Annotated in this window: 95 protein-coding genes, 1 tRNA gene and 2 pseudogenes (1 of these 98 only partly in view); 43 read left to right on the top strand and 55 right to left on the bottom strand. The window is 59.4% G+C overall.

The window, feature by feature from the left end; all coding sequences use genetic code 11:
- Nucleotides 1-501: 501 nt before the first annotated feature.
- Nucleotides 502-705: pseudogene (locus ASE94_RS02060) on the bottom strand (IS3 family transposase); the annotation flags it as partial.
- Between the two features lie 114 nt (nucleotides 706-819).
- On the opposite strand from ASE94_RS02060, the gene istA reads away from it, so the two are divergent.
- The 10 genes from istA to ASE94_RS02105 all read left to right on the top strand — a co-directional run bounded on the left by istA (nucleotide 820) and on the right by ASE94_RS02105 (nucleotide 14,764).
- Complete coding sequence (gene istA, locus ASE94_RS02065) at nucleotides 820-2,349, top strand: IS21 family transposase (RefSeq protein ID WP_062629093.1); 1,530 nt, start codon at nucleotides 820-822, stop codon at nucleotides 2,347-2,349.
- The gene (gene istB / locus ASE94_RS02070) at nucleotides 2,339-3,151 is read left to right on the top strand and encodes an IS21-like element helper ATPase IstB (RefSeq protein ID WP_062629008.1); all 813 of its coding nucleotides are present in this window, start codon (nucleotides 2,339-2,341) and stop codon (nucleotides 3,149-3,151) included. Before istA ends, istB begins: the two co-directional genes overlap by 11 nt.
- A 909-nt stretch (nucleotides 3,152-4,060) precedes the next feature.
- Entirely contained in the window at nucleotides 4,061-5,533 is a 1,473-nt protein-coding gene (locus ASE94_RS20415) for an N-6 DNA methylase (protein ID WP_082460789.1), read from the top strand.
- A 66-nt stretch (nucleotides 5,534-5,599) separates the two neighbouring features.
- The gene (locus ASE94_RS02075) at nucleotides 5,600-6,631 is read left to right on the top strand and encodes a hypothetical protein (RefSeq protein ID WP_062629009.1); all 1,032 of its coding nucleotides are present in this window, start codon (nucleotides 5,600-5,602) and stop codon (nucleotides 6,629-6,631) included.
- A 1,097-nt stretch (nucleotides 6,632-7,728) separates the two neighbouring features.
- The gene (locus ASE94_RS02080) at nucleotides 7,729-8,301 is read left to right on the top strand and encodes a hypothetical protein (protein ID WP_156351757.1); all 573 of its coding nucleotides are present in this window, start codon (nucleotides 7,729-7,731) and stop codon (nucleotides 8,299-8,301) included.
- Nucleotides 8,302-8,714: 413 nt separating this feature from the next.
- Nucleotides 8,715-9,506, top strand: coding sequence for a hypothetical protein (locus tag ASE94_RS02085; RefSeq protein ID WP_156351759.1), 792 nt, complete (start codon nucleotides 8,715-8,717; stop codon nucleotides 9,504-9,506).
- Nucleotides 9,503-9,730 carry a hypothetical protein gene (locus ASE94_RS02090; RefSeq protein WP_062629012.1) on the top strand — a complete coding sequence of 76 codons (228 nt, stop codon included), beginning with the start codon at nucleotides 9,503-9,505 and terminating at the stop codon, nucleotides 9,728-9,730. The genes ASE94_RS02085 and ASE94_RS02090 overlap by 4 nt, the downstream gene beginning before the upstream one ends.
- A complete protein-coding gene (locus ASE94_RS02095; RefSeq protein WP_062629013.1) occupies nucleotides 9,727-11,844 on the top strand; it encodes a DDE-type integrase/transposase/recombinase in 2,118 nt (705 codons plus the stop codon). The genes ASE94_RS02090 and ASE94_RS02095 overlap by 4 nt, the downstream gene beginning before the upstream one ends.
- A gap of 2 nt (nucleotides 11,845-11,846) precedes the next feature.
- On the top strand, nucleotides 11,847-12,845 hold the full coding sequence (locus tag ASE94_RS02100) for an ATP-binding protein (RefSeq protein WP_062629014.1): 999 nt from the start codon (nucleotides 11,847-11,849) through the stop codon (nucleotides 12,843-12,845).
- A gap of 29 nt (nucleotides 12,846-12,874) precedes the next feature.
- The gene (locus ASE94_RS02105) at nucleotides 12,875-14,764 is read left to right on the top strand and encodes a TniQ family protein (RefSeq protein WP_162236028.1); all 1,890 of its coding nucleotides are present in this window, start codon (nucleotides 12,875-12,877) and stop codon (nucleotides 14,762-14,764) included.
- 575 nt (nucleotides 14,765-15,339) lie between these two features.
- Here the strand turns inward: ASE94_RS02105 and ASE94_RS02110 are convergent.
- The 3 genes from ASE94_RS02110 to ASE94_RS20805 all read right to left on the bottom strand — a co-directional run bounded on the left by ASE94_RS02110 (nucleotide 15,340) and on the right by ASE94_RS20805 (nucleotide 30,020).
- Nucleotides 15,340-16,656, bottom strand: coding sequence for an HlyD family type I secretion periplasmic adaptor subunit (locus ASE94_RS02110; RefSeq protein ID WP_062629016.1), 1,317 nt, complete (start codon nucleotides 16,654-16,656; stop codon nucleotides 15,340-15,342).
- The gene (locus tag ASE94_RS02115; RefSeq protein ID WP_062629017.1) at nucleotides 16,653-18,302 is read right to left on the bottom strand and encodes a type I secretion system permease/ATPase; all 1,650 of its coding nucleotides are present in this window, start codon (nucleotides 18,300-18,302) and stop codon (nucleotides 16,653-16,655) included. The genes ASE94_RS02110 and ASE94_RS02115 overlap by 4 nt, the downstream gene beginning before the upstream one ends.
- Nucleotides 18,303-18,425: 123 nt before the next feature.
- A complete protein-coding gene (locus ASE94_RS20805; protein WP_162236029.1) occupies nucleotides 18,426-30,020 on the bottom strand; it encodes a hypothetical protein in 11,595 nt (3,864 codons plus the stop codon).
- 1,272 nt (nucleotides 30,021-31,292) lie between these two features.
- On the opposite strand from ASE94_RS20805, the gene ASE94_RS02125 reads away from it, so the two are divergent.
- Complete coding sequence (locus tag ASE94_RS02125) at nucleotides 31,293-31,658, top strand: hypothetical protein (RefSeq protein ID WP_062629019.1); 366 nt, start codon at nucleotides 31,293-31,295, stop codon at nucleotides 31,656-31,658.
- 697 nt (nucleotides 31,659-32,355) lie between these two features.
- Here the strand turns inward: ASE94_RS02125 and ASE94_RS02130 are convergent.
- From ASE94_RS02130 to ASE94_RS02155, 6 genes are read right to left on the bottom strand one after another with little or no spacing between them, the layout of a single operon-like run.
- A complete protein-coding gene (locus tag ASE94_RS02130; protein ID WP_062629020.1) occupies nucleotides 32,356-33,006 on the bottom strand; it encodes a flavin reductase family protein in 651 nt (216 codons plus the stop codon).
- Nucleotides 33,006-34,421 (bottom strand): Xaa-Pro peptidase family protein, encoded by a 1,416-nt coding sequence (locus ASE94_RS02135; protein ID WP_062629021.1) that lies wholly within the window; start codon nucleotides 34,419-34,421, stop codon nucleotides 33,006-33,008. The genes ASE94_RS02130 and ASE94_RS02135 overlap by 1 nt, the downstream gene beginning before the upstream one ends.
- Before the next feature lie 42 nt (nucleotides 34,422-34,463).
- Nucleotides 34,464-35,276: an ABC transporter permease gene (locus ASE94_RS02140; RefSeq protein WP_062629022.1), complete on the bottom strand. Its 813-nt coding sequence runs from the start codon at nucleotides 35,274-35,276 to the stop codon at nucleotides 34,464-34,466.
- Nucleotides 35,269-36,096, bottom strand: coding sequence for an ABC transporter permease (locus ASE94_RS02145; protein WP_062629023.1), 828 nt, complete (start codon nucleotides 36,094-36,096; stop codon nucleotides 35,269-35,271). Before ASE94_RS02145 ends, ASE94_RS02140 begins: the two co-directional genes overlap by 8 nt.
- Nucleotides 36,097-36,100: 4 nt before the next feature.
- Nucleotides 36,101-37,135 carry an extracellular solute-binding protein gene (locus ASE94_RS02150; protein WP_062629024.1) on the bottom strand — a complete coding sequence of 345 codons (1,035 nt, stop codon included), beginning with the start codon at nucleotides 37,133-37,135 and terminating at the stop codon, nucleotides 36,101-36,103.
- A 17-nt stretch (nucleotides 37,136-37,152) separates the two neighbouring features.
- Complete coding sequence (locus ASE94_RS02155; protein WP_156351783.1) at nucleotides 37,153-38,268, bottom strand: ABC transporter ATP-binding protein; 1,116 nt, start codon at nucleotides 38,266-38,268, stop codon at nucleotides 37,153-37,155.
- Between the two features lie 266 nt (nucleotides 38,269-38,534).
- Here ASE94_RS02155 and ASE94_RS02160 point away from each other — a divergent pair, with 266 nt between their 5' ends.
- Nucleotides 38,535-39,266 (top strand): GntR family transcriptional regulator, encoded by a 732-nt coding sequence (locus tag ASE94_RS02160; RefSeq protein WP_061907913.1) that lies wholly within the window; start codon nucleotides 38,535-38,537, stop codon nucleotides 39,264-39,266.
- Between the two features lie 118 nt (nucleotides 39,267-39,384).
- Here the strand turns inward: ASE94_RS02160 and ASE94_RS02165 are convergent, their stop codons facing one another.
- The 4 genes from ASE94_RS02165 to ASE94_RS20435 form a co-directional block, all read right to left on the bottom strand.
- Nucleotides 39,385-39,837: a DUF1236 domain-containing protein gene (locus tag ASE94_RS02165; protein WP_062629026.1), complete on the bottom strand. Its 453-nt coding sequence runs from the start codon at nucleotides 39,835-39,837 to the stop codon at nucleotides 39,385-39,387.
- A gap of 231 nt (nucleotides 39,838-40,068) precedes the next feature.
- Nucleotides 40,069-41,424: a HAMP domain-containing sensor histidine kinase gene (locus ASE94_RS02170; RefSeq protein ID WP_062629027.1), complete on the bottom strand. Its 1,356-nt coding sequence runs from the start codon at nucleotides 41,422-41,424 to the stop codon at nucleotides 40,069-40,071.
- Nucleotides 41,421-42,083, bottom strand: a complete 663-nt coding sequence (locus ASE94_RS02175) for a response regulator transcription factor (protein WP_062629028.1) — start codon at nucleotides 42,081-42,083, stop codon at nucleotides 41,421-41,423. Before ASE94_RS02175 ends, ASE94_RS02170 begins: the two co-directional genes overlap by 4 nt.
- Nucleotides 42,080-42,313 (bottom strand): hypothetical protein, encoded by a 234-nt coding sequence (locus ASE94_RS20435; protein ID WP_156351765.1) that lies wholly within the window; start codon nucleotides 42,311-42,313, stop codon nucleotides 42,080-42,082. The genes ASE94_RS02175 and ASE94_RS20435 overlap by 4 nt, the downstream gene beginning before the upstream one ends.
- Nucleotides 42,314-42,409: 96 nt before the next feature.
- Between ASE94_RS20435 and ASE94_RS20810 the strand changes: the two genes are divergently transcribed.
- On the top strand, nucleotides 42,410-42,781 hold the full coding sequence (locus tag ASE94_RS20810) for a hypothetical protein (protein ID WP_156351767.1): 372 nt from the start codon (nucleotides 42,410-42,412) through the stop codon (nucleotides 42,779-42,781).
- 396 nt (nucleotides 42,782-43,177) lie between these two features.
- Here ASE94_RS20810 and ASE94_RS02185 read toward each other — a convergent pair whose 3' ends face one another.
- Both ASE94_RS02185 and ASE94_RS20815 read right to left on the bottom strand, forming a co-directional pair.
- Nucleotides 43,178-43,381 carry a hypothetical protein gene (locus ASE94_RS02185; RefSeq protein ID WP_062629030.1) on the bottom strand — a complete coding sequence of 68 codons (204 nt, stop codon included), beginning with the start codon at nucleotides 43,379-43,381 and terminating at the stop codon, nucleotides 43,178-43,180.
- A gap of 59 nt (nucleotides 43,382-43,440) precedes the next feature.
- Nucleotides 43,441-43,581 carry a hypothetical protein gene (locus ASE94_RS20815; RefSeq protein WP_156351769.1) on the bottom strand — a complete coding sequence of 47 codons (141 nt, stop codon included), beginning with the start codon at nucleotides 43,579-43,581 and terminating at the stop codon, nucleotides 43,441-43,443.
- A gap of 372 nt (nucleotides 43,582-43,953) precedes the next feature.
- Here ASE94_RS20815 and ASE94_RS02190 point away from each other — a divergent pair, with 372 nt between their 5' ends.
- Nucleotides 43,954-44,148: a hypothetical protein gene (locus ASE94_RS02190; RefSeq protein WP_061907907.1), complete on the top strand. Its 195-nt coding sequence runs from the start codon at nucleotides 43,954-43,956 to the stop codon at nucleotides 44,146-44,148.
- 19 nt (nucleotides 44,149-44,167) lie between these two features.
- Here the strand turns inward: ASE94_RS02190 and ASE94_RS02195 are convergent, their stop codons facing one another.
- The 4 genes from ASE94_RS02195 to ASE94_RS02210 all read right to left on the bottom strand — a co-directional run bounded on the left by ASE94_RS02195 (nucleotide 44,168) and on the right by ASE94_RS02210 (nucleotide 50,143).
- Nucleotides 44,168-44,596 (bottom strand): response regulator, encoded by a 429-nt coding sequence (locus tag ASE94_RS02195; RefSeq protein WP_156351771.1) that lies wholly within the window; start codon nucleotides 44,594-44,596, stop codon nucleotides 44,168-44,170.
- Between the two features lie 122 nt (nucleotides 44,597-44,718).
- A complete protein-coding gene (locus ASE94_RS02200; protein WP_062629032.1) occupies nucleotides 44,719-47,055 on the bottom strand; it encodes a glycoside hydrolase family 95 protein in 2,337 nt (778 codons plus the stop codon).
- Between the two features lie 136 nt (nucleotides 47,056-47,191).
- A complete protein-coding gene (locus ASE94_RS02205; RefSeq protein WP_162236030.1) occupies nucleotides 47,192-49,210 on the bottom strand; it encodes a methyl-accepting chemotaxis protein in 2,019 nt (672 codons plus the stop codon).
- A gap of 210 nt (nucleotides 49,211-49,420) precedes the next feature.
- Nucleotides 49,421-50,143: a Crp/Fnr family transcriptional regulator gene (locus ASE94_RS02210; protein ID WP_062629034.1), complete on the bottom strand. Its 723-nt coding sequence runs from the start codon at nucleotides 50,141-50,143 to the stop codon at nucleotides 49,421-49,423.
- A 177-nt stretch (nucleotides 50,144-50,320) separates the two neighbouring features.
- Between ASE94_RS02210 and ASE94_RS02215 the strand changes: the two genes are divergently transcribed.
- The 4 genes from ASE94_RS02215 to ASE94_RS02230 all read left to right on the top strand — a co-directional run bounded on the left by ASE94_RS02215 (nucleotide 50,321) and on the right by ASE94_RS02230 (nucleotide 53,615).
- The gene (locus ASE94_RS02215) at nucleotides 50,321-52,579 is read left to right on the top strand and encodes a heavy metal translocating P-type ATPase (RefSeq protein ID WP_062629035.1); all 2,259 of its coding nucleotides are present in this window, start codon (nucleotides 50,321-50,323) and stop codon (nucleotides 52,577-52,579) included.
- Nucleotides 52,576-52,986, top strand: coding sequence for a Cu(I)-responsive transcriptional regulator (gene cueR / locus ASE94_RS02220; RefSeq protein WP_062629036.1), 411 nt, complete (start codon nucleotides 52,576-52,578; stop codon nucleotides 52,984-52,986). The genes ASE94_RS02215 and cueR overlap by 4 nt, the downstream gene beginning before the upstream one ends.
- 1 nt (nucleotide 52,987) lies before the next feature.
- The gene (locus tag ASE94_RS02225) at nucleotides 52,988-53,188 is read left to right on the top strand and encodes a heavy metal-associated domain-containing protein (RefSeq protein ID WP_061907900.1); all 201 of its coding nucleotides are present in this window, start codon (nucleotides 52,988-52,990) and stop codon (nucleotides 53,186-53,188) included.
- A gap of 73 nt (nucleotides 53,189-53,261) precedes the next feature.
- Nucleotides 53,262-53,615, top strand: coding sequence for a DUF305 domain-containing protein (locus ASE94_RS02230; RefSeq protein ID WP_062629037.1), 354 nt, complete (start codon nucleotides 53,262-53,264; stop codon nucleotides 53,613-53,615).
- A gap of 17 nt (nucleotides 53,616-53,632) precedes the next feature.
- Here the strand turns inward: ASE94_RS02230 and ASE94_RS02235 are convergent, their stop codons facing one another.
- Nucleotides 53,633-54,652, bottom strand: coding sequence for a LacI family DNA-binding transcriptional regulator (locus ASE94_RS02235; RefSeq protein ID WP_062629038.1), 1,020 nt, complete (start codon nucleotides 54,650-54,652; stop codon nucleotides 53,633-53,635).
- A 208-nt stretch (nucleotides 54,653-54,860) separates the two neighbouring features.
- Here ASE94_RS02235 and ASE94_RS02240 point away from each other — a divergent pair, with 208 nt between their 5' ends.
- From ASE94_RS02240 to ASE94_RS02250, 3 genes are all read left to right on the top strand, one after another.
- Entirely contained in the window at nucleotides 54,861-56,402 is a 1,542-nt protein-coding gene (locus tag ASE94_RS02240) for a sugar ABC transporter ATP-binding protein (RefSeq protein WP_062629039.1), read from the top strand.
- The gene (locus ASE94_RS02245; RefSeq protein WP_062629040.1) at nucleotides 56,383-57,402 is read left to right on the top strand and encodes an ABC transporter permease; all 1,020 of its coding nucleotides are present in this window, start codon (nucleotides 56,383-56,385) and stop codon (nucleotides 57,400-57,402) included. The genes ASE94_RS02240 and ASE94_RS02245 overlap by 20 nt, the downstream gene beginning before the upstream one ends.
- A gap of 70 nt (nucleotides 57,403-57,472) precedes the next feature.
- Nucleotides 57,473-58,420 (top strand): substrate-binding domain-containing protein, encoded by a 948-nt coding sequence (locus tag ASE94_RS02250; protein ID WP_061907896.1) that lies wholly within the window; start codon nucleotides 57,473-57,475, stop codon nucleotides 58,418-58,420.
- 46 nt (nucleotides 58,421-58,466) lie between these two features.
- On the opposite strand, the gene ASE94_RS02255 is transcribed toward ASE94_RS02250, so the two are convergent.
- The 7 genes from ASE94_RS02255 to ASE94_RS02285 form a co-directional block, all read right to left on the bottom strand.
- Nucleotides 58,467-60,905 carry an EAL domain-containing protein gene (locus ASE94_RS02255; protein ID WP_062629041.1) on the bottom strand — a complete coding sequence of 813 codons (2,439 nt, stop codon included), beginning with the start codon at nucleotides 60,903-60,905 and terminating at the stop codon, nucleotides 58,467-58,469.
- A 109-nt stretch (nucleotides 60,906-61,014) separates the two neighbouring features.
- Nucleotides 61,015-61,785, bottom strand: coding sequence for an ABC transporter ATP-binding protein (locus ASE94_RS02260; protein WP_062629042.1), 771 nt, complete (start codon nucleotides 61,783-61,785; stop codon nucleotides 61,015-61,017).
- Entirely contained in the window at nucleotides 61,782-62,795 is a 1,014-nt protein-coding gene (locus ASE94_RS02265; RefSeq protein WP_244483922.1) for a putative F420-0 ABC transporter permease subunit, read from the bottom strand. The genes ASE94_RS02260 and ASE94_RS02265 overlap by 4 nt, the downstream gene beginning before the upstream one ends.
- 164 nt (nucleotides 62,796-62,959) lie before the next feature.
- A complete protein-coding gene (locus tag ASE94_RS02270) occupies nucleotides 62,960-63,892 on the bottom strand; it encodes a putative F420-0 ABC transporter substrate-binding protein (protein WP_062629043.1) in 933 nt (310 codons plus the stop codon).
- A 3-nt stretch (nucleotides 63,893-63,895) separates the two neighbouring features.
- Nucleotides 63,896-64,723, bottom strand: a complete 828-nt coding sequence (gene cofE / locus ASE94_RS02275; protein ID WP_062629095.1) for a coenzyme F420-0:L-glutamate ligase — start codon at nucleotides 64,721-64,723, stop codon at nucleotides 63,896-63,898.
- An 11-nt stretch (nucleotides 64,724-64,734) separates the two neighbouring features.
- Nucleotides 64,735-65,733: a glucose-6-phosphate dehydrogenase (coenzyme-F420) gene (gene fgd, locus ASE94_RS02280; protein ID WP_062629044.1), complete on the bottom strand. Its 999-nt coding sequence runs from the start codon at nucleotides 65,731-65,733 to the stop codon at nucleotides 64,735-64,737.
- Between the two features lie 143 nt (nucleotides 65,734-65,876).
- Nucleotides 65,877-66,878, bottom strand: coding sequence for a TIGR03842 family LLM class F420-dependent oxidoreductase (locus ASE94_RS02285; protein ID WP_061907890.1), 1,002 nt, complete (start codon nucleotides 66,876-66,878; stop codon nucleotides 65,877-65,879).
- A 151-nt stretch (nucleotides 66,879-67,029) separates the two neighbouring features.
- Here ASE94_RS02285 and ligD point away from each other — a divergent pair, with 151 nt between their 5' ends.
- The 5 genes from ligD to ASE94_RS02310 all read left to right on the top strand — a co-directional run bounded on the left by ligD (nucleotide 67,030) and on the right by ASE94_RS02310 (nucleotide 73,497).
- The gene (ligD, locus tag ASE94_RS02290; RefSeq protein ID WP_062629045.1) at nucleotides 67,030-69,570 is read left to right on the top strand and encodes a DNA ligase D; all 2,541 of its coding nucleotides are present in this window, start codon (nucleotides 67,030-67,032) and stop codon (nucleotides 69,568-69,570) included.
- A gap of 174 nt (nucleotides 69,571-69,744) precedes the next feature.
- A complete protein-coding gene (locus ASE94_RS02295; protein WP_062629046.1) occupies nucleotides 69,745-71,055 on the top strand; it encodes an MFS transporter in 1,311 nt (436 codons plus the stop codon).
- 149 nt (nucleotides 71,056-71,204) lie between these two features.
- The gene (gene gmd, locus ASE94_RS02300; protein WP_062629047.1) at nucleotides 71,205-72,332 is read left to right on the top strand and encodes a GDP-mannose 4,6-dehydratase; all 1,128 of its coding nucleotides are present in this window, start codon (nucleotides 71,205-71,207) and stop codon (nucleotides 72,330-72,332) included.
- Between the two features lie 7 nt (nucleotides 72,333-72,339).
- Complete coding sequence (locus tag ASE94_RS02305; protein WP_062629096.1) at nucleotides 72,340-73,335, top strand: GDP-L-fucose synthase; 996 nt, start codon at nucleotides 72,340-72,342, stop codon at nucleotides 73,333-73,335.
- A gap of 85 nt (nucleotides 73,336-73,420) precedes the next feature.
- A tRNA-Pro gene (locus ASE94_RS02310) sits at nucleotides 73,421-73,497 on the top strand.
- 87 nt (nucleotides 73,498-73,584) lie between these two features.
- Here ASE94_RS02310 and ASE94_RS02315 read toward each other — a convergent pair.
- Entirely contained in the window at nucleotides 73,585-73,920 is a 336-nt protein-coding gene (locus ASE94_RS02315) for a hypothetical protein (RefSeq protein WP_156351773.1), read from the bottom strand.
- 119 nt (nucleotides 73,921-74,039) lie between these two features.
- On the opposite strand from ASE94_RS02315, the gene ASE94_RS02320 reads away from it, so the two are divergent.
- On the top strand, nucleotides 74,040-75,095 hold the full coding sequence (locus tag ASE94_RS02320; RefSeq protein WP_244483924.1) for a DNA topoisomerase IB: 1,056 nt from the start codon (nucleotides 74,040-74,042) through the stop codon (nucleotides 75,093-75,095).
- Nucleotides 75,096-75,142: 47 nt separating this feature from the next.
- Here ASE94_RS02320 and ASE94_RS02325 read toward each other — a convergent pair whose 3' ends face one another.
- The gene (locus tag ASE94_RS02325) at nucleotides 75,143-75,757 is read right to left on the bottom strand and encodes a biotin transporter BioY (protein WP_062629050.1); all 615 of its coding nucleotides are present in this window, start codon (nucleotides 75,755-75,757) and stop codon (nucleotides 75,143-75,145) included.
- Between the two features lie 89 nt (nucleotides 75,758-75,846).
- Here ASE94_RS02325 and ASE94_RS02330 point away from each other — a divergent pair, with 89 nt between their 5' ends.
- Nucleotides 75,847-76,755, top strand: coding sequence for an MBL fold metallo-hydrolase (locus tag ASE94_RS02330; RefSeq protein WP_062629051.1), 909 nt, complete (start codon nucleotides 75,847-75,849; stop codon nucleotides 76,753-76,755).
- 32 nt (nucleotides 76,756-76,787) lie between these two features.
- On the opposite strand, the gene aroC is transcribed toward ASE94_RS02330, so the two are convergent.
- Complete coding sequence (gene aroC / locus ASE94_RS02335) at nucleotides 76,788-77,903, bottom strand: chorismate synthase (RefSeq protein ID WP_062629052.1); 1,116 nt, start codon at nucleotides 77,901-77,903, stop codon at nucleotides 76,788-76,790.
- Between the two features lie 62 nt (nucleotides 77,904-77,965).
- Nucleotides 77,966-78,607, bottom strand: coding sequence for a histidine phosphatase family protein (locus ASE94_RS02340; RefSeq protein WP_162236031.1), 642 nt, complete (start codon nucleotides 78,605-78,607; stop codon nucleotides 77,966-77,968).
- A gap of 243 nt (nucleotides 78,608-78,850) precedes the next feature.
- On the opposite strand from ASE94_RS02340, the gene ASE94_RS02345 reads away from it, so the two are divergent.
- The gene (locus ASE94_RS02345; RefSeq protein ID WP_062629054.1) at nucleotides 78,851-80,278 is read left to right on the top strand and encodes an FAD-binding oxidoreductase; all 1,428 of its coding nucleotides are present in this window, start codon (nucleotides 78,851-78,853) and stop codon (nucleotides 80,276-80,278) included.
- Nucleotides 80,279-80,286: 8 nt separating this feature from the next.
- Here the strand turns inward: ASE94_RS02345 and ASE94_RS02350 are convergent, their stop codons facing one another.
- The gene (locus ASE94_RS02350) at nucleotides 80,287-80,676 is read right to left on the bottom strand and encodes a type II toxin-antitoxin system VapC family toxin (protein WP_244483925.1); all 390 of its coding nucleotides are present in this window, start codon (nucleotides 80,674-80,676) and stop codon (nucleotides 80,287-80,289) included.
- Nucleotides 80,654-80,944 (bottom strand): type II toxin-antitoxin system prevent-host-death family antitoxin, encoded by a 291-nt coding sequence (locus ASE94_RS02355; protein WP_062629098.1) that lies wholly within the window; start codon nucleotides 80,942-80,944, stop codon nucleotides 80,654-80,656. The genes ASE94_RS02350 and ASE94_RS02355 overlap by 23 nt, the downstream gene beginning before the upstream one ends.
- A gap of 114 nt (nucleotides 80,945-81,058) precedes the next feature.
- Between ASE94_RS02355 and ASE94_RS02360 the strand changes: the two genes are divergently transcribed.
- Nucleotides 81,059-81,616 (top strand): hemerythrin domain-containing protein, encoded by a 558-nt coding sequence (locus ASE94_RS02360; protein WP_062629055.1) that lies wholly within the window; start codon nucleotides 81,059-81,061, stop codon nucleotides 81,614-81,616.
- A 133-nt stretch (nucleotides 81,617-81,749) separates the two neighbouring features.
- On the opposite strand, the gene ASE94_RS02365 is transcribed toward ASE94_RS02360, so the two are convergent.
- Nucleotides 81,750-82,493 (bottom strand): SOS response-associated peptidase, encoded by a 744-nt coding sequence (locus tag ASE94_RS02365; RefSeq protein ID WP_061907877.1) that lies wholly within the window; start codon nucleotides 82,491-82,493, stop codon nucleotides 81,750-81,752.
- A 64-nt stretch (nucleotides 82,494-82,557) separates the two neighbouring features.
- Between ASE94_RS02365 and ASE94_RS02370 the strand changes: the two genes are divergently transcribed.
- The 3 genes from ASE94_RS02370 to ASE94_RS02380 all read left to right on the top strand — a co-directional run bounded on the left by ASE94_RS02370 (nucleotide 82,558) and on the right by ASE94_RS02380 (nucleotide 83,894).
- Nucleotides 82,558-82,959: an NUDIX domain-containing protein gene (locus tag ASE94_RS02370; RefSeq protein WP_052951827.1), complete on the top strand. Its 402-nt coding sequence runs from the start codon at nucleotides 82,558-82,560 to the stop codon at nucleotides 82,957-82,959.
- 9 nt (nucleotides 82,960-82,968) lie between these two features.
- Nucleotides 82,969-83,520 carry a TIGR02301 family protein gene (locus ASE94_RS02375; RefSeq protein ID WP_082460804.1) on the top strand — a complete coding sequence of 184 codons (552 nt, stop codon included), beginning with the start codon at nucleotides 82,969-82,971 and terminating at the stop codon, nucleotides 83,518-83,520.
- A 95-nt stretch (nucleotides 83,521-83,615) separates the two neighbouring features.
- A complete protein-coding gene (locus ASE94_RS02380; RefSeq protein WP_200913565.1) occupies nucleotides 83,616-83,894 on the top strand; it encodes a hypothetical protein in 279 nt (92 codons plus the stop codon).
- Nucleotides 83,895-84,037: 143 nt separating this feature from the next.
- Here ASE94_RS02380 and ASE94_RS02385 read toward each other — a convergent pair whose 3' ends face one another.
- The 3 genes from ASE94_RS02385 to ASE94_RS02395 are packed head-to-tail and all read right to left on the bottom strand — an operon-like array spanning nucleotide 84,038 to nucleotide 87,241.
- Nucleotides 84,038-85,600 (bottom strand): DHA2 family efflux MFS transporter permease subunit, encoded by a 1,563-nt coding sequence (locus tag ASE94_RS02385; protein ID WP_062629057.1) that lies wholly within the window; start codon nucleotides 85,598-85,600, stop codon nucleotides 84,038-84,040.
- A gap of 47 nt (nucleotides 85,601-85,647) precedes the next feature.
- Complete coding sequence (locus tag ASE94_RS02390) at nucleotides 85,648-86,787, bottom strand: HlyD family secretion protein (protein ID WP_061907873.1); 1,140 nt, start codon at nucleotides 86,785-86,787, stop codon at nucleotides 85,648-85,650.
- A 4-nt stretch (nucleotides 86,788-86,791) separates the two neighbouring features.
- Entirely contained in the window at nucleotides 86,792-87,241 is a 450-nt protein-coding gene (locus ASE94_RS02395; RefSeq protein WP_082460807.1) for a MarR family transcriptional regulator, read from the bottom strand.
- Nucleotides 87,242-87,428: 187 nt separating this feature from the next.
- Between ASE94_RS02395 and ASE94_RS02400 the strand changes: the two genes are divergently transcribed.
- Complete coding sequence (locus ASE94_RS02400) at nucleotides 87,429-88,454, top strand: hypothetical protein (protein WP_062629058.1); 1,026 nt, start codon at nucleotides 87,429-87,431, stop codon at nucleotides 88,452-88,454.
- A gap of 125 nt (nucleotides 88,455-88,579) precedes the next feature.
- Here the strand turns inward: ASE94_RS02400 and ASE94_RS02405 are convergent, their stop codons facing one another.
- On the bottom strand, nucleotides 88,580-89,908 hold the full coding sequence (locus ASE94_RS02405) for a dihydroorotase (RefSeq protein ID WP_062629099.1): 1,329 nt from the start codon (nucleotides 89,906-89,908) through the stop codon (nucleotides 88,580-88,582).
- A gap of 70 nt (nucleotides 89,909-89,978) precedes the next feature.
- Between ASE94_RS02405 and ASE94_RS02410 the strand changes: the two genes are divergently transcribed.
- From ASE94_RS02410 to ASE94_RS02420, 3 genes are all read left to right on the top strand, one after another.
- Nucleotides 89,979-90,806, top strand: coding sequence for a folate-binding protein YgfZ (locus ASE94_RS02410; RefSeq protein WP_062629059.1), 828 nt, complete (start codon nucleotides 89,979-89,981; stop codon nucleotides 90,804-90,806).
- Nucleotides 90,807-90,950: 144 nt separating this feature from the next.
- Complete coding sequence (locus ASE94_RS02415; protein WP_062629060.1) at nucleotides 90,951-91,568, top strand: HD family hydrolase; 618 nt, start codon at nucleotides 90,951-90,953, stop codon at nucleotides 91,566-91,568.
- A gap of 113 nt (nucleotides 91,569-91,681) precedes the next feature.
- Nucleotides 91,682-92,143, top strand: a complete 462-nt coding sequence (locus tag ASE94_RS02420) for a hypothetical protein (RefSeq protein WP_062629061.1) — start codon at nucleotides 91,682-91,684, stop codon at nucleotides 92,141-92,143.
- Nucleotides 92,144-92,147: 4 nt separating this feature from the next.
- Here the strand turns inward: ASE94_RS02420 and ASE94_RS21415 are convergent.
- The 3 genes and pseudogenes from ASE94_RS21415 to ASE94_RS02435 form a co-directional block, all read right to left on the bottom strand.
- Nucleotides 92,148-92,561 (bottom strand): annotated as a pseudogene (locus tag ASE94_RS21415) (cell wall hydrolase); the annotation flags it as partial.
- Between the two features lie 804 nt (nucleotides 92,562-93,365).
- Nucleotides 93,366-93,917: a hypothetical protein gene (locus ASE94_RS20820; RefSeq protein ID WP_156351775.1), complete on the bottom strand. Its 552-nt coding sequence runs from the start codon at nucleotides 93,915-93,917 to the stop codon at nucleotides 93,366-93,368.
- A 95-nt stretch (nucleotides 93,918-94,012) separates the two neighbouring features.
- A complete protein-coding gene (locus ASE94_RS02435) occupies nucleotides 94,013-96,301 on the bottom strand; it encodes a putative PEP-binding protein (protein ID WP_156351777.1) in 2,289 nt (762 codons plus the stop codon).
- Between the two features lie 104 nt (nucleotides 96,302-96,405).
- On the opposite strand from ASE94_RS02435, the gene ispH reads away from it, so the two are divergent.
- From ispH to rnhA, 3 genes are read left to right on the top strand one after another with little or no spacing between them, the layout of a single operon-like run.
- Nucleotides 96,406-97,377, top strand: coding sequence for a 4-hydroxy-3-methylbut-2-enyl diphosphate reductase (gene ispH, locus ASE94_RS02440; protein WP_062629064.1), 972 nt, complete (start codon nucleotides 96,406-96,408; stop codon nucleotides 97,375-97,377).
- A complete protein-coding gene (locus ASE94_RS02445) occupies nucleotides 97,374-97,901 on the top strand; it encodes a GNAT family N-acetyltransferase (protein WP_061907863.1) in 528 nt (175 codons plus the stop codon). The genes ispH and ASE94_RS02445 overlap by 4 nt, the downstream gene beginning before the upstream one ends.
- The gene (gene rnhA / locus ASE94_RS02450) at nucleotides 97,894-98,367 is read left to right on the top strand and encodes a ribonuclease HI (protein WP_062629065.1); all 474 of its coding nucleotides are present in this window, start codon (nucleotides 97,894-97,896) and stop codon (nucleotides 98,365-98,367) included. Before ASE94_RS02445 ends, rnhA begins: the two co-directional genes overlap by 8 nt.
- Nucleotides 98,368-98,531: 164 nt before the next feature.
- Here rnhA and ASE94_RS02455 read toward each other — a convergent pair whose 3' ends face one another.
- The 5 genes from ASE94_RS02455 to ASE94_RS02475 all read right to left on the bottom strand — a co-directional run bounded on the left by ASE94_RS02455 (nucleotide 98,532) and on the right by ASE94_RS02475 (nucleotide 104,489).
- The gene (locus ASE94_RS02455) at nucleotides 98,532-99,512 is read right to left on the bottom strand and encodes a DUF808 domain-containing protein (RefSeq protein ID WP_062629066.1); all 981 of its coding nucleotides are present in this window, start codon (nucleotides 99,510-99,512) and stop codon (nucleotides 98,532-98,534) included.
- 59 nt (nucleotides 99,513-99,571) lie between these two features.
- A complete protein-coding gene (gene glyS, locus ASE94_RS02460) occupies nucleotides 99,572-101,596 on the bottom strand; it encodes a glycine--tRNA ligase subunit beta (protein WP_062629067.1) in 2,025 nt (674 codons plus the stop codon).
- Nucleotides 101,597-101,660: 64 nt separating this feature from the next.
- Nucleotides 101,661-102,023 (bottom strand): hypothetical protein, encoded by a 363-nt coding sequence (locus tag ASE94_RS02465; RefSeq protein ID WP_062629068.1) that lies wholly within the window; start codon nucleotides 102,021-102,023, stop codon nucleotides 101,661-101,663.
- On the bottom strand, nucleotides 102,023-103,930 hold the full coding sequence (locus ASE94_RS02470) for a DUF2207 domain-containing protein (protein WP_062629069.1): 1,908 nt from the start codon (nucleotides 103,928-103,930) through the stop codon (nucleotides 102,023-102,025). The genes ASE94_RS02465 and ASE94_RS02470 overlap by 1 nt, the downstream gene beginning before the upstream one ends.
- Before the next feature lie 4 nt (nucleotides 103,931-103,934).
- The gene (locus ASE94_RS02475) at nucleotides 103,935-104,489 is read right to left on the bottom strand and encodes a LemA family protein (protein ID WP_062629070.1); all 555 of its coding nucleotides are present in this window, start codon (nucleotides 104,487-104,489) and stop codon (nucleotides 103,935-103,937) included.
- A 293-nt stretch (nucleotides 104,490-104,782) separates the two neighbouring features.
- Here ASE94_RS02475 and rnk point away from each other — a divergent pair, with 293 nt between their 5' ends.
- Nucleotides 104,783-105,190, top strand: coding sequence for a nucleoside diphosphate kinase regulator (rnk, locus tag ASE94_RS02480; RefSeq protein WP_062629071.1), 408 nt, complete (start codon nucleotides 104,783-104,785; stop codon nucleotides 105,188-105,190).
- A gap of 25 nt (nucleotides 105,191-105,215) precedes the next feature.
- Here the strand turns inward: rnk and ASE94_RS02485 are convergent, their stop codons facing one another.
- Together ASE94_RS02485 and ASE94_RS02490 are read right to left on the bottom strand one after the other, a co-directional pair.
- Nucleotides 105,216-106,178 carry an aminoglycoside phosphotransferase family protein gene (locus tag ASE94_RS02485; RefSeq protein ID WP_062629072.1) on the bottom strand — a complete coding sequence of 321 codons (963 nt, stop codon included), beginning with the start codon at nucleotides 106,176-106,178 and terminating at the stop codon, nucleotides 105,216-105,218.
- The gene (locus tag ASE94_RS02490) at nucleotides 106,178-107,101 is read right to left on the bottom strand and encodes a glycine--tRNA ligase subunit alpha (protein WP_061907854.1); all 924 of its coding nucleotides are present in this window, start codon (nucleotides 107,099-107,101) and stop codon (nucleotides 106,178-106,180) included. Before ASE94_RS02490 ends, ASE94_RS02485 begins: the two co-directional genes overlap by 1 nt.
- 84 nt (nucleotides 107,102-107,185) lie before the next feature.
- Between ASE94_RS02490 and ASE94_RS02495 the strand changes: the two genes are divergently transcribed.
- Nucleotides 107,186-108,010, top strand: coding sequence for an aminoglycoside phosphotransferase family protein (locus ASE94_RS02495; RefSeq protein ID WP_062629073.1), 825 nt, complete (start codon nucleotides 107,186-107,188; stop codon nucleotides 108,008-108,010).
- Nucleotides 108,011-108,038: 28 nt separating this feature from the next.
- Here the strand turns inward: ASE94_RS02495 and ASE94_RS02500 are convergent, their stop codons facing one another.
- The 3 genes from ASE94_RS02500 to ASE94_RS02510 are packed head-to-tail and all read right to left on the bottom strand — an operon-like array spanning nucleotide 108,039 to nucleotide 109,826.
- A complete protein-coding gene (locus tag ASE94_RS02500; protein WP_061907852.1) occupies nucleotides 108,039-108,260 on the bottom strand; it encodes a hypothetical protein in 222 nt (73 codons plus the stop codon).
- A gap of 12 nt (nucleotides 108,261-108,272) precedes the next feature.
- On the bottom strand, nucleotides 108,273-109,115 hold the full coding sequence (locus tag ASE94_RS02505) for a S49 family peptidase (protein ID WP_061907851.1): 843 nt from the start codon (nucleotides 109,113-109,115) through the stop codon (nucleotides 108,273-108,275).
- 45 nt (nucleotides 109,116-109,160) lie between these two features.
- A complete protein-coding gene (locus ASE94_RS02510) occupies nucleotides 109,161-109,826 on the bottom strand; it encodes a methyltransferase (protein ID WP_200913567.1) in 666 nt (221 codons plus the stop codon).
- Nucleotides 109,827-110,035: 209 nt separating this feature from the next.
- On the opposite strand from ASE94_RS02510, the gene ASE94_RS02515 reads away from it, so the two are divergent.
- Complete coding sequence (locus ASE94_RS02515; RefSeq protein ID WP_061907849.1) at nucleotides 110,036-111,055, top strand: polyprenyl synthetase family protein; 1,020 nt, start codon at nucleotides 110,036-110,038, stop codon at nucleotides 111,053-111,055.
- Nucleotides 111,056-111,058: 3 nt separating this feature from the next.
- Here ASE94_RS02515 and ASE94_RS02520 read toward each other — a convergent pair whose 3' ends face one another.
- The 3 genes from ASE94_RS02520 to ASE94_RS02530 form a co-directional block, all read right to left on the bottom strand.
- Complete coding sequence (locus ASE94_RS02520) at nucleotides 111,059-111,934, bottom strand: 4-(cytidine 5'-diphospho)-2-C-methyl-D-erythritol kinase (RefSeq protein WP_062629074.1); 876 nt, start codon at nucleotides 111,932-111,934, stop codon at nucleotides 111,059-111,061.
- Nucleotides 111,935-111,939: 5 nt separating this feature from the next.
- A complete protein-coding gene (locus ASE94_RS02525; protein WP_061907847.1) occupies nucleotides 111,940-113,658 on the bottom strand; it encodes a tetratricopeptide repeat protein in 1,719 nt (572 codons plus the stop codon).
- Between the two features lie 96 nt (nucleotides 113,659-113,754).
- Nucleotides 113,755-115,343 carry the 3' portion of an electron transfer flavoprotein-ubiquinone oxidoreductase gene (locus ASE94_RS02530; protein WP_062629076.1) on the bottom strand. 58 nt of this gene lie beyond the right edge of the window, so 1,589 of the gene's 1,647 nt are visible here — the last part of the coding sequence; its start codon lies off the right edge, out of view; it ends in the stop codon at nucleotides 113,755-113,757.

Raw genomic sequence — 115,343 nt, forward strand, 5'->3', positions numbered from 1 at the left:
GCATGAGTCGACTTAATCCCTCTACGCTTAGGCGGAGCTCACCCATGATCGCCCTGAACTCCGACGTGGTCATAGATGCATTCGGCAGTCGCAGGACGGAGCTCGTTAATACGCGTGATCCATTAGCCCACTCAAGAACTCGTCCTTCTTGAGCTACCCTTAGTGTCTCAAAAAGCTGCTTATCGTCACGCAGCTTTGTAAAACTACGATTGTTGTACAGAAGAGGCGCCATATCGACCGACCGAGAGGATCCATCGCTGAGTGACACCAGCACTCGGAGGCCAACTAGACAGCTAACCTTTGTAATTCCAGCTTGCTCGTGTCCAGCGCCCATTTCGATACCTTTTAAGACCGGATGATAACCCGGATTGATTAGCCCTAGACGTCTGGGTGGCTAGCCTTTGTGGCTGGGACTAGGGGCATCAAGTGTGCGCCGCGAAAACCCTGCCAATCATCTGACACTGAACCGCACCGGAAATTCCGGAGGCTGTTTGGTTTAAGTTATGCGGCCATGGCCGGTTGTTCCAGTGTCGCGTAGAAGTTTGCCTCAGCTTCCGCTGGCGGGATGTTTCCAATGGGTTCGAGGAGGCGCCGGTGATTGAACCAATCCACCCATTCGAGAGTGGCGAACTCAACAGATTCGATGTTTCTCCAGGGTCCGCGCCGGTGGATCACCTCGGCCTTGTAGAGTCCGTTGATGCTCTCGGTGTTGATTGCCACTGAGAAGTGACCCGTTAGGCGGGACTATTTCCATCGAGATTTGACCCATGTTCCAACCGTGCCCTGGCTGTTTTCAGCGGGGGCTGTGGAGTGATCGACATGGCGTTACTGAGCGTTATCCGACGCTGGCATTTTCGAGAGCATCTATCGATCCGGGAGATCGGCCGCAGGACCGGTCTTTCCTGGAACACCATTCGCAAATATCTTCGATCCGACGGCGTCGAGCCGCAGTTCAAGGTCCCCGATAGACCGAGCAAACTGGATCCCTTCGCGGATCGGCTGGCGGCATGGTTGAAGACGGAAGCCAATAGGCCGCGCAAGCAAAAGCAAACCCTCAAACAGCTTCACGCCAATCTGGTGAGCCTGGGGTTCGAGGGGTCCTACAATCGAGTGGCAGCCTTTGCCCGAGAGTGGCGAGCGGACCGGCAGCGTGAGCTGCAGACCACAGGTCGCGGGACATTCGTGCCGCTGAGCTTTGCCCCTGGGGAGGCCTTCCAGTTTGACTGGTCCGAAGACTGGGCCATCATCGGCAGTGAGCGCACCAAGCTGCAGGTGGCGCATACCAAGCTCAGTTATAGCCGAGCCTTCATCGTCCGGGCCTATCTGCTGCAAACCCACGAGATGCTGTTCGATGCTCATACCCATGCCTTCCGGGTACTTGGCGGCATTCCGCAGCGTGGCATCTATGACAACATGCGGACCGCCATCGACAGGGTCGGCCGCGGCAAGGAGCGGGACGTCAATGCTCGGTTCCTGGCCATGGCGAGCCACTATCTGTTCGAACCTGAGTTCTGCAATCCCGCCTCAGGCTGGGAGAAGGGTCAGGTCGAAAAGAACGTGCAGGACGCTCGCCACCGGCTCTGGCAGCCCATCCCCCGCTTTCCAACGCTGGACGCGCTCAACGACTGGTTGGAGACTCGTTGCAAGGAACTCTGGTCCCAGACCGCTCACGGCAGAATGGGTGGCACTATTGCCGATCTCTGGGCGGAGGAAGTGCCAAGCCTCATGCCGGCATCGCGGCCGTTTGATGGCTTTGTCGAATATACCAAGCGGGTCACGCCAACCTGCCTCGTGCACCTGGACCGCAACCGCTACAGCGTGCCGGCCTCGTTTGCCAATCGACCGGTCAGTCTCAGGGTCTATCCCGATCGGATCGTTGTCGCGGCCGAGGGCATGGTCATCTGCGAGCACCATCGCATCATCGATCGCTCCCATGATCAGCCCGGCCGGACAGTCTACGATTGGCGCCACTATCTCGCTGTGGTGCAGCGCAAACCGGGCGCGCTACGCAATGGCGCGCCTTTTGCCGAACTGCCAGATGCCTTCAGAACGCTGCAGCAGCACCTGCTCAAGAAGCCGGGCGGTGATCGGGAGATGGTCGAGATCCTGGCGCTGGTGCTGCAGCACGACGAGAATGCCGTGCTCGTGGCCGTGGAGATGGCGCTGACGGCGGGTGTGCCCACCAAGACCCACGTGTTGAACCTGCTGCATCGTCTGGTTGACGGCAAGGCCATTACACCGCCGACCATCAATGCGCCCCAGGCTCTGGTGCTGACCAAGGAGCCCAAGGCCAATGTCGAGCGCTATGACGCGCTGCGCAAAGCAGCGGAGACCCGTCATGCGTCATAACCCTGCCGCCGGCGCCGTTATCATCATGCTCAAAAGCCTCAAGATGCATGGCATGGCCCAGGCCGTGGGCGAGTTGACCGAGCAAGGTGCTCCCGCCTTCGAGGCTGCCATCCCGATCCTGTCGCAACTGCTCAAGGCCGAGACGGCAGAGAGGGAGGTTCGATCGACCGCTTACCAGCTCAAGACCGCTCGCTTCCCTGCCTATCGCGACCTCAATGGCTTCGACTTCTCCAGCAGCGAGATCAACGAGGCACTGGTGCGCCAGCTTCATCGCTGCGACTTCATCGAACAGGCCAACAATATCGTGCTGGTTGGCGGACCAGGAACAGGCAAGACCCACATTGCCACTGCCATCGGTGTGCAGGCGATCGAGCACCATCAAAAGCGTGTTCGCTTCTTCTCGACCGTCGAATTGGTCAACGCGCTCGAGCAGGAGAAAATGCAGGGTCGAGCTGGTCAGATTGCCGGTCGACTTGCCCACGCCGATCTCGTCATTCTCGACGAGCTGGGATATCTGCCATTCAGTGCTTCAGGTGGCGCCTTGCTCTTCCACCTGCTCAGCAGGCTCTACGAGCACACCAGCGTGATCATCACCACCAATCTCAGCTTCAGCGAATGGGCCAGCGTCTTCGGCGATGCCAAGATGACCACTGCGCTGCTCGACCGGCTCACCCATCACTGCCACATCCTGGAGACCGGAAACGACAGCTTCCGCTTCAAGAACAGCTCAGCCCATCCGCCGCCAAAACCAAAGGAGAAACCTAGACCCTTGACCGCAGCAGCCGACCCGAAACAAAACTAACAGGCGGGTCACTTCTCAATGGAAACCCCGGGTCACTTCTCGGCGGAAATCAACAGTTTGAGAGCGGTCTGACGCGAGCCCCCCCTGCTACGGCCTTGGCGTCGGGCCATCGAGAAAGTCTCAGGTCTGTCGCAATAATTGAAAACTGGCCCAGCGCCGAAACAACCACGGACGGATCACCGTTGGTTAGATCCAGCAGCGCCACTGTCTCGCAGCTTCAGACGCTTCGTCTTGGCGATCTATACTGGTCGGGCCGAAGCGAACATCAACAGAGTGCAGAGCGATACGCGAAAGCTTAGGCCGAAGGGCCTTTAGGGATAGCATCTCGCTTAGCCGAGATACCTCTTTGGCACTATACAGACGCCTTTCCTTAGTCGTGCGCTGCGGGGTGATCAGGACATGCCCTTTGTAAACACGCAGGATTCGCACACTCACAAACCCGTGGGATGAGCAGATTCTGGCGATGTCAGTCAAATTTACGCTCCAAGCTTATTCATCCCAAGCTCCCTTCAGCGTCGTTATTAGGTAGGACCTTAGGTCCGGCTCAAGGGAGAAACAGCATAAGCGCGAAAAGCCCGGACGTACCAACGGCAGCTAATGGGGTAGCGTGACAGACCAGCGAATGTCCGAAAAGGGGTCGGCAGTTGCCATCGTCCGCTCCGCGGCGGACGACAGCTATTTCGAGATCGTCTCCTGAAAGCTGCCAGTCCGCTGTCGGCCCCACAACAGCCGAAGCTTTTGCCTACATAAAACTAATGGGAACCAACGTCTTCAACTAGGCGAGCGTCTCTGAGCATCTGGACCGAACTGCTTTTCCCATCGGGTTTTCCACGTCGTAGCTCGTCCGTGTTCTTGCTATGTCTGTCTCGGATTGGTACCAAAAAGATTCATTTCAATCGGTGCCGATCCATGAGCGCGACAACTCCAGAATATTCGCAAAAGCGCTCGGGTGCCTACTTCACGCCGAGTGACGTCAGTGCGTCTCTAGTCGCTTGGGCGTGCCGCACACCCTCAGAAAGGTTACTCGATCCGTCGTGCGGGGATGGCGAATTTCTCGTACTTCATCCTAATAGCGTTGGAATCGAACAAAATCCTCTCTCAGCACGTCTAGCTATTGAGCGTGCTCCTGGTGCACTTGTCCACGAAGGCGACTTCTTCGCCTGGGCAAGCGAAACGAATGAGCGATTTGAATGCGCGGCAGGTAACCCCCCTTTCATTCGATTTCAATCGTTCTCGGGCGAGTTGAGACGTCGCGCAATCAAGCTCTGCGAGCGGCTAGGAGCAAATTTCAGTGGCCTGACCTCATCCTGGGCGCCATTCCTTGTTGCGACAGCAGGTCTACTAAAACCAAATGGGCGGATGTCTTTTGTTGTTCCCGCTGAAATTGGCCACGCCCCTTACGCAGCACCTCTACTTGACTTCCTAGTCTCATCTTTCTCAACGGTACATATTCTGGCTGTGCGCCAAAAACTTTTCCCAGCCCTGTCTGAGGACTGCTGGCTGTTGTACGCTGACGGTTATGGTGGAGTGGCCAAGACAATTGATTTTACCGATATGGACACTTTCAGGCCCTCGATGACTGTGCCACCACCTACGGTACGAGTAGACATCGCTGAGTGGCAGACTGTCTGGAACCGGAGGTTAAGGCCTTATCTCCTCCCTGCTGCAGTTCGGGACCTCTATGCTAGCGTTCTGGCTGACCCAGGCACGACACAACTGGGGGAGTTTGCTCAAGTTGGCATCGGCTATGTCAGCGGAGACAATTCTTTCTTTCACTTGCGGCCTTCGCAAGCGAAGCATCTGAAAATCCCGCCTACTTTCCTACAACCTTCGTTACGCAACGGTCGGTCAATGCCACCGGCAGTCATTACTCAGGCGACAGTTGAGCAATGGAGACGTTCCGACGACCCTATTTTGCTACTACATCTGCCGAAAAATGGAGACATCCCTGCGACGGTACGCTCATACCTTAACAGCAGTGAGGGGCAGCGGGCGCGAGAAGGCTACAAGTGCCGCAATCGCGCTCCCTGGTACGCTGTGCCCGACGTTCAAATACCCCAATTTATGATGAGCTACGGGTCAGGTCGCTCTGTAAATTTGGTTCGCAACGACGCCGGCGTTAGTTGCACAAATAGTGTCCATGCCGTTCGGATACGTGATTACAAAAGAGCTAATGAACTCCTCCCTTATTGGTCGTCGCCATTTGTGCGCCTGAGTTGTGAGCTTGAAGGTCATGCGCTCGGCGGCGGAATGCTAAAGCTAGAGCCCCGAGAGGCTAGTCGAGTACTATTTCCTGCGATGCCTCCTGTTCGATTAGGATCTGCGGACGAGCTTGAGGACGCGATTGTCTTAATGCAGCATTGGCGTCACTACGACGGTTAATAGGCTGTAGAATCGCTGTTTTTATCTTAGCCTCATTCCGACTAGACAATTTAGAGGGATAGTTCATTGGCTAAGAAAGCAACTAAAAAGAGCGAGGCCTGGGTTTACTTCGATCACATCGTCGCAGATGCTGCACCCAGAGGCCTGCATAGCAACCCCTGGATCCTCAATGAGAAAGGCCAAGCCGTTTTCTCTCCTGACTTTGATACTCTGCAGCGCCTTCTAGGCGTGCCTCTCTATTTGGCGGCGGGAACCCAATCAGGCGTACCTGCCCTCGCCCTAGATGTTTGGTTAAGCTATGAATTCAGGCGCGCGGGATTTCAAACCGACCAGGTGTGGCCTCGACCTTCCCATCCTCGCATTTTACCGGCCCCCGTTGCAGCCCTAATCTCGAACCTAAACACGCCATTTCGTAGAGAATTGGAGCGTGTCATCGCAGATACAGCGAGCATAAAGGGGGTTACCTCGGCTTCAAGCATTATCCTGGGCAAGAACTACACGAAGCAAGTTGACGTGGTGATATCGGACTGGGCTACAGGTCCAGAGTTGCTGGTCTCAACCAAAAGAATGGATTCGTCTTATGGAAAGAACGCGGCAAACCGCGTTGAGGAATCTTATGGCGACGCGAAAAATCTTAGATTGCGCCATCCCCTCGCGTCCCTCGGATTTGTTTTTGGGCTGCGCTCCGATATTTTCGAGAAAGCGCCAAATAAAGCGCCTTGGCTCTTCGACCTGTTGGAAAAGCTTGGACAGGAAGATGACGCCTATCACGCAACCTGCCTAGTGCTGATGGAGTACGACGGCACCTCGTATCAGGTCCCGGAACCAGATGGTGACAATAGCACTGCCGAGCTACCAGGAACTGGCAGCGACGATGAAACAGCAGAATTGCCCGCTGAACTCCCTGAAAACGAAATCGCAAAGGGTTTAGCAAACTTGCCGAAGGTTTCGATCCTTCACGATAAAACTCCAAATGAACTTGCTCCTGCCCGCTTTCTTGCGACTATGGTGATGCGGATCCTATCCACCACGCCCGTCACAATGCACGCAGAAGCTAGAGCGCGTATGGCAGCAATAAAGCCTTCTATAAAGGCCTAATTATCACAAGGCCCGATAGTTAAGTGCGCCATGGATGACACAATAGGAAGCACCTGCGACCCTATCGTTAGTGTAATGTGGGGTTCCACTTTAATCTTCTCGGGTCTTTTGAGGAGGCCGATGTCAGATTGGCGGACCTGCTCAGTTTGCTTTCGTTTGCAATCAGAATGGAGGCAGCACGACCTGCTGCCTCCTCAATAACTCTCCGGGCTGCAGATTTGTTGTAGGATGAGCCCTGAACAGTTGCTACAAGCCCCTGTTCGCCCAACCCTAATTCCCCTTCGATACGAGCGGCTAACAGGGTTGCTTGAGCAAGGTCGGCAGACCCAAGAATTGACGCATGTCCAAGCATTACTGCGATGAGGGCGAACATCCGAACATCGAAGGCACGGATTGACTAGTGGAGCGATAAGTCTCCGAAAGTGCAAGATATGAGGGAAGGATGACCACGATGAGCAACGATAGTGGGGCTGATCGGCGGCCGAGCGCTGCATGCCCGTCGATATAGGTAGTCAGAAGCCAGAGAATTGGCCAAAAGTTAGCGCTAGCGGTGGCGAAATGCATTAACGAGCACTTAAATGGTAATCTGGCTCCAGGGAATAGCTGTATCTCACCAGGCAATCCGCACCCAACTCTTACGGACGAGTTTTAGCAGCATCCTTTGCCCGCGCTACAATATGATCAAGGGCTCCCTCAAGGGCCTCTTCAACCACTAAATAGCCATACCGCTCGCCGTATAGGCTCGCTTCTTTGATCTTTCTTACTAGGTCAGGCTTCAAGTAAACTAGGTATTGAATGCGGCCATCGTCCCGCGGGGCTTTCGGCATGGGCACTTCTCCGCCGGCTCGACCCCCTCTTAAGGTGGTCTTGCGAAAATCGATACACTGACGAATATCGCAGAAAAAGCCTTTCTAACTTACTCCGACAATCTGTCTTCAGGCCAAATTTACATCAATTGCCAAGCCGACGCTAAGCCACGTAGCTAACTATCAGCTAGCTAGCTAGTTGAACTTGAGTGCAAAGCTGTGAAAACTCCCCTCAGGGCCACGCAGCGGCCACCGACATCAAGGTGTCCATTCGTTCAGGCGGTAAGCTCCGTGTTTGCAGCAGTTGTTCGTCCTCCCATTCAGCCAACCCATTGGGTCGGCTTCTCGTCCTACAAGTGCAAGGCCATGCAATATCCGCGACGCTGCTGTCGGGACTTCCTGGTGCTGGCCACTCTCGATCCGGCAACTAAGAGGATCGAGCCAATTGAGCTGGCCTCCTATGAAAAACCGAGAGACTGTTTCTTTGCGGTCAAGCTTGAGCGCGGCGGCGGGAGCTCCATCGCATTGCTGTGCGATCGAACAACTAACGTCGCCCTATCCAAGGCCAATGAGCAATTAAAAATTGCAGTGCCACGCTCCGCACTCAATGGGCCGGCTGTAGAGACCGCACGCATGATATGGTCTCGTCGCGGCCTGCAGGTCGATCCTCAGTTCACATTGGAAGTCGCGGACATTCTGAGCGAAGGTCCTGTTGCGGTTGGTCACGCTCTGAAAAATCGTGTCAAACATCACCAATTCGCTGCCGATTGGATCATGACCATGGCATGTAAAGGTCTGCTAGATATTCATATTCGCGGCCCATTCGGGGCGGACACCGTTATCTCGGCCCGAGAAACCGCCTGATTCTTGTTGAGTCAATCCAGGAAATTTCTGGCCTCCCAGATTTGGTTGGCGGTGCCTCGCCGAGCTTCGACAGCGCAAACACCCCAGACGGCAAAAACCCTATTTTGCTAAGTATCTGATTCTATTAACTAAAATGCTGCTAGCTAGCAAGCTTGCAAGCACTATTTTTCGCTTAATTGAGCGAGATTTGCCTTTTTCAAAAATTTCGAATGATAAATGGGCATGCGCTCCTAAGCCGCTCTGCTCATTAGGAAACCAGACAAACCGTTGGAGAAATAAAGTGTGACGCAACTAAAATAAAAAGGGACGTTCAGGTTGGAGCCTGAACATCCCTGTATTCCACCGGATCGCCGTCAAGCCTATCCGCCATCACAACCTTCATCAGCTGCCCTTTGAATCTGCCATGACCATCATTGAAGGTCAAGCAGGCTCGTGGGTGGGCAGGAACAATCATGTCCAAAATATCCCTTCGCGAACAGCTTTTCAGCGACCAATTCGCAACGCTTATCCCCTGCCTTCGATCCGACCTCAATTCAGTCGAGCCTGCCACCAACAATGCTTTGAGAACTGCCGGAAGCAGCACACGCTCGATGGGCGGCAGCATGCTGCTCGGCTCGGTTCGACTACCCGTCCAATTCGATTCAGAATTGGAGCGGCGCTGCGTTTTGCAGTTTCTCGCCGATGACGATATCGTTGGGATCCAACTCCAGGCTGTCCGAACGCCTCATCGGCTCATCGATGGCAAAACTTCCACTATTTGGGACGTCTTCGTAACCCTCGCGAATGGGCTGCGAAAGCTTGTCTCCGTCAAAGACTTTAAGGTCGCCGCGTCGGACCGATACAAGGCTCTTTGGCGAGAGATTTGTGCTGGAATCCCGCCCGGCACGGCGGACGTAGCCCAGATTTATACTCAGCACCACATCGATCCCGTCAAGGTCGATACGGGCAACCTCTTCAACATTGCTTTGACCCACGACCGCCCAGAAGCGGCCGAGCTCGCCTACGATTTCATCATTGATGAAAATCGGGAAATGACGATCGGCCAGATTTGCGCACATCTGCGCAGACTACGACCTGTGCCTATGGCGGATCATTTCTTGGCGCTGTCGACCGAGTTCTGGGCAGTCGTCTGGCTCTTGGCGAAGCGCGCCGTTCATCTGTGCGCCCACGACTATATCGGCATGTCGACGCTGGTTATGCCATGACCAGCGTGAATATCCTAGAGTTCACTCCAGCCGACCTCGTCACGATCGATGGTGTGGCGCACCGCTATCTTGGGCAAAGTCAAGACGGTCTCATTTTCGCGCCGGTTGGTGACGAACGCTCTCATCTGACAGAGATATTGAATTCCCAAATCATGGCTATGCTGACCCAGCCGGGGCGCTTGTCCATCGACCGTGAGCATTTTAAGCGCGGCCGCCGGAAATGAGCGGGCGCATTTCCCGTGGCTCCGGGGCTCCATATGCAAGGTACACGGTCGGCGCTGCTGACCGTGTGTTCTTGAATAAGGTTGAGGTACGCACCAAAGCGACCGACGCAAAAGCGGTATATTTTCATGAGCTTGGTGCGCCCGACGCAGTTCATCAGGTCCTATGGACAGAGATAGATGCCCTGACAGATGCTGGTATTCTGTCTTTTGAGAAGGACTACTACTCCAACGCCAGCGCCAAGTTGAAGGTCGCAAGGCGAATGGCTCCGCTGCACGACCTTAACGATATCAAGCGATCTGATCTGAGCCTGAAATATACCGCGGTCATGGAGGTGCGCGACTTCATGAAAAAGCTGCCACTAGATATCGAGAGACGTAAAGAGGTCGCGATAAACGAGGTTTGGCCTCAACTGCGTCTACGTAATCTGTCGAGCGAATTTCCAAGCCGCATCGCGAAAAAAGAGCGCCTGCCGCTGTCCACCTGGAATGACTGGAACAATGCACTGCTCGAATGCAACGACAATCCACAAGCATTGATCGACACACGTGCTGGCCAGTCAAATTACCGCATTCACGAGGATGTGGAGGACCTTCTCGACCAAGCCGTTACGCGTTGGCTGCGCCCCCACGGGGGTACGCAGCCCCATCAGCATAGATCGCTCGAACGAGCAGTAACAAGTTTGAATGAAAGCCGAGCAGTTCAAGGTCTGAAAGCGCTGGATGCGCCATGCCTGAAAACTTTCCAACGCCGCGTCAAGGACGTCGACGCATTCATGCGGCTGGCGCTCAAGCACGGCATTGAGACGGCGGAAAAGGCTTATAGGGAAAACGTAGGTGGCCTTTTCTCCTTCCGGCCAGGTGAGCGAATTGAAGTCGATGGTTGGTATGTTCACCTTCATTCTTTGCTTGAAAAGGAAGACGTGGCGCACCTGTCACCAGACGAGAGGAAAAAGCTCAAAACCGTTCGGCTCTACATAGTTGTCGCAATCGACACAGCCACTCGCATGATCGTTTCAGTCAAATTTGGCTGGACGGAAGATGAAACTCTGATCCAGGGAGCACTCCGAGAGACCATTCAGGACAAGTCACCTGTCGCCCGAGCGCTTGGCTGCAAAAATAGCTGGGAGATTAGGGCTTTTGGGACATTTGTGGCCGACAACAACCCGGCGTTCAAAACCGCTGACATCACTTGGAAGACGTTGAAGGCGATGAACACTCGGCAGAGTTCGATCGCTGGCATGGCCTGGCACCGCGGACGTATCGAGAGGTTTTTCAGAACCGTCGCCACCAAACTTCTGACCCTGATCCTGGGTCAAACGGGCTCCAATCCGAGGGACCGCGACGACTACCAAAACGCAAGTTATGCCGTTCTTTCCCGACGGGAGGTCGAAGAGGCACTCATCTTATGGATCGTCGACGTTTATCACAGTGAAAAACACGACGGCACCGGCATTTCTCCCAGACGCGCTTACTATATCCTCTCCCAGATTTACCCGCCCTATCCTCCGCTCGCCCCTCGCCAGATTTCCGAGATTTTCGGGCTTGAGGTCCGCTATCGTTTGGGCGCTGCAGGCCTAGTGATCAACTATACGCAATATCAGTCGGACCAACTTCAGCTTCTGCGGCAGGCAATCGGGGACGGTGCATTTGTAGACGTCAAAATTGACCACGAGGACCTCCGCCAAGTGCTAGTCAAGATCCCCAAACGTCTGCAGGCACGCCAGGAATATCGCGGCGAACAGTGGATTTCCGTACCGCATCCAAAGATCGACAGGCGCTTCAGTTTGCGTGACCTCGACGATGCAAGCGACGAGCTCGCAGAACGGTTTGGTTACGATTGCGAAACCAGCGAGGCTACTGCCCGTGCGGCCATGGAGACCCTCAACCGCAAAGTCGAGGAAGCAACCGCGAGACAACTGTCCCGGCCTCCAATCGGCCGCGAATACCTAGAGGCTCGACAAGAAAAGAAGGTCCACGAGTTCCTGCGTTGGGGCGATCCAGATTTCCTGGCGGCTCAGAAGGCTGAAGTGCATCAGCCGTTCCTGATCCCGGGTGCGGTCGAGCCGGCGGCGACGGACCTACCATCGTCTATCGACTATTCCATAAAGGACTGATCATGAGCGCATCAAACATCAACCTTCCCCCACTTTCCCTCGCCGAGCAGCTGGAGAAGGCTCGAATAGAGTTCCCGCGCGACAAGGAACTCGACGAACAGCTGACATGGCTGACCTCTCGCCTGTTCAACCGCCGCGACCTACAAAAACCCTACGGGCATAACAACCGGGCGCCGCAACATGCACTTGTCGTGTCGGGTGCCACCGGTGCGGGCAAGACGACCACGCTGGAAAGGGCGATCCGTGAACGCGAACCCACACTCATTGACCCAGACGGTAATTGCCTAAAGGTGCTCTCGGCGCCCCTGCCCTCCCCCTTTTCCGCCAAAGAATTCGCGCGACAGCTCCTCAACATGATGGGCACGACGACGACCGGAAAACTGAATGAACCGCAGATGTGGGAAATGGTCAGCCATCACTTGAGGGAGAACAGAATTGGTCTCGTACATTTCGATGAGATTCAACGATTTACAACAGTAAAAACGATCGGGAGAGCCGACCGATCTGTCGCAGCCGACCGCTTTTCAGCCACCATAAACGAGCTCATCAGCCACCCGGCATGGCCCGTCGCTTTGGTGGTCAGCGGAACCGAGGAGACCGTACCGCTATGGAATTCGAAAAACATGGACCAAGTTCGGCGTCGGTCCAGGTTTGTCATCTTTGAGCAGATGACCCCGCATTACTACCCTGCTCTTGAAGCCTCGCTGAGGCATTACGCGACCAAAGCCAACCTTGCGTTCGACATCAACGTCAATGACCTTGGCCAGAGAATTTCCCTTGCTGGAGAAAAGACCGTTGGTATGGCACTCGAAATATGCCGCGAAGCAGTTCTTCTCGCTGCACAAGAACAAGCGCCCGCCGTCACTCTCAAGCAGCTGGGCAGGGTCTACGCTGCTCGCAATGGTAGCCCCGCAGACGAGAACCCGTTTTATGTTGCCTATGTCGGTAAACTAGACCTGCGTGAAAAACGCGATATCGCCGAACTCGACCAGGCCCGTTAGCTATGCAAGACGCAACATCGAGATGCACCTTGGGCGTCAGGGCCGAATTGCACAGCGGTCAAACCCTCAACAGCTTCGTTTGTGCACTTGCATCGCGGACTGGTCTTGAGCGCATTGACCGTTTTTGTCGAGCCTTCGGCTTAAATCGTCGGTCGCTAATTGCCGGCGATCCGACGGCCATCGCTGCACTGTCAGCGCTCTGTGCCGTACCGTTGAGAGAGCTCCTGGGTGCTAGGACACGAAACGGCCCGAAATACCTTTTGGCAGCTAACCTGATCGCATTCGACGACCGATCCCCCACGGTGCGGATGTGTCCGGATTGTCTTCGTGAAGACGCCCTTCGCATTCCGGGTGATCCGATGTACATGACTGGTTGGCAGCGCGCTTCCTGGTGCCACAGGTTGGTCCATGTCTGCGTGCACCATCAAAAACGACTGATAGCCTTACCACTCGTTGCGGGCGTTCCGGCTGAAGACTTTGCGGTCCATCTTGGCCAGTTCAACACTCCAGATGATTTGCCCATAGCTGTGCGCGTGCCATCATCGCCAACGGATGAATACCTCACAAATCGGCTTTCTGGAGCTGAGACCAGATGGACGTTTCTCGACAGTATGACGCTGCCTGATGCGCTGTTTTTGAGCCAATATCTCTGCGGCACATATCGCCCGCGGAGTTGGCCGCTCCCGCCAGAGGACAGTGCCGAGCGCCGAGCACTCATGGACCAGGGCATCGAAATTGCTTTAGCGGGCGAGGCCGCAGTTGCAGAACGCCTAAGAGAAATCAGCCGCGCTGCCAACCCTGACAATGTCACTGAAATTGGTTTAAGACGGGTGTTTGGCCCGCTATTTCAGCGCCTTGACCGCCTCGCACGGAACGACATGCTCGCTGTCCGACAGATGGTGGTGGCGATTGGTACCGAGCAGCGGATCATGCCTTCGCAGCAAACAGAAGTCCTCGGCCTCCCAGTCCCCGGCGAAGGCCGTTTGACCGTAGCTCAAGCAGTCATACGCTTTGGTGTGGCCGAGGCAGAACTGCGCGCAATACTGATCGACCAGAAGGTGATCTCTGAGGTTGGCGAAGACGTCCCGGCGGATGAGTTAAGCTTCAATGTCTTTCCGGTAGCGGACCTTCTTTCCAAATTGAGGCGTAGCCTACACAACGAGAAGGCCGCAAAAGCGCTGGGGATACATCACTATCACCTGGATGCGCTGTGTAATGCAGGCCTGATTGCGCCATTGTTCAGCCGGCAAGGCCCGGCTGCCGAGTTAATCCGCTATTTTGAACGAGCAACACTTAAAGCTTTCATTTCCCGCCTCCGGCAACACTGCACTCCGGCGACGGGAGACACAGGGCTACTCGACATCTGGCACTCTTCGGTGCGCTGCGGCCTGCCGTGGACTGCAATTCTAAACGCTGCCTTAGAGGGAAAGATTGCCCTGTTCTCAGCGGAGGCCACGGTATTCACCTTGGGGGACATTCTGGTCGACCCTAAACATCTAGAACCGTTCACTGCGAGCGCAGATGTTCTGCTCACCCTCGAAGACGCAGCGCGCATCCTTACGATCAATCCCACCTCGATGCGAAAGATTCTTCGCGAGGGTTTCTTGCCATCTGAAGCCTGGATCGATCCGGCAACGAACCGCGACGTTCGTGGCATTCGAGAGAGCGCGCTAAAGACATTCGCTGCGCTTTACGTCAGTCAGAACGCACTCCGAAAGCAGCTGGACTCCTCGTCTCCAGGAATTGCTCGGGTCCTCCGCAGGACGGGCGTTCGCCCGGCGTTTGACCAAGATCGCATCGGAGTGAGCCTTTACCGCCGCAAAGACATTTCTCGCGTTCAAGGAAGGATTTTGCAGGTGCTGAGTGACATCGATCTCAGGACGGGAAAAAAGCGCGCTCGCCGAACCGTCAGTCTTTGAGCCGATCGCTTACTTAGTCGTAAAAACAATTTTTCCACGGCGTCGACATTGGCATTGGAGACGCGAAGCCGCCCTGGTAAATCTGGCACCATGCCGACTTACCGACTCCGCGTCTCTCGAAGCTTTGGTAATGCGAAAAAGGCTCGAGTCAAAGAGGAGAGATCAAATACAACGAATAAAACTAGCATGCGTGCAATAAGAAGTGACTCTTTTGTCCTCTGCTCAGCCCTTTTCGGCGCTATACAAGATCTTCCGCAGCATCTTTCTCGGATGCGCGCCAACTGAGGGAACGAATGAGGCTCCATTCCCAGTATGTTGCTGGCACCGTACGAGCTCTCATCAGTCCCGAAGCAAAGTGGTCGGTCTATCACGTTCGCCATATACGGCGAGGCAACGAGGTACCCTCTCAAAGAAAACGGCGCATTTAGATGTGCGATTACGCAGGCGCCTGCTGCTTGACTGCGCTGGCAATCTTTAGCAATGAGCCAAACACCTCGACCACGAAGACGGATGGCCTAATTAAAGGCGTCGCTTTATAGGCCGGCTAGCCTGACGATCGGCTCATCCAGTCTTGGCTATTCCTCGCGTAAAGCGAGCCGCAAATGGTCCCAAAAAGGCTGGAACATGTAGCTCAACACTGCGCGGTCTGCGAGCTGAACATAAGCTTCGACCGGCATGCCAGCCACCAAAACGATATCTTCTGGAAGTTTCGCCAACTCATCGTCTGCTATAACTACTCGGACCGAGTAGAAAACAGCGCCCGTGGCGGGATCTCGGGTGACGTCCGGAGCAACCGCACTGATCGATCCAACCAGTTCCGGAGTGGTCCGGGGGTTCAGACCGGAAAATCGGAGAACCACCTCCTGGCCGACATGAACCTTATCAACATCGACGATCTCGATCCTGGAGTTCACGATCAGAGGGTCATCGCTTGGCACGACGAGCATCAACGTTTGGCCGGCCTGAACGACGCCGCCTTCCGTGTGGATGGCGAGTTCATGAATTATTCCGCCTTGAGGTGCACGTATCTCCGTGCGCTTGAGCCGATCCTGTTCTGCCAACCTTCTCTGCGAAACCTCGCTGATGCTTCTACGAACCTGCGCCAATTCGTTCAGAGCGACATTCAGGTGTTCATAGTCGATTTGAGAGATCTGCAACGTTTTCTCGGCGGATGCGGCGCGCCCCTCGGCTATAGACGCCGTGATTTGACCCAACTGCCCTTGTGCGACCGCCAGCTCTTTGTGCAACGCGGTTCCGCGACTCTCATTGACGAGTTGGCTGGCGAACAGGTGATCGAAATCGGCTAGCTCGCTTTTAAGAATGCCAATCTGGTCAGAGATGGCCTTCTGCTGCTGAACCAGCCCATCCTCCTGACGATCAAGCTGGATCACCTGTTCCTGAAGTTGGGCGATGCTTCCCTTACGCGTGGCTTGCCGAGCCCCTAGGATTCGCTCTTCGAGCAATTGCACGGGTCGCAAATCGTCCTCGGAGAAGAACTTAGTCGCACTCTCTGGAATTTCGAAGGTGGCGTCTCCAGACGCTTCAGCCAAGAGACGCGCTTCCTGTACCAAAAGCTGGCGCAATTGCGCGTCTGACGATTCCAGGGCCGCAGCAGCTGACGTTTGATCGATCGACGCAAGCAGTTGGCCAGCCTGCACCTTATCCTCATTCTGCACGAGAAGCTCAGAGATGACGCCGCCTTCTGGGTGTTGGACCTGCTTGGCGCTGGATTGGACCATCAAGGACCCGTGGGAAATGATCGCACCTGAAACTTCTGTTGTGGCGCCCCAAGCGATCAACGCTCCGAAGAGACCCACGATCGAAATCAAGCCGATCCAGCCATGAAGCTTGAGGCTCGCCAAGTCGTTTCGGTTTTGCGCTGCTTCGCTCATTGGGCGGGCACTTTGATCGGGAGGACGTTCTGTGCCGGCTGCACAATTTTCTTCAGGACTTCGTCCTTGGGTCCAAAGGCGGCTTGTCGCCCGTTTTGAACGAAAAGAACCTTATCGACCGCGTTCAATGCACTTGGTCTGTGCGCGACGACGATGACGACAGAACCACGTTCTTTCATCTTCTGGATGGCTGCTGAAAGAGCGGCTTCTCCCTCTGAATCCAGATTGGAATTTGGTTCGTCGAGCACGATGAGAAACGGAGAGCCGAACACTGCTCTAGCAAGGCCAATGCGCTGGCGCTGACCTGCGCTCAGGAGATCGCCTTGTTCGCCCACACGCGTGTTGTAGCCATCCGGAAGCGAGCTGATCAATTCGTGCGCACCGGCAGTCATCGCGGCCGCGATGATCTGCTCGCTGTCGGCTTCCGCGGCGAAACGCGAAATGTTCTCCGCCACCGAACCGTCGAACAACTCCACTCGCTGCGGGAGATAACCGCATATCCGCCCGATCTGACCAGACCGGTAGTGGGAGAGCGGCGCGCCATCGAAGCGCACCTCGCCTGCCAAGTGAGGCCATATGTCGAGAAGACCCTTCGCCAGGGACGATTTCCCCGATCCCGATGGTCCCAGAACACCAACTGCCTCTCCGGCGGAAAGGTCAAACGAGACGCCACCGACAAGAGCAGATTTTGAACCCTGAGGTGCCGTGGCCAATCCTCTGACCGTCAGCGTCTGTCGCGGCAAGGACAACTCGACTTCACGCTCGTTCCGTTCGGGATTGTTCAAGACGACCTTGATTCTGGCCCATGATTGCCGAGCCGTCACAAAGGCGCGCCACTGGCCTACGATCTGCTCGACGGGCGCAAGCCCACGGGCCGTAACCACCGAAGCGGCGATCATTAGGCCGGCGGTCATCGAACCCTGGATGACAAGGTAAGCACCGAGAGCAAGGACTGCCGACTGCAGAAAAAAGCGGAGACCTTTTGTTGTGGCTGAGAAGAAGGCTGCTCTGTCGCCGGCAGTAACCTGGGCCGAGAGCATTCGATCGGTTTGTTTGGACCATCGACGCTGAAGGGCTTCACCCATTCCCATCGCGACCACGGTTTCGGCATTGAGCCGAACGTCGTCGGCCTGCCTTTGCCGCAACTGCTGCTGCGAAGTGGTCTCTTTGGCTGGATGCTTCGACAGAACTTCATTGGCGATCATGAGCATCACGACTACCAAGCTTCCGCCCACGGCCAGCCATCCGAGCCAGGGATGAAAAAGGAAGACCAGACCCAAATAGAAAGGAACCCAAGGCAGATCCAGCAGCGTCAATGGGACGGGACTTGCCAAAAACTGCCTTACGGCGTCTCCATCGCGGACGGGGTCGAGGTTGGACCGATTTCCGGCTGAGAGGCGCATGCGGATGCCAGCCGAGAGCAGTCGCCCCGAGATCTTGGAATCGAGCACATTGGCAAAGCGTGCGGACATTCGCGATCGCATTGCATCTAAGAATGCGTAGAAAGCGAACAGCCCGGCTATCAAGATCGTGAGCACGACCAATGTGGGCACCGACCGACTGGCTAGCACCCGATCGTATACCTGCAGCATGAACAGTGGTCCGGTCAGCATCAGCAGGTTTGACACCACGCTCAGCACAACCATTGCCGCTATTGGGCCCCGAAGGCCCTTCGTCAGAGACTTTGCGTTGACAGTCAACTCGCACACTCGGGCTGAAGCCTAGATGATTTTGCAGCGGGCATGCCCGCTGCAATTGCTGGATTGACTTCAGACGAAGCGGAAATCGCTGGCCGACAGATCGCTCAAGCTGATGTTGATGAGGGAAATCGTTCCGCCATCGTTCAGATGCAGCCAAGAATAGCCGCCGTACTCTTCGGCATTCGCCATCAGGCTGGCGAAGTTCATGCTTCCTTGGTCCCGTATTTCGATCGTATCTATCCCTAGCTCGAAATCGCCGATCAGATCTTCACCCATTCCGGAACGGAAAACGAACGTGTCCGCGCCAGATCCACCGTAGTGCGTATCGTCTCCCGCATCGCCGGATAGCGTGTCGTCGCCGTTGCCGCCGAAGAGGGTGTCATTGCCAGATCCACCGATGACCATGTCATTTCCGTCGTAGCCTTCGACCACGTCGTTTCCGGTTCCGCCATCCAGATAATCATCACCGTAGTCGGCCATTAGGTGATCGTTGCCGGCCTCGCCGTAAAAAGTGACTGCAGGTCCACTCCAGAGATTCAGGAGATCATCGCCATCGCCGCCATAGATGGTGGCACTGACGCCTTGCAGCTGAATGCTGTCATTGTAGGCGGAACCAACGAAGATCTCGATGGAGTCAAAGGTGTCGCCGGCTGCGTCGCCAGTGTATGTGCTCGCAGCCTTCTGATAGTCGATCGATATCGCGGCCAGGGAGCTGGCGTACGAGATGGTATCGACACCTGCACCGCCGAAGTGGGCGTCCGACCCTGCCCCACCTTTGAGGATGTCGTTTCCATCGCCACCGTTCAACGTGTCATTGCCAGCACCGCCGTCGATGGTGTCGTTGCCGCCAAGACCGTTTAGGACGTTTGCCATGGAGTTTCCGGTTAGGACGTTGGCGAACTGATTGCCCGTTCCGTTGATCGACGCGTTGTCGGTGAGGATCAAGTCCTCAAGGTTCGTACCCAACGTGTAGGTGATCGAGCTTCTGACGCCATCTGTGCCTTCGTTCGCATTTTCAACGATGACGTCGCCGACAGTATCGACGGTATAGGTATCGTTCCCGATCCCACCCACCATCGTGTCATTGCCGGCAAAGCCATTGATTGTGTCGTTACCAGTGCCCCCGTTCAGGTAATCGTCGCCATAGTCGCCCCAGAGTGTGTCGTCTCCCGCTTCGCCATAGAAACTAACCGCCGGACCTGACCAGATATTAATAAGGTCGTTGCCGTTTCCGCCGTAGACCGTCGCCCCTTGTCCAATGAGATGGATGGTGTCGTCAAAGCCGGACCCAATGAAGATCTCGATCGAGTCGAAGGTATCGTTCGCTGCGTCCCCCGAATAAGTGCTCGGGTTCTGATTGCGATCAAACGCGATGGCAGCGGCAGCATCGGCATATGTCACGGTGTCCACGCCATCTCCACCGAAGAAGGCATCTCCACCTGTCCCGCCCGACAGAAGATCGTTTCCATCACCGCCATAAAGCGTGTCGTTGCCGCCGCCCCCTATGAGCGTATCGTTGCCACCATTACCTCTCAGGGTATCGTTGTCGCCGCCGCCATCGAGATAGTCGTTGCCGGCATCGCCTCGTAGCGTGTCGTTCCCGGCTTCGCCGTAGAAGGCAATTGCTTGCCCGGACAGAATTTCGATGGTGTCGTCGCCAGCACCGCCTCTGACGGTCTGCCCTACGTTCAAAAGCGTGATCTGATCGTTGAAGGCTGAACCTTTTATCTCCTCGATGCTGCTGTAGGTGTCGCCTGCGGCATCGCCGGCGTTGGAGCTCGGTGTACCTGTGTTAATCGTCACCCCAGCGGTCGACGTCTCGTAGCTGGCGATATCGTAGCCTGCTCCACCAATCAGAACGTCCGCGCCACCGCCGCCGATCAGCGTGTCATTCCCATCGCCGCCATTGAGCGTATTGGCGCCTGATGTGCCGGTGATGGTGTTGCTCAGGCCGTTGCCCGTGCCATTGAGCCCAGCCGAGCCCGTTAACGTGAGGTTTTCGACATTTGCAGAAAGGGTATAGGTGACTGACGAGAGGACCGTATCCATGCCTTCGCCCGAATTCTCGACGACGACGTCTCCGCTGTTGTCGACGACGTAGGTGTCGTTTCCGGAGCCGCCGAGCATAGTGTCGCTGCCCGTACCCCCGATCATCATGTCGTTGCCGCCGTAACCGTACATCTCGTCGTTGTCGGCTCCACCGTCGATGACATCGTCGCCGCCGGCGAGCGGGTTGCTGCCATTCATGGCGTGGATCACGTCGCTGCCAGTGCCGCCGTAGATGGTCGCACCGTTGCCAGATGTTCTCAGAACGTCGTTGCCGTCGTTTCCGTAGAGCGTCACCGCATCACCGTTGAGCGTGATGTTGTCGTTGAACGACGTGCCCTTGATCACCTCGATGCTGCTGAACGTATCGCCTGCTGCTTCGCCCGCACTCAATGTTGTGGTCGAAGTATTTAGCGTCACGCCGGCCGTCGCTGCCTCGTAGCTGACAGTGTCAATGCCATTGCCGCCATTCAGGACATCAGCACCGATTCCACCAATCAACACGTCATTGCCATCGCCGCCGCTGAGGGTGTCATTCCCGGCGCCACCATTGAGAGTGTTGGCTCCGGAATTTCCGGTGATGACGTTGTTGAGGTCGTTGCCCGATCCATTCAGCGAAGCCGAACCGGTCAAGGTGAGATTCTCGACGTTTGCCGTAAGCACGTAGCTGATCGAAGACTGGACGAGATCCGTGCCTTCAGACGCTGCCTCTGTGACGACGTCGCCCGAGTTATCGACGACATAGGTATCATTCCCTGTGCCGCCCGACAGGGTGTCGGAACCACTTCCGCCGTTCAGAGTGTCGTTACCGCCGCCACCGATCAGCGTGTTGGCGCCGGAGTTCCCGGTAAGAACGTTGTCCAGGGTGTTGCCGGTGCCGTTGATGGCCGCCGAACCAGTCAAAGTCAGGTTTTCGACGTTCGAGGCGAGTGTGTAGGTGACCGAAGACTGGACGCTGTCCGTTCCTTCGCCGGTAAGCTCGTTCACGACATCGCCAATGTTGTCGACGATGTAAAGATCGTTGCCGCCACCTCCAGACATGGTGTCGGCGCCGCCTGCGCCATTCAGCGTATTTGCCCCTGCATTGCCTATCAAAACGTTGGAGAGAGCATTGCCGGTAGCGTTGATCGAACCGGACCCGAGCAAGGTCATGTTCTCTACGTTGTCAGCGAGCGTATACGACACGGTGGTCTGCACCAGGTCGGTGCCTTCTCCCGCATTTTCGACAACCAGATCACTGACACTATCGACAACGTAGGTGTCATTTCCCATCCCACCCATCATTGCGTCGTCGCCAGTGCCCCCAATCATCATGTCGTTGCCACCGAGGCCGTACATTTCGTCGTTGCCGGATCCGCCATCGAGGACGTCGTTCCCGCCGTTGAGGACATCGGGACCATCCTTTGCGCGGATCAGGTCATTGCCGGCACCGCCATAGATCGTGTTGCCGATACCATCTGCGATCAGATTGTCGTTTCCGTCGCCACCATGAAGCGTAACACCGTCGCCGACAAAAACGATCTCATCGTCGAAAGCCGTACCCTTGAGAATTTCTATGCTTGAGAAGGTATCTCCAGCGGCGTCACCGGTGCTTGAACTCGAGGAAGCCGTTTTGATGGTCAGCCCTATGGACGAGGTTTCGTAGCTCGCTGTGTCGGTGCCGTTACCGCCGTTAAGAGAGTCTGCACCTGCACCGCCGATGAGAATATCGTTGCCATCTCCGCCGTTCAGAACATTGGCACCGCTGTTGCCAATGATCGTATTGTTTAGCTCATTGCCTCGGCCGGTTATCGCGGCCGATCCAGTCAGCGTGAGGTTCTCGACGTTGTTGCCCAACGTGTAGGTCACGGACGATTGAACAAGGTCGGTGCCCTCAGCCGAAAGTTCGGTGACTCCATCTCCGATGTTGTCGACGACGTAGGTGTCATCACCGGTGCCCCCCGACATCAGGTCTGCACCCGTCCCTCCATTGAGCGTGTCGTTCCCGCCACCTCCAATAAGCGTGTCGTCGCCTCCCCCGCCGTTCAACGTGTTTGCAGCAGAGTTGCCGATGAGGATGTTGGCCAAGGTGTTTCCGGTACCGTTTATGGCGGCGGCCCCGGTCAGGGTCATGTTCTCGACGTTGTTGGCTAAAGTATAGGTGACGGAGGAATAAACGAGGTCGATACCTTCACCCGGATCGCTGTTCTCAAGGACGACGTCGCCGACACTGTCGACGTAATAAATATCGTCATCAGCACCACCCAGCATCGTGTCATCGCCGGTCCCACCGATCATGATGTCCTTGCCGCCAAGGCCATACATCTCGTCATTGCCGGATCCGCCGTCGAGGACATCGTTGCCGCCATTTAGGGCGTTTTCACCGTCCTTTGCACGCATCAAGTCATGCCCGGCACCGCCATAGATCGTGTTTCCAAGCCCATCGGCCACGAGGTTGTCATTGCCATCACCACCGTCGACGGTGATGCCGCTCCCCACGAACAGGATATGGTCGTCGAACGCTGAGCCGCGGATGGCCTCGATGTTCGTATAAGTATCGCCGGTGGCATCTCCGGTATTCGACGATAGTGCGCCAGTGTTCACGGTCACGCCGGATGTCGACGTTTCGTAGCTGGCCGTGTCGCTGCCGGCTCCGCCATTCAAAGCATCTGCACCGGACCCGCCGATCAATACGTCGTTGCCATCGCCGCCATTCAAAGCGTCGTTGCCGGCGCCACCAGACAGCGTGTTGGCAGCGGAATTGCCGATGATGACATTGTTGAGGGTGTTACCGGTGCCGTTGATCGCTGCCGATCCCGTCAGCGTCAGATTCTCGACGTTCGAAGTGAGAGTGTAGTTGATCGAGGACTGAACGAGATCCGTTCCTTCAGACGCCAGTTCGGTCACGACGTCTCCGCCATTGTCCACCACATAGGTGTCGTTGCCGGTTCCTCCAGTAAGTTGATCCGCGCCCGCGCCACCATTTAGGGTGTCGTTGCCGCCCCCACCGATGAGGGTGTTATTCCCACTGTTACCCGTGATCACATTGTTCTGGCTGTTGCCAGTGCCGTTGATCGCAGCGGAGCCCGTGAGTGTAAGGTTCTCAAGGTTGGCGCCGAGGACATAGCTGATCGAAGACTGAACCATGTCCGTGCCTTCGGACGCGAGCTCGGTAACGACATCGCCGGCGCTATCAACGACGTAGGTATCGTTGCCGGCACCACCGGACATCGTGTCATTTCCAGCGCCACCATTCAGCGTGTTTGCGCCCGAATTTCCGATCAGGATGTTGCTTAGGTTGTTGCCGCTGCCGTTGATCGACGCAGTACCGAGAAGCGTCAGATTTTCAACATTGGCGGATAAAGCAAAACTGACGGATGTCCGGACCAAATCAGTGCCCTGCCCGATCGCCTCGAGCACTTGATCAGCAGGATCATCGACAATGTATATATCGTTACCTGCTCCCCCTTCCATGCGATCGGCGCCGCCCTGGCCGTCCAAGGTGTCGTTGCCAGCCTCTCCGAACAGTGCATCGTTTCCGGCGCCACCGATCAGCGTATCGTCTCCAGCGGTGCCAAGAAGGCGCAGCGACTGAGCGTTGGCATGAGAGATCGTCGACCAGACGAGATCGAAATCGCCCGCACCGTTGCGTTCATAAGTCTTCTTCACGACACTACCGTCGATGCGCGTGACTGCCTGCTCACGGTAGTCGACTATGCCATCATTATTGTTGTCGCGATCCAACGTCGCCACCAAACCGTCGGAACTGATGGTGTAGACGCCGCTGGCAATCGTGACGCCTCCAGTCGTGATATCGGTGATGAGACCAGTCTGCGTTCCGTCGATTCTGCTGGTCCAAACCTCCTGATGCTCGGAGAAACCATCGCCGTCATAGTCTGCAGCAACGATCGTCCTACCATCAGGGGTTGTCGTGACCGTCTTGGTGAATGGAACAGTGGCGTTGGCCAGGACAGCGGATTTCCAGGTGATCTCGTGCCCGAGGTTGGCTGAACGAGCCAAAGCACTGGTTGTTACGGTGGTCATCGTAGCACCGTTGATCTGCTGCACGGTCACCGTGTTCTCGTCGATCGTTCCATCGCCGAACACATCGAGCGTCGTCTGCTTGGTCCTGCCGTCTGCGCTCGTCACTACGAGCTCTACTTGGTCCTTTACCGGCGCGATGACGACGGAGGTGCCGCCGCTCCGGGTGCTGATGAGGAAAGATTCCGTGCGGACTTCACTCGAACCATCTGCGAACTGGTGCGAGGTCTGGACAATGCGACGATCGAACACACCATCGCCATCCACGTCCTGCTCGGTTGTCATGATACGACCGTCGAACGACGTCGTTGTCACTGTTTGTACCGTCAGGACGCCGCTGGTGTTGTAGTCCTTGACCACGGAAGTGCGGCTACCATCGACGTGAGTGGTGGTTTCCGTTGTCTGGTCGATGGTCCCTGACCCATCTGCGTCGCGGCTGATCGTAGAGATGCGCCCGTCGGCACTGACGTTCGTCGTGTTAGACTGCAGGATGAAGCCTGAACCATCGGCGTCCTTTGTCGTGACCGTCCGAGAACCATCGGCCAGCGTTTCAGTAATGGTCGTCTTGATTTTGGTGAACGAACCGACGCCGAACGGATCCTCTTTGAGTATCACGGTCCTGCCATCGGCACTTGTGCTTGTCTCGAGCCTGGACAGCAAAGCGCCGCCGAAGGTCGTATTGGTCACCGTGCTCGTTGATGAGCCATCGGCGTTTTTCACGAAGATTTTCGTCGAGACCTGATCGAAAGCTCCGACACCATCGGCATTCCAGTATGTGGTTTCAGAGAGCCCGTCCCCGGTCGTTACAACCTGATGCTGGGACTTGAGGACACCACCTTCTGAATAGCTGGTATCGCGTGTGGAAGAACCATCAGCATTAAAGGTGGTGCTCTGCGTCCGTTGCGCTCCAAATGATCCCGAACCGGTCAAATCCCAATTGGTAATTATCGACTGTCCGTTAGCGCTAGTCGTCGTGACAGCGCGATCCTTCAAAGTCGCCGTATAAATCGGGTTGGCCGAAGCGGGATCACCGCCCGTCAGGTTCGAACGCGTTGTTGTCTTGACCTGCGAACCATCGGCATTGAGAACCGTGACCTCAACGATCTCGCTCTCCGCCAAACCGTTGCCATTGGCGTCGAAGCGGGTCGTGCGCGTGAGGCCATTGCCACTCTCGGTGATGTAAGTGCCTTTCGCGCTGCCGAATTCACGACCTGCCGCCGAGGAGACTGCACCATCCATCTGCGAGGTGACGATCGTGCCATTGGCCAATTTGCGTTGCACGATGGTCTCGTCGACGACACCATTGCCATCGACGTCAGTAGTGATGCGCGTCAGCGTTCCATCGGCGCTGACCGTTGTTACCGAACGGTCATTCAGAACCCCTCCGACCTTTCGGTTCTCAACGGTCTTCGTGGTCGAACCATCGGCATTGACCAAGGTCACGTCGGACTGGGTGCGGGTCACACCATTGCCGGTTGCTTCCCAGGTTGCTGTCTTGCTGAGCCCATCGGCGCTGGTAACTAAAGTAACCTTGCCCTCAATGGCACCAGCGGCCTTATAGGTGGTCTGTAACTTCGTTCGAGAACCGTCGCTGTGAAGCGTCGTCACGTCGCTCGAACTGCGATCCACTGTGCCATTGCCGTCGAGATCGGTGCTGACAGTTGTCGAGAGACCATTGGCCGAGGTGACGGAAGTGGAGCTCGACTTTAAGGCACCCGCCAAACCATAGGTGTTCGTGGAAATGGTTTTACCACCAGCTGCCGCGACCGTACTAGTGGTCACGCTGTCATTAATCCCGTTGCCATCAAGGTCTGCAGCAGTGGTTTGCGTCAGGCCATTGCCAGTCGTCGTAACGACGACCTTTCCGACCACGGCGCCGTTGCCGGCCGTGCTTGTGGTCGTCGTCGCACGGGAACCGTCGGCATTGAGCACGGTGATTTCGGTGACTGCACCGTCCGACGCGGTATGGTTGCCTAGATATGTCGTGACGGATTTGGTCAGACCGTCGTCGCTGACCGTTTCGACAGTCTTGCCCAACTGAATCGTGCCGGTGCCATCAAGCGACGTCACCGTACGTGTTTTAGAGCCATCTGCATTATGAACGATCACTTCAGTGCTACGAGCATCCACCACGCCGTCACCATTGCGATCCGTGGAAATGTTCGTCGTCAGGCCATTGCCGCTCTTGGTGGTGGTCTCTGTCGCGATCCGGTTGGCAACAGCCGCGCCGCCGCCGCCATAGCTTGAACTGGCTGTTGTAGTTGATCCATCCCCATTGAGGGTGAGTATGCTGATAATCGTGCCGTCGGTGTCGCCATCGCCGTCGCCGTCAGTCAGTTTGGTAGTCGAAAGACCGTCAGCACTGATAGTCTGAACGGATTTGCTGAGGAGAGAGGTTCCATCCAGACCATATTGCCGAATAGTTTTAGTCGTGAGACCGGAGGTTTCGACCACTATTGTCTCGACGCTCTGGGGAAGCGCGTTCGAGCCGATGAATGAACTGATGGTGGTGGTCAACCGGTCGGCGCTCACGGTGGTGATAGTCTTGCCAACCTGCGCCTGCGACGATCCCGAATAAGCTGTTACCGTCTCGGTCACCGATCCATTCGCGTTGAGCACTTTGGTGCTTACCGCTTTGCTAAACGGCGATGTCTCTGCGTTCCGGAACTTTTCGATAGTGACGGTCAGCCCATCGGCACTCGTGGACGTCAGGATCTTCTCGATGTTGTTTGCACCTGCGCCGTCGCGCACTTGCTCGGTCACAGTCGATGAGCCATTGGCATTGATGACCTTGACCATGCTTTGCACTGCATCTGTGATGCCGTCGCCATTCAGGTCCATCAATGAGGTACGGCTCAAGCCATTGGCGCTCGTCGTTGTCTCGGTTCGCGTCACCAAGGTTGCACCGTTGGCAGATCGGACGGAGGATACCTCCACGGAATTGCCGCTCACCACCGATACTGATTGCGTCACATCGGCGTTGCCGTCGCCATCGCTGTCGATCAGCGTGTTTCGCGTCTTGCCATCCGAACTCCAAGTGGAGACTGATTTGTTAAGCAGTGCGCCGTTGCCCGCGCGAAGCTCGATTGTCTGAGTAGTAGAACCATCGCTGCCAAACGTCTTGACGTCAGAACCAGCCCTGTCGATATCGCCGTCACCGTCCAGATCTGCCTGGCTGGTTCGGCTCTGGCCATCTGCACTCAGTGTGGTCACCGTCTGCTCGCGCAAGGAAGAGTTTCCGTTGCTCGTAGTAACCGTGGTTGTTTTGCTGCCGTTATTGTTATGAACGATGGTACTTGCGATCGTCAGGTCGATATCGCCATCGCCATCGATATCGTTGCTGATCGTTTTGGCCGTGCCATCGCCTGAAGTCGCGGTTACCGTGCTGCCGACGCGGTGCGCGGCGGTCGTACCAGTACCAGAATAGGCTGTAACGCTCTCGGTTCGAGTCCCGTTGGCGGCAACTGATGTGGTTTCGATGCGACTTGCGTCGATACTCCCGTTGCCGTCCTTATCGCTTTGAACTGTCTTGCTCAGGCCATCCGGTGTGGTGACTGTAGTGACCTCGCTTCGCTCACTGCCATCGGCATGTCTGAGCTGCAAAGTGACTGTCTGCGTCCCACTGGCAGCGGTAACACGGGTCTCCACGCGATCGAAGATCGTATTTGAGCCGGTCGAATCGGTGCTGACTGTGACGGACTTTTGATCGGCACTGATCGTCGTGACCTCACGGCGCACCAGGATGGTGCCCGATCCGTCGAAATCACGCACGGTCTCCGATGTCGAGCCGTTAGCATTGATGACCTTAACGATCGTTCTCACTCGATCAGTAACGCCGTCGCCGTTGTTGTCGAAGGCTAACGTTCGCGAAAGCCCATCGGCACTGGTTGTGAGAGTGGTCTTATTCGAGAGATTGCCCGCTGTATCTCGCGCCTCGGTCTTAAGCGTCCTGCTCCCATTGCTGTTCGTGACAAGAACTTCCGTGACGACATAACCATTGGCATCATAAGTGAGCGTCACGTCTGCAAGCGTACCGGTAGAGTTGTCCGTCCGGACAAAGCTCGCCGTACCCTTTATCGTTGAGCCGTCTGCCAGCACCACTTCCTGATTGTTGGTCCTGAGACCGAGCTCTTTAATGCCGAGTTCGGTCAAGGTTCGAAGCGTCTGCGTGCCGTCGCTATTGGTCACCAGGACTTTGAACAGGGACCAATCTGCGTCGGCCGCGCTCAGTTTGCCATCGTGATTGGTATCGAAAATATTGCGGAGAGCTTCGATATCGCTTCGTGCAGTCGTGTCCCACTTGGTGAAGTCGATCTCATTAGCGAGATTTATGATGCCATCGTTGCCATGGTCACGGACAAGTACCCCGTCCCCCGCGCCGGCCCAAGCGGTACGATGCTTGAGGCCATCGCCGACCGTGTCGAGGAAGGTGTTTGATGAGCCGATTGGCGCAATCTCTATGCCATCGCCGTCGAGATCGAGGAGGATTGGCCTGCCCGCGCCGGTTCCGATAACGCCGTCGCCGTCAAGATCTTCCCCCTGCCACGGCGGAGCACCATCGTCCGTGAGAGAGCCGTTCCAATCTATGTTACCCAGATCGTCGTCATCCCAATCGATACCATCAGGATTAAACTCACCGTTTGGACCTACAGTGCCCCATGTATTGGAATCTATGTCATATCTACGGGTGCCGTTCCCGCTCGTGCGTCCGGTGTCGACATTGGTTACTGAACCATCAGAATTGACGATATTTGTATATCCGTTCCCTACGCCGAAAACCGTACCAACAGTAGCTGTTGCGCCAGATGCCAATTGTACCGAGGGGCCACGTCCGGTCACCTGCCATCGAGCGAAAGCAACGTCGTTGCCCATCTCGTACTGTTCGGCAGGAGATATGGATCGCTTCAGTACGTTTTCCGCGTGCTGAACGTTGTAATACATCTGTGGATATTGCGTCGGCTCAGAAGTCGCTCCAGAGGTCTCACTGGTCAATGAGCCATCAGGATTGACCGTATACTCCAAGCCGTTCTGGGCTACGTAAGTCTGGCCAACATTCAAGTCGAGACCGGTTGGCGTGAAAACCGACTGGTTGTGCACTCTAATGCCTTCAGCAACGTACGTATTATAGCGCTGCACCTCGAAGTTGTACGTTTTCCAACCACGCTTCAAAAACGAATCGAGCGCCAATGAGCCGCTATTTACCTGCTCGTACCTTTCACTCTGCTCAAACATACTCGCTGTAGATTCCGAATGTGTAACAACCCGACCCTCAACGAACTCAGCTTGACCAAGAGCATTTATAATAAAACCGTCAGTCTCTAATATGCTTTTTATAGTGCGAAAATTTCCAAACTTATCTAAGAAGTGATGCCCCGGAGTAACAACAATTCCGTTTGAAAGAACAATAAATTCTTCCGTAATATCACTGAAGGTATTTGAGACCAATCCGGCTACTAGGACATCGCTCCCATTCATTGCGGACTGATCGAAAGAAGACACCCAGTCCCCAACAACTATGTCTTCAATATTTTTATTACTACCATCCGCAAGAAGTATTTTTGTTCCGGAAGGAAAACATTGCGGGTTTATAGGATCCATTCGCGGAACAGGATCTATTGAGATTAGACCCAGATCATATTTTGTACTGCCGTTTAATCCTTGATATACCGTACCCGTGCCTCCTAACGCCTTAAATAACGGATAAAGGAAACTGAGAGGGAAAAAAGGAGGAAATTCTTGCTCATCAGCTGGCACTACACTGACGCCAATTTCACCCCAAGTTAAATCTGAGTTCCACTTTGGACCTGTTGTTACGCTAATTCTTGTTGATCCAACTCCTCCGACGTAGAAGCTTTGCTCCCTCATTGTATCCGTAATAGGGTCGTAAAATCTAACCGTTGCATTCGAAGGAGGTGTCCAGTTAAGCGCATTAAATGATTTCGATATTTCAAATGTAATCTTGACTGGGTTTGAAGAATACCAAGGTATCGTCGCTTCACTACCATCATTAGGAATAAAAGTACCACTGCCCGGCCGATCAACTACACCAGCAGACTGGCCACTTCCGTTAACGTTGCTTGCCATCGAACACCCTCTATCGATATCTATTGGTTAATAGTTTAATATATTACAGTAGTATACAATTGTAACAATTATAGAAACCAAGAACACAACAATTGCCAGCCGCTTCATTCCCGTTTTTTCAAGTAATTCTATTAATATTACAATGAAGTAGTCCATTTTCTCAGTTCTTAAGGCGGTCCCCCGGAGGTCATTTGAGGATCACAGCGACTCCAAAATGGAATCTGCTAGCGCTACTTGAAGTTGTGACAACATTCGCTCACGTACAAACCAAAATATCCCAATAATGTTGTCTTCTGGTCCGTATTTTAGAAATTAATCCCATTGACATAACAGTGCATAAATGGCTTCATGCGAAATTTATGAAGACGAGAATGTCTCGCCGCCACTTGTGTCTCGGCCATCAACAGAGTTCTTTAACGTGCAGCGGCAGTAGAGCTTGCTTGGGCCAAAGCCGAAAGGTATCCCAGAACACGGCAGTCAAGTCGGTTACCACGCTTGATAGACTTGGTTGACCATTTGAGCCGAGTGGTTACGGTTGCATATTACCCAAACTCCAAGTTGATCACTTGAGTGTGGCTTGCCTCAGTCAGACTGGTCGGCAGAATATTGTCAACAGAAGGCCCGTGGGGACAAGTTACCGAGAACGCATCCTTCCTAGGTCACAGTTGTTCCACAATCTTAACAGATCGCCGACCAGCTTGCAGAGGGTAAGGATTTTTAGTAAATCAGGGACTTTTTGTTGTGACTTCTTACATCCCCCGCCCATCTTATTGTCAGAAGAAGATCATGCGTCGGTTTATTCTATTTGTCGGTTTGGCAGTCACGCTCGCGATTCCAGGATATGCCGAGCAGCTGAAACTTAATGTCGCTCACGCACATCAATTGCTCGACCCCGTTACTTCCACTCCAGCGGTGAGCGTTCAGCTTACTCAAGAAAGCGCTGAAGATTTCGCGATATTCACCGGAGCAAACGTGCAGAAAAGAATAGACGTTGCTGTTGACGGCGAGGTGATGCTCTCGCCGTTTATACAAACCCCGCTTACCGGTGGTCGCATGCAATTAAGCGGCTTTGAAACCGCAGAGCAGGCCGCCGCATTCGCGAAAAACTTGCGCCTCGGCGACGTGGATCTCACTGTCTCTACAGACGAATAACACGTGAGATAAAGCTGCACCTTTTTGATGGTGCTAACTTAGGCACAAGCAGCGCCCGCAGCTGATAGAAGTCGAAGGAGACGTCGGCCCGAAAGTGTTGAATGGCGGGGCTTACGACCGTTTCAGTGAAAGCCAGCCTTAGCGCAAGCGGTGTTATCCGTATCGCAGTGTAGCCCCCCGATCATCAAACAGAGACCATTTACGGCTATCTTCGCATGGCGGCACTGCTCAGCTGGCAGCGATTTAAAGAAGGCAAGGTCTTCCTCAATACTAGGCGATTGTTATCCTGCGGCAGATCGGGCTTACTCCTAAAAAGCATACGGCTCTCTAGCTGCGCGGCATTTACGACGGCCGAAGTCGTCCTGCACTCCAATATCTGTTATTGCTCTGATCATCGGAAGATCGAGGTTCCCGAACGCTGACGTCCGGTGTCTCGAAGTAGCTAAAGAGCTGGCAGGCCAACGGCACCGCCTGAAGCTCGGCCCTCCTTAGCAACCCACGATTCGGCATTTCTGCGCCCAACGATTTCGTTAGTCTGAGAAAACGCACTTACGAGTCCCTTCACTTCAAATTACCATTCGTAATCAGTGCGCCAGAACGACGTCATGAGTCTTTTTTCAGCCGGTGCTCTGCAAGCGACCATTACGCCGCAAGACTGACGGGATCGCGGTCTGAACAGAAGGTTTGCCTTCGTGGCCTACCGCACAGTCGACGACTTCTCAGCGAACCACTGCTCTGGCGACTGCGTCTTGACCTCAAACTGGTCCTGCGTTCGCGTATAGCTATGCCCACCAAGGCGGCCGACTGCATCCATGGCTTGCTGATCGATGTGAAGGTTGTTGGTATCCACCGCACTGCTGCGGACATAGAGACCAACCACCTCCCCCAGAATGATCTCGCGTGCCTTTCCGACTTCCAAAGTCATGTAGCGCCGGCATTCGAGAGCCGCGGGAGCCGCCAAAATGCGCGGGCTGCCAACGGCATACCCCGGCACCGTCTCCAGTCCGGCTTCAGCGAGTTCATCGACCTCCGGACCAAATTTGATGGCGCAAATCTCCATCTGATCTACCAGCGCCTGGTCTACGATGTGCACGGTGAACTCGCCCGTCTCGCGGATATTGCGCGCCGTGTCCTTGAAGCGCATGTCGGCATAGTTCTCGACCCCAACCGCGATGATGGCGGGGTCGTGAGTGAGGACGTTGAGGAAGCTGAAGGGACCGGCATTGGCTCGTCCATCCCGCCCTAGCGTTGTGATAAGCGCGATCGGGCGCGGGATGACGGTGCCGATAAGCAGCTTGTAGCGCTCGCGCTCATTGAGGGCGCCAAAGTCGAAATGGGTATGCTCCATCACACAGCGACCCGGTGCGTTTCGAGCGGGGTGTGGCGGCTGAGGTTTTCGAAGCCGTCTTTGGTGACAAGATAACAGTCCCCGATATTGCATCCGGCCGATTGGGCTTCGAGCCATTGGGTGTGGAGCACAAAAACCATGCCCTCTTCGAGCCGGTCGAAGTTGTGCGAGGACACATTAAAACTGTTTTGCGCACCCGCCATGCCCACGGAGTGGCCGAGGTTTGGATTATGCGGCCCATGCGTAGCCGGATAAACGTGCATGAGCTTGCGGCCCTGCGCTTCCCAGTCGGCATCGGGAACATATTGGCGCGGCACGAGCCGGGCACCACCATCGTCAGCGGGGCTCCAATTGTAGGGCATGGTCCGCGCATGCGGCGAAGTCAGCAAGCCGTGCTCGATATAGGATGAGAAGGCGGCATTGTTGACCTCGCTGATGAGGGCACCGGGCTTGATCAGTTTTTCAGCACGCTTGACGCCGAGGGTGCAGGCCGCGAGGACTTTTTCCTGGCGCTCGGTGATGTCCCCAACGGCAATCATACGCGCAGTCTGGGCGGTATAGCCGCGATAGGTGACGTTGGAGATGTAAAGATTGATGATATCGCCAGGCCGGACGACGTGTCCATAAGGCTTGCCGCAATGGGTCCCGTATTCGTTGATGCCGATCTGATATCCGTCGCCGGTTTCCCCGCCCCGCGCGAGCTGGGCAAACGTGAAGGCGGCGTAGATTTCGGCATCGGTCACGCCCAGGCGCGTAACGTGATAAGCGGCCTGCGTTCCTATGGAAATGAGTTGAGCCGCAGCCCGAAACATCTCGACCTCGCGGGGACTGCGAATTTTCTGCATGCGATCGATGATGGCATTGTCCCGGACAAATTTGGCCTTGGGCATGGCTTCATCGAGATCGGACCAGAAGTCGCGAGAGGTGCGATCGCCGAGGAGCCCGATCTGGCTTTTGGATAGACCGAGCTTATCCAGCAGATGTGCCGTCGCTTCGGCCGTGAGCGTGGTGGATGAACCGGGACGATCGGCATATTCCCGGCCGATGGCACCCACCTGCCAGATGTCTTCGACGAGAACCGGCTCGCCCCCTGGCGGCAGAATGACGGACTGGGTGAAGAACGAGACGAGGGTCAGCGGTTTATCGCTGTCGGTTGGAATGATGAGGACGCCTTCGCGCATCCAGTCGCGGACATAGCGAAGATAGGCATTGGAGGTGTGGAACCAGCCGACCATGTCGGTGTGGATCACCAAGGCATCGTGGCCAGCAATGACCGCCTCGCGGCGGATGCGGCGGAGGCGATCTTCGTATTCGGCTTCCGGAAGCGGCGGGGGAGCGACGAAGTCGAAATTCGGCTCGAAATCGGCAAGCAGGTTCTCAATCCGGCGCAGGGCGCCAGGCGAATGCATGTTCATCTGTGTGGTCCTTGTTGGTGGCGCGCGGCGCCTTGACTTGGTTTAGGTACGGGCCAACGCCTTCCGGCCGAGGATGAGGCCGATGAGAACGAGGCCGATCAAAATCCCGGACATGGCGGCTACCCGAACATCGAGCCCCTCTTCGATGAGGGCAAACATGCGCAGCGGCAGCACGGTAGTCTGGGGGTCGGCGAGGAAGAGCGAGATCGACACATTGTCGAGCGACTGGATGAAGACGAGGAACGCGCCCGCAAGAATGCCCGGCAACATCAGCGGCAGGGTCACCTTGAAAAGAGTTCGCACCCAACTGGCCCCCATGACGGTCGAGGCTTCTCCAAGGCTCGGATCGAGGCTTTGCGCCAGCACTGCCGCCGAGCGGTACATCAGCGGACCGAAGACGACGACATGGCCTGCAATGGTCAACCAGAAGGACGGCCTGATGCCGAGGAAACCGGCAACGATCAGTGCTGCCAGGCCATAAACGAGGCTGGGCAAAACAAGTGGCAGGAGCAAAAGTGGCTCGACGGCACCGGCAGTGCGCCGCTTGACGCGACTGACGCCAATGGCGGCGGGGACGGCAAAGAGCAACGCGCCAAGAACAGCCGCAGCGGCGATCTTGAGCGAGTTGAAGGCGGCGATGTGTTCGGTCGAGGAGCGAGCCGGATCGAGCAAGGCTTCGTACCAGCGCAACGAGAAGCCTTCCGGCGGAAAGCGCAGGGTTTGGCCGCCCGTAAAACTCATGGCGATGGCAATCACGATCGGCGCCGCCATGAAGGCAACGCAAAGCGTACCGAAGCCAAAAACAAAGATTTTGTAGAAGGCGGCAGGCAACAGGGTTTGGCGTCTGTCAGCCATGGTTGGCGAGCCTCCTGTGGCGGGAAAGGAAGGTAATGGCCAGAAGCACGGCGCCGGAGGTCAGCAACAGAACAACAGCGATGGCGGCGGCGAGCGGCCAATCGAACAGGGTGCCGACCTCGCGGTAGATCAGCTGCGGCATATAGACATTGCGGGCCCCGCCGATGACGGCCTGGGTGACGAAGGAGGCGCTGGTGCTGGCAAAGACCAAAACCCAGCCGGCAAGCAGGGCCGGCAGCATCAGTGGAATAAGAACGGTTATGAGAATGCGCCATGGGCCTGCGCCCGAAACTTCCGCGGCCTCGCCCAGACTTGTCGGCAAGCGCGAGAGCATGGCAATGAGCGGCAAGACCACGAGAGGCAAGTCGATCTGCGTCATGGCGAGGACCAGGCCCAATTCGGTGAACATGAGACTGATCGGGCCGTCGGTGAAACCGAAGGCAAGAAGCGTTTCGCTGATTGGCCCTTGGCGACCGAGGATCACGATCCAGGCGAAGGTCCGCACGACATTGCTGGTGAGCATGGGGATGAGCGTCAGGAAAATAATCACCTGACGAACACGCGGTCCGCTATGCCAGTAGAGCAAGGCGATGGGTATACCGAGCAGCGTCACGCCCAACACGGTCTGGATGCCGAGACGGAACGTGTTGACCAGCACCCGGAAGTTGAAAGGGTCGCCGAGAAAACGGGCATAGTTGTCGAGGGTAAATCCTGTCTCCCCGACAAAGCTGTAACCGACGAGCATGGCGAGCGGCGCCGCGAAGAACAGCACCGACAGGGTGAGCATCGGGGTCAGGAAGGGAACGCCGCTCGCACGCATGGGATCAGCCCGCCACGACAGCGTCGAACGCGCGGATCCAGGCGTCGCGGTTCTGGTTGATCAGCGTCCAATCGGGATAGACCAGGTTGGGAAGGTCTTCGCGCGTGACATATTGCTCGATTTCGGGCGTCAGCGCGACATCGTGATTGGTTGGGAAAGTCGCCGTCGGCGGCGCCATCAGTTCGGTCTGGGCGGCCGCGGAGATGGCGGCGTCCATATAGGCATAGGCCGCGTCGACATCTTGCGAGCCCTTGGTCAGGTGAATGTTGACGGGGGCAGCCGGCGAGCCGGTTTCGGGATGGACGAATTCGGCATTGAGGCCAAGGCTCTTGAGCTTAGCGACATTACCGGTCGAGCACATGAAGACGGCGATCTCGCCCTGCTGGAACAGCGTCATCTGGCTATTGGTGCTATCGACGACATTGTTGAGCTGATCCGGGTGATCGCGAAAAAGCTGGAACACGGCTTCCATATCATCGGAACCAGTTCCGAAAATCTTGGCGAGCTGGGTATAGGCCATGACGGCAGTGTTGGAGCCGAAGCCGGTCCAAGAGACCTTGCCGGCATATTCCGGCTTGTTGAACAGATCCGCATAGCCGGCAGGACGCGGCACGAGGCCTGGATTGTAGCAGATGCCGTTGACTTCGACGGTAACAGTCGGGCCATACTCGCCCTGGAAGGCAGGATCGAGCTTGTCCCAATTGGAAAGGCGCGCGGGGTCAATCTTCTGGATCAGGTCGTTCTCGATGGCGACGGCGCCCTGCCCTGGCGACATCAAGAGCGTGTCGAAGGCCGGAGCATCGGGGCTGGCCATAACCTTGGCCAACTGATCCTGCGCCAACGCGGGCAAAATCGTGAGGTCGAACCCCTTCTCGGACAAAAGCGGCGTGAGCACGCGGCGATAGCCGTCTTCCCAATTGCCCGGGAAGGTCGCGGCAACGAGGCCGCCGGCGGCACGCGCCTGCATTGGCAGGAAGCCGGCGGCCGCTGCGCCGAGGGCAAGGATGTTGAAATGGCGGAGGGAAAGTCTGGTCGTCATGAAGGCACCTTTGGACTTCAGTGGGAGGGAGACGAAGACAGGCTAGAACCGGCTGGCGCCGGGAAGATATGACACCTGGCGGTATCGATGGAGAGGAACACCGCCTCGCCGGGCTTGCCGGGACGCGTTGATGGATCGCGCATCTGGCTGGCGCGAATTTCGTTGCCGTAGGCGAGCGTCAGCTCGTGAACAAGCGTCGGCCCCAGGGCGATGGCGACGCTGACGCCGGCCGCGAGCGTCGTGGAATTAGCCTCCGAGACGAGGGTGACGTCCTCCGGTCGACAGGTGACGACAAAGGGCGAACCGACAACGAACTCAACCTGTCGCGGGACCTTGATCGTCTGACCGACTGCAAGCCGGACAATGGAGTGATCGGCACTGGTGCTTTCGATGATGCCGGGAAGCTGATTGGCCTGACCGATGAAGCTGTTGACGAAAAGGCTCTTGGGCGCGTCGTAGACCGCCGTCGGCGTGTCGATCTGTTCGACCCGCCCCTTGTTCATCAGCACAAGGCGGCTGGCGAGGCTTTGGGCTTCTTCCTGGTCATGGGTAACGATAAGCGTTGTGATACCAAGGCTTCGCTGCAGCCGCAGCATTTCGACCTGGAGGTCGAAGCGGAGCGCACGATCCAGGGCACCAAAGGGTTCATCGAGAAGCAGAAGGTTTGGTCGCGCGGAAAGCGCTCTGGCGACCGCCACACGCTGTTGCTGGCCACCCGATAGCTCTCGCGGCAGGCGGCGCGCCATGGTGTCAAGGCGCACCAGCGCCAAGAGTTCGGCAACGCGCTGGCGCCGCTCGGTGCGGGGCAGCCCCTGACAGGTCAGGGGATAGCCGACATTCTCTTCGACAGTGAGATGGGGAAACAGCGCATAGTTCTGAAAGACCATGCCAATCCCGCGGGTACGAGCCGGCATCGTATCGAGCCGTTGCGCTCCCATCGTGATCGTCCCTTCTTGGGGCTTGATCAGACCGGCGATCGAGCGGAGCACGGTCGACTTGCCACAACCGCTGGGCCCCAGCAGCGCCACGACTTCGCCCGGCCGCACATCGAAGGTGATGCGGTCGATCGCCAAAGCTGTGCCATACCGGTACGTGAGGCTGTTGACGACCAGCCCTTGCGGTTGTGTTTCCATTGCTTGCTGATCGACGGCTAAAGCTTGATCGGTCATGGTCAGGCACTCACGATGATCCCAACCGAAACATCGCAATCAGCGTGCCAAATCGAGCGTGGCCAGCATATTTTTGTCTTAAGCAACTGACTTAAATGAACAAAATTCACTCATGAAATGTTTGCGAAACCAGTTTCGAAAATTCTTACGAATTATAATTCGCACATTATTTTGCACATTCGTGCGTCATGTGATGTATTTGTAGGCATCGCAAATCAGGACTTCCGACCATGCCGCCCCGTAAAGCTCCCCGCGCAAAGCCCGTCGAGATCGACATCGATGATGCCGAGGATGTCAACGACCGCATCTGTGCGACGCTGTCGACGGCCATCGCCGACGGTGCACTCAAGCCTGGAAGCAAGATCATCGAAGAGGCGATTGCGGAGCATTTCGGCGTCAGCCGCACAGTCGTCCGCGGTGCGCTCGGCGTCTTGCAGCGTGAGCGGCTCCTAGAGCGCAAGCGCAATCGCGGCACGTTCGTCGCCGAACCCAGTATTGAAGAGGCGCACCAACTGTTCGAAGCACGGCGGGCGCTCGAGCGCACTATTCTTAGCCTTGTGGCGCAACGGATCACCGCGGCTGATTTCGAGAAGCTCGATGCCATCACTGCCGAAGAGCTACGCGTCCACCAGCATGGTCATCAGGTGGCAAAGGCGACAACGATCGGCGAATTTCACGTCGAGCTCGCAGCGATCGCCGGCAATAAAGTGCTCAGTGAGATGCTGGCCAAGCTGGTCGCCCGCCTCTCTCTGGTGATGGCTTTATATGAAGATGAACGGCAGGATGATTGTGGCGCAGATCATCATCGCCAGATCGTCGACGCCCTGCGCGCGAGCGATCTGAGAAAGGCCCAAGCGCTGATGGATACCCATCTGGGAGATATAGAGGGGCGCGTGAGGCTGACGCCAGGACAGAGCGAGCGACACAGCTTCATGTCCATGCTCGAGACATTCAGCGACTAGCAAATAGCGACATGCTCGGTGCGTTTTTGTCGAGGAAGGAACCTCAACTTCCAGGCCCTGCTCATCTCGATAAATCGCCTAATGAAAAATGGCGGCCCTTGCTGGCCGCCATGTAAAGTCAGTTGGCCTGAACAGCCACGACGGTACCGGGGGAGTAGACCACGGCACGACTGCTGAGATCGACGAAATAGACGCGATCATTGGTGTAGAAATAGCCATGGGTGGCGTCGCCCTCGATCGGGTGCAGCACGACGGCTTCTGGAACCGTATAGCCGACGTCGATGGCGCCATCGATCACGACAGGGTCCGTCGGGTGCAGCCGAACATATTCAACTGAGCCGGCTTCGACGCCACCTGCAGCGCCCACCGACGCGCCAGCGAAACCGCCGATTGCCGCGCCGATAGGACCGAAAACGAGGCCACCAATGACGGCCCCGGTGACGCCGCCAGCGGCGCCACCCACGGCGGCATCAGCATTGGCATCCGGGTTCGTCTTGATAATCTGCGCCTGCGCAACGGTGGGAACGGCAAGGGCGGCAATAGCGAGAGCGCTGATAAAAAGCTTTTTCATCGTATCCTCTGGGAGGGTTGGAAGATGAAATTAGAACTCATCAACGCCCGTCCAGTTCCAGTAATTATTTCCGCATTTCCAATATTATATAGTAGTTACAATGATCGTATTTCAAATGTAAGGAACTAATACAGTCCATTCAGGCATTCCATTTATTATTACATCATTATACTCTGCAGTCGGCCGACGTTTTCAACAAACTATCGACATCCAAAACGGCCGTAGCGCGGTTCAGCGGCGGGCAAGCGGCAGGCGAACCTCGACCTTGAGCCCACCACGCTCACCAGCGGAATAGGCAATCGCGCCGCCATTGATGTCGAGGATTTCGCCGGCAATGGCGAGGCCAAGGCCGGTTCCTGGAACATTCTGGTCAAGACGCATCCCTCGCCCCCCGAGCTTCTTGATAAGCTCATCCGGAATGCCCGGGCCGTCGTCTTCAATCGTCAACAGAGCCATGGCTCCGGCCGTAGCCGTTGAAACCGCAATCGAGGCGTGCGCCCACTTGGATGCATTTTCGAGCGTCACGCCGATCAGCTCCATCAGATCCTGCCGATGAATATCCACATCGGGGTCGTCACCCAGTTGCGCCATCCAGTGAAGGTTTTCGCCGTCCTGCGTTTTCCGCAACACTGCCACGGTGCGCAGCACGGCGGTGTTGAGCGAACTGCTTTCGCGATGTTCGCCCGTCCGGGTGCGCAATGAGGCCAGGCGCATCTGATAGTCGACGCGCGTGGACATTTCATGAGCCAGATCATCGAGCACGGTTGCTTCGTCGCCCTGCCCCTTGTCGCGCAGGCGCATAGCGATGCCATGGAGGGCCGCGAGCGGCGTTTTGAGCCCATGGGCAAGATCGGATGCACGGCGCCGTCCGCGCTGTGCCAGTTCTTCGCGTTCGGACAGCAGCGCATTGACCTCGCTGACTAGCGGTTCGATTTCTGACGGAAACGCGCCCTCGAGCCGGCCAACGCTGCCAAAGCGCACATCGTCTACCGCGCTGCGCAGACGGTTGAGCGGAGCAAGACCCAGTTGCAGTTGCGCCCATGACGCGCCGACAATCGCAATCGCCATGAGCGCAAAGAGGCGCCCGATATCCCATCCATAGGCCTGCGACGCCTGGTGGATCGGATCGTGATCTTCGCCAAGCGTTACCCGATAGGGACGACCATCTATGGTGATGTCGCGAGAGAGCAGGATGAGGTGAAAACGATCCTTGTTGGTCCAATGGACGATCGATCCATTGGCTTGAGGCGCGACATCCAATTGCTGATCAAAGAGCGAGCGCGAGCGCGCCACGCCCTTGGTATCGAGAGCCTCGATCTGCCAATAGCGGCCGCCCAAAGGTGTTTCATAGCGCGGATCTGGCAGGGGTGCCGAGATGGATGGGGTCGATGTGGATGGATCGATAACGGCAATGAGCCTTGTCATTGCCGCTTCGAGGTCACGCTTAACGCTGGCTTCCAGATTGGCGACGAAAAGCGCCTGCAGAATTATGCCGGAGAGGATGAGCGACCCCACGACCATGACCACCGCTAGGCCCATCAGCCGCAGAGCGATCGACCGCCGGTTTGGCAGCCAGCGCCGGATCAATAGTTGTCACCGAGCGTATAGCCAAAGCCGCGGCGGGTTTTGACAACGTCATGGCCCAGCCTTTTACGCAGGCGCGCGACTAGAACCTCGACGGCGTTCGAATCTCGCTCGTAGTCCTGCCGATAGATGTGTTCGGTGATCTCGAGTTGCGACACCACCCGCCCGCGATTGTGCAACAGATAGGCCATCAGACGAAATTCCTGTGCCGTCAGGTCCATGGGAAGACCATCTTCCGTGACCGCCATGGTCCGCATGTCGAGTTCGTATTTGCCGAAAGCCACGCGCGAAGATGCAAGGCCCTTCGAGCGGCGGATCAGAGCGCGGATGCGCGCAACGATTTCGAGGGCGTGAAATGGCTTGACCACATAGTCATCGGCGCCAGCTTCGATCCCTTCCACCCTTTCCTCCCATTGCCCGCGAGCAGTGAGGATCAGCACAGGCGTCTGAAGGCCGCCGCGGCGCCAGCGCTTCAGGATGGTCAGCCCGTCCATTTGCGGCAGGCCCAGATCGAGAATGACCGCGTCAAAAGTCTCGGTGTCGGCCCGAAACCACACAGCTTCGCCATCGCTCTCGCGCTGCACTTCAAAACCGGACCGGCTCAAACTCGATTGCAGGACTTCGGCAATGCGGTCGTCGTCTTCGCCCACCAAGATCTTCATGGCTCGCTCCCGATGAAGCGCCCTGATTGGGCATAATAATATTCCGTCGTCACCGTGCCATTGGCGCGGAGAACGCGGATCGAATAGACGAGAAAGCCACGAATACTGAGCATTTCTGCGTCGATGACATTGGTGCCGGCACGCTGAGCCAAATCCGGCAACAGACTGCTCAGGCTCACCGCGCGTCCAGCGTTGACCGCATCACGCGCATAATCGGTACTGTAGTGCACTGTAGTGTCTGGCGCCGCGATCGTGTCGCCTGCCCCCTGCGTGACCGTACTGCCTGTTGCAGGTGCACCGCCACCGCTTCCGGCCCCCGTCGATCCTTGGCTCGCGCCATTATTTCCGTTGTTTCCAGTATTGCCGTTGTTCCCAGCGTTGCCGTTATTCCCGGCGTTGCCATCGCCGTTCCCATTGTTCCCGGCATTCCCATTGCCGTTTCCGTTATTCCCCTCGTTCCCGTTTCCGTTTCCGTTTCCGTTTCCGTTTCCGTTTCCGTTTCCGTTTCCGTTTCCGTTTCCGGAATTGCCATTTTCGTTTGCGTTCCTATCCTGCTGGGATTTTTCAGAACCGTTGCCGCTGCCATTTCCGTTTTCTCCCCCATTGCCATTGCCCTGGGCGAGCGCAGGCGCAGCGACGAGAAAGATCATCAAGGGCATGAGAAGGAGGATCCGCATGGCACAATTCTATCCTGCTGAAGCTGACAGAGTGCTTACAGGCACACTCACAGATGCGTCACGCCAATTGTGAGACACTGGTTTCGGTCGAGCTCCGCCCATGCTGGATTTTCGACCTCTTGATGGTAAAGGCCGCTCCGACATATCCCCGCCCCCCAAGCCCGTTGGAGCGGCCTCCTCGCTTTCAAACCCAGCATGAACGTCGCCGAGGTCCAGGGGTTAGACACGGCGTATCGGGATGGACCTTCGCCCTGTCGCACCTTGCAAACGCGCGACGCCGTTCGTCGGAGGACAAACGGCGCCACAAGAATATTTATCGAAACGGATCAATCTCGACGCCGGGCAGCCTAAACTGCTGTCCATCAGCAGTCGTTGATACCTAGCGCTCAATAGATGAGATCCGTCTCCGCATGGGCCTTAATTGGTGACCGTAACGTTGGGCAGATCGACGTTGACGGACTCGCCATTGCTGGCGATGCCACCGTTGACCAGCCAGATAATCAAGATGACCGCGAGGACCGCAGCAATGATCCCGCCGATAATGCCAAATGGGCTTCCCCCAGTGACCACGGTCTCGGTCATCGCTGGGCGTTCGATGATTGTTTCGCGTTCAATAGTCATTGATGTCTCCAGGGTTTGAGATTGTTAGGGGGGCGAGCGCAGGGCGCCGCAATGAAAGCTCAAGAGGCTGACGTTTCGGGCGCAACCAGATCGCTGCCGGTCCGCTCGACGGCAGAGAAATCCGTTGCTGTGAAGATCAGGCCCGCCGACGCAAGGCAGGCAAGACCAACGATTCCCAAAAACAAAAGAATGACGAGCATCCTTTCCTCCTCTTGAAACCACCCCAAAGGGGCGGCTGGCCGAGCCTTAGGCTGGGCCGTTTAGTGGCAAACAGTCATGATGAGGACGATCCAGAATGGGCAGCTATTGCAGCTCTGTCGTTTTGCTGCCGGATGTGAGCCGCGTCCTCGTTATCCATGCCAAAATAACGGCGAGTACCACCTAGCGTTCCCTCTAAGTAATTGTTTTTATTATTACATTTCAATGTTCAGCGTTGTAAGCTATTTGTTATCTTTGCTGTCGGCTGCTATTTCGAATTAACGAAATCGACAACATCACCATGCTTTCAAACTAGACAGCCATACAGCCTAGGTATCTATTCCCGTCAGCAGTTTACGTTGTGCGGGCCACAGATGGATTTCCTGAGCTTCGCCATCTTGATAGACATGTGCGTCTATGCGCTGATCGGCTTCATTGTCGCCAAGGTCGGGCGCCGCTGGCTGCCTGAGCCCTGGAACAAACCATCGATGACGATCCCGGTAGCCCTAGCCATCGGCGCGATCATCACATTGGCCACCCTGCCCCGCTGGTTCATCTGGCCGCACTGATCGCGGTCGATCTGGCGGCTCAGTCGCGGGGTACGATCATCTCCACGCTCGCGATCAGGTCTGCGGCAAGGGTAGGCTTCTGGTGAAGCACGCTTCCCTCGATCATGCCCTTGTCCGCTGCGCTGACAGTGTCACCCGTCATGAAGATAACGCCCGTTGCAGCGCTGATTTCACGCGACCGGCGCGCAATATCCCATCCGCTAACAGTCCCGGGCAGGTGAATATCCGTAATGACGGCATCAAAGCGCGGATAGGCGCTGGCCAGCAGGTCCAGAGCCGCGGCGCCACCATAAGCAGTGGCCGTCTCAAAGCCCGCCTCTGTCAAAACTCCTTCCAAGAAGACAGCGATCATCGCTTCGTCTTCAACCAGGAGAACTTTCTTGCGGGGAGCCATTGCTGAGACGATCCTGACTGCAGCCACCACACTTTGGTGGTGTGCATCGGCCAAAGTTCTCTCAATAATCCAGCCCTGCTGACAAATGGCTGACACAACTCCGGCTTGGCAAAGTTATGTGCCCTAGACTGCCCCTTTGCCCGGCCCGTCCCCTGCTGATCACCGCTCTAGCGAGATTAAAACTGGAAGTTGAGAGCCTTCTCGCCCTGAAGTTCGATGCGACAAACTTTGCCCTCCACAGCCAGCACGCCCGCCATCCGCATCATCATTTGAGCGAGTTCGCTGGTTGGGAGTTCGACCTCGATGGTTTCGGCCCTCCCCCCTCTGATCGTCAGGCTCGCCAGCGCGCCACCCTTCCAAGCTAGATCAACACTGTGGCCGCCGACGGTGCGGATATTCCGGGCGCTGCCGGTGGGCCAGCTGGCGGGAAGCGTCGGCAAAATGATGATCTGGCCCTTGCGGCTCTGAACCAGCAGTTCGGTCATGCCCGCCACGGCGCCGAAATTGCCGTCGATCTGGAAGACATTGCCTTCTTCCCAACCCGAATGGGGATGAAGCACCATCAGAGATTTGAAAGCCAGATCGTTGAGGAGCCCATGGATGGCCTTGTCGGCGCGAGCGGTATCACGGAGACGCGCAGCCTGGCAGAGAATCCAGGCCTGGCTCCAGCCGGTGTGACCCGACCCATTGGCAAGGCGAACATCGAGTGCCTTGCGCACACCGGAGAAAGCCTCGGGTGTAGTTTGAGCGGTGATGCGGCGACCGGGATGCAGGCCGAAGAGATGCGAGAGGTGGCGGTGGCCGATTTCTGCCGAGGTGACATCGACGGACCATTCGCTCAAAGCGCCAGTGGCATCGATGTGCGGGATTTTCAGTTTGGCAAGCGCAGCGCGCGCTTCTGCCTTCAGCGCGGCATCGTCCGCGGTTGCAAAGCCGACAAAGATTTCGAGCAGTTCGCGGATCATTTCCTGATCCATGGCCGAGCCAGCGGACACCGCGACTTTCGCGCCATCAGCCGCGAAGAACTGGTTTTCGGGTGATGTCGAAGGACTTGCGACCAAAGCGCCATCCTGGTCTTCGACCAGCATGTCCAAGGCGAAGGGCACCGCCTCGCGCCACACAGGCAGGGCTATTGTGCGTAGAAATGCATCGTCTTCCGGATAGTAGTCCAAACGGCTATTAAGCTGAACCGCAAGCCAGATGAGGCCGGATGCCCAATTGGCCCAGCTCGGATCGCCATGAACAGGCGCCGAGAAATGCCAGATGTCGGTATTGTGGTGAATGGTAGCCCCGCGCGCTCCATAATAGTGCCGCGCGGCGACTTGGCCTCGCGCGCCTGCAGCCTCGGCGACGAATTGGTGGAGCGGGGCTGCAAGATCGCCCAGCCCTGTCATTTCGGCGGGCCAATAGTTCATCTCGGTATTGATGTTGATGGTGTAATTGGCGCTCCAGGCGGGGCGCACATCGACATTCCAGATACCCTGAAGATTTGTTGGCTGCGTGCCGGGGCGGGAACTGCTGATCATCAGATAGCGGCCATAGTGATAGAGCAATTCGGCGCGTCGCGGATCGAGGCCATCATGGACGGGCGACTGCGAGAGGTCGAAATCCATGCGGTCGAAATAGCTTGAATAGTCTTCGCGATGATCCTCAACGAGACGCTGGATCGGTTGCGCAAGCGCTGCGGTTACGCGGTCTTTTGCCGCTTTCGCAAGGGCCGCGACATCGGCGCTGGGACGCTGATCATACCCACGAAAACCGCTTTCCGCCGAAACGATCAGGCGCGCTGATCCCGCCGCATCTTGGTGGAGCGCCGCAACCACGGCATAGCCCATCCCCGCGGCTACTGTGCCTGAAGCATCGGGCATGTCATCGGCGTAGACGATGGCCGGTTCGTCATCGACATAGTTGGGCAGTACAGTTTTAGGCACGCGGCCCGTGACGGTCATCCATTTGATGCCGTCGGCCTCGGCAACAGCGATTTCCGCCTTCTCGTGTGGCGTATCAAAGGCCAGTGCCATTTCGACGAAAGCCAAAATGCCCGGCCCTGCGATGGTGGCGACGAGAACACCTGCCGGTGCCGAAACGAGCGAGCGGAGTTGCACCGATCCGTTTTCACTATCGTAAGTGGCGCGCGCTTCGGCCTTCGCGAGATCGAGGCAACAGTTATAGCCACTAATCTCAGCCGCAGCGGCATAGGTGAGTTTGAGCGTGCCAAGCGGCTGGTAGGACTGAGTCCAACCAGGCCCCTGCATATCGCGGCTGATTGCATCGGCGCGTTTGAAATCACCCGCGGCAATGGCATCGCGCAGCGGCTGAAGAAGATGGGCGGGAGATGGCCCCGGTTCATCGCCAAGCGGACCGCCCGACCAGAGCGTATCGAGATTGAGCGCAAAGCTCTCCGTTCCCGGCTTGCCCAGAACCGACGCGCCAAAACTGCCATTGCCGAGCAGGAAGCTTTCCGTAAAGCCGGAGGCAGGAGCGTTGAGTTCGAGAAGGAAGCGGGAGGCCATATCGGGTCCTTGCAAAGAAGATGGGGTGGAAGGTTATCTTTCCACCCCAGATCATAAAAGACGGAGCATGCTTTGCTAGAGACGCATCTTGATGGATGCAAACCCCAAGCTGCGCTCGCGGTCTGCGAGACCCAAACTAGAATTCGCTCCAGTCATCTTTGAGCGCGGTATTTCCCCGGCTGATATAGGCGCGCGAGGCAGAGGCGATCTTGTTTTGCACGGCTTTGACTGGGCTTGGTCGTGCCGACGCTGCGGCACGAGAGACGGGTGTCGCGCTGGCGCTGATCTTGAACTGATCAACGATATGATCGAGATCGCTGGCGCGAGACTCGGTCTGCTCGATTGCCGCATTGGTTTCTTCGACGAGGGCAGCGTTGTGCTGGGTCATTTCGTCCATCTGGCGGATGGCGACGGAGACTTCCGCAATGGCCGAGGATTGCTCCTGGCTGGCCGTGGCGATGGACTGGATCAGCGCGCTGTTGGTCTCGACCGAGTCGAGAATAGCCCTAAGTTTGCCGGCAGCATCGGCGACAAGGCGGCTGCCCTGCCCGACTTCGTTAGCCGATTGCTCGATAAGCGCCTTGACCTCGGCAGAGGCTTCGGCAGCCGATTGCGCCAAGCGACGCACTTCGACGGCCACCACCGCAAAGCCTTTGCCGGCTTCACCGGCACGGGCCGCTTCCACCGAGGCGTTGAGCGCCAAGAGGTTGGTCTGGAAAGCGATGTCGTCGATCATGCCGATGATGTTGGAAATCTTGGCGGAGGATTGCGTGATCCGCTCCATGGCGCCGGTCGCAAGGTTCATCACCTGACCGCCTTCACCGGCAAGACGGGCGGATGCGGTGGTCGAAGCGGCCGCGTCGTCTGCCTTGCGGGCATTGTCGACGACGGTGCTCGAAAGCTGCTCAATGGAGGCCGATGTCTGTTCGATGGCCGCGGCCTGTTTGGTCGTGCGTTCCGAGAGATCGTTGGCGCCGGCGAGGATTTCGCTGGTGGCCGATTTCAGGGCGCGGGACGTTTCGCGAAGTTGCCCCATGACGCTGGTTAGATTGTCGGCAACAGCATTGGTGTCTGATTTCAGCCGATCGAGGGCGCCGCGATATTGCCCAGTCACACGTTGAGTTAGATCCGTGCGGGCCAGCGCGGAAAGCACTTCTCCGGTTTCATTTAGACCCGTTTCGATCGTGTCGATCATGCCGTTGAAGTTTGCTGCGATGCCGGCAATGTCGGCATCCGCGAACTGGCTCTGCATGCGCTTGCTGAAATCGCCATTGCTGGCCGAGCGCACGACGACATCGAACTCGGATTGAAACGCATCCATCAATTTGGCACGGGCCGCCGCTGCACGGGCACGGTCGGCTTCCTCGAGCCCAATGGTGGCGACCCGCTCGCCATTGTCGCGGAAAACGGCGACAGCCTTGGCCATGTCTCCAATTTCGTCGCCACGGCCCGCAAAAGGTATTTCGCTCGCCAGATCACCCTCGGCCAGCGCGGTCATGCGCTTGTTGATCTCAGCGATCGGTCGCGCCACCGAGCGAGCGCCGAAAACGGCTGTGCTGATCAAGACGAGGATGACGAGGCCGCCCAAGGCCGTGCTGATGAGCGATGTCTGATCGCGCTGGCCATCGGCAGCGGCGTTGGCGTTTTGCGCCAATTCCGAAGCGAGCGCCGTGATGTGCTGCATACGTTCGGACATGTCGGCGCCGAGGCCAGCAAGCTTTTGCTTGAGCGCGCTATGTTCGCTGGCAACGTCTACTGCCGCTGCGGGGTCGAGCGCCTTCTTGGCATTAGCCGCGAGGCCGACGGCTTCGGCAATGAACTGTTCGCGCGCCGTGAGGACTGCCTCGGCATTGGCGATATTTTCCGGCCGCGTCATGCGGGATTTGGCGTCCGTGATGAACGTTTCCATCCGTCCGCCGGCTTCGGCCGCGGCTTGATATGCAGCATCGGCTTCGGCGGCACTGGCCACATCGTTAAGCTGGCCAACAGCGATTTCCATATCGCGCATGGAAATGCTCGCATTGAGCATCAGCCGTCTGATTTCCATCTGTCGGTCCTGGAAATCGTCGGCCTGTTTGGTGAGACCCGTCCCGAAAATCGTCGCGGCCATCATAATTGCGACGACGATAATGCCAATAAGGGACGCCAGAGCCAATTTGGCTCCGAGTTTTATACTACCCGGGGTTTTCATGAGAGCACCTGATCAACACGGATAAGGGCATCCGTATTTGTACCAAGGGTTACGCCGCTGTGGTTAACGGCTGGTTCCCATAATGGGTCACTTCGAGCGCCATTTCACGCCAAGCGCATCACATTTGAAATGCACACCGCGCCCCTCGGCAAACCAGAGATTTGTTCGGTCGGCTCAGCCGCAGCGGAGGCGAAGTTGGGTGAGATCGACGATGGTGACGTGCCGGTAGTTGGCGATCTCGATGACCCTATCCGTCTTAAGCTTGCTCATCTGCCGGCTGACCGTCTCGATGGTCAGCCCGAGGAAATCGGCGATATCGGCGCGGCTCAGCGGCAGGTCGAAAGTTCCGAGCGCGCCCTCTTCGGTGGGGTCGATATGCGTTGCAATGAGGTACAAAAAGCTTGCGACCTTTTCGGCCGCCGTCTTGCGACCCAGCGTTACCATCCAGTCGCGCGCTTCATCGAGCTCACGCAGAGCCTGCATCATCACCCGGTGCTCGACGGGGCTACCATCACGCATCAGCGCTTCGAGCGCAGGCTTGGGAATCATGCAGAGTTCGACATCCGATGCCGTTTCGACGCTGACCCGGCTTTCGCTGGCAAAGGGCCGGCCCAGAAGATCGGGCGCGAATTGCAGGCCGACGACCTGCTGCCGCCCGTCCTCCAGCACCTTGGTCAGTTTGACGACACCGCGCAGCACATTGGCATAGGCCGGCATCGGCATGGCGTCGGCCATCAGTTCCTGTCCTGCTTCGCGCTTGACGCGGCGCGTTTGCTTGGCAAGTGCGGCGAGTTGCTCAGGCGTCAGCGCGCCACAAATACCCTGATGCCGCGCCTCGCAGCTTTGGCATAGGATGGGCACGTCTGAATTGTGGATGTCTTTGCGAACCGTCTGCATGGAACTGCTCCTGACAGTTCCGTGATTACGCCTCATCCGCTCCCAAGATAATCCGCACTTTTGACGCTGTGCCAACGCGTCGCATGGCGAAACCGAGGCGCGCCTCAAATAGAGACAGACAGCCCTTGACCTTCCCATCATGGGAAGGTCTATCTCTACGCGGACGAGGTAATAGCCATGAACGCACACGTCCAAAAAACCGCTGCCACACCCATCACGCTCGACATCACCGGCATGTCCTGCGCGTCCTGCGTGTCGCGTGTCGAAAAGGCACTGTTGAAAGTCCCGGGCGTCGAAGCGGCTTCCGTCAATCTTGCAACGGAGCGGGCAACGGTATCAGGTGGCGACCGGGATGCACTGATGAAGGCCGTCGAAAAGGCGGGCTACACGAGCAGCATCCGCCTGCCCGACCAGCCCACGCATGACCACGCGCATCATCACGACGAAGATGCCGCCGTGCTCCGGCGCGATGTCATCATCGCCGCGATCCCGACCATTCCGCTCTTCGCGCTCGAAATGCTCGGCCATCTCTACATGCCCTTCCACATATGGCTGATCTCCGTCATCCCGATGGACGTGCTCTATGCTGCCTATTTCGTGCTCACGACCTTCGTGCTTTTCATGCCCGGCCTTCGCTTCTTCAAGGCCGGCATCCCCGCCCTGTTGCGCGGCGCGCCCGAGATGAATTCCCTTGTTGCGCTCGGCGCCGGGGCGGCCTGGCTGTTCTCAACCGTGGTCACCTTCGCCCCGCAGCTCGTGCCGGCGGAAACCCGCTACGTCTATTTCGAAGCCGCTGCGGTCATCGTGACGCTGATCCTCGTCGGCCGCTGGCTCGAAGCCATCGCCAAGGGCCGCACCGGCCAAGCCATCCAGCGTCTAGTGCGCGAACAAGCCAAGACGGCACGCATCGAACGCGATGGCACATCGCTCGAAGTCGATATCGCCCAAGTCCGCGTCGGCGACATCGTCGTCGTGCGCCCGGGCGAGAAGATCGCCGTCGATGGCGAGGTGATCGACGGCACAAGCCATGTCAATGAAGCCATGATCTCCGGCGAACCCCTGCCCGTCTCGAAGTCTGCCGGCGCATCCGTCATCGGCGGCACGCTCAACACCTCCGGCAGCTTCCGCTTCCGCGCCACCAAGGTCGGCGGCGATACCATGCTCGCCCAGATCATCCGCATGGTCGAAGAAGCCCAGGCCGGCAAATTACCGATCCAGCGCACCGTCGATCTCATCACCGCCTGGTTCGTGCCCGCCGTCATCGCTCTCGCTGCGCTGACCTTCCTCGTCTGGCTCATTTGGGGGCCCGATCCTGCCCTGACTTTCGGCTTCGTCAACGCGGTCGCTGTCCTCATCATTGCCTGCCCCTGCGCCATGGGTCTTGCAACACCCACCTCGATCATGGTCGGCACCGGCCGCGCTGCCGAACTCGGCGTCCTCTTCCGCAAAAGCGAAGCCCTGCAGCGTCTTCGCGATGCCGACGTCGTCGCCTTCGACAAGACCGGCACGCTGACAGAAGGCAAGCCGGTGCTCACCGACCTCATCCTTGACGACGATTTTGCCCATGACGAGGTGCTGTCGTTTGTCGCCGCAGCCGAAAGCCGCTCCGAACATCCGATCGCGCTGGCCATCGTCGCTGCCGCCGAAAAGGCCGGCCTGACACTGCCCGCACTGGAAGACTTCGCTTCGGACGCCGGCCACGGCGTCACGGCCACCATCGACGGCCGCAAGGTGGAGGTCGGCTCCGCGCGTTTGATGGACGGCCTTGATCTCTCGGACTTCGAAGAAGCGCTGCGGCGCTTTGCCGATGAAGGCAAGACGCCGGTCTTTGCCGCCGTGGATGGCAAGATCGCGGCCGCCATCGTGGTCGCCGATGTGATCAAGCCGACCAGCAAGGCCGTCATCGCTCGCCTCCATGCCATGGGTCTCAAGACGGCGATGATCTCGGGCGACAACCAGCGCACCGCCGCCGCCATCGCCGCCCAACTCGGCATCGATGAAGTCCGCGCCGAAGTCTTGCCCGCCGATAAGGTCGAGGCGATCAAGTCCCTCCGGCAAGGCGGCCGCACGGTCGCCTATATCGGCGACGGCATCAACGATGCCCCAGCCCTCGCCGAAGCCGATATCGGCATTGCCGTCGGCACCGGCACGGACGCCGCTATTGAAAGCGCCGATGTCGTCTTGCTCGGCGGCGACCTCAAAGGCGTACTCAATGCCCTAAAGGTTAGCCGATCTACCATGCGCAATATCTGGGAAAATCTCTTCTGGGCGTTCGGCTACAATACGGTGCTGATCCCCGTCGCTGCCGGCGCGCTCTATCCAGCTTTTGGCATCCTGCTCTCGCCCATGCTCGGCGCCGGCGCCATGGCGCTGTCCTCGGTTTTCGTCGTCAGCAACGCCCAGCGCCTCCGCGCCATCAAGGGAGAAGCGCTATGAATATCGGTGAAGCCGCGAGCGTCACGGGCGTTTCCGCCAAGATGATCCGCTATTATGAGGAGATCGGGCTCATCCGGCCGCCGCATCGCACCGGCAGCAATTATCGCGTCTATGGCGCGGACGAGGTCCATGTTCTCCGCTTCATTCGCCGCTCGCGCACCCTCGGCTTTTCCATCGAGGAGACCGGCGCGCTCCTCGCTCTCTGGCAGGACAAGACCCGCGCCAGCGGCGAAGTGCGCGATATTGCCGCCGGCCAAATCTCGGCGCTCGAAACCAAGATCGCCGAACTCCAATCCATGGTCGGCACGCTCAAGCATCTGGTCCATTGCTGCCATGGCGATGACCGACCCGATTGCCCGATCCTCGATGATCTCGCAGGCAGCTCAACCAAAACCAAAGGACACTGACATGACCGACAAGACCATTTTTATCGTCAACGACATGACCTGCGGCCACTGCGTCGGCACCGTCCGCAAAGCCCTCGAAACCGCCCTGCCCGGCGCCGAAATTTCCGTCGATCTCGACACCCACAAGGTCAGCTTCACCGGCGACCGCGCAAAGGGCGAAGAAGCGATCAAGGAAGCCGGTTACACGCCCGAGCCAGCGTAAAGCCGCCCAAAGTCCCTGCTTGACCTTGCCATCTGGCAAGGCCGCAGGCTGCAACCGATAACAGGAGACCCCAATGAAACCAGCGCTTCTCGCCCTTGCCTTCACTCTGCTTGCCGCACCGGCCTTCGCTCAGGATCAGCACGCTGACCATAGTGCCGCCGCGGCCGGCGAAGCCCCGTCCACCGCCGCCTTTCGCGCTGCCAACATGGCCATGCACGAAAATATGGACATCGATTATTCCGGCAATCCTGACGTCGATTTCATGCGCGGCATGATCCCCCATCACCAGGGTGCGGTGGCCATGGCGAAGATCGCGCTTCAATACGGCTCGGACCCTGAGGTCAAAAAACTTGCCGAAGCCGTCATCGCGGCGCAGGAAGCCGAAATCGCCTTCATGCAGGATTGGCTCGCCAAGCACCCGCAATAGGGGTTGACGCCTGGACGTCAGCCAACTCGCCCCACGGAGTTGCGCACGATCAGTTCCGCGCGCAGCAATATCTGGCTTTCCTTTGGCGTCTCGCCAGCGAGCATGCCGAGCAGCAAGTCCATCGCGGCCTCGCCGATGCGCGTGCGCGGCTGTTTCATCGTCGTGAGCGACGGCGAGACGAAGCTTGAAAACGAGATATCGTCAAAGCCCATGATCGAGAATTGCCGCGGCAAGTCGTAATGCCGCGCGCTCAGCGAGATCAGCACGCCGAGCGCCGTCGCGTCATTGACGCAGAAGAAGGCGGTCGGCAGTGCATCGCGCACGAACATCAACTCGGCTGCCGCGCGGCCGCTCTCCGTCGTGCCATCGCCATCGATGATGAGGCGCGGATCCACGGTCAGCCCGGCTCCGGTCAGGGCTGTGCGATAACCCTCTTCGCGCAGCCGATTGACCTCGCGCCCCGGCGCTCTTCCGATAAAGGCGATGCGTTTGTGCCCCTGCGAGATCAGGTGCTCGGTCGCAATCCGCGCTCCGGCAAAATTATCGACGCCGACAAACGGCACATCGGCATTGGGCACTGGCTCATTGACCGCGACCATGGGCGGCAGACGCGCCTCATTGCCATCCTGGCCATAGCCGAACGGCAGGTGGCCGGTAAAAAGGATCAGTCCATCGGCCTGGTTTGAGCTGATGAACCGCAGGTAATCCGTTTCGCGGCTGGGATCGTTCTGCGTATTCCCGATCAACACGCCATAGCCGCGCTTGCTGGCCTCGGTTTCGAGCCCGACGAGAATATTGGAAAAGTTTGGATCGCCCACATCGGGCGCCAGGATGAGGATCATGTTGGATCGCCGCATGCGCAGCGACCTGGCCATGGCATTGGTGGTGTAACCGGTGCGGGCAACAGCCTCGGTCACCTTGCGGCGCGTGGCTTCGGCTACTTTCGTTGGCTCATTGATGGCGCGGCTGACCGTGGCGATGGAGACCCCAGCCAAGGCAGCGACATCCTCGATCGTGGCCAGTTTTTGCTGCTGCACTCAGCGCTCCGCCCATCGCGCGATACCGCCCAAGCGGTGCGCGCCTCAGCCCTTAGCAGAAGCCATGAAAGAAGCCATGGCCTTCAACTCAGGCTATATGCTTTTGCTGAACTGTAAACCTTTACACGATCCATGAAAACCTTTACATCGATAGGCATGGCCGCAGAATGGACACAAAGTCCTCCGGCTTCAGAGGGAGGAGATGCACATGTCCGAGGGGGCAGGTGCTGCTGTGCCGCCGATCATGTCGGCACATCGCATTTCAAAATCATTCGGCGAAATCCCGGTGCTGTTCAGCATCGACTTCGACATTCGCCCCGGCGAAGTTCACGCTATCATCGGCGAGAATGGCGCGGGCAAATCGACGCTGATCAAGATCCTCTCCGGTCTCGAACAGCCCACCTCCGGCACGATCACCTATCGCGGCCAGCAGGTCACCCTGCCCCCCAATGGCGAGGCGGCGGCCATGGGCATCGTCGTCATCCATCAAGAACTCCTGCTGGCCGAGCATCTGACGGTTGCGGACTCCATCTTCCTCGGCCGTGAAATGCAGTCAGGCGGATTCCTGAAGCTCAAAGAGATGCGCGCCGAAGCTCGCGCCATCCTCGATACGCTTCACGTCAATATCGACCCTGATACCCGCATCCATACGCTTTCGGTCGCTGACAAACAGATGGTGGAAATCGCCAAGGCGATCAGCCAGGACGCGCGCGTCATCATTATGGACGAGCCGACCGCCGTTCTCTCGGTCGCCGAGACCCGCACCTTCTTCGAGCAGATCCGCCGCCTGACCGCACAGGGCGTGGCGATCGTTTTCATCTCCCATAAGCTCGACGAGATCATGGAGCTCGCCAACCGCGTCACCGTGCTCCGCGATGGCCAGTTGATCGCGACCGTCGGCACGGAAAACCTGACGCCCGATTCCATCGCCCAGATGATGGTCGGCCGCGAACTCTCCAATCTCTATCCGCCGAAGCACGAGCCGGATGTCGATTCCGAAGTCATGCTCTCTGTGCGCGACATGTCCGCGCCCGGGATTTCCGGCATTTCCTTCGATCTCATGCGCGGCGAAATCCTCGGCTTTGCCGGCCTCATCGGTTCGGGCCGTACCGCGGTCGCCGAAGCCATCGTTGGTCTCACCAAGAAGACCAATGGCAGCGTGACCCTAAAAGGCCACCCCGCCGACTTCACCGATGTTTCAAAATCCGTTGCTGCGGGCCTTGCCTATATGACCAAGGACCGCAAAGGCCGCGGTCTCCTCCTCAATGCGGGCCTCACGCCGAACCTCACGCTTCTGACGCTCAAGAAGCATCTCAAGAATGGCTTCCTCGACGGCAGCAGCGAAACCAAGGCGCTAGAGCGCGCCGTGCGCCGGTTCGATATCCGCGCCCGCGACCCTTCTGTTCCCGTCGGCAAGCTTTCGGGCGGCAATCAGCAAAAGCTGATGCTGGGCAAGACCATGGAGAGCGAGCCCGATATCGTCATCATGGACGAACCGACGCGCGGCATCGATGTCGGCACCAAGCAGCAGATCTATCACATCATTGCGGCCCTCGCGGCCGAGGGCAAAGCCATCATCGTCATCTCCTCGGAAATGCAGGAAGTGATCGGGCTGTCCCATCGGGTCGTCGTCATGCGCCAGGGCCGAATGGCCGGCATGCTCGAGGGCGCGGAAATAACCGAAGCCGAAATCATGCGCTACGCAGCCGGCATCAAACAGGGTGGCGAAGATGACCGTCTCAGTGCCTGAAGCACAAAAGGCTCCAAAAGGCTTTCGTATCGATCTCAAGACCGCCGGGCCGCTGCTCGCCTTGGTCCTTCTGATCATCCTCGGCTATAGCCTCAATCCGGCCTTCCTCAACGAGGGCAATGTCACCAATCTCCTCACGCGCTCGGCCTTTATCGGCATTATCGCGGTGGGCGCCACCTTCGTCATCACCGCCGGCGGCATCGACCTTTCGGTTGGCTCCATGGCCGCATTCATCGCCGGCATGATGATTCTGATCATGAATGCCGCGGTCGATAGCTGGGGCGCGTCGCTCGCTACCGTTCTTCTCGGCATCGGCTGCTCGCTGATCCTCGGGATCGGCGCCGGCTTCATCAACGGGTTCCTGACGACCAAGGCCAAGATCGAAGCCTTCATCGTCACCCTCGGCACCATGGGCATCTATCGCTCGCTCATCACTTATTTCGCCGATGGCGGCACGCTCTCGCTCAACAACGGCGCGCGCGAAATCTATCGCCCGGTCTATTATGATAGCTTCCTGCGCATCCCCTACCCTGTCTGGGTCTTCATCATCGTCGCCGTAATCGGCTGGATCCTGATGAACCGCACCGCCTTCGGCCGCTATTGCATGGCCATCGGCTCCAACGAGCAGGTGGCGCGCTATTCGGCCATCAAGGTCGACCGCATCCGTACCTGGACCTATGTGCTCCAAGGCCTGTGCGTCTCGCTCGCCACCATCATCTACGTGCCGCGCTTAGGCTCCGCATCTTCCGCCACCGGCGTCCTCTGGGAACTCGAAGCCATCGCAGCCGTGATCATCGGCGGCACCGTGCTCAAGGGCGGTTTTGGGCGCATCGGCGGCACCGTTATCGGCGCGCTGATCCTGACCGCCATCGGCAATATCCTCAACCTGACCGATATCATCTCGAATTATCTCAATGGCGCCGTGCAGGGCATCATCATCGTCGCAGCAGTCTATCTGCAGCGCGGCAGCCTCACATCCAAGCGCAAAAAGGCCGAATAAACACAGCGATTCCCGGTCTCGGCCGGGCGAAACCGGCGCCAAAGGCGCCACACTAGAGGGAGGACTACTTATGTACATCAAGGCATTGGCTCTGGCATTGGCGGCCACGACCGCGCTCGCCGGCACTGCGATTGCTCAGGAAAAGATCAAGATCGGCGTGTCGATCCCCGCAGCGACCCATGGTTGGGCCGGTGGCCTCAACTGGCACGCCCAGGAAGCCGAAAAGCGTATCGAAGCGGCCAATCCCAATATCGACATCACGCTCGTGACCGCCGATAGCCCGGCCGATCAGGCTGGCGATATCGAAGATCTTGTCTCCGTGCAGCAGATCGACGCGCTCGTCGTCCTGCCCTTCGAATCCGATCCGCTGGTCGAGCCGGTGCGCATGGCCAAGGAATCGGGCGCCTTCATCACTGTCGTCGATCGCGGCCTGCCGGATACGTCCATTCAGGACGTCTATGTCGCCGGCAACAATACCGAGCTCGGTTCGGTTTCTGCCGAATACTTCAAGACGCGTCTCGGCGAAGGCGACAACATCGTCATTCTCCGCGGCATTCCGACCGTCATCGATACCGAGCGCTTCGATGCGTTCATGAAGGGCATCGAAGGCTCGGGCATCAACGTCCTCGACAACCAGTTCGCCAACTGGAACCGCGATGACGGCTTTGAAGTCATGCAGGACTTCCTCTCCCGCTTCCCGGACATCGATGGCGTCTGGGCGCAGGACGACGATATCGCCATGGGCGTTGTCGAAGCCGTGCGTCAGGCCGGCCGCGAAGGCGACATGTTCATCGTCGGCGGCGCCGGCATGAAGGATGTCATCAAGGGCATCATGGATGGCGACGCGCTGATCCCGGTCGATGTGCTCTATCCGCCGGCGATGATCGCCACTGCCATGGACGTGACCGTTGCCAACTTCACCTCCAATGGCCCCGTGCAGGGCGAATATATTCTGGGTGCGCCGCTCGTCACCAAGGACAATGCCGAGCAGTTCTACTTCCCAGACAGTCCGTTCTGATCTCCCATCAGCACACATGGAAAGGGGCGCTCCGGCGCCCCTTTTTTTATGCCATCACCAAACTGACCAGTTTCTGATCGCCCCATGTCATTCGGCCCGGACGGCCGAGGAAAAAGCCCTGCGCCTCGTTGCAGCCTTCGTGCCTCAGGACATTAAGCTGTTCGATGGTTTCTACCCCTTCGGCCAGAACCGGCACGGAGAGACTGCGGCCCAGCGCCAGGATAGCCCGCACGATGGCCTTGGACTGCTCGGAGTTCTCCACTTCCTGCATGAAAGAGCGATCGAGCTTGATCTTGTCGAACGGAAAGCTGCGCAGCGTTTCAAGCGAGGAATAGCCGGTCCCAAAGTCGTCGATGGCAATCGAGACGCCCATTTCCCGGATCTGCCGCAGCGTATTGAGCGCCCGCTTCTTGTCCGAGATGATCGCCGTTTCGGTCACTTCGAGCTCCAGCCGCTCCGGCGCCAGCCCCGATTGGTAGAGCACCATCTTGACCAGATCGACGAGTTCAAGCTGTGCCAGCTGCACACCCGAAACATTCACGGCGATCTTGTGCTGGCTCGGCCAGCTCGCAGCCTCGATGCATGCAGTCCGTAGCACCCAGGCGCCGATAGCGTTGATGGCGCCGCATTCTTCAGCCACGGGGATGAAATCGGCGGGCGACACCCAGCCATGTCCCGGCCGGTTCCAGCGCAACAGCACCTCGTAGCCCGTTATTTCGCTCGTCGCCACGGACTTCTGCACCTGATAGGCGAGTTCGAACCCATCGGTCTCGATGGCGTTCCAGAGGTCCTTGACCATGGCGCGGCGCCAGCGGGCGCTCTCGTCCATCGCGGCTTCATAGTAGCAGATATGAGCGTCGAAATCGGCCTTGGCGCGATACATCGCCAAGTCGGCATTGCTGAGAAGCTTCGAGCGGTCCTTGCCATCCTCGGGATAAGTCGCAACACCGATACTGCCGCCCGTGGCGATGAGCACCTCATGGTGCTGCACATTGCCAAAGAGCACGCCTTCGATGCGTTCGAGAAATTCGCGCAAGGCTTCGATGGAGCCAAAGGGCTTGAAGGCGGCGAACTCGTCGCCCCCAAGGCGCGCCACAACCTCGCCAGGCTTCAAGACCGAGGTGAAGCGCTCGGCGAGAACGCGCAGCACCTGGTCGCCAGTCGCGTGGCCATAGCTGTCATTGATTTCCTTGAACCGGTCGAGGTCCATGGCAACGACGCCGACATGGCCGGATTTTTCCTCCGCCTCGACCAAGGCGCGTTCAAACAGTTCGTCGAACTGCGCGCGATTGGGTAGGCCCGTCAGCGTGTCGTGCAGCGCCAGATGGGCAATCGCGGCTTCGTTGCGCTTACTTTCGGAAATGTCCTCCATCATCGTGACCCAGCGACCGTCACCAATGGGATTGTGCCGAACGCGCATGAACCGATCGCCGATGGCGTGAACGATTTCGCCGCCGCGTTGCGCAAGTTCGCGATGTTCGCGCGCGATCCGTTCCACCCCGGCGAGCCCCAGTTCGTCATCCGGATTGAAACCGTAGGACATCATGGCCAGTTCTTCGAGCGATTTGCCCTCCACCGACGTGTGCGATGGCAAGCCGAGAAGCTCGAGCATGCGTTCGTTATGGAGAAGTATCCTGCCCTCTGCCGAATAAAGCGCGATGGCCTGGCCCATATGGGTCAAGGCCAGTTCAAGCTTCTGCGTCACCGATGCGATCCGGTCGGCATCGAGCTGTTCACGCAGCATTTCGCGTTCGGTGCGCCGACGGTCGGCCTCGTCGAGAACGATACTTCCCAGCACGGCCGTCAGAATAAGAAGCGTAATGACGGCGACGATCAGCGACATCATCTGCCAGTCGATATCGAATCCGTTGTGGATCAGCGGCAGGCAATTGCTGAAATCGGCCGCGCCCATGGCGGTAAAATGCATGGCGCAGATCGCAAGGGTCAAAAGCACGGCGCCGCCGATCAAGCGCCACCGGCTGCCGCCCATCGCAGTGACAATGGCAAGGCCCGACAGGACAATGCCCGCGATGATGGAGGTGGCGACGAGACCATCGCTCCACACCGGCCTACCTTGAAGCAAGAGGGCGGCGATGCCGACATAGTGCATGGCCGAAATGCCGGCGCCGACCACGGCACCGCCAAGAAACCGGTCGTGAATGGTCGTCGCGCGAACCGCGACCGCGAGCCCGACGCCACACAGGATAATGGCAATCAGCAGCGACACACCCGTCAGAACGATGTCGTATTGCAGCGGGAAGCCCGCGCGAAACGCCAACATCGCTACAAAATGGGTCGACCAGATGCCAAGCCCCACCGACAGCGCCGAGACCGTCAGCCAGATCGTCCTTGTCCGGCCTTCCATGCCCACAGCGTGCCGCAAAAGGCTCATGCAGGCATAGGCAGACAGCATACAGACTGCCGCTGCCATGCCGACATAGAGAAAATCATGGTCTTTAAAAAAGAAGTCGAGAAGTGAAAACAAAGCGCGACATCCGTAAATTTACGGAGCTAGCACTACCCGCTTCGGCTTTACCGATCTCTTACGCCATGTTCACGGCTGTTGCGATGCTGAACAAGCCGTAAATTGCGAGCTAAACTATACCTTTGAAAGCGAGAATCGCTCCAGCTCCTGTGTCGAAGATTTCTGCCGACACACCATAGAGTTGCGCGATAAGACCTGGACTGAGGACATCTCCGGGCGTCCCTTCGGCCACCACTTTTCCGCCTTCCATCGCGATGAGCCAATCGCAATATTGCAGCGCCAGATTGAGATCGTGCAGTGCCAGCAACACGAGTTTCCCCGAAGTGGCGAGGCTACGGAGCAGCGTCAAAACCTCGATCTGCGCCCGAATATCGAGATGGCTCGTTGGTTCGTCGAGCAGAAAGAGTTGCGGCGCCTGCGCCAGGGCGCGCGCGATCTGCCCACGCTGCTGCTCACCGCCCGACAACGTATTGAATTGCCGCCCCGCGAATGCCTCCAAGCCAACTTGGGCAAGCGCCCGCTCGATGATATCGGCGTCCTCGATATGATCAGCGGCAAACATGTTTGCATGCGGAATACGCCCGAGCGCAACAACTTCGGCAAGGCTCAGCCGCTCTTCCGTCTGCGCCGATTGCTCGACCAAAGCGCAAAGCCGCGCCCGCTCCCGCCGGCCGAGAGCCAGCAAATCCTGCTGACCGAAACCAAGCGTCCCCTGCTCTGGCCTCTGCAATCCGGCGATTGCGCCAATGAGGGTCGATTTCCCGGCGCCATTGGGCCCAATCAGTCCCGTCACTTTTCCCTGCGGCGCGGAAAAGCTGGCGCTCTCGACAATGGTCTTTCCGCCCAGCGCCACCGATAGGTTGGAAACCACCAAACTCATGTGATCCGCCTGAACCGCATGAGGATCAGCAAAAAGGCCGGCGCCCCGACGAGCGCCGTCACGATGCCCACCGGCAGTTCCCGCGGATCGAACACCGTCCGCGCCAACGTGTCGGCCCAGAGCATGAAAATTGCGCCCACCAGCATCGCCATCGGCAGCAGGCGCCGATGTCCCGACCCCACTGCCAGCCGCACGGCATGCGGCACGACGAGACCGACAAAACCGATCGCACCACCGATGGAGACCATGATCCCCGTCAGCAGCGCCGACGCCAGCAGCAGAACCCAACGCAACCGCGCCACATCCACCCCGAGGCTTGCGGCCGCCTTGTCGCCAAACGCAAAGGCATCAAGCCCGCGCGCCGAGAGCACCATGAGCGGCGCACAGACGATCAATGCTCCAATGACCAGCGCCGCATCGAACCAGTTCGAACCACTCAGCGAGCCCATCAGCCAACTGAGGATTTCCCGATAGGAATCCCCCGTCGCCGACCAGAAGATAATGAACGACGTGGCAGCCGAGGCCAGTGCTGAAATTGAGATACCCGCTAAAATTGCGCGCACCGGTGTCGTCCCGCCCAGCAGTTGCGTCACGACTAATGCCAGTGCCAGCGCAGCCAACGCCCCAACAAACGCGCCAAGCGGCACAAAGGCCGTCAGCCCCATCACGACCAGCGCGACAGCCCCCAGCGCCGCTCCGGATGACAAGCCCAGCAAATAGGGATCGGCTAGTGGATTGCGCGTCAGCGCCTGCATCACCGCCCCCGCCAGCGCCAACCCCGCCCCCATGCCCAGCGCCGCAATCACCCGCGGCAGCCGCAAATCCCACACAATCGCATCACGCAGCCGCGACACCGGACTTTCGGCCACGAGGCCGAGGTGATGGAGGATGGTTGCCCAGACTTCAGCGGGGGTGATGTCCGCAGGGCCGAAGGTGACGGCGATGACTGCGCTGGCGACGAGGAGGAGGCAGAGGGACGCGAAGGCCGTTATAGTGAGCGAGCGCTTCAAAAGGCTTGAGCGCCAACCGACACCCCCTCCCAACCTCCCCCGTCAAGGGGGAGGTGCTTCACCCAGTTTGGCGCAGCATGTTGCCCAACCCACCAAACCAGCACCCTCCTCCTGGCGGGGAGGGTTGGGGAGCGGGGCCGGTGTGCGCATAAATCCGGCATGTGCTAGAAACTCAACCCAGCCAACTGCCCCGCCAGATCCACCGTCGCCGGCACATTCCGCACTCCCGCCTCCGAAGCCGGGAAGGGAATAACCAGATAGCGCTCGTTGATCACCGCATCCATCTTTGAGGTGATCGGATTTTCTGCCAGCAGCTTCTTCTTTGCCTCGGCCGAGTTCCAGGCCGCATCGACCAGCACGATCACATCGGGGTTGGCGTCGACGATCGCCTCCCAGCTCGCCTGCGTCCACCCCTCGTCGATATCGGCGAAGATGTTCTTGAGCCCCAGCGCCTCGAGGATCATTTCCGGCGCATTGCTGCCGGCGCCGACATAGGGCGTTTTGGTGCCCGAGGAATACCAGAGCGCCGTCAGCCCGCGATCATCCGCCTTCACTCCGGCCAGCGCCGCCTTCTGCTCCTCGACCAGATTTTCCGCCGTCGTCCCGACATCGAAAATGGCGCCCATTTCGGTGATTTCGCCAAAGAGCTGATCAAAGCTGAGTTTTTCCGGCTTCACCGAGCGGCATGCTGCCGGCGCGACATAACTCGTGATCCCCAGTTCAGCCAGCGCCGGCCTTTCGCCCGCGCCATCAGCCGCAAAATTGCTTTCCCAGCCACCATAGATAAAATCCGGCTCAGTCTCGAGCACGACTTCTTGCGACGGCAGCTTGTCCGACAGGATGGGATAGGTGCTGTCCGTATAGGGTTCGGCCAGTGGCCCATCGAGGAAGGCCAGGCCCACGATCTTGTCTTCGAGCCCCAGCGCCAGCAGAAGTTCGGCGGCAGTCGACTTGATAGCGACAACCCGCTGCGGCGGTGCGGCAATCGTCAGCGCCATGCCGCAATTGTCGAGCTGCAGGGGATAGTCCGTCGCCCAAGCAGGCACGGCAAAAAGCCCGGCAGCCGCAGCAGCCAGAAGAGAAAGGGAGTGACGCATGGCTTAGTCCTGCTTTTGCTCGTTCGAGCGCTCGTGAGAAATCTTGCCGCTCTTCATTTCCGCCATCGCGGCTTCATAGCCCAGCCGATAGGCTTCGGCCGAACCGAAGCGGAACATGTCATCGTCCCCGGTCCGCACCAGCGTCCGCGCCCCCGGCGCATCGAGCCCGGCAACCAACCGCCCCATGCCGCGCACCACAGCGACCGGAATACCCGAAGTCTTGCCTTTGACGAGGTCTGCGGCCCCGGCCAGTTCATCGGCCACCACCGCCACGGTGACATGCAATGGCCGTCCATTAGCGTCATTGGCGCCGCGCAGGTCATCGGTCAGTTGCAGCCCCGCCGCGCCGATCGCCAGATCCGTCTGCCCGACGCGCCATGGGCGTCCGACCGTATCGGTCACCACAACCGCAAGCTCGATCCCGAACCGCTCCCGCAATCCCTCGCACAGCGCCCGCGCTGAGCGATCCGGATCCTCCGGCAATTTCAGCGCAAAGCCCTCCGGCACATTGGACATGTCGAGCCCAGCCGCCGCCATGATCATGCCCTGCTTGGTCTCGACGATCCGCGTCACCCCGCCCGGATGCACGCGCTCGGCGACGACACGCACCGTGTCATCGGCGATGGCCTTTTCCCGATCCGCGGCCGGCACCTGCCGCCCCTCGGCTTTCGAGACGATCTTGCTGGTCACGACCAGAATATCGCCATCGACCAGCGCATGTTCCGGCCCCATCTCGGCAATCGCCGCAGCGATCAGCGCCACGAGATCATCGCCCTCGGCAATCTCGGGAATGCCGGTTACGCCCCAAACGCTGTATGTTGGCACCGACATCATCGTCTCCCTCAGACCAGCGCCTTCAGCCGCGGCAGGATTTCCTTGGCATAAAGGCTCAGAAACCGGCTCTGGTCCGTCCCCGGCGCATGAAACACCAGATGGTCGAACCCGTAGTCCATATAAGTCTTGATCTGCGCCACGTGTTCATCGGGATCGCTTGACACGATCCAGCGCTTTGCCACCCGCTCGATCGGCAATTGGTCGGCAAGCCTTTCCATCTCCTCGGCGTCCTGCACCGAGTGCTTTTCCTCAGCCGAGAGCGACAGGGCTGCCCAGTTGCGCGTGTCCTCCAGCGCCCGTTCAGCATCGGTATCGAACGACACCTTCACCTCGATCATCCGCTCATAGGGCTTATCCGCCCGCGCGGAATCCTGCCGCCCAACCGCCACGTTCGGCAGCAGTTCGTCGACATAGAGCGACGCGCCCTTGCCCGAGGTGCAGATGAAGCCATCCCCCTCGCGCCCGGCAAATTTCGCATTCAGCGGCCCGCCTGCCGCGATATAGATCGGCACCATTTCGTCGGGCTTGTCATAGATCGTCGCGTTGACAGTCTTGTAATACTGCCCCTCGAAACTGACCCGATCCTCGCTCCAAAGCTGCCGGATTAGTTTTATGGCCTCGCGCAACCGCGCCGACCGCTCCTTCAACTCCGGCCATTCAATCCCGGTCGCTGGCACTTCATTCAGCCCTTCGCCCGTTCCGACGCCGAGAATAACCCGGCCCGGAAACATCGCCCCAAGAGTGCCAAAGGCATGCGCCACGACCGATGGATGCAGCCGGAATGTCGGTGTCAGCACCGATGTCCCAAGCGTAATCCGCTCGGTCTTGGCCAAAACCGCCGCCATCCATGCCGGCGCAAATGGCGCATGGCCATCGGTATGCTTCCAGGGCTGAAAATGGTCGCTGACGAACACAGAGTCGAACCCGCCCTGCTCCGCCTCGACGGCAAACTGCAGGAGCTTATTGGGCGAAAACTGCTCGGCCGAAGCCTTATATCCAAACCGCATTCTTTTGGTCTCCTCCCGGGACGTCCCCGCTATCTCGGAACCATGCCTCATTCCACCGCGTCATCCCCGCGAAAGCGGGGATTTATCTCCCAGTCAGGGATTCCCGCCTTCGCGGGAATGACGCCGTGGGAGGGATGAGTTTATCAGCGAAAAGCCGGGATCACATGCCGCCCGTAGCCGGCAATGATCTCTTCTTCATCGCCACTATCGAGATAGATATTGAACTGCGTCACCCCAGCCGCCTCAAGCTCGCGCACCTTGGCGATATGCTCGTCCGGCTCGCCCAGCACGCAGAAACTTTCCACCACATCGTCGGTGATGAAATCGAGGAACGGGTTATCGGCCTGCCCGTGCTTGGAATAATCATAGCCCCGGCGCTTTTCGATGTAGCTCGTCAAGCTGGCCGGCACCTTGCCGCTTTCGGTCCCGTATTTCTCGACGATATCGGCCACGTGGTTGCCCACCATCGCCGGGAACCACTTCACCTTCTCAATCGCCCGCTTCTTGTCGCCAAAGTAAGCCGGCGCGGCCGCCATGGAGCGATAGTTCGACATATCCTTGCCCGCCGCAGTGCCCGCTTCGATGCACTGGTCGGTGAACCACTTGCAGAGGCCGGGATCGGCGATCTGCAGCACGACGCCCTCGGCGCTCTCACCCGCGGTCTTCAGCGCCAGCGGGCCATATGCGGCGATCCAGCTCGGCATGTCGTGGCCAACCGCCCATGGGAACTTCACCGGCGCCGGGATTTCGCCATAGGAAACCTCTTCGCCCCGCACCATGGCCTTAGTCTTGTCGATAAATTCCGCCACGCGCTTCAGCGTCGCAGGCTTCTTGCCCATGACGCGCATGGAGCTATCGCCGCGGCCCACCGCGAGGTCGAACCGCCCGCCGCTTTGCTTGGACAGCGAACCGAAGATCGACGCCGCCACCGACCAGTCCCGCACGTCTGGATTGGTCACCAGCGGCCCAAACCGCATCTTCTGCGTATGCTCCATGCACATGGCAATGGCCGAGTAGCAGTCACGCCACAAGATATGTGAATCATAGAACCAGCAATAATCGAAGCCGGCGAATTCGGCAGCGCGGACCAGATAACGCGCGCGTTCCGCATCCACGAAACCCTTGAAGGTAATGCCGAATTCCATAGTCCCGTCCCCACGTTCCCTTCGGTCAAGAAATTTGACCAGTCAGTCAAATTTTGACCGGCGCGGGGTGATTGTCAACTGGCCTTTATGCGCCGGAACGCGGTCGCTTTATCGACGTTGAATCGACACAACGGACCGTCGGGAGCTGATCATGGCCGCCAAGGCGCAAGACCTGCTGAAGGACTACAAAGCCAAGCGCAATTTCGCCAAGACCCAAGAACCTGCCGGTGACGGGGCCACAGGCAAAAAGTCCGAGCGCGGCAGCTTCGTCATTCAGAAACACGACGCTACTCGCCTTCATTATGATTTCCGCATCGAGCTCGATGGCGTCCTCAAAAGCTGGGCCGTCACCAAAGGCCCCTCTAACAATCCTGAGGATAAGCGCCTCGCGGTCCGGGTCGAGGATCACCCCCTCGAATATGGTGGCTTCGAAGGCACCATCCCCGAAGGCGAATATGGCGGCGGCACCGTCATGCTGTGGGATCATGGCACTTGGGAGCCGATCGGAGACCCGCATGAGGGCCTCGAAAACGGCGACCTCAAGATGCGCATCTATGGCGAGCGCCTCAAAGGCGAATATGTCCTCGTCCATATGAAGGGCCGCGACGCCAAGCGCAAATCGGGCCCTGACCGCGAAAACTGGCTCCTCATCAAACACCGCGATTCCTATGCGCGGGACAAGGATACGCTGACCACGCGCTTTACCCGTTCGGTGGCCACGACCCGCGATTTCAAGCAGATTGCGAGCGGCGCGGCGACGGCAAAAGCAAGCAAGGTCAAGCCCGACGCCGTCTGGCATTCCGATGCCGAAGAGGCTGAAAAAGCCGACCAGAAAACCCGTATCATGGCTAAGGCGGATAGCGGCAAGACGCCCGCCTTCCGTCCCCTCCAGCTCGCCACTCTCGTCGACAGCGTCCCTGCCGGCAAGGATTGGCTATTCGAGATGAAATATGATGGCTATCGCTGCCTTGCCTCGGTCGAGGGCGATAGCGTCAGGCTGTTCACCCGCAATGGCCTGGATTGGACCGAACAGTTCGGCGCTCTCGTCGAGCCACTGCAAAAGCTCAAGATCGGCTCAGCTCTAATCGATGGCGAAGTCTGCGCCTTCGACGCCAAAGGCCGCACCGATTTCACGACGCTCAAGAACACCCTCGCGGATGGCGGACGGCTTGAATATTTCGCCTTCGACATCCTTGAGGCCGAGGGGCGGGACCTCACCAAACTGCCGCTTCTCGAGCGCAAGGCGCGGCTCGAAAAGCTCCTCGGTAAATCCGCTCGCAAGGACCCGATCCAGTATTCGTCGCATGTCCGCGATCACGGTCAGAAAGTGCTCGATGCGCTTTGCAAGGATGGCCATGAAGGCGTCATCGCCAAGCGCGCCGACGCCCCCTATCGCGGCGAACGCAATCGCGATTGGCTCAAGATCAAATGCCTAAAACGCCAAGAATTCGTCATCGGCGGATGGTCGCCCTCCACTAAGCGCAAAGGCTTCGCCTCGCTGCTCCTCGGCTCTTGGGAGAACGGCAAGCTGCTCTATCGCGGCCGTGTCGGCACCGGCTTCACCCACAATCTGCTCGTCGAGATGGACGGCAAGCTGGAAAAACTCGCGCGCAAGACGAATCCCTTCGAGGCCGTCCCCAAAGAGCGCGCCCGCGGCGCTCATTGGGTTGAGCCGCAATTGGTCGCCGAGATCGCCTATACCGAATTGACCGGCGACGACATCCTCCGCCATCCCAGCTTTATCGGCCTCCGCGGCGACAAACCTGCCAAAGACGTAAAGATGGAAAAGCCCAAGCCGCTGGAGCACGATGGCGAAGAAGTCGCCGAGCGCCTCGGCGTCCGGTTGACCTCCCCGAGCCGAGTCGTCTTTCCGGGCCAAGGCATCACCAAGGCCGATCTCGTCGCCTATTATGAAGCCGTCGCCGAGGTCATGCTGCCCCATATCAAAGACCGGCCGCTCAGCCTTGTCCGTTGCCCCCAAGGTCGCGCCAAATATTGCTTCTTCCAGAAGCATGACACCGGCGGCTTCCCTGACGAAATCAAGTCGACCTCGATCACGGAGAAAGATGGCGAGGAACAGGACTACTTTTACGTCGACGATCTCGCCGGTCTCATCGCCGGGACGCAGATGAATGCGCTCGAGTGGCACATTTGGGGCTCGCGCCGGCAGGCCGTGGAAAAGCCCGATCGTCTGGTGTTCGATATCGACCCCGACGAAGGACTTGGCTTCGACGCCGTCATCGCTGCAGCCCAAGAGATCGCCGCGCGGCTCACGGACAAGAAGCTCAAGAGCTATCCCATGGTCTCGGGCGGCAAAGGCATCCACATTATCGTGCCCTTAAAGCCCGAGGTCGAATGGCCGGAGGTCAAGGATTTCTGCAAGAGCTTTGCACAAGGCCTTGCCGACGACGAACCCGATCGCTTCACCGCCAATCTGTCGAAAGCCAAGCGCAAGGGCCGGCTTTTTATCGATTATCTCCGCAACGAACGCGGCTCGACCGCCATCTCCCCCTGGTCCGCCCGCTCCCGTGAGAACGCCCCAGTGGCCGTTCCCATCTCCTGGGACGAAGTCAAAACCCTCAAGGCGGCCAACCTCATCTCCCTAGACGCCGCCGCCAGCCGCGCCAAAAGCGAAAACCCCTGGCCCGATTATTTTAAGATCAAGCAATCGTTGAAGGGGAAGCTAGGTTAAAGGCCGTCGATCACCCCACTACCCGTCAGGCGCCCGCCACCTCTCCCTTTGGGGGAGATGTCGACGCGAAGCGGCGGGTGAGGGGGCCTTCCTCTAATCCCTGCACCCGCTTCCATTCACCCTTCCCACCCAAGCCACTTCAGCGTAAACCCCGTTCATCACGGGGGAGTGATCATGGCCTACACAGTCGAACAGGTTCTCGATACAGCCGGCGCCGGCCGCTTCCAGCGCCGCCTTCTCGGCATTTTTGGCCTCGTCTGGGCCGCAGACGCCATGCAGGTCCTCGCCGTCGGCTTCACCAGCGCCTCGATCGGCGCAAGCTTCGACATTTCTGTCCCGCAAGCCCTCCAGATCGGCACGCTCTTCTTCCTCGGCATGCTCATCGGCGCCAGCCTCTTCGGCCGCCTCGCCGATCGCTTCGGCCGCCGCCGTGTGCTGCTGATCACCGTCGCCTGCGACGCCGTCTTCGGCCTCCTCTCGGTCTTCGCGCCCAACCTCTTCCTGCTCTTCCTCTTCCGCTTCCTCACCGGCGTCGCCGTCGGCGGCACACTGCCCGTCGATTATGCGATGATGGCCGAATTTCTCCCCGCCAAAAATCGCGGCCGCTGGCTCGTCATTCTCGAAGGCTTTTGGGCCGTCGGCACCGTCGCAGTCGCCCTCGCCGCCTGGGCCGCCAGCATCTATATGCCGATCGATTCCTGGCGCTGGATTTTCGCCGTCACGGCCCTGCCCGCCCTCATCGGCATCTGGCTTCGCCTCTGGGTCCCGGAATCCCCGCTCTATCTCCTTGGCCGCGGCGAGCAACCGGCGCTCAAGTCCGTTCTCGACACCATTCTGACGACCAACGGCAAATCCGCCCTCCCCGCCGGAGCCGTCATCGACGCCCCACCGCAGCCACCCAAGCAGGGCATTTTCTCGCCCGACCTCCGCCGCCGCTCGGTCGCGATCCTTGCCGTCTGGTTCCTCGTCTCGATCTCCTACTACGGCGTCTTCACCTGGCTGCCCGCCCGTCTCGCCCAAGACGGCTTCGGCTATGTCCGCGGCTATGGCTTCCTCGTCCTCGTCGCCCTGGCCCAGCTCCCGGGCTATGCGCTGGCCGCCTGGGGCGTCGAAGCCGTGGGCCGTAAGCCAACTCTGATCGGTTTCCTCTTTCTCAGCGCTGCGGGCTGCGCCCTCTTCCTCGTCGCGGGGGATGGTGCCCTTCTCGGCGCCGCTATTCTCCTCATGAGCTTTGCCCTCCTCGGCACCTGGGGCGCGCTCTATGCTTTCACGCCCGAACTCTACCCCACGGTCTCCCGTGCCACCGGAATGGGCGCGGCCGGTGCCATGGCCCGTCTCGGCGGCCTCCTCGCCCCCTCGCTCATGGGCCTCGTCTTCGTCCAGAGTTTCAGCCTCGCCATAGCCCTCTTTGCTGCCCTTCTCCTCCTCGGCGCCGTTGCAGCCTGGTTCGTCGATGCCGAAACCCGCCAGCAAGCGCTGCACTAGCGACACACGGACTTCAGAAACTACGTATTGTCACGTCAAAGTATTTGCCGCTCACTGTATTGCGAGGGGCATGACTGACTTTAAACAATAACAAGAAGACATCGACCTGCCCTCTCGCGCAATTTGTGTTGCCGAGCGAAGGGTTCAGTATGCGTTCAAACAAAGTCGCCTTGATCACCGGCATTACCGGCCAGGATGGCTCATATCTCGCCGAACTCCTGCTCGATAAGGGCTATCGCGTTCACGGCATCAAGCGGCGCTCGTCGCAGTTCAATACTCAGCGTATTGACCATATCTATCGCGATCAACACAGCCAGGCCGATGGCCTCACCCTCCATCATGGCGATCTCTCCGATACGCTCAGCCTCACGCGCATCATCCGCGATGTCGAGCCAGACGAAATCTACAATCTCGGCGCCCAGTCCCACGTCAAAGTCTCCTTCGAAGCGCCTGAATACACCTCGGATATCGATGGCCTCGGCACGCTGCGCCTCCTTGAATCCATCCGCTTTCTCGGCTTCGAAAAGAAGACCCGTTTTTATCAGGCCTCCACGTCCGAACTCTTCGGCAAGGTCGCCGAAGTCCCGCAACGCGAAACGACGCCCTTCCATCCCCGCTCGCCCTATGCGGTTGCCAAGCTCTATGCCTATGCGATGACGGTCAATTATCGCGAGGCCTACGGCCTCTATGCCTGTAACGGCATTCTCTTCAATCATGAGAGCCCGCGCCGCGGCGAAACCTTCGTCACGCGTAAAATCACCCGCGGCCTTGCCAATATCGCCCTCGGCCTCGAGCCCTGCCTCTATGTCGGCAATCTCGACGCCCTGCGCGATTGGGGTCATGCCCGCGATTATGTCCGCATGCAGTGGATGATGTTGCAGCAGGATGAGCCCGAGGATTTCGTCATCGCCTCCGGCCAGCAATATTCCGTGCGCGAGTTCGTTATCTGGGCCGCCGCCGATCTCGGGATCACGCTCGAATTTACCGGCTCCGGAGAAAACGAAGTCGGCGTCATCGCCGCGATAGAAGGCGACCTCGCGCCGCAAGTGCGGGCGGGCGACATCATCCTCCGCGTCGATCCACGCTACTTCCGTCCCGCCGAAACCGACACGCTGCTGGGCGATGCGAGCAAGGCGCGCGAAAAGCTTGGCTGGTCGCCGCTGATCACCGCTCGCGAAATGTGCCGGGAAATGGTCGAGGCTGATTATCAAGCCGCGCGGCGCCACGCCCTTCTCAGCGCGCATGGCCTCGCCCTCCCCGTCAGCCTCGCAGATTGAGAAGGCCATGCACTTCGATCTCGCCGGCAAAAGCATCTGGGTCGCCGGCCATACCGGTCTCGTTGGCAGTGCCCTTGTCCGCCGCCTCCAGCGTGAAAACTGCACGCTCGTAACCGCGACCCGCGCCCAGCTCGATCTTCGGCAGCAACCAGCGGTCGATCGCTTTATTCATGACAGCCGCCCTGACGCCATCATTATTGCGGCCGCAACCGTCGGCGGCATCCTTGCCAATCAAACCCGGCCCGCCGAATTCCTCGCCGACAACCTTCTTATAGCCACCAACATCATCAGTTCGGGCCACTCGAATGACGTCGATCGCCTGCTCTTCCTCGGCTCCTCCTGCATCTATCCGCGCCTCGCGGCGCAGCCCATATCCGAAGATGCGCTCCTCACGGGCCCGCTTGAGCCGTCCAACGAATGGTATGCCATCGCCAAGATCGCCGGCATCAAGCTCGTCCAGGCCTTCCGCGCCCAATATGGCCGCGACTATATCGCCGCCATGCCGACCAACCTCTATGGCACCGCAGACAATTTCGATCCTCTCTTGAGCCACGTCCTCCCCGCGCTCATCCGAAAAATTCACGAAGCCAAGCTGGCGTCCGCGCCGTCCATCACCATCTGGGGCACCGGCACGCCCCGCCGCGAGTTCCTCCATGCCGATGATTGCGCCGATGCGATCGTTTTTCTCCTCAAGGCCTATTCCAGTGGGGAGCCAATCAATGTCGGCTTCGGCGACGATATCAGCATCTTGAATCTGGCGCATACGATCGCCCGGATTATCGGCTACTCCGGCGAGATCCTACCCGATCCGTCCAAGCCCGATGGCACGCCGCGGAAGCTTCTCGACAGCACCCGGCTCCGCCAACTCGGTTGGTCGCCCAGCGTGGATCTGGAGACCGGCATCACCCTGACCTATCGCTGGTTTCTCGCCCATTCTGCTGTCGAGCCGCGTAGCGGTCCTGCCGCTAAGGATATCGAAGAAAAGCGTGCGGGAAGCGCTTGAACCCTTGCCCGTCTCTGGCTATAACGCCGCCACATCGCGCCGCGACGGGTTTTACCCGCGCATTCCCGAGCGATGCAATTCCTGACGGAGTATAGCGCAGCCTGGTAGCGCACCTGCTTCGGGAGCAGGGGGTCGAGTGTTCGAATCACTCTACTCCGACCAATAGCAACGGGCGTCGCCGAATTTTCGGCGGCGCCCGTTTTGCTTTCTCCAAGTTCTCAGGTGCGCAAAAGCCGCCGCAACGACGCATCAGGCGTCGCGGCTTGCTTCCATCGCGCGCGCCAATTCAAACGATTCCGCATCGTCGAGTGCCACACCGTCATTGAGCGTGCCCCAACGCGGCTGCCAGAGTTCGTCGCGTTGCAGCGTCACGACCACTTCGGGAAATCCATGCAGGGCCTTGGCTGCCTCTGCCGCCTTGAGGGCCTCGTCGACAGTGTCATAATCGGCCTCATCGGCATCGACATCGCCGCGCGATGGCCACCAGACCGCCGCCACCACCCGGCCGTCGGCGTTTTCCTCGATCCCGACCGTCACGGCGTCACCGGCATCTTCGCCCACGCCAATTTTTCGATATGCGCTCATCTTCACCTCGCTCTGCCAAAGACGTGCGAGCACACTTTTTCGTTCCTCGCCTTCGCATGTGAAACAAGGAACTCGCAACCGCGCCGCCGCATTTCTGGCGACGGACGATGGAGACCACGATGCGCAGCCAGGGACCAGTTTGGGACAGAATGCGGGCCGATGAGATCGTTGCGGCGCCACCGCCCGGCCTTTGTTTTTCTTCCGATTGCGATCCGGGCTGGACGCGTCTCCGCCGCGGCAAAGGCTTTTCTTATGTCGATGCAGACGGCGAAGCCCCAACGCCGCAGCAGCGGAAAATGATCGAGGCCCTCGTCATCCCGCCCGCCTGGACCGATGTCTGGATTTGCGCCGAGGCCAATGGCCACATTCAGGCCACCGGTCGCGACGAGCGCGGCCGCAAGCAATATCGCTATCACGCCGATTGGACCGCCCACCGATCGGGCAACAAGTTCGGCCGCCTCCTCGCCTTCGCCCAAGTCCTCCCAAACCTCCGGGCCCAGGTCGATGCGGATCTGCGTCGGCGCAGCCTTGGCCGCGATCGGGTCGCTGCCTCTGTCGTCTGGCTCCTCGATAATAGCCTTATTCGCGTCGGCAATCCCGCTTACGCGCGCGACAATAAAAGCTTTGGGCTGACGACGCTGCGCCGCAAGCACGTCGATATCAGTGGCCAGGCCATCAATTTCCGCTTCAAGGGCAAGTCGGGCAAGGACTGGAACCTGCAGCTCGTCGACCGCCGCATGTCCCGCCTCGTCAAATCCATGCAGGATCTGCCGGGCCAGCATCTCTTCAAATATGAGGACGAAAACGGCTTTCACGCCATCAGCTCGCGCGACATCAACGACTATATCGCAGAACATGCCGGCGAAGGCTTTTCCTCAAAGCACTTCCGCACTTGGGCGGCGACTGTCCGCGCCTATGGCCTTCTCTGCGGCACAGAAGTTCCCGAAACCAAGGCTGGACAGAAACGGTTCGTCACCGGCGTGATCGATCAGGTCGCCGGCAAGCTCGGCAATACCCGCGCCGTCTGTCGCTCGAGCTATATTCACCCGGCAGTCTTCGAGCATTGGGAAGAGGGAAAACTGCTGCCCGAAAAGCGCCTGCGACCGATCGAATGGTTCGACGAGGAGGAGCTCGGCACCCTCGCCTTCCTCAAGCGCCTCTCGGCGGACAAATAAAAAGGGCCGGCTCGAAGGCCAGCCCCCAAATTCTAGATCGGTTCGTTTTAGCGCTTGGCGCCAAAAACGTTCCAGGCGCCGGTCACGGTCAGCGCAGCCAGAGCCATCTTGAGAATATCCCAGACGATGAATGGCTGAACCGCCTTGGCCCAGGCCGAGGCGACGACATTGGTCTGGTCGATCCACTGGGCATTGCCCGAGAGCGTCAGCAGCCAGGCAAAGCCAATGGCAAAGAGCGCAACTTCGCCGACCAGCATGGCGCCAAACAGCGTCAGGGGCTTGGACGAAGCGCCGCGGTCAGCGGCATAGCCGATGATGCCAGCCATCACGAGGAAGCCGAGTAGGAAGCCACCGGTGGGCCCGATCAGGTAAGGCAGGCCGCCGCCGGTCGCGAAAACGGGCAGGCCCATCGCGCCTTCGAGGAGATAAAGAGCAACGGTCGCAACGCCGATACGCGCGCCGAAAGCGGCAGCAAGCGCGGCGATGGCAAGACCCTGCAGGGTCACCGGAACCGGCCAGACCGGAACATTGATCTTGGCGGCAAGGGTGATCAGAAGCGTGCCGAGCACGACAGTCGTGAGATTGGTCGCCAGCTTGGCTGCATTGGACTTGGGCTGGAATGCACCGAGCAGCGTATTGGGCGTGGTCAAAGTGACGGCCATTTCATACCTTTCTAGCTGAGAGCACGGCCGGGTCGATCAACCGTCCGTGTTCGGTACCCCCGTTCTATTCTGTCACGATACCAGGCGCAATGGCTCCCCAAGCTCCTCCCACATTCGATACGCAGTTCTCGCCTAAGGTCGGCGCCGGCATCGCGCTCGCGCCCGGCCTCACGCGCATAACAGCGCCCAATGCGTCGCCCTATACTTTTACCGGCACCAATAGCTTTCTCCTCGGCACCAATCGCGTCGCCATTCTCGATCCAGGGCCTGACGACACCGCCCATCTCGAATCGCTCCACCGCGCCATCGCCGACCGCGAGGTCTCGGCCATTCTCCTGACCCACACCCATCGCGACCACAGCGCCGCCGCTGCAAAAGTTGCGGCGCGCTACAAGGCCCCGCTCTGGTTCGGCGGCCCCCACCGCCTCTCGCGTCCCCTTCGCCGCTTCGAGCGCAACCCGATCAAGACCTCCTGCGATTGGGATCTCATGCCCGACCGAACCCTTACCGATGGCGAGACCATCACCGCCGGCGACCTGACACTGACCGTCCACACCACCCCCGGCCACTGCGCCAACCACCTCGCCTTCGGCCTCCCCGATATTCTCTTATCCGGCGATCACGTCATGGGCTGGAATTCTACCCTTGTCTCGGTCCCCGACGGCTCCATGGCCGATTACTTCGCCTCCCTCGACAAAGTCATCGCCCTGCCCTATCGGCATTTTCACCCTGCCCACGGTGGCCCGATTGAGGACGGCCGAGCCCATGCTGAGGCGCTCAAAGGGCACCGGCAAATGCGCAACGACCAACTGCTCGCCGCCGTCGGCAACGGCGCGAAGACTCTCGGCGCGGTGGTGAAAGTAATCTACCCAACCCAGCCCGCAAAAATCCGCATGGCCGCCCGGATGACCATGGCGGCGCATGTTGAATATCTGGAACAACGCGGCGCGCTGAAAGTGAAACGCGGACTTTTGGGGATCCGGTTGGCTTTGGCCTAAGCCCTCTTCACCTATCCCCACGGGGAGAGGTGTCAGTTCCGCTGGAAACCCACAGCCCCCTCGCGCCCGGTCTGCCCGCGATGCCGCAACATATGATCTGCCAGCACCAGCGCCATCATCGCCTCACCCACCGGCACGGCGCGAATACCCACACAGGGATCATGCCGCCCTTTGGTGATGATATCGGCATCCTCATTGGCCGAGGTCACCGTCTGCCGCGGCGTAATGATCGACGACGTCGGCTTCACCGCAAAGCGGCACACGACCGGATCGCCATTGGAAATCCCACCCAAGATTCCGCCGGCATGATTTGAGAGGAAATACGGCCTGTCGGGTCCTGCCCGCATCTGGTCGGCGTTTTCGACCCCCGTCAGCGCCGCGGCACCAAATCCATCACCGATCTCGACGGCCTTGACCGCATTGATGCTCATCATCGCCGAGGCCAGGTCCGCGCTCAGCTTGCCATAGACCGGCGCGCCCCAGCCTGCCGGCACGCCCTCGGCCACTACCTCGATCACTGCCCCTACGGAGTTGCCATCCCGACGGATGCCATCAAGATAATCCGCCCAAAATTCCGCCGCCTTGGCATCGGCGCAGAAAAACGGGTTTTCCCCCACCTGGTCCCAATCAAAGTTCTTGTAGTCGATCTTGTGCGGCCCAACCTGCACAAGGCTCGCGCGGATCGTCACGCCCTGCAACACCTGCCGCGCCACCGCGCCGGCCGCCACACGCGCCGCCGTCTCGCGCGCGGAAGTGCGCCCACCACCGCGATAGTCGCGGATGCCGTACTTCTGGTCATAGGTGAAATCGGCATGGCCCGGACGATACTTGTCGCGGATATCGGAATAATCCTTGGATCGCTGGTCCGTATTCTCGATCAAGAGCGAAATCGGTGTCCCCGTCGTCCGCGGACCATCGGTGCGCTCGTCCTCGAACACGCCCGACAGGATCTTGACCGCGTCATCCTCGCGCCGCTGCGTCGTATATTTGCTCTGCCCCGGCTTCCGCCGATCGAGATCGCGCTGAATGATCTCCGGCGTCAGCAAAATGCCCGGCGGCACCCCGTCCACCACCACGCCCAGCGCCGGCCCATGGCTCTCGCCCCAGGTGGTGAAACGGAAAAGATGCCCGAACGTATTGAAAGACATGGCGCAGCCCCTTGGGTTGTGGGCTTTCTAGAAAGCCCACCCCCTGAGGTCAATCGCCATGCTCAAGCAGAAGCGGAATCCCAGCTATTCTCTGCCGCATGCAGCGTCATCCGGCCCTTGGCAAAATGCGCGATGACACCCTGCGGCGGCGGCCAATTCAGCACATCCCCGCGCGGCGCACCTTCGACCAGATGCCGCAAGACGCGCAACACGCCGCCATGCGCAACGACGACGGCTTGATGGGTCAGATCATGCGCGAAATCGACAAGTCGCGCCGAAACGTCATCATAGTTCTCGCCGCCATTCGGCCGGAACGCCCAATAGCTCTCGTCGCGCTCACCGGGCGACAAAGCCGCATATTTCTGCGCTACTTCCGCGTGCAACATGCCCTCGAAATCGCCGAATGAAATCTCGATCAGCCGCGGATCATGAATCACCGGCGGCAATTCAACATCAAAGGCCGCCCGCATGCGGTCCATGGTTTCCGACGCCCTGCTCAGCGGCGAGGCAAACCAGTTGAGCGAAGCGGGATCGACGCCATCCTGCTTGAGCAATTGCCGCAACAACACGCCATTGGCATCGGCCTGCAGCTGCCCGACCCGATTGAGCGGAATGTCCATGCTGCCCTGATATCGGCGTTCGCGGTTCCAGTCGGTTTCGCCGTGCCGGGCAAAGTAGAAATCGGGCCAGTCGGGGGTGGTCATGCGCATAAACGCGCCAAAAGCGGCGCGACCTTGGACTAGAGTCGAAACGAACGCCCATTCGCCCGTCCCAGGCCGAAACCGCTCTTCACGCGAAATCCCGAACCCGGCGGTACCGTACCCGATTTGCCTCATGATGCCAGAGACAGAAACGGGAATGTGCCATGCCCGCCACGTCTTTCTGGCATCCGGCGTCTGCCTGTGGCAGATGAGATCACCCATCCTACGCGCCGTTCCGGAGGCCCCATGTCCCTGTCACAAAGCGAAATCGCCAGCGGTCTCTCCACCATTCTGGGGCACGATGCAGTCATCACCGACGCGCAAAAAATGGACGCCTATCTCAAGGAACCGCGCAAGCGTTTCCATAAGCCCGCTGCTGCCGTCGTCACGCCACCCGATGTTCCCGCCCTCCAAGCCCTTCTTCGCTGGGCTAACGAAAACCGCGTCGGCATCATCCCCCAGGGCGGCAATACCGGCCTCGTCGGCGCCCAGGTACCGCTCCTAGGCAGCGAGGTCATCGTATCTCTCGCCCGCTTCGATCGCATCCGCGCGCTCGATACCGCCGCCGGCGTGATGACCGCAGAATCCGGCGTCATCCTCGAAAACGCCCACAAAGCCGCCGAAGCTCAGGGCGCCATGTTCCCGCTCTGGCTCGCCTCGCAAGGCTCGGCCCGCATCGGCGGCGTCCTCTCTTCCAATGCCGGCGGCGTCAATGTCCTCGCCTATGGCAATGCCCGCGAATTGACCATGGGCGTCGAAGCCGTCCTCGCCGATGGCCGTCTCTATCAGGGCCTCAATGCCCTCAAAAAGGACAATACCGGGTACGATCTCAAGGACCTGCTCGTCGGCGCAGAGGGCACCCTCGGCATCATCACGGCCGCAACTCTCAAAATCTTCCCGCTGCCCGAGGACCACGAAACCGCCCTCGTCAACGTCGCCTCGCCCGATGCCGCGCTGACCCTCTTCCAGCTTATGCGCCAGCGTCTCGGCGGTCGCCTCAATGCCTTCGAACTCATCCCCCAGATCGGTCTCGATTTCCAACTCCGCCACGGCATGCTCGACGCCGATCCCACCGCCAGCCCCTCGCCTTGGTATGCGCTGATTGAGGTGACCCGCATGGCCGGCACCGAACCCGGCGCCCTGCAATCTGCCCTCGAAAACGCCTTCGAGCGCGATCTCATCACTGACGCGACACTCGCCGAGTCCCTTGCCGAACGCACCCGCATGTGGACCTTTCGTGAGCAGATGAGCGAGTGCCAATCCAAGGAAGGCGCCTCCATCAAGCACGACGTCTCCGTGCCGATCGCTGCCGTCCCCGCCCTCATCGCCGAGGGCTCCGCCGCGGCGGCACGCGTCTCTCCTGGCATCCGCCCCGTGCCCTTCGGCCATATGGGCGATGGCAACATCCACTTCAATTTCTCCCAACCCGCCGGCGCCGACTCCAAAGCCTTCATGGCGCAATATGACGAGGCTGTGCACGAGGTCATCTACGACACGGTCCTCAAACTCGGCGGCTCGGTCTCCGCCGAACACGGCATCGGCCAGCTCAAAGTCGATCTGTTGAAGCAGGTCAAAGACCCCGTCGCGCTCGAGATGATGCGCTCGATCAAGACGGCCCTCGATCCCAACGGGATTCTCAATCCTGGGAAGATGCTCGGCTCTGAGCCGTCATAAATTGTAGATCACCAGGTGATGATGGAGTCGCTATACCCGGCGAGCGCCGCATCATGTGTCAACAAGCGAATGCCCTCAGAGAGGGCTTGAGCAAGGATAAGCCGGTCGAATGGGTCACCATGGGCCATAGCGAGGCCGTCCACGGCGACGGCATGCTCAGCGGAGACGTTCAACAATTGAAGACCGGCAGCTTCAAATTCGTGCCTCGCGATTTCTCCCGAAAAGGGCATGTGGCCGCGCCTGCTGAACTTGATGGCAATTTCCCAAAGGGAAACAACTGAAACCAGCACTTCACTGTCGGGCCGGCTCATCAGCCGACGAATATGCTGGGGAATTTTCTTTGGGTCCATAACGACCCAGATTGCCACATGCGTATCAAGCAGCAGACGCATCATCATCGCCGTTAGCCGGCGGGAAGATTTCGCCCTCTGCCATAATCTTGGCGATTTCGACGCTTTGCCGATCCCAGTCATCCCAGTCGATCGGGTCATACTTGCCTTCGGCCAAGCCAAACTGGATAGGCTGCCGCATCTCCACAATCGGCACGATCCGCGCCGCCGGCTTGCCATTGCGCGCAATGATGATCTCGGCTTCCGCGCCGCTTTCCACTGCCTCGACGAGCTTGGACAGCTGCGTCTTGGCCTCCAGCATATTGACCATCGTCATTGCCATCACCCTTAGCTAAGCTTGGCTAAGGTAAGCCTGCCCACACATTTTTACAAGTCGGTCACTCCCTTGTGCCTTCTTGCTCCTCGTGCCAGAGCGCCCCATCTTTCGGTTATGCTCCTCAACATCAATTTTCTCGACGACGCCACGCGTCCGCCCGTGCCTACACTGCCCAATCTGACCAATCGTCAGCGTCAGGCCGGTCACCACCTGCGCATGATCCACGATCATCTGCGCGACAATATGAAAACCCTCGGCAAGCTGATCGAGCGGGCCAATGCGCGACAGGTAAGCCCGGCCGAAATCGCTGCCGAAACCAGCGACATGGCCATGGTCGCCAACTATCGGCGCTTCGGCAATCTTTGCGGCCAGCATTGCGGCATTGTCGACACCCACCACACGATCGAGGATCAGCACCTCTTTCCCGTGCTCGCCCAACAAGGCCCTGCCTTCAAGGCCATCGCCGATCGGCTGGCTGCGGAACATGTCGTCGTCCACGAATTGCTCGAGCGTCTTGTCGAGGCCCTCAACGCGCTCGCCACCGAACCAAGCGAAACGCGCTTCACCGACGCCCGCGACATCTATCACGCCCTCGAACGCGTACTCCTCTCCCACCTCGGCTGGGAAGAAGAGGCCATGGGCGATGCGCTGGGATATTTTGAGATTATGTAGCCCCTCACCCGTCTCGCGCTTCGCGCGATCCACCCTCTCCCCAAGTGGGAGAGGAATGGTGCCCCTCTTTTATTCTTCTCCCTCTCGGGGAGAAGGTGGCTCGCCCAAGGGGCGAGACGGATGAGAGGGGACCTCAAAACAAATCCATCTGCCCACCACCGCCGGCAACCTTCTTAGGCTTCACAGCCACCGGCTCCGGCTTTTCCTCCGTCACTTCCTCGATCAGCCCTGGATCATCGTCCCGCGCCGAATTGACCCGCGTCGACACAGGATGGAATTTCAGGACCCCATCTTCGAGCGGCAGCGCCATCTGCGCCGCTTCCTCCGCGCGCACTTCGCGCACATTGAGCCAATCATCGATCTGCCGCTCATCCATCAATATTGCCGGCATGCGATCATGGATCGCCGAAAGCTGCGCATTGGCCGCGACGGTAATGGTCGCAACGCTGTCGATCTCTTCGCCCTCCGGCCCGCTCCAGGTCGCATAAAGCCCCGCCAGCGCCATCGGCTGCCCGTCGGCGCGAGTGATGTAATAGGGCCGCTTTTTCTTGTCTGGCCCCGTATGCCATTCATAATAACCGCTCGCCGGCACGATGCAGCGCCCGTGCTTGAGCGGATCGCGAAACGCCGCCTTTTCCCGCATGGTCTCGGCCCGCGCATTGACCAGCAGCGGGAATTCGCGCGGGTCCTTCACCCAGCGCGGCACGAGCCCCCAGCGCGCAAAATGTCCCTCGCGCTGCCCGCCCTCTTCCCAGATGGCGGCGATGGGCTGGGTCGGCGCAATATTGTAGCGCGGCACCATGGGCAGCTCTTTCAAGATCTTGAAGAGCTCGACCATCATTTCGGGCGGCAAAGTCGCCGCATAGCGTCCGCACATGGCGTGTCTCCTTTACTTCTCACGAGGTAATGTCATTGCAGACGAATCGCAAACTGCTCGGGCCATGACCGCTCTCCCCAATGCCGCCAGCGTCGGCATCGTACGCCACGGCAAAATCCTGCTCATCAAGCGCGCCCTGCCGCCTTACCAGAACCTGTGGACTTTTCCGGGCGGCCGCCTTGAGGTCAACGAAACCATCGAGCAATGCGCCATCCGCGAGGTGCAGGAAGAGCTTGGCCTCACCGTCCGCAATCCGCGCCACGTCATGACCCAGGAACTGGGTCGCGACGGCACCTATCGCCTCGCCGTCTTCACCACCACCGATTATGTCGGCACGGTCAAACCCTCGAGCGAAATCCTCGATCACAAATGGGCCGACCCGGGCATGCTGCTCGCCCTGCGCACCACCTCGCGCCTCGATGACGTGATCAAAGAGTGTTTTAAAATTTTGGGCCAGAACTGGTAAGAGGCGGGCATGATCCGTCAAGTAGCCCAACGCATGCGCCGGCACCCCCTCCCAACCTCCCCCATAAAAGGGGAGGTGCCGATCCAGTTCTGGGCAGCATTTCGCCCCACCCACCAGTCCGACCGAATTCGCCATAGCGAATTCGGTGACACCTCCCCCTTGATGGGGGAGGAGGGTGGGGGTGGAGCGGCAAGCACGATCTTCAAGAAAATCCTACCCCTCCTCCTCGCCCTAACCCTCACGACCCCAACCCTCGCCGTCGATCCGCCCTATCAGCGCCAGATGGAGCGCCTCGCCGAGGTCATGGGCAGCCTTTATTACCTTCAGCCGCTCTGCGAAGCCGGCAGCGAGGATTGGCGCGCCCAGATGTCCGAATTGATCTCTCTCGATGAGCCCGATGAAGACCGCCGCCAGCGCCTCGCCGGTGCGTTTAATTCCGGCTATACGGGCTTTTCCCGCCTCCACCGCCATTGCACGCCGGCCTCGCGCGAGGCGCTGTCGCGGCTGATGGTCGAAGCCCAGCAATTGGCCCGCAGCATTCATACGCGTTTTGCCGAATAGGCAGGGCGGCGAAAGCCTGCAATTGCCTACTCCGCGTTAACCTTCGGCTTACTTCTGCCGCGCCATCGGACGGGGTGCGTGCTACGGAACCCCTTATGAGCACCACCAAATCCATTTTTGCGCCGGCTTCCGGCCAGGGCCCCTTCGAGCAGGGTCAGGTCGAGCGCCAGATCGCCCTCGAATATCTGGCCGAGGCCTGGAACAGCGCCGAGGAAGATGGTCTCGAACCCGCCTCCCTCGCTCACGCCTCGCTCTTTGCAGCCCTCGCCACCTTCGTGCGCATGCATGGCGACGAAGCCACGGCCGACCTCGTGGCCCAGCTCCCCGACCGCATCCGCACCGGCGAATACAACCTCGAGCGCATTCTCCAGTAATTTTTGGCTTGGATTGCCGAAAAGCCTAGGCAAGCGCGGCCTCACTCACGCCCACCGCGTCATCCCCGCGAAAGCGGGGATCTCATTTTCTAGGCACGAGCTTCCCGCTTTCGCGGGAATGACGTCGTGAGCTTGGAAGCCCCCTACTCCGCCATAGCGTGCGCCCGCTCGATCGCCAGCTCTTCCTTGGTCTTGGGCTTGGCGCTCTTCTTTGCGCCCCGCAGCAAGAGGATGAGCGGGATGGACGCCAGGCTCAGGATCAGCATCAGCCAGAAATCGTCGAGATAGGCGAGCATAGCCGATTGCTTCTGCACGAGCCCGTTGATCACCGCGATGATCTGCCCATTGCCCGCAATCAGCCCCGGCATCTGCGTCTGCACGGCCATGGAGTCGACTGTCAGCCGCTCGGCGAGCTCTGCATGGTTCACCTGCATCATGCTCGAGAGCACGACCGACACCAACGAGATACCGATTCCCTGCCCCATATTGCGCACCAGCGCAAACATGGCCGTCGCATCGGCGCGCACGCTCGGCGCAATGGTGGCAAAGGCCATGGTCGAGAGCGGTACGAACAAAAAGCCCATGCCAAAGCCCTGCAGCGCCCCCGTGATGATCACGGGCCAGTAGTCCATGTCGGGGCTGAAGCCGGTCATCAGGTAAAGCGAGTAGCTCATCAGCAAAGCGCCGATCAGCAAGACGATCCGCGGGTCGACCTTGCCGCTCGTGCGCCCCACGATCATCATCGCCACCAGCGTTGCCGCACCGCGCGGCGCCATCAGCAGCCCGGTGAAAATCACCGAATAACCCATCAGGTTCTGCAGCATGGGCGGCAGCAGCGCGAGCCCCGAAAACAAGGTGATCCCCATCACGCCCATCAGGATCGAAGCGAGCGAGAAGTTGAAATCCTTGAACATTTTTAGATCAACAAACGGCTGCTTGGCTGTCAGCGAGTGTACGAGAAACACCCAGATGCCGGTGATGACGAGCCCGAGTTCGATCCAGGTCTCGATCGATTGGAACCAGTCGTTCTCGGCGCCACGATCGAGCATCAATTGCAGCGCGCCGACGCCGAGCGCCAGCATGCCGAAGCCGAAAAAGTCAAAGCGCCGGTTCTTGATTTCGGTCTGCGGCATGAAGAGCAGCAGCATGGCGACGCACACCGCGCCCACCGGCACGTTGACGAGGAAAACCCAGCGCCAGTCGAATGTCTCGGTCAGCCAGCCGCCCAGCGACGGCCCGATGATCGGCGCGACCATGATGCCCATGCCATAGATGGCCATGGCCTGGCCGATGCGCTCCTTGGGATTGATGTTGAGCAGCACGGTCTGGGCCAAAGGCGCGATCATGGCGCCGCAAATGCCCTGCAGCACGCGGAAAATCACCATTTCCGGCAGGCTCGAGGCGATGCCGCAAAGCGCCGAAGCGACGGTGAATCCGATAACCGCGAACAGAAACAGCCGCCGCTGCCCCAGCCGGTCGCTCATCCAGCCCGTCAGTGGCGTCGCAATGGCGGCCGCCACGATATAGGAGGTAAGAACCCAGGTGATTTCGTTCTGCGAGGCGCCGAGCGAAGACGACATATGCGGCAGCGCCACATTGGCGATCGTGGTGTCGAGCACCTGCATGATGGTGCCCAGCATCAGCGCCAGGGTGAGCATGCCCTTGTTCTTAACGACAAGTGCGGGCTGGGAAATCGCTTCGGCCATCTTGGCCTCCTCGGGAGAAATGGAGGCGGGCCCGTGGGCCCGTCACATCAGAGGGGCTTTGCTTCGCCCGTCATGCGCTCAAGCGTATTGGCGCCGGTATCGACACTGACCACCGCGCTCATGCCCGAGCGCAGCAGATCAGCCGGCACAGCGTCGCCAAAATCGATGCGCACGGGAATGCGCTGGGTCACCTTGACCCAATTGCCGGTCGCGTTCTGCGCCGGGATCAGCGAAAATTCCGAGCCCGTCGCCGCGCCGATACTGGTTACCGTGCCTTCGATCGGCTTGCCGGGAATGGCGTCGACCGCCACTTCCGCCTTCATGCCGACGCGAATGCCGGCAAGCTGGGTTTCCTTGAAATTGGCTTCCACCCAGCTCGCCTTGGTCTCGACGAGGCTCGCAATGGTCGTGCCTGCGGCGACGAACTGCCCGACATTGAGGCTCGCCACCTGGCTGATGACGCCATCGGTCACGGCCACAACCTTGGTCTTGCTCAGGTTCCGTTCCGCAAGGCTCACTGCCGCCAGCGCAGTCTTCACCGCCGGATGCGCATCGGTATCGATATCGGCATTGCCGCCGAGCGCTGCCGCCGCATTATCCACCTGCTGCTGCGCCGTCGAAACCGCATTCTGCGCCTGCTGCAGGGCAAGTTTCGGATCATCGAGCGTTGCCGTCGAGGCAATGCCCTGGGTCACCAGCGTATCCTGCCGGTCGAACTTAGACTGCTGAATGGCCAGAACCTGATTGGCCGCGTTCAGCGCCTTGGTCGCCGTCGCATAGGCCACCTTGAGCTGTTCCACATTGACGCGCGCCGTGCCCAGCGCCGCATTGGCCTGTTCGAGCGCGATCTGGTAGGGCTCGGGATCGATCGCAAAGATCTCGTCCCCGGCATGCACCATCACGTTCTCGGCCACATCCACTTCGGTGATGCGCCCAGCGACATCGGCCGAAAGGGCAACCTTGGCCTGCTGCACATAGGCATTGTCGGTTTCTTCAAACCGTCCGCCCGTCAGGTAGAAATAACCACCCGCCGCCACCAGCAGCACGGGCACGCTGACCATCAGCAGCAGCCGGCCTGGCCGGCGCTTCTTCTTGGCAGGTTCGGTTGGTGGCAGTGGAGGCGTGACCTCGTTGGCAGCAACAGGGGTGGCTTCGCCGGGCTTTGGTTCTTTTGCGTGGGCGTTCATCGGGTCAGTCCTTGGTCTCGGCGTCGCCGCCGCTCAGATTATCGCGAATTCTGGCAAGCCCTTCGATCAGGGCCGCGGTCTCGGTCGGCGCCATGCCGGCAATGGCCGTCTTGTAGAGTTCGACGCCCATCCCCTCGACCTGGGAGAACAGTGCCCGGCCTTCCGGGGTCAGCGTCACGATCTTGGCGCGTCCGTCCTGCGGGTCCGGCTCGCGCTGCACCAGTTCGCGTTCGGTCAGGCGCTTCAAAATACTGCTCATGGTCATCGGGTCGGTATCGAGGGCAGATGCCAGCGCCACCTGCGACATGCCGTTTTCGCGCCCGAGCTTGGTCACCGTGCGCCATTGCGGCAGCGTCAGGTCATTGCCGCGCGTCTGCTCCTCGAGCTGCCGGCGGAAGGCCCGGAACACCTCGTGGATCAGGTAAAAAATCGGCGCTGTCTCCATACTTTTCATCAGGCATACCCGCTTTAGTAAGCGTGCATATAATATGCCTTCTTACTAAATGAAAGCGGCGTTCTTTGTCATGGAGCAATGCGCGCCGTGCAATCCTGCGTGAGGGTTAAGAAAGTCCGCTATCGCCCCGCCATAAAAAAATCCGCCTTTGCCGCAATCCAAAGCGTTGAGGCGCAAGGAGACATGCATGCGGTGGGGATTCGTCGAAAGCCTGGTCAGCGTCGCCGCAATCGCGGCCGTCAGCGGCGGCATCTATGCCTGGGGCGCGGGCTGGTTCTGGCCCTGCGAAACCCTTGGACTGATGTTTAATCATGGCGCCTGCCAGAAGGTCGCGCATTTCGACGCGCGCAATGTCGGTCCCCTCGGGCTGTTGCCGAACGGCAATATTCTGGTTGCCAGTCTCCCCGGCGAAGACAACAGCTCCGACCCGCTCGCTCTCGTGGAAATCGACGCAAGATCCGGCGAGGCCATTCACTCGACGCTCGTCAACGACCTACAACCCGAAGCCAGCGTCACCAACATGGCCGTCAGCCCCGATGGCCAGACGGTCGCGCTCTCCTTCATTCACAACAAGACCCATGTCATCAGCCGCGACGGTGGCAAAATCCTGCGCACAGTCGATCGCTGGTTTCCACGCTATGTGGCCTTTGACAAAAGCGGCTGGCTTTTGACGGATATGGGGACAGACCCGACCGGCCTGCCCGACGCCAACCATGCCGAAGGCTGGCCGATCGCGTTAAACACTGAAGATCCGGTCCCGGCTAATATCGCCGATACGGCAGGCCTTTATAGCCATGGTATCGAGACCGCCCTCAGCCCGGATGGCCGAACCTATGCCCAAAAGATCGATCAGCTTCGCGATAGCGCCGTCACAGGCATCCGCATCGGCTCCGTCGATGATCCCGCCTACGCGGGCACCCTCTATGGCCTGACCCTTCGCGATGGCTGCACCTATGCCAGCAGCCAAATTTCCTTCAGCCCCTTCGGCAAACAAGTCGCCGCCGAATTCTCCTGCCCCGAACGCTGGGGCAAAACCGCCAGCGCCCTCGCCGTTTGGGACTACGATACCGGCAAGACGCTCCTCATCCTGCCGACCATCGATTATTTCGGCTCTCTGGTCTGGGAAAGCGCCGACACGATCCTGACCGACCGCTATAATTTCGGCCCGGAAACCAACGATATCCTTCGGATCAAGGTGCCGGCGGCGGAGTAACGCGAAAAAGGCCCCTTCACCCACCGCTCTGCGGCTCCACCAAAGTCGCGGAGCGACACCTCTCCCTCTGGGGGAGAGGTCGAACTGCAAAGCAATTCGGGTGAGGGGGCCTTTCTTTTTTTGCCTTACCCCTGCGGCAGCGATTCCAAAAACCGCATCGGCTGCCCCTGGCTCGGCGTCACCAGCTCCCCCTGCCACATCACCTTGTGCCCGCGCACCACCGTGCCCACCGGCCAACCCGTCACCGTCACCCCATCATAAGGCGTCCAGCCCGCGCGGCTCTTGATCCACGCATTGGTGATCGTCTCGCGCCGCTTCAGATCGACCACCGTCAAATCCGCATCATAGCCCACCGCGATCCGCCCCTTGCCGGCAATCCCGAACAGCCGGTTCGGCCCATGGCTCGTCATGTCGACAAACCGCTGCAGGCTCAGTTTCCCCGCATTCACATGGTCGAGCATGGTCGGCACCAGCGTCTGCACCCCCGTCATCCCCGAATGGCTTTCCGGATAAGCATGGTCCTTTTCCTCGCGCTTATGCGGCGCATGGTCGGACCCGAGAATATCCGCCACGCCATTGCCGACGCCCTTCCAGATGCCCTCGCGATGATGCCTATCGCGCACCGGTGGGTTCATCTGCGCATAGGTGCCAAGCCGGGTGTACGCCGTCTCATCCAGCGTCAAATGGTGCGGCGTCACCTCGACCGAGGCTACATCCTTATGGTCGGCGAGATAGACCATCTCCTCCTTGGTCGAGATGTGCAGCACATGGATGCGCTTGCCGGTTTTGCGCGCCAGGTTCACGAGCCGCGTCGTGCAGCTCATTGCGACTTCCGGCGAGCGCCAGACCGGATGGCTCGAGGGATCGCCCGCCACGCGCAGATGCTTGCGCTCTTCGAGCATATATTCGTCTTCAGAGTGGAAAGCCGCCCGGCGCGAAATCGTCCGCAAAATCGCCTCGACCCCGGCATCGTCCTGCACCAGCAGCGAGCCGGTCGACGATCCCATGAACACTTTTACGCCCGCACACCCCGGCAGTTTTTCGAGCGTGGCCAGTTCGCCGACATTTTCGTGCGTCCCGCCGATATAGAACGCGAAATCGCAATGCATGCGGTTCGTACCCGCCGCGATCTTTGCCTCAAACGTCTCGCGCGTCGTCGTCAGCGGATTGGTGTTCGGCATTTCGAAAACGCCGGTCACCCCACCCATCACCGCGCCAAGCGATCCCGTTTCCAGATCTTCCTTATGCGTCAGCCCCGGCTCGCGAAAATGCACTTGCGTGTCGATAACGCCCGGCAGGATATGCAGTCCTTTGCAATCGACCACTTCGGCCGCTTCACCCGTCACGGTCCCGAGCGCAACGATCTTCCCGCCCTTGACCGCGATATCGGCCTGCCCCTCGCCGTCATGGTTGACCACAGTCGCGTTCTTGAAAATCGTATCGTACTGCGCCATGTCTGAGGCCTCCGCGGGTTCGGTTCCGGGCTGGTTTAGCGGAGGAAAACTCCGCGAGGCAAGGCATTCCATGACCATTCATCTGCGCAGCGACCGTGCCGTCTTCCGTTTTTCGGGCCCTGACGCGCATCGGCTGATCAACGATGTGGTCACTGGCTTCATGCCCATCGAAGACGCGGAGCCAGCCAGCCTCTGGGCCCTGCTCTCCCCACAAGGCAAGATTCTCGCTGAAGGCCTCGCGACCCACGCCGACGAAGCCATCTGGCTCGACGTCCATCAATCCGTCGCCGACGATTTTTATAAGCGCATGCGCATGTACCGGCTTCGCGCCAAGGTCGAGATAGATGATCTCCGCGAAACCCACCGGATGGGTTTTACCAGCGAAGCCGGTCACCGTGCCCATGATGACCGCCGGGGCCCCGTCGCCCTTGGCTTCCGGGTGATCGCCCCGGTCGAAGCCACGACCGACTGGTCAACCGACGACACCGCCTACCACACCGCCCGCATCGCCACCGGTATCCTCCACCAGGGCAATGACTTCCCCGCCAACGATGCCTTCGCCCACGATATCGGCCTCGACATTCTCGACGGCATCGACTTCGCCAAGGGCTGCTATGTCGGCCAGGAAGTCGTCTCGCGCATGAAGCACCGCGGCACCGCCCGCCGCCGCCCCGTCATCGTCTCCGGCGTCGATGCCCCCGCCGGCACCCCCGTCATCGCCAATGGCCGTGACGCCGGCACCATCGGCCAGGTCGTCGACGGCAAAGCCGTCGCCATCCTGCGCCTCGATCGCATCACCGACCCCTCCGCCGCGACCGTCGAAGGAAAAACCGTCGAACTATCTCTCCCCGCCTGGGCCACCTACCAATTCGGCGATTCGGTCCCGTCCGAAGACTAACGGCATCCCCGATGCGTCCCCCCCTACCAGGGGGAGGCTAGGTGGGGGTATCGCCGGTCGCCAATCCCCGACTAACCAAACCTTATCGAATCGACGCCATCTGTTAGTCTCGACGATACCGTGATGCTAACGAATTAGACCCAGATGGCCCGTACAAGCACCCGAGCCTGGCAGCGCATGCTGTCCGGTCGCCGCCTCGATATTCTCGATCCCTCGCCCATGGATGTGGAGCTTTCCGACATCGCCCATGGCCTTGCCCGCGTCGCGCGCTGGAATGGCCAAACCATTGGTGACTATCCCTTTTCCGTCGCGCAGCACTCGGTTCTCGTCCTCGAGCTTTTCCGCGCCGCCAATCCGGACGCCTCATCCGCGGCCCTCCTCCAAACGCTCCTTCACGACGCGCCCGAATATGTCATGGGCGACATCATCTCGCCCTTCAAGACGGCCATGGGCGGCAATTACAAGGACGTCGAAAACCGTTTGATGTCCGCAATTTACCTCCGCTTTTCCCTTCCCGCCACGGTATCCACTGCGCTCAAGAAGCAGATGAAAAAGGCCGATCAGGAAGCCGCCTATTTCGAGGCCACCACGCTTGCCGGTTTCGAGCCCGGCGAAGCCACGAAATTCTTCGGTGAGCCGGGCGTTGCCGCCTTCGAGATCGAGCAGTTCGATCGCCTGATCCAGCCCTGGCCGACCCGCCAGGCGCATGATCGTTTCATCGCCAGTTTCGAGACCATAGCCACACTTATTCCCGCCGCCTGAAACCGTGGCAGAATTAACCAAGGGCTGAGGAAAGGTTTGGCACGCCCGCATCGCGATGGTTACTGATCCGTTAAGCACGTGCACCAGCACTGGATCAGAATGGGACGCATCAAATGCATCTGCCGACCCGTCGCGCCATCTTCGGCCTACTCGCCAGCAGTCTTTTTGCCGTTTCTATCCCCGCTTTCGCAGACGGTTTTGACGGCGACAATCTCGTCCGTTTCGGCGACGACCAAGGCGTGACCTATGACGATTGGGTCTCGACCGATCCGGTCAGCACCGTCACTGTCAAGAAGATCGAAGGCGGTCGCCTGAGCAACGTCACCATCACCAAGACCGCGACCGGCACCTATTCGGATGATGGCATCGCTTCGCCACATGTGCAGTATCCAGGCGTCAACGAACGCGATAACGCATTGAATCAATTCAGCTTTTCAAACTGGAACAATGGCCATTGGAACCGGATGCGGACCTATAATGGCAATTCCTATGTGTCCGTGACGACCTATAAGACCCACCGCGGCCAGACCCGCACCTCGACCTGCATTTCAACGCCAAGCTTCTATTATTGCTAGGCTTTTAGCCGAAGAGCCAACCGCGCTTGAACTTGTAGAAGACGTGCAACCCGATCTGGGTGACCTTCTCCATGCGCGGTGCCCATTTGGGGCTCACATAGGTCGCATGGTAATGCGTCGCGGTGCCGACTTCAGTCAGGTAAAGCTCACCGGCGAGGAAACGGTTGGCGATATCTTCAGCCTGAACCCAGGGCTCGCGCTCGCTGATGACCTCTGGAATGCCGTCGCAGGCAAACGAGAACTGGCAGGCATTGCGCTTGTCCTGGTTCTGGAACACCACACCACAAATCGTGCTCGGGTAGCGATGATCCTTCACGCGGTTCATCACCACCTGCGCCACGGCCACCTGACCGCGATAGCTTTCGCCACGCGCTTCGAAGTAGATCGCGGTGGCAAGGCACCACTTCTCCCGGTCGGACACTTCAACAGGGGCCATGGTCGAAAAAGCCCCGGTCACCGGGGCATTGGCACGGGCATAGGCCAGTTGTTCGGAAGCCACGGCAGGCATCATTGGGCCCACGGGACCAAGCGATGCCGTCTGCGGCGCGATACCGGCGATGGCATCGAGTGCCGCTGCCGTTGCCGGATCGATCGAAGCCACGGACATGCGCGGCCCCGTTTCTTCCGGCTGGTTTTCGAGCGCGGCAACGCGCGACTGGCCGAGCGCATTGGGATCGACGTTTTCGTCGCGCAGCGCTGCAATCTGCATGCGCGCCTGCTCGAAATTCTTGGAAAAGGCCGCAACATCGACCGGCGGACGATAGCGATCGGTCTTTTCCGACCGGTTCGGCCCGGTAAAGCTGATGGATTTGAAAAGGTTGTCGACGGAGCCGGTGATGACGGGCTCGGCGCCAGTATAGCTTAGGCTCGCGAGAGCCAGCTCGGGCTTGGTCTGGTCAGGCAGATCGGAAGACGGGCCGAAGGCGCCTCCCGCAAAGCCCATGTAGGCGACGGAGGCAAACAGTCCCAGCGCCAAGGTCTTGGCGACTGGAAAACTCCGGCGAACCGCTCTAGCCGCGTGCGAACGCACGACCGGCCGGTGTGGATGGGCCATAAACTCTACTCAACGCTACGCAACACGAACTAAGCTCGGCAAAGGTGACGCTAAAATGCCGATAGTTGTGATGATCTCTTATTAAGGTTAGCGCGGAGTAAATTCCCAAGAGGGCGTGCAAAGGGTCAAAGCGCGGCAGGAATATGATCGCCGCTTTTGTCTGAGTTTTTAGCTACAGGCGGCCCGCACCGGCTCGACCTGTTCGAGCACGCCGGCAAGGCTGAAGCGCACAGAAAGCGAGCGCGAATTCGCCGGCGTCACGCGTGTCGTCAGGTTGTTCGAACCTTGCAGTGAATCCAGAAAAGCCAATGAATCCGAGGTGTTATCGATCACGACCGCAGTATTGGTCCGATTGACATTGAGCGTGCGGCTGCGCGCCGCCTGCAGATCCACCTGCGTCGTCAGCCCCGCATCGCGACCCAGTGCCGACATAGTATTGCCCGCGTAAGCAAAGGCGATCGTCAGATTTCCCGCCTCACACGATATCGTCATCGTCGCCGGCATGCGGCCGCTTGGGCGAGCGGGAATAAGCTGTTCGGAGTTAAAAGTAACGCTCCGCGCGGCTTCACTCGGACCGTTTCGAAACACACTGTCATAACAAGCGAGGCGTTCGCCGTCTGCCAATATGGACGAGCATTGATTTCCCGATTGGGCGGAAGCCGTCCCCGTGAAGGCCAGTGAACCCAAAACCGCAAGTGTCGACCACTGCACACTATTCACCGGCAGCCCTCCCCATTCTTCTTTTCGTTCTTCTCTGCCAACATATTGGGGCAAAAGCGTCGAATGTGAATGGGGTCAGCCAAAAGTGTGGCGCGTCACGTCGCCGCCTGCGCCAGCGTCAAACGCGCGACCGGCACGCGGTATGGCGCGCAGCTAACATAGTCGACGCCAAGGCCGGCAAAATATTTGAGCGAAACGGGATCGCCGGCATGCTCGCCGCAAATGCCGATCTTGAGCTTGGGATTGGCCGCCCTCCCCCGCTCGATGGCGATGGAGATCATTTCGCCGACCCCCTTTTCGTCAATGGTCACAAAGGGATCGCGCTCATAAATGCCTTTGCGCTGATAGACGGCAAGGAATGTCGGCGCATCGTCGCGCGAAATCCCGAACGTCGTCTGCGTCAGGTCATTGGTGCCGAAGGAGATGAAATCGACCATGTTGGCGATGTCGCCCGTGCGGAGGCATGCGCGCGGCAATTCGATCATCGTGCCGAAGGAGAAAGTCACCTTGTCCGATTTAAGGAGACCCGAATTGGCGATGATCGCCATCATGCGTTCGCGCACCCAGGCGACTTCGGACGCAGTCGAGACGAAAGGGACCATGACCTCGACGGGAATGGTCTTGTTGAGACGTTCGCTCGCCTCCCGCGCGCCGGCAATCACAGCCTGCATCTGCATCTGCAGAATCTCGGGATAGGTTATGGCAAGCCGCACGCCGCGATGGCCCAGCATCGGATTAACTTCGGCAATCCGCTCTAGCCGCATGCGCAAGGCACGTACGGCAACCCCCAGCGAGGCCGCCGTGTCCTCGATTTCCTCTTCGCTCCGCGGCAAGAATTCATGCAGCGGCGGATCGAAGAGACGGACGGTCACGGGCAGTCCACCCATCACCGAGAACAGCGCCGAATAGTCGCCGGTCTGGAAATCGACCAGCCCGTTGACGGCAAGGCTGCGCGCCTCTTCGTCCTCGGACAGGATCATGCGCCGCAGCGCCACCATGCGCTCGGGCGAGAAGAACATGTGTTCGGACCGCGCCAGACCAATGCCCTCGGCCCCAAAACTCAGCGCGGTTGCAGCGGATTCCACCGTCTCGACATTGGTGCGGACCGAAACGGCGCGGCTCGCATCGGACCAGCCGAGCAAAGTGCCGATCGCACCGCCGATATGCGGCTGCGAAAGGGGCAGTGTGCCGGTATAGACCGAACCGTCGCTACCATCGATCGTCAGCCGATCGCCGGGCCGGAATTCCCGCGAGCCGATGCGGCAAACCATTTCCACCGTATCGACCGACAGTGTGCGAACCCCCGCTACGCAAGGCTTTCCGGTGATACGCGCGATAACCCCGGCATGGCTCGTCATGCCGCCACGCGCCGTCAAAATCCCGGTTGCGGCCTTCATGCCTTCGATATCGGCCGGCCCGGTTTCATTGACGACAAGAATGCAATGCTTGCCCCTCGCCCGTAGTCGCGCGGCGTCGTCGGCTGAAAAGGTGATGATGCCGCTTGCGGCCCCCGGCGACACGCCGAGCCCCGTCGCGATCGGCACCACATCGTCGGTCGATTTGATGCGCGGATGCAGCAATTGCGGCAGGCGGTTTGGATCGACGCGGCTCACCGCATTATGCGGCGACCAGATCTTGTTCTGCACCCGATCGACCGCCGCCTCTAGTTCGGCCGCTGCCGAAGCCTGCACGGGACGGGCCGAGAGAAACTGCACCTTGCCGCGATTGATCGTCACGAGGCAGGCCATATGGCGCCCGGCCTTGGCATCGAGCAGCGAGATCAACGATCCCACACCTTCTGGCAGCTTGGGCAGTGGCACCCCATTGAGCGGCGCGGGCCCCAATGCCCCCGTCGTCGCATTGCGCGTCAGAAACTGTTCGATCTCGCCTTCTGCCGCCACCTGCACCAGCACGATTTGCCTTGCCCGGTCGTCATCCTGGCGGAAACTCGCCCATGACTTCTGCGGAAAGCCATAGCTGTCGAAGGCTTGCTTGACCGCCTTCGCCAGAGCCCGGGTCGGATCGACCGAATCCTCTGGCGCTGTCGGCGCCGCAATGCCGATACGGGCCGGCTGCAAGCCACTATTGTGATTTGCCGCCGAGGTGCGCACCGCCAGCAGAGGCGGCTTTCCGTCCTTATCGACGAGTTTGAAAAGGCAAGTCACCCAATGGGTTCTGAGGCGCGTATCGAGCCGCCCCCGTTCGGCCTGCAGTGCCTCCCAAGCGGCACGGGTAATCGCGATCGTGGGCACCGTCGGAAAACCCGCCTCGCCGACGCGAAAAATCCAGCGCGCCTTGCCGGCCAGCAGTTTGAGCTGCGCGGAGGTAAGGTTTGCCTTCCCCTGGGCCGGGGCGATCGCAAACATTTCCTGGGCAAGACTCACCGGCCAACCGTCCCTGACTTCATTCTCGCCTCATATTGCCTCAGCGCCCCCTCCGGCTGCAACAGCACTTGACTTGAGGGGTTACCGAAAGCATCTGATCTCTCATGGAAAAACGGCCACACCTCGACATCCTGCTCTGTGCACCCCGTGGATTTTGCGCGGGCGTTGATCGCGCCATCCAGATTGTGGAGCTGGCGCTGCAGAAATATGGCGCGCCGGTCTATGTGCGTCATGCCATCGTCCATAATAAATACGTGGTTGAAGGCCTTAAGGCCAAGGGCGCGGTGTTCGTCGAAGAGCTCGACGAAATCCCGGCCACCGAGGCTCCTGTGGTCTTTTCGGCGCATGGCGTGCCCAAAAGCGTGCCGGCCGATGCCAAATCGCGCAACATGTTCTTCCTCGACGCCACTTGCCCGCTCGTGAGCAAAGTCCATGTCGAAGCCTCGCGGCATTTCGAAGAAGGTCACGAGATCGTGCTGATCGGCCATGCCGGACATCCCGAAGTCATCGGCACAATGGGCCAATTGCCTGAGGGTGCCGTCACGCTCATTGAAACCGTTGCCGACGCCAATAGCTTCACGCCAAAAAATCCCGACACGCTTGCCTTCGTGACGCAGACGACCCTCAGCGTCGATGATACGCGCGAGATCGTCGCTGCCCTTAAGGTGCGCTTCCCCGCGATCAACGGACCGCACAAAGAAGACATCTGCTACGCAACGACCAATCGCCAGGAATCGATCAAGGCCGTGGCGCCGATGGTGGAAGCCATGATCGTGGTTGGTTCGCCCCATTCCTCGAATTCCCAGCGCCTCGTCGAAGTCGCCCTTCGCAGCGGTTGCAAAATCGCGACCCTTGTCGATCGCGCCAGCGAAATCGACTGGTCGCGTTATGGTGACATCAAGTCGCTCGGCGTCAGCGCGGGTGCCTCGGCCCCAGAAAGCCTCGTCGAGGAAGTCATCGATGCCTTTGCCGCGCGCTATGACGTGACGGTCGAAACCAAGACCACCGCCGAAGAAAACATCGCCTTCAATATTCCGAAGGTGCTGCGCACCATGGAAGTGGCCGTCGGCCGATGAAAGACCTAGCCCTGTTCGAGACCGAAAGGCTGGTGCTGTCCGGCTGGCGGCTCGATCAACTCGATGATCTTGTGGCGCTCCATGGCACGCCCAATGTCGCTCGCTATCTCTCGGCAAGCGGCGAGCCCTGGCCACGCGAAAAGGCCGAGGCTGCGCTGCGCGGTTGGATCGATCTCTTTGAAACCCGCCAATTGGGCAAGCTGCGCCTCACCCGCAAAAGCGATGGCGCCTTTATCGGCCGCGCCGGCTTCGGCATCTATGGCCCCACTGGCGAGCCCGAAATCGGCTATGCGCTTTTCGAAGAGCACCACGGCCAGGGTTTTGCCAAGGAAGCGGCCGCCGGCCTCCGCGATTGGTATTTTCGCGAAACGACCGGCACGCATTTCATCGGCTTTGCTGATACGCGCAACGAACCCTCCCTTGCCGTCCTCCGCAAGATCGGCATGGAGCCGACACACGTTGAGGTCGAGCCCGGCGGATTGACCTGCCAATTCCATATCCTGAGGCGACCAAGCATTGGCTGAACCTGTCATCATCCATACCGACGGCGCCTGCTCGGGTAATCCCGGCCCCGGCGGCTGGGGCGCCATCCTGCAATTCGGTCAACACCGCAAGGAGCTGAAGGGCGGCGAAGCGCACACCACCAACAACAAGATGGAGCTCACCGCCGCCATCGAAGCGCTCAACGCCCTGACGCGCCCCTGCGCCATCGACCTCCACACCGATAGCCAATATGTCAAAAACGGTGTCCAGGGCTGGATCCACGGCTGGAAGAAAAACGGCTGGAAAACCGCCGACAAGAAGCCGGTGAAGAACGTCGAACTCTGGCAAGCGCTCGACGAAGCGACCAAGCGCCACCAGATCTCCTGGCACTGGGTCAAAGGCCATGCCGGCGACGAACTCAACGAACGCGCCGACGAACTCGCCCGCGAAGGCATGGCGCCGTTCAAGGGCAAGAAGGCCTCGGAAGGTTTCGCGCCGCCGTTTTGAATTTGCGCGAACGCCCTCTTATTCTTCTCCCCCTCGGGGGGAAGGTGGCGCGCAGCGTCGGATGAGGGGTATGTAGCGGTGATCGCAGACAGCGCCCCCTCACCGACTCGGCTACGCCGAGCCACCTCTCCCCGATGGGGAGAGGAAAAGGGAAGAGGGGAGTCTCAAGCCCGCTTCGGCAGCATCCGCTTAATCGCCTTCCAAGCCGGCGCAATCACATAGCCAGCGACCGGGATCAACAGCGCCCCAAGGGCCAACCCAAAGAAAAAGTCCACAAACGCCGTCGCAAACCACCCCGCCACAGCCGCGATCGACGGGAAGATGTGCTCGGCCCAATGCGCTGCGGCTTCGATCACATGCTCGGGCCAATCGAGCCCAAATTCATAAAGCCCATGCGCGACGATCGAGCCACCGACCCAGGTCATGGCCGCCGTCCCGATGATGCTGAGCGCCTGCATAAAATAGGGCATGCCGACGACAAGCCCCCGGCCGAACCCGCGACCCGCGCCGGTCTTGCCATTCTTGGCCATGAAGAGCCCGAAATCGTCGGCCTTCACGATCAGCGCCACGGCGCCATAAACGACCACGGTGATGCCAACACCCGCGACGGCTAGCACAGCCGCCCGCGTCCAGAAATCACCCACTTCGATCGCGGCCAGAATGATCGTCATGATCTCGGCCGAGAGAATGAAATCGGTCTTGATCGCGCCGCCGACTTTTTGATCCTCGAGCGTCTGCGGATCGATCGCTGCGGGCTCGAGGCCTGCTTCATGATGCTCGGCCTGGTGCGGCGCGAACATGTGAAAGACCTTTTCGGCGCCCTCATAACAAAGGTAGGCGCCGCCAATCATTAGCAGCGGTGTGATCAGCCAAGGCGCAAAAAAGCTCAGCAGCAGCGCCGCTGGAAGAAGGAACAGCAGCTTGTTCTTGATCGAACCCCAGGCGATCTTGCCGACGATCGGCAATTCCCGGTCGGCCGTAAAACCCTGCACATAGTTCGGGGTCACCGCCGCATCGTCGATGACCGCGCCCGCAGCTTTGGCGCCCGCCTTGGCCGCCTGCCCCGCGACATCGTCAAGCGAAGCGGCAGCGACTTTTACGAGCCCGGCGACGTCATCGAGCAAAGCAAGCAGGCCAACACTCATGGACGGTCCTCAATCCGTTGATGCAAAAGCAAAACCGCGCCACACGGGCGCGGTTGCAATTAGCCGGCGACTTTGCCGAAATCGGCCACGAGATGCATAGTGTCGCGCAACCGCGCGAGCAGATTGAGGCGATTGGCGCGAACCGCCGGGTCGGCATCGTTGACCAGAACGGCCGTAAAGAACGCATCCACAGGCGCACGGAGAGTTGCAAGCTCCGCCATCGCGCCCTTGTAGTCATCCTTGGCCACATGGTTCGTGACCGACGCGTGGACCGCATCCACCGCAAAGGCCAGCGCCTCTTCTTCCGGCAGTTTCAGCGCTGCCTGATCGACTGCACCAGCGAAGGCCTTGCCGTCCTTTTTCTCTTCGGCCGCCAGGATATTGGCGGCGCGGCGATAACCAGCGAGAAGGTTCTTGCCATCATCACTTGAGAGCAGGGTCGATAGCGCTTCGGCACGCTGCGTGATCTGGAGAATGTCGCTGCTGTCTGCGGAAATGACGGCATCGACAAGATCATGCCGCGCCCCGGCATCGCGCAGCGACACCTTTAGGCGATCATGGAAGAACGCCAAGAGATCCGCATCGACCTTGATCGGGAATTTGAGGCCATTTTCGGTGATGATGCGGATGACGCCGAGCGCGGCGCGGCGCAGCGCAAAGGGGTCGCGCGAGCCAGTCGGCTTTTCGTCGATCGACCAGAAACCCGAGAGGACATTGAGCTTATCGGCCAGTGCCACAGCGATCGAAACCGGCTCCGTTGGCACCCGGTCCGAAGGGCCGACGGGCTTATAGTGCATTTCGAGCGCATTGGCGATTTCAGCCGGCTCGCCCTGCGCCGTCGCATAGTAGCGCCCCATCAGCCCCTGCAATTCGGGGAATTCGCCAACCATGCCGGTGACCAGATCGGCCTTCGCCAGCATCGCCGCGCGCTTGGTCTTTTCGATATCGGCGCCCACCTGCGGCGCGATCTCGGCCGCCAGCTTTATTAGCCGTTCGACCATGGCGAACTGCGTGCCGAGCTTGGCGTGGAACACCATGTCTTCGAGCTTGGGCAGACCATGCTCGAGCGGAATGGCGAGGTCACCCTGATAGAAGAATGCCGCGTCCGAGAGGCGCGCGCGGATGACGCGCTCATTGCCAGCGATCACGACGGCGCCGCCATCCGTCGGGATCGTGTTCGCCGTGATGATGAAATTGGGCGCCAGCTTGCCGGTCGCATCGCGCAGGCAGAAACATTTCTGGTTGGCGCGGATCGTCGCGATGATCACTTCCTCGGGCAGCTTGAGGAAGTCAGGATCGAACGACCCCATCATCACATTGGGCCACTCGACGAGACCGGCGACTTCTTCGAGCAGGCCTTCGTCGTGAATGACAGTCAGGCCCTGCGCAAAAGCCAGGTGATCGGCGTCGCCCCGGATAATATCCTTGCGGCGGTCGATATCGAGGACGACCTTAGCGCGCTCAAGCGCGGTCACATAGTCGTCGAACCGGCGCACGCGGATCGCGTCGGGCGCGAGGAAGCGGTGGCCAAAAGTCGTTTGCGCGGCAGCGGTGCCAGCAACCGTAAAAGGCACGACGGTCGGTTCGTCATTTTCGGTGCCAAACGTCGCGGTGATGGCGCGAAGCGGACGGACCCAGTTAAAGCTGCCCGAGCCCCAGCGCATGGATTTGGCCCAGGGAAATTCGGTCAGGATTTTCGGCAAAATACCGGAGAGCAGCGTCACGGCGTCAGCGCCGGGCTTGTCAATGACGGCAACGTAAAAGTCGCCCTTTTTCGGATCGCTTTCGACCTTGGCCTGATCGAGCGAGGTGAGCCCCGCCGAGCGCAGGAACCCGTCGATCGCCGGCTGCTGCGCACCGACCTTGGGACCCTTCTTTTCTTCGCGCGTATCCGGCGAGCGCGCCGGCAGGCCATTGACGGTCAGCGCCAGGCGGCGCGGCGTCGCAAAGGCTTTGGCGCCCTCATAGACGAGACCCGCATCGACCAAGGCATTGGTGACGGCTTTCTTGAGGTCCTCGGCAGCGCGACGCTGGAAGCGGGCGGGGATTTCCTCGGAGAAGAGTTCAAGCAGGAGTTCGGGCATGGTCTAACCAGTCAAAGAGCGCGTGTTTGCCTAGCAAGTGCATCGGCCAATGTCCACCAAGCGCTTAACCCGAACGCGCCAGGTGGATGTCGAGCCGCTCCCGCACCGCGTTCATCACCGGCTTGGGTACTTTCAGATAGCCATCCCGGCCAAGCCATTCGAGCGTGTCGTAGCGCATCAACAAAAACTGCAGGACCAGCAGCGTCAGCTCGTCCTCAACCGGCGTCCCGAGCAAAAGCGCCCGCTGCGGCTCATCGAGATAATGCCGCGCCGAAAGGGTGCGGCCGCCCAGTGTGAAGTCGTAGTCGATATAGTTGTAGAAATAGCCGAACTGGCCCGGCAGGTTGGGATCCGGGTCGCCAAATTCCACGCGATGATAAATGGCGACAGGCGCGATGACATCCCGCTCATAGGGTGAGGCCGCCACTACCAGCCCCCGCCTCCGCCGCCGCCGCCACCCCCGCCGGAGAAGCCGCCGCCACCGCCGCTCGAGCCGGAAGAACTTGCCTGAACGGGCTGCGCCGCGATCATCGCCGCGGCCATGCCGGTCGTTGCGGCGCTGACGGTATTGGAAATCGAGCCCGGCGAAAAACCGCGCGAGCCGCCCGAATACCAATAAGGATTGTAGCCAGTGCTCGACACATCGCTGACGGCATTGCGCGCCAGTTCGGATTCGAAATGTTCCGACCACGGCTTTTCGACGCCTAGGGCAATGGCATAGGGCAGGATTTTTTCAAACCGCTCCACAGTCATCGGCGGCTCCGCCATGATGTTAAGGCGCTCTTTTTCGGCGGTATCGAGATAGAGTTTAAAACCCTCGATCTCGTCCATCACCTTCCGGCCCTGCACGGTCGGCGCACGCATCAGAACCGCGAAGATCGCTGTGATCAGCACCATCGAACCCGCGGCGAGAGCAGCCGAGTTGATCGTTACACCCGAGAATGTCTCGAGCATGCCACCGACGAAATTGAAGCCGAAAATGCCGATAATTGCGAGCGTCAGATAACGCTGCCAGCCCCCCTGTTTCATCACACTCAAAATGATCGAGCCGATCACCGCGGCAAAAATTCCGCCGACAAAGGCGACGATCAGCCAGACCGGCTCCAGCACATCGAGCGCCACCATGCCGACAAGCATCAGAATGGTCAGGACTACGCTCAACGCTGCAAAACCGAAATTATGGTTGAACCAGATTTTCTGGTTTTCACGCTGGATGGCGCTCATGAATTCGCTGCGCTGCCGCGCCAGTTCGACGCCCGTCGATTTGCCGACAGTCACCTCGCCCTGGCTCGAAAAATAGCGATTGAGCACTTCCTCCCCAACCGGCAGCGGCGCATCGGGCGCCTTGCCGGTCGCTTGGACGGTGAGCCCATCGTCGGTGTTCTTGATCGTCACCAGCCCCTTGACCCCAAGATCAAAGATCGCCGCCGTCATCGCCGTCCAGCCAGAATTGGCAAAGCCCCATTTGTGGACATAGTGCGTTAGGGCCGGCGAGAAATTCTTGGGCGGATGAAAGAGCGGAATGATCGTGCCCTTGGGCGGATCGCGGCCAACGCGTATCCAGGCGCCAAAATTGTAGAGGAGCAGCAGGAGCACCGCGACGACCGGCAGCCAGACCTCGCGCAGGTCGGACGCTTCCTGAACCAAGGCATCGACGCCGGTCGGAAAGGCAATGATGCCCTTTTGGAACGAGACGGCAAAGCTCATCCCCTCCCCCGGCCCCAATTCGCGCTGGGTGCGGAACGTCGCCTGGTTGTCCGATGTCCGCGTGATGGTCACGGCCGTTTCCCTCGAACCGACGTCGCCGGTAAAGGCCGACATGTTCTCGATGACAGCGCCCTCAGGCAGTGTCACCCGCGCGACCGAGCGCAGAATGGGAAAATTCCAGTAATTGCCCGTCGCGTTCCAATAGAGCTCGTCATAGGTCTCGAATGGTCGCGCCATCCGGTCCATGGTGTAGGTGATGACGAAGCGATGTGCGCCGCGATCAATGAACTGGTCGGGATCGCCGATCCAGATGCGCTGGAAATTGCCCATGCGCTCGGTGCGGAACATCTCCGCATTACCGTCGCGCGTCACCGATTCGACCTCAAGCCCGACGCGGATCTTGTTGCCCGATGGCCCCTGCAGCACGGTCGGAACATCGCGATAGATGCCGCGGCGGATCTCGAGCCCTTCGGCATTGACATCAACGGTTTCGATCACACGCACCGAACCATCGGTGCGCAGCGTCACGTCCGAGGCAAAGGCGCGGATTTCCTCGCGCCCCAATGCCGGCATGGCGAGAAAAACCAGCGCCAGAAGCGCCGTGACCCAGGCGACAAGTGCCTTCATGTCTCTAGAACTTCACCACCGGCGCCTGCCGCTCGGCTTCGTTGTCGAGCTCGAAATACTGCGCCTTCTCGAATTTGAAAGTGTTGGCGACAAGGTTGGACGGGAAGGATTCGACCTGGATGTTCAAGTTACGCACCGCGCCATTATAGTAGCGCCGCGCCATCTGGATTTCGTCTTCCACGGTCTGCAGCGCCGTCTGGAATTCAAGGAAAGTGGTATTCGCCTTGAGGTCGGGATAGGCCTCGGCCACCGCGATCAGCCGGCCAAGGGCCGAGGACAATTCGCCTTCCGCCTTGGCGCGGGCCTCCGGGCCGGCCGCGCTTGCGCTCGTTGCCTTGGCGCGCGCTTCGACCACGGCCTGCAGCGTCTCGCGCTCATGGCCCATATAGCCCTTCACCGTCTCCATCATATTGGGAATGAGATCGGTGCGGCGTTTCAATTGCACGTCGATGCCGGACCAGCCTTCGGCCACCATCTGACGGTTTCGAACCAAGCCATTGTAGATGACGATGGCATAACCGACGACGCCCACGACCAGGGCGAGAATGACCCATTCCATTGCGCTCAACTCCCTCAAGCCAACGGAGCGGACACTGGCAGTTTGGCTTGGCCAATGCAACGGGGCGCGAGAGCGCCGGGCTTGACTTCGCGGCGTCAATGCATAGCTTTGTGCGCATGAACACCATGCGCCACACCTATCGCCGTATCGTCCTCCTCGCAGGATAGAGACCCTAGGCATGCGCCCGCCGGAGCCTGCTTAGGGCTCGGCATTTCGCCCCACCGGCATCTTTTTATTTTTTCACAACGGCTCCAGTCGCCGCAGTTTTGCGCGCCGGACCGAGAGGATCCATCATGACCGATATTCGCCGCGATCTCGCCCCCGCCATCGTGTTGGGCACGAGCGACCACGCCAAACTCACCGCCCTCGCCGAAGCCGGCCTCGACCGCTGGCCAGACCTTGCCGATCGGCTACTTGCCGAGCTCGAACGCGCCAAAGTCGTCGCCGACGGCAAAGTGCCCGAAAGCATCGCCCGCATGGGCTCGACCGTCACCTACAGCACCAATGGCGGCCAGCAGCAGACCGTCACCCTCGTCTACCCTGCCGACGCCGACATCGACCAGGGCCGCATTTCGGTGATGACACCAATCGGCACCGCATTGATCGGCCTCAAAACCGGCCAATCCATCACCTGGCGCGACCGCGCGGACAAGCGCCACAAGCTGACTGTGGAAACGGTAAAAGCACCGGTGGAGGCTTAGTCGGCTTTTGCTCGGCGACCGCTTCTTATAGACCGCGCTCGGCCAGCATTGCTTCGAGATCATCGATCAACGCATCATGCTGACCGCGCGCAATCACGCCGATATGGCGCAGCCAGGCCCACATCGAAACCCGATGCAGCAGCGTATAGAGCCAGAGCGCGCGCTGCGGTTCTGGATAGTCGATCACGCCATAGCCTTCGAGCAGCAGAGCGCCCGCGCCCGACACCATATGCTCGGTACAGAAAATTGCCTTGGCGAGGTCGAAGATAGCGTCGGCCGCCAGCGCATTTCCAAAGTCGATCAGCCCCGTCACGACGACCGCGCCGTTCCTGACTTCAGCGAGGACATTGCCAATTTGGAAATCATTGTGGGCAAAGACGGGACCAAGACTGTGATCGGCTGCATCCAGATGCGTGGACACGGCCACTTCCATTCGCACCGCCAATTCGGCCGCCCCACCTTCCGCGCGGAAACGCTCAATCGCCGCGGTGGCAAAGGCTGCGATGAAGGCCGAATTTGTCCGATGTCGGTGCGTGTCCTCGCCGTCATCAATCGCCCCATATAAAGGCAGCGACACACCGTGCACCTGTCTCAGTAGCGCGCCCATCTCCCGGTAGGCATTATCGAGCCCGATGCCGCCCGCTAATTTGAGCTGCTCAAGAGTTTGTCCGGGCAGATAGCTTGTCACCGCAAAACGATATGGAAGCTGGGTGCAGCTTTCGTCAGAAAACAGATAGCGCGTCGCAGCGATGTCCGCGTCTGCCAAAAGCTTTGCCGCATGAGCCTCTCGCGCCGGCGCCTTGCCGCGCAAATCGTCAGAGGTCTTGATATTGACGCGCTCACCGTTCGCAAGATCGACGCGGAACACCGCGTTCGACCCACCCGGCATCCTCGTCACGGCGAGCGCTGGCGGCAGTCCGATAACATCAAGGATCGGAGCAAGCTGATGGAGCGTCGGAGTGACTAGGCCGTCCGACGCCGCCGCCATTACTCCGCGCCGCCGCCCGCTGTCTGCAGCCAGGCTTCGCCGCAGGACTTGGCCAATTCGCGGATGCGCAGGATATAGCTCTGGCGTTCCGTGACCGAGATCACGCCGCGCGCATCGAGCATGTTGAAATTGTGCGCGGCGCGCAGCACCTGCTCATAGGCGGGGATTGCCATGGTCTGGCGATTTGCTTCAGCGCCCTTGGCGAGAATGGCGCGGCATTCCTTTTCCGCGTCGGCAAAGTGGCGGAACAGCATCTCGGTGTCTGCCGCCTCGAAATTGTACTTCGATTGCTCCTGCTCGTTTTGCAGGAACACGTCGGCATAGGTCACCTTCGCATCGCCCACGCCGCCGTTGAAGTTGAGCTCCATGATGGAGTCGACGTTCTGGAGATAGCAGGCCAGTCGCTCCAGCCCATAGGTCAATTCGCCGGCGACCGGATTGCATTCGAAACCCGCAACCTGCTGGAAATAAGTGAACTGGCTGACTTCCATGCCGTCGCACCAGACTTCCCAGCCCAGCCCCCAGGCGCCCAGCGTCGGGTTTTCCCAATCGTCCTCGACAAAGCGCAGATCATGCACTGCCGGGTCGATGCCGATGGCATAGAGCGACTGGAGATAGAGCTCCTGGATATTGTCCGGCGATGGTTTGAGGATCACCTGGAACTGGTAGTAATGCTGGAGCCGGTTGGGGTTCTCGCCATAGCGCCCATCCTTGGGCCGGCGCGACGGCTGAGCATAGGCCGCGTTCCAGGGTTTTGGCCCCAGCGCACGCAACACCGTGCCCGTATGCGACGTCCCCGCACCCATCGGCATGTCATAGGGTTGCAAAATGACGCAGCCCTGCTCGGCCCAGAAATTCTGAAGCGTCAGGATCAGACCCTGGAAGGAATTCTTCGGGTCCATGTGAGCGGGGCGGTTGGTCATCGGTAAAGTCCTGCACTTATGCGGGACAAACCTCTAGTTTGACCGCATGGTCGGGTCAATGGCGCAGAGTGGAGGCTGAAACGGGTGTTCGACGACGCTGCGGTGTTGGCGGCTCTCGGTTTTCCCCATGCTCCACTCTTGGGCTCGGGCGGCGAAGCTTGCGTTTATAGCTTGGGGAGCACTCATGTTCTGCGCCTTACACGACCGGGCGCGAGCTTTTCTGATGCGCAAGCGAGGGCGCGCCTCCTCAACGCCATCATGTCCAATGCCCGGCACCTTGATTTTCTCACACCAGAAGTGCTGGCCATCCATAAAATAGGCGAGCGCATCGCGGTCATCGAACGCACGCTATCCGGCGTCCCGCTATCGAAGCTGCTCGAGATAGTTTCGGGACTGGAGCGGGTTCGCCTCATCCAAAATTATCTCGACGCCGCCGCGTCTACTTCGTCCATTATCCTGCCGGCCACTAGCTTTGGACCGATCATGGGAGATGGTGCTCTTCGCCGCGACTTCTGGAGAGACTACGCAAAGGCCCGCATCCTTTCGAGCGCCCGGCATTGCCCCGAGGACCTCCGTGCCGCTGTTCTGGCTCAGGCGGATAGGCCTATGGATGAACCCTCAGCGCCGGCTCTGGTCCATCTGGATTATTTTCCTGCCAACGTTCTCGCCGAAGGAGAACGCATCACGGCCGTTCTTGATTTTGGCGCGTCGTCCGTAATCGGTGACGCTCGTTTCGAACTCTGGAGTGCCGTGGCCTATCTTGATGCAGAGATTTCACCAGCCGCAACCGACGCTGACAGGCAGCAAGCACAGTCATGGCTGGCTGACGCGGGTTTGATGATGGGTTCAGTCCAGCGAAACGATGGCTCGCTGCTTACTGGTCTTTCGCCGCCGACGATGCCGCCCTGATGGCGTGGTGCCGGCGAATTCTTCTGACCTAGCGGTCGTCCCGATCATTCGGCCTGAACGTTCCATCCTTATCGCGTTTGAGGTCGATGACGTCGGGGCGCTGGCGTTCGGCCAGGTCGCGCTCGCGGCGCAGGCGCTTGGCGTCTTCCGCGTCATTGTCGAACTTGCTCGTCCAGTCGCGCCAGATGCGCCTGACGCCGAGATAGACGATGACGGCGAGTGCCGCGAAAATCAGAATGCGTAACGGCATGACACTCTCGACCTAAAGTCCCAGCCGCGCCCAGAGCGCGCGATCCTCAACACTTGTCGCTAGTTCCTCTACCACACCGCTCGCCGAAAAGCCGAGGCGGGGCATGGCAAAGAACGGGCGTTTTGCCGCGATGGGCTTGAGCACGATGTTCTGGCCATAGCGTTCGCGCAGCACCGTGTGGAGTTCACCAAGACTATCCACCAGCCCAAGATCGAGGCCGCGCAGGCCTGGCCACCATTCGCCGGTAAAAAGCACATCGTCATCGGCCTTGAGCCGACCGGCGCGATGCCGTTTGACGTGCTCGATAAAGACCTGATGGATGTCTAGCTCAAAGCGCTTGATGCGTTCGACGTCTTCGTACTTTTCGGGCAAGAACGGATCGAGTGTCGATTTATTGCGCCCAGCGGTATGCACGCGCCGTTCGATGCCAAGCTTTTCAAGCGCCCCGACAAAGCCGAAGCCAGCCATGATGACGCCGATCGACCCGACGATCGATGAGGGATCGGCAATGATCTCGTCGCCCGCCACGGCAATGAAATAGCCGCCCGATGCGGCCGCATCTTCGACGAAGACGAGTACGCGCTTGCCCTTCTGGTCGGCCAATTGCCTGATGCGATTGGAGATCAACCGGCTCTGCACCGGCGAGCCACCCGGCGAGTTGACGACGATGGCGACCACCGGAGCCGCCTTCATATCGAAAGCGCGTTTGAGGAGCGGATCGACCGAGTCGATATTCAGCCGCCCAGGCCGCTGATCGGCAGCAATCACACCTTGCAGGCGAACCACAGGAATGACGGGAGGGCGGCGCAGCAGCCGGGCCAGAAAATTAGGCTTGGGGGCGACCGTCTCAACCATGTCCTCTCCTTTATTTTCCAGTGATTTAGGCATGGTTTTAAGGATTTACCAGTCGAGCGCTGCCTGCCCACGGAAAATTGCGTCGAATTCGGGTGCCAAATCGCGCCCTGCCGCGCCGTGCAAGGCGCGGGTGGCCTTCAGTGTCAGCGGCGCCCGCGATCCTTTTGTGCCGCGCACCAGCAGGCGCGTCGCGTCTTCGCCGCTGCGCGGCGAGATCGGCAGCACGGTGACGCCGCCGAAGCGTGGCGCTATGGCATTGAGCAAATGCACGAGGCCTTGCGCAGGATAAATCACGATCAATTCGCCGCCGCCCCTCGCGCACCCTGCCGCGCAGCGCGCCCAATTTTCGAGTGCCGAGCCATCCATGTGCCGCGCGTCCGCCCGGCTTGTTTCGGGCGCCAGCGTCCCCTGCCCCGCCTCGAAAAATGGCGGATTGGCGATCACGACGTCGAAAAAATTCTCAGCCAGACCCGCCGCGCGCTTCATGGGTCCAGGCGACATAATGTCGAGCGGGAGAACTCTCGCCCTCTCGCCAAATCCGTTGTCGTCAATATTTTGTGCGGCAAGGTCAGCCGTCGCGACATCCCGCTCCACCAGTACGGCCTCTTTAGCCCGGTCGAGCGACAGCGCCACGAGCCCAGCCGTCCCTACGCCGGCACCAAGATCGAGAAGTTGTCCCGTGCCCGCCCGCACCGCAGCGCCTAAGAGCACGCTGTCCAAACCAGCCCGAAAACCCTTTTGAGGTTGCGACAGAGTGATCCGGCCACCCAAAAAGGCATCGCGCGTTGTGGTTTGGTGTTTTACAAAGTCACTTGGCTGGTCTAGGGACATCGCACCCTGATGGCTGGTTCAGCGCGAGTTTATTGCGCTGATCTCACAGGCTCAACCGATTTGCTGCCGTGCGGCAAACGAGGACGGTAATGGCGGTCTCTGTTCTGACCCAAAAGAATGACATCCCGGCAGGCAATGCGGTCGACAAGCTGTTGGCAGCAACCGCCGATGACATGGCTAGGGTCAATAGCCTGATCCTGAGCCGTGCCGATTCCCATGTCGAAATGGTGCCCGAGCTCGCGCGCTACCTCATCGAGAGCGGCGGCAAGCGTCTGCGCCCGATGTTGACGGTCGCTGCGGCCCTGCTCTTCGGCAAGGGTGTGGGCAATGAGGTCAATTTCGCCGCCGCCGTCGAGTTCATGCACAATGCGACGCTGCTTCACGACGATGTCGTCGATGAAAGCGATATGCGCCGCGGCAAGCCAGCGGCCCGCATGGTCTGGGGCAACAAGGCCTCGATCCTTGTCGGCGATTTCCTCCTCGGCCAGGCCTTCATGATGATGGTCGAAACCGGCGATATCGAAGCGCTTGGCGTGCTTTCTGCCGCATCCGCCGTCATGGCCGAAGGCGAAGTGTTCCAGCTTGCCAAGACTGGCGACCTGACGACCACAGAAGCCGATTATGCCGAGGTCATTCGCGCCAAGACGGCGATCCTCTTCAAGGCGGCCTGCGAAGTCGGCGCCATGTCGGGCGGCGCCGATGCCGCCGGGCGCGCTGCACTCGCCCAATATGGCCTCGAACTCGGCAATGCCTTCCAGCTTGTCGATGATGCCCTCGATTATGGTGGGCAGTCCGGTGCGCTCGGCAAGAATGTCGGCGACGACCTCCGCGAAGGCAAGATGACCCTGCCGGTGATCCTCGCGCTTGCCGATGGCAATGAAGCCGAACGCGCGATCATTGCCGGCGCTCTCGGCAAGGCCGATGCGTCGGAGCTCGAAGTCAATCAGGTGGTTGCGATCTTCAATCGGCACAACACGCTTGGTCGCACGCTCGAAAAGGCACACGCCCACGCCGAAGCCGCTGTCGCCGCCCTCGCTTCCTTGCAAGACAATGAGATGAAGACCCTGCTCGCCGATGTGGTGATGCACAGCGTCAGCCGCGCATCGTAACGCTTAAGGCGTCAGCAATGGCGCCGCTGCGACCCAATGATCGGGGTTGCGCTCGCGCATGAGTTGCGCGGCCTGATAGGCCTGTCCCTCCGAGCCGAAGAGCCCGAACACCGTCGCGCCTGATCCCGACATGCGCGACAGGATGCAGCCTTGGGTCTGCGCGAGATCGTCGACGATCTCCCCGATCACAGGCACGAGCTTGACCGCAGGTGGCTGCAAGTCATTGCGCGTTTCAGCCAGCCACAGCCCCAATTGCGCCGGTCGCGTCATCGGTTCCGGAAGCGCCGGCAGGGGGTAATTGTCATGCGCCCGGAGGCGCCGAAACACGTCTGGCGTCGAAACCGGCACGAGAGGATTGACCAAGACGACATGGCAATCGGGAAACTGCGGCAGCGGCGACAGGATCTCGCCCACGCCACGCGCCACCAACGGCCGGCTGATCAGGCATGCCGGCACATCGGCACCAAGTGTCGACGCGAGATCAGCCAGTTCCGAAACCGGAATGGGCGCCGAGGACATGTCCGCCAGAATGCGGAGGGCCGCAGCAGCATCCGCCGAGCCGCCACCGATGCCGGCCGCAACCGGCAGGTTCTTGACCAGATGCACCGCGATCCCATCGGGCACAGTTCCCGGCCAGCGCTGCCGGAAGGCGCCGATGGCGCGGAGCACGAGATTGACGCCACCGCCGCTCAGTGCCGATGCGAAAGGGCCCGAAATATCGAGCCCGTCTGCGTCGGCGGGCACGGCCTCCAACTCGTCCGCCACATCGGCGAAGACGATCAGGCTTTCAAGGTCATGGTAGCCGTCTTCACGGCGACGGGTAACGTGCAGCGCCAGATTGATCTTGGCTGGCGCTGCCTGAACGACCGGTTCAGTCATGCAGTTTATTCCGTCGCGGTTTCCGGCGTGAGACCCTTGGTCAGCTTGGCGTCGACGCGCTGGGCTACATTGCCCACTTCGTCCACCGACCGGGCGACCTTCCACTGGAATTGAGCTTCAAGGTGCCGTCCCGCCTTCCAATAGGCGTCGCCCAGATGGTCGTTGATCTCGGCATCGTTGGGCCGCAGCATGACCGCGCGTTCGAGCGTTTCCACCGCTTCGTCGATGCGGTTGAGCTTGTAGAACGCCCATCCCAGCGAATCGACGATATAGCCGTCCTGTGGCTGCGCATCGACGGCCTGCTCGATCATGGTCAGCGCCTCGTCGAGGTTCATATCCATGTCGATCCAGGAATAGCCGAGATAGTTGAGAACGGCCGGCTGGTCCGGATTGAGCTTGAGCGCCTTGAGGAAATCGGCCTCAGCCTTCGGCCATTCCTTGGCGCGTTCATAGGCGATGCCACGGACATAATAGAAGCGCCAATCGGCCGGCGCTTCGCCACCCGAGATTTCGAGCGCCTTGGTATAGGCGTCAGCGGCCTCGGTATATTGTTCGTCATAGCGCAAGAGATCGCCGAGCACCGAAACGGCGTCGAGATCGTCAGGGCTTGTCGAGACGATATTGCGCAGCCGGCGCAGCGCTTCAGCGCGGTCACCCATGGCGTCGAGATTCTGGGCAATGCGCACGACGGCAGTCGGCTTCATCACCGACGAGGCGGGAATTGATTCGTAAATCTTATTGGCCGCATCGTGCTGGGCGTCGGTATCGAGCAACTGCCCGACCGCGAGCGAAATCACGTCGGCGTTGGGCTCGAGGTAACGGCCCAGCTGCAGAAAGACGAGCGCCAGGTCCTTGCTCCCATCGCGCGACAGCGCCACGCCGATACCGTGGAACATCTCAGCCGCGCCGATCTGCACATTGGTCGTGAAGACGCCCGGCCGGCGCTTGGCCTCTACCGCTTCCTTGACCACGGTCACGAGCGGATGGGTCAGCCCTTGGTCTTCGAAAGTCTTGATGACTTCCGTAGCTTCGTCGAACTTCCCGTCATTGGCCAGCATCCGCGCATAGACTTCCACCATGCGCGCGACATAGGGCTCGTTCTCGAACGATTTGGCCGCCAGTTCCAGCGCCTTGGCCTTATCGCCCGAAGCTTCCGCCATCAGCGCACGGTGGAACACGAGGAAATCCTCGAGCCCCGTTGCACCAAGCTTGCTCATCAACTCATCGGCTTCGGCATAGCGTTTTTCGCCGACGAGAGCCCAGGCCCGAAGAATACCAGCGGTAATACCGGTAAACGTATCTTGCGAGATGGTTTCGAGCGCGTCTTCAGCCGCAGTATAGCGGCGCTCTTTTAGCGCCTCGGTCGCAACGACCAAATCGGCGAGTTCATTTTGACCAACCAGCTCGATCAGGCGCTTCGCGACCTGCGAGGCCTGCCCCATGTCGCCATTGGCGGCAAAGGCAATGAACGAGCGTTCGACCAGAACCGGATTGTCCCAATCGCTCTGCGCCGCCTGGTTGAAATAGCGGGCGGCTTCATCGGTGCGCAGTTCATTGAGCGCCTGGCGCCCGGCGAGATAAGAGCCGGTGGCGCTGGGCTTGAAGAGCTGCAGCATGTCTAGGAGGCCCTTGGTATCCGTCTGGGCGGAAGCGGCGGGCACGAGTGACATGGCCAGGATCGCCGCCATGAAAGGCCGCACCAGTCGGTTGGAAAGCAAGGTCACGTTGCAGAAGTCTCCCTATGCCGCAGGCGGCACGATTTGGCGGCAAAGATTGTCTGTTTTACGGCCGCGCCGCAAGGCCACGCATGATTTGACCGGTCACATTCCGCTGTAATTGGGCCCGCTACCACCTTCCGGCGGCACCCAGGTGATGTTTTGGGCCGGGTCCTTGATGTCGCAGGTCTTGCAATGCACGCAATTTGCCGCGTGAATTCTAAAGACCGGCCGCCCCTCTTCTTGGGCAACTTCATAAACACCCGCGGGGCAATAGAGCGGCGCCGGCTCGCCATAGAGCGGCAGGTTTTTCTCGATCGGAACGCTGGGATCGGCGAGGCGCAAATGCACCGGCTGATCCTCGTCATGCGCGAGATTGGCGAGAAACACTGACGACGTCCGATCGAACGTCACTTTCCCATCGGGCCGTGGATAGCTGCGCCCCACCACATCCTTACGCCGCTTGAGTTTTGCATAGTCCTGCGCCCCGTGCTTGGTCAGCTTGATCGGCGAGCGACCAAAGATCGAGGCGATCCAGAGATCGGCGCCAATCGCCAGCGACCCCGCAATCGTCCCCAACTGCCCCCAGAGCGGCTTGGCATTGGCGACGCCCTTCAATTCCTTCTCGATGCCGGTGCGCATGATACTCTGCGCAAAATCCTCAAGCACATCCTGCTGCCGGCCTGCTGCAATCGCCGAGCCCACCGCATCCGCCGCACCAATCCCCGAGAGAATGGCATTGTGAATGGCCTTGAGGCGCGGGGCATTCATGAAGCCAGCCGAACAGCCGATCAGCCCACCGCCCGGAAAGGCCAGCGTCGGAATGGATTGCCAGCCCCCAGCCGTCACCGCCCGGGCGCCATAGCTGACGCGAGTGCCGCCCTCCAAAAGCTTGGCTATCGACGGATGCGTCTTGAACAGCTGGAATTCGTCGAAGGGCGATAGTGTCGGATCGGCATAATCGAGATAGGTAACGAGCCCGACATAAAGCTTGTTGTCCTCGGCGTGATAGACGAAACCACCGCCCGCCGTGCCATTGTCGAGCGGAAAACCAAGATAATGGTCGACCTGGCCCGCATGGTGATTATCTGCTGGGATCTGCCAGACTTCCTTGATCCCCAGCCCATATTTCTGCGGCTCCTTGCCGAGCGCAAAGTCGCCGATCAAGGCCTTGGCAAGCGAACCGCGCGCGCCTTCCGCGATCAGCGTATATTTGGCCTTCAGGGCGATGCCCTCGGCAAAGCCTGGCTTGGGATTGCCCTCGGCATCGCGCCCGAGATCCCCGGTAATCACCCCGCGCACCGGCCCATCGCCGCTGCGCAGCACATCGACCGCCGCGGTCATCGGAAAAATATCGACGCCCAATTCCATCGCCTGTTCGCCGAGCCACTGCACCAGCCGCCCGAGGCTGACGATCACCGCGCCCGGCGTCTTCATCTGCGGCGGCACCAAAGCATGGGGCAGCGCAAAATCGCCCTTGGCCGTCAGATAGTGGTAGCTGTCCTTGGTGACATTTGGCCCCACCGGCGAACCCTTCAGCCGCCAATCGGGAATGAGCGCGTCGAGCCCCACCGGGTCCATCACGGCGCCCGAAATGATGTGCCCACCGATCTCGGCAGACTTTTCCACCACCGTGACGGCGATGTCGGGATGGCGCTGCTTGATGCGAATGGCCGCGGCCAGCCCCGCAGGAC

Origin of the sequence: Devosia sp. Leaf64, assembly GCF_001421945.1 — a bacterium.
Lineage (GTDB): Bacteria > Pseudomonadota > Alphaproteobacteria > Rhizobiales > Devosiaceae > Devosia.

What these genes read in the sequence shown, in the direction of transcription:
- istA (WP_062629093.1), top strand. Translation starts at nt 820, where the DNA reads ATGGCGTTACTGAGCGTTATCCGACGCTGGCATTTTCGAGAGCATCTA.
- istB (WP_062629008.1), top strand. Translation starts at nt 2,339, where the DNA reads ATGCGTCATAACCCTGCCGCCGGCGCCGTTATCATCATGCTCAAAAGC.
- ASE94_RS20415 (WP_082460789.1), top strand. Translation starts at nt 4,061, where the DNA reads ATGAGCGCGACAACTCCAGAATATTCGCAAAAGCGCTCGGGTGCCTAC.
- ASE94_RS02090 (WP_062629012.1), top strand. Translation starts at nt 9,503, where the DNA reads ATGACCAGCGTGAATATCCTAGAGTTCACTCCAGCCGACCTCGTCACG.
- ASE94_RS02095 (WP_062629013.1), top strand. Translation starts at nt 9,727, where the DNA reads ATGAGCGGGCGCATTTCCCGTGGCTCCGGGGCTCCATATGCAAGGTAC.
- ASE94_RS02100 (WP_062629014.1), top strand. Translation starts at nt 11,847, where the DNA reads ATGAGCGCATCAAACATCAACCTTCCCCCACTTTCCCTCGCCGAGCAG.
- ASE94_RS02110 (WP_062629016.1), bottom strand. Translation starts at nt 16,656, where the DNA reads ATGAGCGAAGCAGCGCAAAACCGAAACGACTTGGCGAGCCTCAAGCTT.
- ASE94_RS02115 (WP_062629017.1), bottom strand. Translation starts at nt 18,302, where the DNA reads ATGGTTGTGCTGAGCGTGGTGTCAAACCTGCTGATGCTGACCGGACCA.
- ASE94_RS20805 (WP_162236029.1), bottom strand. Translation starts at nt 30,020, where the DNA reads ATGGATCCTATAAACCCGCAATGTTTTCCTTCCGGAACAAAAATACTT.
- ASE94_RS02125 (WP_062629019.1), top strand. Translation starts at nt 31,293, where the DNA reads ATGCGTCGGTTTATTCTATTTGTCGGTTTGGCAGTCACGCTCGCGATT.
- ASE94_RS02130 (WP_062629020.1), bottom strand. Translation starts at nt 33,006, where the DNA reads ATGGAGCATACCCATTTCGACTTTGGCGCCCTCAATGAGCGCGAGCGC.
- ASE94_RS02135 (WP_062629021.1), bottom strand. Translation starts at nt 34,421, where the DNA reads ATGAACATGCATTCGCCTGGCGCCCTGCGCCGGATTGAGAACCTGCTT.
- ASE94_RS02140 (WP_062629022.1), bottom strand. Translation starts at nt 35,276, where the DNA reads ATGGCTGACAGACGCCAAACCCTGTTGCCTGCCGCCTTCTACAAAATC.
- ASE94_RS02145 (WP_062629023.1), bottom strand. Translation starts at nt 36,096, where the DNA reads ATGCGTGCGAGCGGCGTTCCCTTCCTGACCCCGATGCTCACCCTGTCG.
- ASE94_RS02150 (WP_062629024.1), bottom strand. Translation starts at nt 37,135, where the DNA reads ATGACGACCAGACTTTCCCTCCGCCATTTCAACATCCTTGCCCTCGGC.
- ASE94_RS02155 (WP_156351783.1), bottom strand. Translation starts at nt 38,268, where the DNA reads ATGGAAACACAACCGCAAGGGCTGGTCGTCAACAGCCTCACGTACCGG.
- ASE94_RS02160 (WP_061907913.1), top strand. Translation starts at nt 38,535, where the DNA reads ATGCCGCCCCGTAAAGCTCCCCGCGCAAAGCCCGTCGAGATCGACATC.
- ASE94_RS02165 (WP_062629026.1), bottom strand. Translation starts at nt 39,837, where the DNA reads ATGAAAAAGCTTTTTATCAGCGCTCTCGCTATTGCCGCCCTTGCCGTT.
- ASE94_RS02175 (WP_062629028.1), bottom strand. Translation starts at nt 42,083, where the DNA reads ATGAAGATCTTGGTGGGCGAAGACGACGACCGCATTGCCGAAGTCCTG.
- ASE94_RS02185 (WP_062629030.1), bottom strand. Translation starts at nt 43,381, where the DNA reads ATGACTATTGAACGCGAAACAATCATCGAACGCCCAGCGATGACCGAG.
- ASE94_RS20815 (WP_156351769.1), bottom strand. Translation starts at nt 43,581, where the DNA reads ATGCTCGTCATTCTTTTGTTTTTGGGAATCGTTGGTCTTGCCTGCCTT.
- ASE94_RS02190 (WP_061907907.1), top strand. Translation starts at nt 43,954, where the DNA reads ATGGATTTCCTGAGCTTCGCCATCTTGATAGACATGTGCGTCTATGCG.
- ASE94_RS02200 (WP_062629032.1), bottom strand. Translation starts at nt 47,055, where the DNA reads ATGGCCTCCCGCTTCCTTCTCGAACTCAACGCTCCTGCCTCCGGCTTT.
- ASE94_RS02210 (WP_062629034.1), bottom strand. Translation starts at nt 50,143, where the DNA reads ATGCAGACGGTTCGCAAAGACATCCACAATTCAGACGTGCCCATCCTA.
- ASE94_RS02215 (WP_062629035.1), top strand. Translation starts at nt 50,321, where the DNA reads ATGAACGCACACGTCCAAAAAACCGCTGCCACACCCATCACGCTCGAC.
- cueR (WP_062629036.1), top strand. Translation starts at nt 52,576, where the DNA reads ATGAATATCGGTGAAGCCGCGAGCGTCACGGGCGTTTCCGCCAAGATG.
- ASE94_RS02225 (WP_061907900.1), top strand. Translation starts at nt 52,988, where the DNA reads ATGACCGACAAGACCATTTTTATCGTCAACGACATGACCTGCGGCCAC.
- ASE94_RS02230 (WP_062629037.1), top strand. Translation starts at nt 53,262, where the DNA reads ATGAAACCAGCGCTTCTCGCCCTTGCCTTCACTCTGCTTGCCGCACCG.
- ASE94_RS02240 (WP_062629039.1), top strand. Translation starts at nt 54,861, where the DNA reads ATGTCCGAGGGGGCAGGTGCTGCTGTGCCGCCGATCATGTCGGCACAT.
- ASE94_RS02245 (WP_062629040.1), top strand. Translation starts at nt 56,383, where the DNA reads ATGACCGTCTCAGTGCCTGAAGCACAAAAGGCTCCAAAAGGCTTTCGT.
- ASE94_RS02250 (WP_061907896.1), top strand. Translation starts at nt 57,473, where the DNA reads ATGTACATCAAGGCATTGGCTCTGGCATTGGCGGCCACGACCGCGCTC.
- ASE94_RS02260 (WP_062629042.1), bottom strand. Translation starts at nt 61,785, where the DNA reads ATGAGTTTGGTGGTTTCCAACCTATCGGTGGCGCTGGGCGGAAAGACC.
- ASE94_RS02270 (WP_062629043.1), bottom strand. Translation starts at nt 63,892, where the DNA reads ATGCGTCACTCCCTTTCTCTTCTGGCTGCTGCGGCTGCCGGGCTTTTT.
- cofE (WP_062629095.1), bottom strand. Translation starts at nt 64,723, where the DNA reads ATGTCGGTGCCAACATACAGCGTTTGGGGCGTAACCGGCATTCCCGAG.
- fgd (WP_062629044.1), bottom strand. Translation starts at nt 65,733, where the DNA reads ATGCGGTTTGGATATAAGGCTTCGGCCGAGCAGTTTTCGCCCAATAAG.
- ASE94_RS02285 (WP_061907890.1), bottom strand. Translation starts at nt 66,878, where the DNA reads ATGGAATTCGGCATTACCTTCAAGGGTTTCGTGGATGCGGAACGCGCG.
- ligD (WP_062629045.1), top strand. Translation starts at nt 67,030, where the DNA reads ATGGCCGCCAAGGCGCAAGACCTGCTGAAGGACTACAAAGCCAAGCGC.
- ASE94_RS02295 (WP_062629046.1), top strand. Translation starts at nt 69,745, where the DNA reads ATGGCCTACACAGTCGAACAGGTTCTCGATACAGCCGGCGCCGGCCGC.
- gmd (WP_062629047.1), top strand. Translation starts at nt 71,205, where the DNA reads ATGCGTTCAAACAAAGTCGCCTTGATCACCGGCATTACCGGCCAGGAT.
- ASE94_RS02305 (WP_062629096.1), top strand. Translation starts at nt 72,340, where the DNA reads ATGCACTTCGATCTCGCCGGCAAAAGCATCTGGGTCGCCGGCCATACC.
- ASE94_RS02315 (WP_156351773.1), bottom strand. Translation starts at nt 73,920, where the DNA reads ATGAGCGCATATCGAAAAATTGGCGTGGGCGAAGATGCCGGTGACGCC.
- ASE94_RS02320 (WP_244483924.1), top strand. Translation starts at nt 74,040, where the DNA reads ATGCGCAGCCAGGGACCAGTTTGGGACAGAATGCGGGCCGATGAGATC.
- ASE94_RS02325 (WP_062629050.1), bottom strand. Translation starts at nt 75,757, where the DNA reads ATGGCCGTCACTTTGACCACGCCCAATACGCTGCTCGGTGCATTCCAG.
- ASE94_RS02330 (WP_062629051.1), top strand. Translation starts at nt 75,847, where the DNA reads ATGGCTCCCCAAGCTCCTCCCACATTCGATACGCAGTTCTCGCCTAAG.
- aroC (WP_062629052.1), bottom strand. Translation starts at nt 77,903, where the DNA reads ATGTCTTTCAATACGTTCGGGCATCTTTTCCGTTTCACCACCTGGGGC.
- ASE94_RS02340 (WP_162236031.1), bottom strand. Translation starts at nt 78,607, where the DNA reads ATGACCACCCCCGACTGGCCCGATTTCTACTTTGCCCGGCACGGCGAA.
- ASE94_RS02345 (WP_062629054.1), top strand. Translation starts at nt 78,851, where the DNA reads ATGTCCCTGTCACAAAGCGAAATCGCCAGCGGTCTCTCCACCATTCTG.
- ASE94_RS02350 (WP_244483925.1), bottom strand. Translation starts at nt 80,676, where the DNA reads ATGATGATGCGTCTGCTGCTTGATACGCATGTGGCAATCTGGGTCGTT.
- ASE94_RS02355 (WP_062629098.1), bottom strand. Translation starts at nt 80,944, where the DNA reads ATGACGATGGTCAATATGCTGGAGGCCAAGACGCAGCTGTCCAAGCTC.
- ASE94_RS02360 (WP_062629055.1), top strand. Translation starts at nt 81,059, where the DNA reads ATGCTCCTCAACATCAATTTTCTCGACGACGCCACGCGTCCGCCCGTG.
- ASE94_RS02365 (WP_061907877.1), bottom strand. Translation starts at nt 82,493, where the DNA reads ATGTGCGGACGCTATGCGGCGACTTTGCCGCCCGAAATGATGGTCGAG.
- ASE94_RS02370 (WP_052951827.1), top strand. Translation starts at nt 82,558, where the DNA reads ATGACCGCTCTCCCCAATGCCGCCAGCGTCGGCATCGTACGCCACGGC.
- ASE94_RS02375 (WP_082460804.1), top strand. Translation starts at nt 82,969, where the DNA reads ATGATCCGTCAAGTAGCCCAACGCATGCGCCGGCACCCCCTCCCAACC.
- ASE94_RS02380 (WP_200913565.1), top strand. Translation starts at nt 83,616, where the DNA reads ATGAGCACCACCAAATCCATTTTTGCGCCGGCTTCCGGCCAGGGCCCC.
- ASE94_RS02385 (WP_062629057.1), bottom strand. Translation starts at nt 85,600, where the DNA reads ATGGCCGAAGCGATTTCCCAGCCCGCACTTGTCGTTAAGAACAAGGGC.
- ASE94_RS02390 (WP_061907873.1), bottom strand. Translation starts at nt 86,787, where the DNA reads ATGAACGCCCACGCAAAAGAACCAAAGCCCGGCGAAGCCACCCCTGTT.
- ASE94_RS02395 (WP_082460807.1), bottom strand. Translation starts at nt 87,241, where the DNA reads ATGAAAAGTATGGAGACAGCGCCGATTTTTTACCTGATCCACGAGGTG.
- ASE94_RS02400 (WP_062629058.1), top strand. Translation starts at nt 87,429, where the DNA reads ATGCGGTGGGGATTCGTCGAAAGCCTGGTCAGCGTCGCCGCAATCGCG.
- ASE94_RS02405 (WP_062629099.1), bottom strand. Translation starts at nt 89,908, where the DNA reads ATGGCGCAGTACGATACGATTTTCAAGAACGCGACTGTGGTCAACCAT.
- ASE94_RS02410 (WP_062629059.1), top strand. Translation starts at nt 89,979, where the DNA reads ATGACCATTCATCTGCGCAGCGACCGTGCCGTCTTCCGTTTTTCGGGC.
- ASE94_RS02415 (WP_062629060.1), top strand. Translation starts at nt 90,951, where the DNA reads ATGGCCCGTACAAGCACCCGAGCCTGGCAGCGCATGCTGTCCGGTCGC.
- ASE94_RS02420 (WP_062629061.1), top strand. Translation starts at nt 91,682, where the DNA reads ATGCATCTGCCGACCCGTCGCGCCATCTTCGGCCTACTCGCCAGCAGT.
- ispH (WP_062629064.1), top strand. Translation starts at nt 96,406, where the DNA reads ATGGAAAAACGGCCACACCTCGACATCCTGCTCTGTGCACCCCGTGGA.
- ASE94_RS02445 (WP_061907863.1), top strand. Translation starts at nt 97,374, where the DNA reads ATGAAAGACCTAGCCCTGTTCGAGACCGAAAGGCTGGTGCTGTCCGGC.
- ASE94_RS02455 (WP_062629066.1), bottom strand. Translation starts at nt 99,512, where the DNA reads ATGAGTGTTGGCCTGCTTGCTTTGCTCGATGACGTCGCCGGGCTCGTA.
- glyS (WP_062629067.1), bottom strand. Translation starts at nt 101,596, where the DNA reads ATGCCCGAACTCCTGCTTGAACTCTTCTCCGAGGAAATCCCCGCCCGC.
- ASE94_RS02470 (WP_062629069.1), bottom strand. Translation starts at nt 103,930, where the DNA reads ATGAAGGCACTTGTCGCCTGGGTCACGGCGCTTCTGGCGCTGGTTTTT.
- ASE94_RS02475 (WP_062629070.1), bottom strand. Translation starts at nt 104,489, where the DNA reads ATGGAATGGGTCATTCTCGCCCTGGTCGTGGGCGTCGTCGGTTATGCC.
- rnk (WP_062629071.1), top strand. Translation starts at nt 104,783, where the DNA reads ATGACCGATATTCGCCGCGATCTCGCCCCCGCCATCGTGTTGGGCACG.
- ASE94_RS02485 (WP_062629072.1), bottom strand. Translation starts at nt 106,178, where the DNA reads ATGGCGGCGGCGTCGGACGGCCTAGTCACTCCGACGCTCCATCAGCTT.
- ASE94_RS02490 (WP_061907854.1), bottom strand. Translation starts at nt 107,101, where the DNA reads ATGACCAACCGCCCCGCTCACATGGACCCGAAGAATTCCTTCCAGGGT.
- ASE94_RS02500 (WP_061907852.1), bottom strand. Translation starts at nt 108,260, where the DNA reads ATGCCGTTACGCATTCTGATTTTCGCGGCACTCGCCGTCATCGTCTAT.
- ASE94_RS02505 (WP_061907851.1), bottom strand. Translation starts at nt 109,115, where the DNA reads ATGGTTGAGACGGTCGCCCCCAAGCCTAATTTTCTGGCCCGGCTGCTG.
- ASE94_RS02515 (WP_061907849.1), top strand. Translation starts at nt 110,036, where the DNA reads ATGGCGGTCTCTGTTCTGACCCAAAAGAATGACATCCCGGCAGGCAAT.
- ASE94_RS02520 (WP_062629074.1), bottom strand. Translation starts at nt 111,934, where the DNA reads ATGACTGAACCGGTCGTTCAGGCAGCGCCAGCCAAGATCAATCTGGCG.